Genomic DNA, 115343 nt, shown 5'->3' on the forward strand with positions numbered 1-115343 from the left:
GTGGGCTTCGGGCGACTCCGGAATGCACGCCCGTCAAGGCATATATTACGCAGAACGGTTGTCGCGTCGGGCTCATCCCGGGCGGTGATCGGGGGTCGTTTCCGCGCCAACGGGCGAGCCCTTTAGCTTCCTCGCGCAGGCTGTTGGCCTCTTCCGCGAGACGTTCCTCTAATGAGTGTTCTTGCTTGAAAAGACGCCGCTTGCTGGTCATGGCGCGGCTCCCTACTGGCGTTAGGCGGGAGCGCATACGGTGCGATCTCATCACCGGGTTCATGACGCTAGGAGACCTCAAACAGGGATAACCAAAAGGTTGGCCGTCCTACGCGAACAGGTCTTTCCCAGCCCGCAGCATCCTCACGAAGGTGCCAATGCCACTCTGGTGGTACTCGAGCCAGCCCTGATCCTTGGCGTACTCCAAGCCGGCCCAATACTCAGCCGGCGTCGCCTTGTCCTGAAAGAGCATCGGACAGTTGATCTTCTCGAATTAGATCCGGCCATCCTGGATCGGCTCGAACGCGCGGGCGTGCTCCATGAGCCGGCGCGCGGCGTTCTCCAAGTCCGCCCAGCGGCGGTCTTCCTTCATCTTCATCGTCGAATTCCATCGCGCCTTTTGCGCAGCGTTGATGTGAGGAGTGTGAATCTGGCTTTCGGCCGGTCGGCGGCTATCATCTCGCGCCGCAGGGTGAAGAATTTCGGCGAGCAGGTCCCAATTAAATGGGCAGGGCGCCCGCCGAACTTGCAACGGCTTTTCATGCTGGCGGACCCGCTGTCGAGCTACACTTCAGGAACAACTGCTGCGGTGACGGACGGAAAGCCGCTTATCTGATCGCTCCCTTCAACAATTTCATCCATTCGGGAACCTTGCCAACAAACGGCCTTCAGCCATCGGCGGCAAGTCAGTTCGGGCAGGGTGCCGAACTTTTCGGCTTTTGCGCGCCATCAATCTCGCACCGCCGTCAAGTCTGTCGACCTAGATTATCTTTCAAGCTTCGGTTACTGAGATGATGACCTTGAGAGCGTTCGTCTTGGCCGCCTCGCCGAACGTCGCATAGGCGTCCATGATATTGTCGAGCTTGAAGTGGTGCGTGATCAGTCGCTTGGGATCGATCTTGTGTGATTGTACAGTCTTGAGCAGCATCGGCGTTGTGACGGTATCGACGAGCCTTGTCGTGATCGCGATATTGCGGTCCCAAAGGCGTTCCAGATGCAGATCGACTTTGACGCCATGGACGCCGATGTTAGCAATGACACCACCCGGCGCCACGATGTCCTCGCAAGTGACAAAGCTTGAGGGAAGGCCGACGGCTTCGATCGCGGTATCGACGCCGCGACCGTCGGTCATCTTCATGATTTTCTCGACTGCCTTGCCGTCCTTATTGTTTATTGTTGTGTTCGCACCGAAGCGGGACGACATTTCGAGCCGGTTGTCGTCAAAGTCGATCACTATGAGTTCCGACGGTGAGTAGAATTGCGCCGTCAGCAATGCCGCAAGCCCGATCGGGCCGGCTCCGACGATCGCGATGGTCGCGCCGGGTTCAACCTTGCCGTTGAGCACGCCGCATTCGAACCCGGTGGGCAGGATATCGCTCAGCATTACTAATGCTTCCTCATCCGCTCCGGCGGGGATGCGGTATAGGCTGGTTTCGGCAAAGGGAATGCGGACATACTCGGCCTGGGTGCCGTCAGTCGTGTTGCCGAGGATCCAGCCCCCGTTGACACAATGCGAGTACATTCCGCGGCGGCAGTAGTCGCATTTTGCGCAGGACGAGATGCAGGACACGATCACTCGGTCGCCGGCCCGAAAGGCGTTGACGGCGGCTCCGACTTCTTCGATGACACCGGTGCCTTCGTGGCCAAGGATACGGCCTGGTGTACAGGTCGGCACGTCGCCTTTGAGGATATGCAAATCCGTTCCGCAAATCGTCGTCCTGACGATCTTGACGATAGCGTCCGTTGGCGCGGCAATCTTCGGTTTTGGGCGATCCTCAAGCGCCTTCTTTCCGGGGCCTTGGTATACCAGCGCCTTCATAACTATTCTCCTACGTTCGATTTTGCCAATCGAGTGAATCGTCTCGAGCATCAGGCGATGCCCTAGTGCCACCGGGTGCCATCCTCGCCACGCTGCGCCTGGACATCGTCGCGTTTCATTGCACCGAGCAGGCGCGTGATCAGGACCGCGCCGGGCGCTCCGATCGAACAACCGTGGACAACGGCACCACACTCCACTTTGACGACATCCTGAGCGAGCCCAAGCTGCCGGTCATTGCGATGGTGATCGATGCAAAGGCCTCATCTCGATGCGTCCAATCTCGTCAACCGGATCAGGCGCCTGTCGGACGACAGGATAGGGCCGAGCCCCAACATGCGTAGCGAAGACTAGGGCAGTTACTTCCTAGATCCCTTGATAGCCATCAATCGTCCGTATTATTCGGCGAGCAGGAGGAGCTGGGACTATATATTTGTCATCACAGGTTGCAGGATTGCGACCCGACCGCGCCCAAGCCGATCGAGATCACCGTCGACTGAAGACGCATCAAGCCTGCGCCGATTGACATTCGAGGCGAACGTGAGAGGACCTGTTCATTGACGATGATCAATGCTCGAAGTCGTTGCGGAGTTCATGATGCTTCCGTTGCCAGCGACGAAGGAAGTTACTATGCGGCTCGGAAAATATACATCTCTTGCGATTTATCCGGCCCGCCCGCCTGGCCCGTCCGGTTTTGTTCCGTAGAGCATGCGGAGACTGCATGCGCATGATGCCTGCTCAGGCATCTTGATAGGCTCGATCGTTAAGTCCTCGAACGCTAACGAACATTGCGAACCGGCGTTCACGCGATCGACAAATAATTCACTCGTGATGGGGCATCGGCTGACGGTCTTTGGAACGCAGGTTCATCATGAAAGTCGGAATCGTTGGAGCAGGCAGGGTAGGGTGCTCCTGTGCTCTTGCCATGATGATACGGGGGAGTGCCCGGACAATTGTGATCGTGGACCGAACGCCTAAACGGGCGAAGGCGGTCGCCACCGATCTTCGTTATGGAGCGCCGCTCGGCCCAAAGAGCACCATTGTTGATGGCGACTATGAAGAGCTTGCCGATGCTCAGCTGGTTATGATTGCTGCTGGCATCAATGAAAAGGCGGGCGGCGCCACCGACCGCAACGATCCCCAGGGCAGGTTGCGGTTGCTCGACAAGAATGCTGAAATCTACCACGAGATCGTTCCGCGCATTGTGCACGCCGCGCCTAGCGCGGTGATATTGGTCGTGACCGATCCGCCGGATCCGCTCGCTGATATTGCGCGCGCAAGCGTAAGCCACGATCGGGTGCTAAGTACCGGTACGTTTTTGGATACCTTGCGTTTCCGCGTTCATCTGGCGGCGCATTTCGGCATCGATGCCAATCAGGTAGAGGCGCAGGTGGTCGGCGAACATGGGATCTCGCAGGTATTCCTCTGGTCAACCGCCCGGATTGCCGGCGTGCCGGTCGGCGAGCTCGTCGGACTTCGTGACCGAGTGCCTCACAGTTTGCGCAGGCAGATTGAGGCAGACGTTCGTTACGCGAATATCTCTATCATCGAAGGCAACGACGCGAGCCAGTTTGGCATTGGTATCGTTGCGTCGCGGATCGCGGAAATTGTTCTTCGCGATGAACGAGCGGTGATTCCGATCGGCAGCTATAACGACAAATTTCGCGTCACTCTCTCATTTCCAAGCGTCGTCGGGCGCGAGGGAGTGCTTCGGATTTTCGAGCCGGAGATGTCCGTCGAGGAGCAGCGGGCGCTGGAACTCGGCGCGGCTAACTTAAGGAGGTCGCTAGGTCGTCGGTAGACGGGAAGCATATTGTCGGGCCGCGGCGCCGGACGCGAAATGCGTCCGGCATGCCAGAGCTGATTGGAGGATCAATCCGTCAGCCTGGTCCGCGGCTCTCGTGACCTCACGCCATGCCTCCACCTGCTTGCGGCGTGGATGCCGGGGGCCAGGCGTGACCTTGGCCTTGCATCGACAGTTGCTTCTTCGGGCTTGGCGCGGCGAGCTTCGGCGCGCTCACGATTAGGGCTGCAGATGCGCTTTGCACCTAGTGGCAGGCCGCGAGGGGACTCCGCACGTTGCCGGTTGGCGCGCCCACGAGCGAGTCAACGACGCCATGACCATTCGATGCGGCAGCCTGAAAAGGACTCAGCCGGTACGGCTGGAACAGCGTGTTGGTGTCCGCCGTCTGCCTGACGCGAGCCCTGCCGCAACGATGGTGGCTTCGCCTGTGTTTTCCTCCCTTCGAGGATGAAGAGACCCGCGCGATGGTGACGCGCGCTGAAGTCCACACCACGCAACAAAAATGTCGCAGTTTCGTGGAATTGCTCCGTGAGAAAGATCAGTTTCATGTCCGTGACAGAAAATCGCGCAAAACTGACGGCCATCAAGAGGGAGGCCGGCCTGCGCACGGTATCATGCGGCAAGGAGACGCTGCCTATGATGATCGCCGCCGTGCAATCGAACCAGCCGCGCGCCAGCCTTGTTATGCACATGGCGAGAATCGAGCGATTTTGTCGGATCGTAGCCGACGTCGACAAGCAGGATATCAAGCGCTACAGCGATTTCATCAACCAAAAGCTTTATGATCTCCTGCTGCGGGCCCAGGCGGTCGCCAAGGCGATCGGGGGCGTGATCCTGGAGCCATTTGTCCTGCCGATCACCAAGGGGTTGCAGGAATGCATCCACGGATTCGCAAGGCTCGACGAAGAGATCGAACTGCGGCCAATCCTCAACCGCCTCGCCGCACACCCGCCGCTTGATCTTGTTTACGGTGAAGATGTCGAGGCTCGCCTACCGGAGATCGTGGGTGGTCTGAGCATCGCGCTCGCGCGCACCTTCAACATCATCGACCCTGGGCTAAAGAATCCGAGCATTGGCGGAAGTGTTTTCGTATTTTCGATCTGCTGCTGTAGCTGCGCGAACGGCAGAGTAGCCAAACATCGCAACGGCAGTCGTGAGCGAGGAGAGAGCGATGATCAAGGATGTAATGGTGTGGCTGGACGGTGGCGCCTCCGACGAGATTCGCCTGGCAGCCGTCGCCGATATGACCCGCCAGCTGGAGACCCGCGTGGTCATCGGGTTGTATCTCAACGTTCTGCCATTGCCGGGGCCTATTGAGGGCGACGTCACCGCCCCAATCGTCGAGCATGCGCGCGAAACTGGCAATGCGATGGAGGAGGCACTAGGCAAGCGGCTGCGAATGCTGGATCGGATGGTCGAGATCCGGCGCTTCGATGTCTTGTCCGATGAGGTAGCCAAAATTGCCGCGCGAGAGGCGCGCTCCGCCGACACCTTCGTGGCGCTTCGTCCCAATGGCGCGATGGATCCGGAACAGCTCGTCGAAGGCGTGCTGTTCGGTTCTGGCAGGAACGTTTATCTCGTCCCCGAGACGGAGCGGCCGAAGATCGCCTTCGATCGCATTATGGTCGCTTGGAACGGGAGCCGGGAAGCGGCTCGTGCGCTTGCCGAAGCGATGCCGTTTCTTCACAAGGCGGAAAGTGTGTCGGTCATCGTTGCGACCGGCGAAAAGCCTACCGAGGAGGAGGCGGTAATGGGGATCGATGCGGTTAATCATCTTCGGCATCATGGAATCAAGGCCAGCCTGCATCGCATCAAGTGCCGCTCAAGCGAAGTCGGGCCGCAATTGATGGCTGAGGCCGAGCGCCGGAAGGCGAACCTTATTGTCATGGGCGGATATGGTCATATGCGCCTGCGCGAGCGGCTGCTCGGCGGGGTGACCTACAGCCTGTTGCATGAAGCGCCTATCCCGCTGCTGATGGCGCATTAGGAACACGTGGCACCTTGCCCCGACAGCGAGATTGCAGATGCCGACGATTGATAGCCGCCGCGAGCAGATGTTTCCCAAGCTTGCGCCGCATGAAATCGACCGTCTTCGTCGCTTCGGCACGGTGCGGAACTACCATGCCGGCGAAGCGCTGTTCGTGACCGGAGAAGTCGCCCCGGGCATGTGTGTGCTGATCAAGGGCTCGGTGCGCGTCGTCAGGCGCGATCCGCTAGGCCATTGCGCGCCGATTGTGGAGCAGGGACCCGGGGAATTCGTCGCCGAAGTGGGACAATTATCAGGCCAGCCCGCCTTTGTCGATGTTCACGCCATCGACGATGTCCAAGCCCTCTTGATCCCGCCGGAGAATCTACGCGCGTTGATGATTGGGGAGCCCGAACTCGGCGAACGGATCATGGAGGCTTTGATCCTCCGCCGCGTTGCGCTGGTCGAGGCCGGCGCCGGTGGTCCGGTCCTAATCGGCCACGAATCGAGCCCAGACGTTGTGCGCCTGCAAGGCTTTCTCGCCCGCAATGCGTATCCACATCAATTGCTCGATCCAGCAAAGGACCCCGACGCTGCGAAGCTTGTCCAGCAATATGCACCAAATCCGGCAGATCTGCCGCTTGCGGTCTGTCCGAAAGGAACAATCCTGAAGAATCCGAGAGAAGCAGAGCTGGCGCGCGCGCTTGGAATGGTGCCGATCGACGACGAGAGCCGAACGTATGATGTCGCAGTCGTTGGCGCTGGCCCGGCGGGCCTTTCGACGGCGGTCTATGCCGCATCAGAGGGCTTGTCAGTCGTCGTCTTCGACGCCCGTGCCTTCGGGGGGCAAGCCGGAGCCAGCGCGCGGATCGAGAATTATCTCGGTTTTCCCGCCGGCATTTCCGGCCAAGCGCTCACCGGCCGTGCCTACGTCCAGGCGCAGAAATTTGGCGCGCGGATGGTGATCCCTGCGGGCATATCGCGACTCGATTCGAGCGAATCGCCGTTCACGCTGCATCTGGAGGATAGGCGGCGTGTGAGGGCCTCGACAGTGGTGGTTGCGAGTGGCGCCCGCTACCGCCGCCTCGACGTGCCGAATCTGCCGAGTTTCGAGGGACGCGGCGTTTGGTATTGGGCTTCGCCGATCGAGGCACGCCTGTGTCGGGGCGAGGAGATCGTCCTGGTCGGAGGCGGAAATTCAGCGGGCCAAGCCGCCGTATTCCTGCACAACTTCGCAAAAAAAATCTGGATGCTGGTGCGTGGACCAAGCCTCACAGAGAGCATGTCGCGTTACCTGATCGACCGCATCGCGAATCTCGATAATATCGAGGTGCTGACTCATACCGAGGTGGTCGCGCTTTATGGCAGCCGGGAAGGGCAATTGCAGCGCGTACGCTGGCGCAACAGCTCGACCGGCGAGGAAATCGAGAAGCCGATTCGCCACCTCTTCCTCTTCATCGGCGCGGAGCCGGCAACGGCTTGGCTTAAGGACGCCGGGATCGCGTTGGACAGCAAGAATTTTGTGCTGACTGGATGGGACACTCCCTCCAAAATCCGCTCGAAGGGTGACGCTGGCCGTCCGTTGCTGCTCGAGACTAGCGTAGGCGGTGTATTCGCCGCCGGCGATGTGCGATCCGGGTCGGTCAAGCGCGTGGGTGCTGCGATCGGTGAGGGGGCCGTCGTCGGGGCGGAGCTACACATTGCGCTTGCCAACGGCCAAGTGCGAGACAAGAGTGAACAACGCGCCAGTCAAGACGCGCGCGAAACCGCAAAGGCACTTGCAGTCCCACCACGGCAGTGAGCAGCGGCGATGCCGAGATGTATCACGGCCACGACTTGCGAAGCTGACCATTGCCAAGTTCGGCAGCGGTGGACCCCGGCCGTCTCGCGATTTCAAACAAGCCACGGATATCTTGACGGCCATCAAGGGCTAGCTCGGCGGTTTGCGGCATCCTCGTTCGGATCAAGGAACCCAGCGGAGAACATCCATGTGCGACTACAGCCTACATGCCGTTACGTCACGCCCCGCAAAGGTGGGAGAGAGTTTGGTGTCGACCAGTTTTCGCGGCACATCGACCCGCGGCTTCGCTGCCAAAGACGAACCCACCGTCGCCGTTTGTCTACTGCCCGGCACCGAACTCGCATTCGAGCAGGACGTGAGATACAATCGCAACTGGTTGTTGACCAAGAGCGCGGGCTTCCGTGTCGCCCAATTCTGCGTGATCAAGCCGAAAACGCCGGGGCAGCACCACGATGCCCTGCTCTTTCCCGACGGCACCATCGTTCTTGTGAATCTACTGTCGGAAGGACAGCATGCTCGAGTACTTCAATTGCCAGCTGTCTGGCTGACAAAGAAGAGCGGCGCTCACGCTAGGCCCGCCCCCGACTCGGCCGAGCAGGATGACCGCGTTGAGATCGAACCTGCTCAACAAACATCATAGGTCTGGGCGGATAATTGGTGCTGCTCCCGTCCTCAGGGGCGCGGAGGGCGACGCGATATCTCGTCAAGCGTTCGTGAGAAACGTCCAACCCTACCCGAAGCCGCAATCCTGCGCCCTTGTCATCTTCGGTGTCACAGGAGACCTGACCAAACGGCTGGTGATGCCTTCGCTTTACAATCTTGCGGCAGCCGAACTGTTGCCGGAAAGATTCTGCGTCGTTGGCGTCGCGCGCTGCTGCATGTCGAACGAAGCGCTGCGCGAGCGCCTAATGAAGGGCCTGCATCAGTTCGCAACCCGTCCGGTGGAAGATACGGTCGCGAATCGCCTTCTGGAATGCATCACCTCTGTCGAGGCCGATCCCGGCGACGGCCCTTCTTACGATCGTCTCAAAGAGCAGCTTGAACGGTTGGAAGCCGCGCGCGAAACCGAGGGCAATCGGCTGTTCTATTTGGCGACACCGCCTGATGCCTTCGTGCCGATCGTGCGCCAACTCGGCCGTCTCGGCTTGTTGAAGGAGCATCCCGGCGCTTGGCGGCGGCTCGTGATCGAAAAGCCGTTTGGAAGCGATCTGGCATCGGCGCGCGCGTTGAATGCGGAATTGTTGAACATTCTCGGCGAACACCAGATCTACCGAATCGATCATTACCTTGGCAAAGAGACCGTCCAGAACATCCTGGTGCTACGCTTCGCCAACGGAATGTTCGAGCCGATCTGGAACCGCCATCACATCGATCACGTGCAGATCATCGTGGATGAGCAACTCGGCGTTAACCATCGCGGTAGCTTTTATGACGCGACGGGCGCGCTGCGCGACATGGTACCGAACCATCTGTTTCAGCTGTTATCGCTGGTCGCCATGGAGCCGCCGAGACATTTCGATGCCAATAACGTGCGTTCGGAAAAGGACGGAGTGCTGGCGGCGATTCAGTCTCAGAGCGAAGATGAGGCGCTGAAAAACTCCGTGCGCGGCCAATACACTGCCGGGAAAATCGGCGACACTGAAATTACGGATTATCGAAATACTCCGGATGTCAGGCCAGACAGCGCTACGGAGACTTACGTTGCGATGAAACTGAATATTGACAACTGGCGGTGGGCCGGGGTCCCCTTCTACCTGCGCACCGGCAAGGCGCTCGCCATGAAGCGCACGGAAGTGGCGATAAAATTCCGCGAGCCGCCGTTTGCGATGTTTCGATGCACGCCCGTCGAGCAACTGGCTGAGAACTATCTCGTCATCGGCGTCGAGCCGAGCGAAGGCATCACGCTGCAGTTCAACACCAAGGTGCCGGGGCCGGTGATCAGGATCGACGGCGTACAAATGAAGTTTCTCTACAAGGACTACTTCAAGTCCGAGCCTGCGACGGGATATGAGACCTTGATTTACGATTGCATGATCGGCGACAATATTCTGTTTCAACGCGCCGACGGCGTGGAAGCCGGCTGGCGGGCGGTTCAGCCGCTCCTCGACGCCTGGAAACGAGTGGGCAGCAAGGGATTGGAATTCTATCCTGCGGGCAGCGAGGGCCCTCAGGGCGCGTTTGAGCTTTTGAAGCGCGATGGCCGAAGCTGGCGGAAGCTCTGACGGCGATGCGCTTGCGGAAACGGCCGCCGAGCGGTTGTGGCCAAGGATCCAGTGTTGACCGCGATACGGTTGATCCACTTACTCATCGCTTATCAAGGGATATGAGTACCAGCAGTCTTCGAGCAGGCTGGCTTTGAAAGGGGATTATATCTGAGAGCGGCAGCGCGGGCAGCGCGCCCAGACCGGCCGGAGGCGTGCATGGCGCTCAAGATCGAAGACTATGCGATGATCGGCGATTGCAAGACGGCAGCCATGGTCGGGCGCAACGGTTCGATCGATTGGCTGTGCTGGCCGAGATTCGATTCTGCAGCGTGCTTTGCCGCTCTGCTCGGCGAAGCAGAAAATGGACGGTGGCTCATTGCACCGAAGGATGAGCCGATCGAGACCCTGAGGCGCTACCGCACAGGCACTTTGGTCCTCGAAACGGAATTTCGAACGAAGGGTGGCAGTGCGACGCTTATTGATTTCATGACACCGGGAGACCGCGCCGATCTTGTGCGCATCCTTGTCGGTCGACAGGGGCGGGTCGAGTTTCACTCCGAATTTGTGGTGCGCTTCAACTACGGGGCGACGGTGCCGTGGGTCAACCGGCTCGATGACGGCAGCATTAGCGCGATCGCCGGTCCGGAGCGTCTGGTCCTGCGTACGACAGCCGCGCTTCACGGCGAGGATCTGAAAACGGTTGGCAAACCTACGGTCGAGGCCGGCCAGTCAATCCCGTTCATCCTCTCCTACGGGGCGTCGTTTCAAGATCCTCCGCTAGCGATTGATGCCTTCGATGCCCTGAAGCGAACGGAAGCATTCTGGCGTGGATGGAGTGATCGGTGTCCCGAGGTCGGTCCCTGGACGGAAGCGGTCAAACGTTCGCTCATTACATTGAAGGCTCTGACCTACGCCCCGACCGGAGGTATTATCGCCGCGCCTACGACCTCTCTGCCGGAGCTTATTGGTGGAATCAGGAATTGGGACTATCGCTTTTGCTGGTTGCGCGACGCGACCTTCTCCCTGCTGGCTTTGATGCACCTCGGATACTACGACGAGGCGCGGACATGGCGAGACTGGCTCCTTCGCACCATCGCCGGTAGTCCGGAGCAGGTGCAGATCGTGTACGGAGTGGGGGGCGAGCGCTGGTTGCCGGAGCTGACCATTCCGTGGCTCGCCGGCTATGAAAGATCGCCGCCGGTGCGCATCGGAAACGCCGCCTACCAGCAACTTCAGCTGGACGTTCTCGGCGAGGTCGCCGATGCCATGTTCCACGCCGGGAAAGGCGGGATAGGTCTAACCGAACGTGGCCGCGCCCTGCAGCCCATCATGCTGAGATATCTCGCCAGCGCTTGGCGCGAGCCTGATCAAGGCATTTGGGAGGTACGCGGCGAGCGGCAGCACTTCGTCCATTCGAAAGTCATGGCCTGGGTTGCATTCGATCGTGCCGCGAATGAGTTAGCCGCTGAGGGATCAATCGAGGCATCTCGACATTGGCGAGCGGTCGCCGACGAGATCCACGCCGACGTGTGCGACCGCGGCTTCGACCGTGATATCGAAAGTTTCGTGCAGGCTTATGGCTCGAAACGACTCGACGCTGGTCTGCTGCTGATGCCGCTGGTGGGCTTTCTGCCTGCAACTGATCCGCGCGTGAGGAATACGGTGCGGGCCATCGAAAAAAGACTGCTGGTCCATGACGAGTTTGTTCTGCGGTATGAACGCGCAAATCCCGGTGACGGCCTGCCCCCGGGAGAAGGAGCGTTTCTGGCGTGCAGTTTTTGGTTGGCCGACAATTACATTCTGCAGGGCCGCTATTTGGAGGCCCGCAAGCTGTTCGACCGTCTCCTCTCGCGTCGCAATGACGTGGGACTGCTCGCCGAGGAATACGATCCGTTCGCCGGCCGCATGCTGGGCAATTTTCCGCAAGCCTACAGCCATGTGGGTTTGATCTGTTGCGCCTTGAATCTCACCCGGGAGACGTGCCCTGCGGAGGATCGCGCCGAGCCGCAGCGCCCGGCGACGCGTCCAACTGCGCAAGCCGAGGCGGAGCCGGAATGCTGAACGGGCCCACCGGCAATGCCAACCAGCCGTTCTGGTTCCTCGAATACCATTTTTTTGCTGCTGGCGGTGGCGAAAACGGGCAATCGTCAAAGACAAATATCGCCGCTGGAGGTGAGGTGTTTCAGCCTCTCATGCAAGCAAAAGGGGTAGTCAATGGTACTCAACGTGGTGACGATCAGTGGCAGCCTGCGCAAGGGCTCGTACAATACCGCGCTGATGCGGGCGCTGCCTAAGCTTGCGCCTTCGAATCTTCATCTTTCCGAGGCGCCGCCCTACGACGGCATGCCCCTGTACAATGCGGATGTTCAGGCCACCGGCTTTCCAGGTGAAGTGACGATCTTCGCTGAAGCCATCAGGAAAGCCGATGGCATAATCATCGTCTCGCCCGAGTACAACTGGACTATTCCCGGAGGCCTGAAGAACGCGCTGGATTGGGTGTCACGCCTGGAAAACCAGCCCTTCAGGGAGAAGCCGGTCGCCATTCAGTCCGCCACTGGCGGTCCCCTGGGCGGCGCGCGAATGCAGTATCATCTGCGAATGACGCTTACCTATCTCAGCGCCTTCGTGTTTGGGACACCGGAAGTATTCGTCGGACTAGCCCAGACCAAATTTGATCCGCATACGCTGGAACTGAACGACGACCCGACCAGGAAGGTGGTTGCCGATCAGCTCACGGCCTTCGCGAAATTCGTTGCTCGCTTCAAAGGGTGAGCGCTTCAACACTATTTCTTCCTTGGCGGCACATTTTCACCATTGGTCCAGGATCGTGGATCGCGGCCGCTGATTGTCGGTCAGGCGAATCGATACTCCGTGCCGGTATTTGCCGACCTGGCAGCTTGAACGAAAGTCTGGCCAACTGCATTTCACAAGCTGGCGACCCATCACTGTATATTTGCGCATGCCTCGTCGCACCCGCATTGACTGTCGTCAAGATCGTATCGGCCGCGTCAGCCAGTCATCACTGGCCAGTTATTCGACCAGCTGCGATGGACCGGTCGTAAGTTGATTACTACGTAAAAATACGACGTAGCGCTGCGTGCGACCGATATTGCATAAGTGTGTAGGCTGCGTGGTTCAGTCATACGTTTAATGGCAGCACACATAAAAAGGAGGGCGGCTCGCGCTGGCGAAATCAATGTTCCTGGCTCCATCTGATACACTCAAAGAGTTTGCGACAATCAAGAGACCCGCATGCCCAAAGTGTGGACGCGCTATGGCCGCGGGCAGGGCCGCGTCAGGCGCGCTCGGTTATCAAGAACTCACCTTTGCTTGCTCGACGTGCGGCCAGTCCACGACACTTTCAATCCCCATCGATCCGCTCAGGAGTGATGCGGTAGGTTGGCTTAGAAGCGAGCTCAGGCCGCCAAAATAGTCGGATTTGTTTTGCATGCGACGGCAGAAGAAGGCGATCATGGTTAGAGTACAGGCGCTCAACGGCGAAGAACCCGAGAAGTCCGACGACGTTATTCAGCGCGAACTGCTCGGTCCGCGCGGCGTGCTCGGCGCCCCGGATCCGGCCAGGCTGAGCCCACAGGGCGAAAAGAACACGCCAAAGCACATTGATTTCGGCACAGTGCATAGATTGGCGATGGCCGCTGGTGGATTGCCTTCAAGTGTGCTTTGCGTCGGCTCAGGTCGAGCTACGTACATCCCGCGCCATGATCTGCCTGGCGCTCGTGGCGGGCATTCGCCGTGATCGACTTCGCCATGTCGGCTTTCGTGACCCTGTTACTGGTCGTCGACCCCGTCGGATTGGTGCCGGCGTTTCTCGCGGCAGCAGGTGGGCTCACTAGCCGGGACAGGGCGCGAATCGTCGTCCGATCTCCGCTGATCGCCGCGGGGATCCTGGTAGGTCTTGCATTATGCGGGAACTGGCTGTTGCGTCAGCTTGGGATAGGCATTCCAGCTTTTCAGATCGCAGGCGGACTTCTTTTGTTCGCTGTCGCCTACCAGATGGTCTTCGGCGACCGGCCGCACCGGGAGGCGCGCGAAACCGACAAGACGATGGCCGAGCATGTTTCGGATATCGCCGTCTTTCCGTTGGCTATCCCGCTGATGGCCGGACCGGGCGCGATTGCCACTACGCTATTGTTGTCCAGCGCCGCAGGCACGACATCGAGGCTGGTTGTCGTCATTCTAGTCATTCTGCTCGTGAGCCTGACATGCATGATTTGCTTCGCTCTGGCCGTGCCGATCGCGAAAGCGCTGGGCAACACGGGAAACGCCGTGCTTTCCCGGCTGCTCGGGATATTGCTCGCGGCTTTCTCAGTTCAGTTCGTATTGGATGGGGTCGCATCCGCTCACGCAAGCGCCTGAATAGTCAGTGGGCGCGTTGAGGAGACGACCCATTAATGACCGCATCGGCATGCCATGCTCGTTTGGCAACGATCTGAGGCGGACCCGCTGTACGTCAGTCCACTTCCACAGAATCCCCTCCATCCGGCAGACTTCTCCGCACTGGCAGATATTCTACGCCGCCGCTATTTTGCATGCGGACGGGTTGCGGATACAGTTTCAGAAGCTCGAAAACGCTGTCAGGCATGTCAGTGTTTACGGGGAGGCCCAGCCGCTTCGCGGTCAACGCCCAGATCGGATAGTCATGCGTCCAGGCACCGGACGCGAGCTGTTCCGCCAGCTTGGCGGCTTGTTCAGCGGGAAGCCGCCGATCCAGCAGCTCGCTTGCCGCCTGTTTGACCTGCGCAATTGCCTTGCGGCCGACGTCGGCCATTATCAGCGTTTGATCTTCAATCTTGGCGAGCGGCTTCTCCTCGACAACCTTGATCAGCGAGACTGCCGGCGACTGTCCGAGCTGCGGATCGATCGGACCGAGCACGGCATGGCTGCTCATCACGATCTCGTCGGCCGCCAGCGCGATCAGCGTGCCGCCGGACATGGCGTAGTGCGGCACGAAGACCGTGACTTTCGCCTTGTGCTCGCGGATCGCCCTGGCGATCTGCAGCGCTGCCAGCACGAGCCCTCCCGGCGTGTGCAGCACGAGGTCGACGGGCACATTTTCGTCTGTCATCTGAATGGCGCGCAGAACCTCTTCCGAATCGTTGATGTCGATGTAGCGGGCGATCGGGAAACCCAGTAGCCGCATGGTTTCCTGCCGGTGCACCAGCAGGATTACACGCGATTTTCGCTGGGCCTCCAGTTGCGAGATCTTGCGCACGCGCATCGCCTCGAGCATGCGCTGGCGCAACAGTGGCTGGATCGCCGAGAACATGAAGAAGATCCAGAAGAGATCACCGATCGACATGGAAGCCTCCACGAATAGCACCTCACATCCGCCCTTCAGGATCAAACCCGAGCACGCCTTCGTCCCGATAGTAGACCCGGTAACGCCGTTCGGACTGGACGATGAGGGGGACAAGTGCGAAGCCTGCCACAAACCCGCCGATATGGGCCCACCACGCGACGTCCGCGCGCGTAGGCGTTACCGCCAGGTCCAGGATTCCCTGCAAGATCTGCATGAGAAACCAGAACCCGACATAGAAGAAGGCATAGACTTCGAAGAACAGCGGGATGAACAGGATCGGGACCACCACGACCACTCGGGCAAGGGGAAACAGGCGCATGTAGCTCCCGAGGACACCGGCGATCGCTCCTGAGGCGCCCAAAGCCGGTACGATCGAGACCGGGTTGAAGAAGATATGCGCGGCAGAAGCCGCAACGCCGCAGGCAAGATAGAATGCCAAATAGCGGCTATGGCCCAGCCGATCCTCGATCGTCGGACCGAACAGCCATAGCGTCCACATGTTCAGGATGAGGTGCAGCCACCCGCCGTGCAGGAACATCATGGTGAAGAGCGGCAGGACGTCGTCGATGACCGGGTTGATCTCATCGGACGCAAGAATCTCAGAATAACGCGCAGGGACAAGCGCGAATTGGTACAGCACCTGCTCAAGCTCGTAGGGGCTCAGGCTGATCTCGAATAAGAACGCGATACTGTTGGTGGCGATCAGCACCCACGTGATTACCGGCGGGTAACGGGTCGGGACAGTATTCCTGATCGGGAACATCTGCGCCTCTTCGTAACCGTTCCGCGATGTCCGGTAGACACTGCGCCCAGATTCCTGGACGGACCATGACGATCGTCAATTTCGGGCGGGAGGGCCAAGCGTAGCCGACGGCTGCGGGTGGTTCCCGTAAGCCGGGCGGACCTGTTCTCGCTATCCTCCGGTTACGGCGAGAACGGCTTCCTTGATCTTGGCCAGCCCAAAATGTCCGATCATCTCTAAATCGACGTGCGGTAAATTGGGCATTTCATTTGAGATGACGGTTGCGTCAACAATTGCCGGGCCATCGATCGCGAGAGCTTCGACTATCGCTGCCATCAATTCCCACGGGCGTTTGGCCATGTATCCGTGGCCACCGCACGCACGGGCTAATGCTGCGAAATCCGGGTTTGGAAAGTCGATGGCTTCGCGAAATGGCACCAGTCCGACGCTTTCGGCTTCCAGCGTGATCAGTCCGAGCGACGAATTGTTATAGATGATGACCTTAACCGGCAGGTTGTGATGCACTGCTGTCAGAAATTCGCCCATCAGCATATTGAACCCGCCATCGCCGGTCAGCGCGATCACCTGACGGGAGCGATCCAACGCCTGTATGCCATTGGCTTGGCCGAGGGCCGTTCCGACCGCCGCATTGTTGAAGGATCCGATGATCCGCTGCGTTCCGGTCTGACGGATCCAATTGGCGGACCATAGCGTATTTAGGCCGGTATCTAGGACGAATATCGCGTCGGAACGGGCGAGATCGCTAACCGCACGGGCTACCGCCTGTGGATGGATCTGATGGTCGCTCCGCTTGATATCCGCTTGCTTGTTGAGCATGGCGTCCCATTTCCTGCGCTCGTCGGTGACCTCGTCCCAGAATTCGGTATCGGTCTTCTGGGCGACCCGGCCGAGTAATTGTTTCAGCGTCGGCCGGACCGATCCGGCAACGCCGAGCGCCGTCAGAACGCGCCGTCCTAGCACCTGTGGTCGCTCATCGATCTGGATCACCGTGCTCTTGGTCGGAAGGAAGTTGGAATATGGATAGTCAGTGCCGATCATCAGCAGCAAGTCACAGTGCATCACGGCATTGTAGACGGCCCGCGTCCCGATCATGCCGAGACCGCCCATCCAGCGGGGATCGTCGTAGGGCAGGAGGTCTTTGCCCTTGACTGTATGGATCAGCGGAGCCTGGAGCCGATCCGAGAGAGCGCACAACAGGTCAACGGAGCCGCGGCAGCCGGCGCCGCACATCAACACTATCTTGTCCGCTTGTTCAATCCGCCGGGCTAGTTCGGCGATCTTTGCCTCGCTGGCGGTAACTTCGGACCGCGGCCTCAAGGTTGGGATGCTGGGAACGCTGCCTTGCGCTTTCGCTGCGATCACGTCCTGCGGAAGCGTCAGATGTGCGACGCCCGGGCCGGCATAAGCGGCAGCTATCGCCTGATGGATGACCGCCGGTGCCTGCGCTGCCGTCGAGATGGTCTCGGTGTAGAGCGACACGTCACGAAACAAGAGATCGGGTTCGGTGGTCTGGATGTAATCGGTGCCATGTAGCTTGCGCGGCATGTCGCCAGACAAGGCCAGCACTGGCGCATGATCGCGGGCCGCTTCATAAAGACCAGCGACCAGATGATTACTGCCAGGTCCAGTGGTGCCGGCACACACTGCGAGCGTGCCCGTGATCTTGGCCTGGCCGGCGGCGGCCTGCGCCGCGCCTTCCTCGTGGCGGACGCTGACCCACTCGATCTTACTGCGTCGGATCACATCGGCAAGCGGATTGAGCGAGTCGCCGATCAATCCGAAGATGTGCCGGACGCCGATCTGTTCGAGGGCACTTACCAGAATGCCGGCAACTGTCTGTGACATGTTCCGCTCCCAATTCTCGCCACCGGAGTTCGCTCAATGCGGCAGGGTGGCGCCGCCGCCGGCCATAGACCTTGACCGGCGTCAACCCGTCAACGACACGACGAAGTTGTGATAATTGCTGGCCCAGCTCCCCTGTTCCAACAGCGCTTGTCGCGGCAATGTGCGAGCAGTCCCCGCATGCGGTGGGGCGCGTACAGTCGAGACCGGGCGATGAGCAGCTACCTCCCCCTTTATGCGGGCGGTGGCCGCTCTCAGCAATTTATGTTGGGACAACCCGTGCGGGCGAAATCATCCGGATGTACGCCGCCGCGCCACACCTCGTAGTCGATCGGCGCGCCAGCAGGCAGACCCTACATTGCTCTGGTCGTCCCATTGCAATTCGTTGGTTTGTGGATCCAAGCTTCACAAGATCGACGGCGGCCGGGCGATTACGATCAGCTGCACCATTTCATCGCCGATGGCGCGTCTGGGATGCGACACCGCTGGAGACAGAGTTGCTCAAGGAGGCCGACCGGCTTGTCGACGGCGATGATGCGGTGCTGGATATCGACGACATTGCGGTGCCGAAGAAGGGCGAACACTCGGTCGGTGTTGCGGCTCAATATGCCTCGGGCTTGGCAAAACGGCGAATTGCCAAACATTGGTGTCGCTGACGGTCGCGTGGTGAAGTCCGGTGATGATCGCATTGCGTCTCTTCCTACCCGAGAGCTGGACCAGAGATGCCACACGGTCGAAGCGCGCCGGCAAGGCCTGTATCGTCACGCGCTGATGACCATGATCGCCTACGCCTTCCTGCTACACCGTCGCCTCGTCCAAGCGGGCTGAAAAAAGAATCAACGGACCGCCGCGGCAGCCAAGCTTACCGGCGGTACGTCACACCATCGTCGACTTCATCCTTCGACCGTCAGCTCAGCAATGCGCATACTGCCGAAAAACCAATCCGTGAAAAGCTGCAACTCAATCTGCCAAAGTAGTGCTAGTCATGTGAATCTAAAGTTCATTCGATGAAGGTACGGATGTCGGTCTCGAGCTGCCTGACGGAGGTGTGAACACCTCGCTGACTGTTTTCTGGTGACAGCGAACCAGCGCTCGATCTGATTGATCCATGACGCGGAGGTCGGCGTAAAGTGGATATGATAGTGCGGTCGGCGAGCGAGCCACGCTTTGATCTTGGGTGTCTTGTGGGTGGCGTAGTTGTCCATGACGATATGGACAGCGAGCCCCTCAAGGATTTGAGCGCGATCTCTATCGAGCGCGGCAAACAGCGTGGTCGTACCATGCCGCACATAGCTGTGCGTGCGACGTTCCCCAGGCATCATCGACAAGACCGGCTGCTCCCGATCGAGTGCCTGGATCTGGCTTTTCTCATCTACGCTGAGGATAACGGCTCGGTTCGGTGGGGACAGGTAAAGCCCGACAATATCGCGTACCCTTATCGACGAATAGCGGATCGCTCGACAGTTTAAATGTCTGGCTGCGGTGCGGCTGCAAGCCGAACGCCGTCCACATTCGGCGGATCGTGGTATGAGAAGAGCCAGTTTCCGCAGCCATCGAGCGGATCGACCAGTGCGTCGCGTCGGGCGGCGTCGTACGCAATGTCCGCTCGATTACCTCAGCAACATGATCGTCGTCGATGGTTCGAGGGCGGCCAGGGCGGACTGCGTCGAGCAGCCCATCTCAGCGATCCTTCAAGAATCGGCGGCGCCACTTGCCAACGGTGTGTTCATGGATGCCAAGTTCGGCAGCCACCGACTTGCTTGGCAGGCCGCCTGCACACCGCAGGATCGCGCAGCACCGCTCAGATAGCGATCGGGCAACACGATGACGACTAACTTGCCTCTCCAAGTACGCCCGCTCCTGCGGACTAAGTACTAACGGCGCGATCGGCCGGCCTCGCACACCTGCATTCGCCACTAGCACTCTCCTCTCTAGTAATTCGAGCAATCAATTAATGCGACGAATTTGCGTTCCAGATGACTAGATCCTCCGCACGAGAGGAGGATGACAGGCGCGCGCAAGGCCACCAACCTTGCTATTTGCCCGCCAATTTCTTGATCGCCGACTTGATCGACGACGCGGCCTCGTCATAACCCTTCCATGCCTTGCCTCTGGCGAGCAACGCTGGCGTAGTGCGGACGGTGTAGCGCTTCGGATCGAGATCGCTTTTCACCTGCGCCCAGGTCAGCGGCATCGAAACGGTGGCTCCGTCACGCGCCCGCGGCGACAAGGGCGCGACTGCCGTCGACATGCGATCGTTGCGCAGATAGTCGAGGAAGATCTTTCCCTTACGCAGCCGCTTCGATATGTAGAGCAGATACTGATCGGGCGCATCCCTGGCCATCCACTGGCAAATGCCTTGCGCGAAGCCTTTGGCTTCCTTCCAGCTCAGCTTGTCTTTTGCACGATAGAGCAGCGGCGCGACCACATGCAGACCCTTGCCGCCAGTGGTCTTACAAAAGCTTTCCATGCCGACATCGGCCAAGCGCTGTCGCATCTCCTTGGCCGCAGTGACCACTTCGGTGAAATCGACGTCGGGCGCCGGATCAAGGTCGAACACGAGCCGGCCCGGTGTGTCATAGGCATATGGCGCGCAATTCCATGGGTGCAGTTCGAGGCCGCCGATCTGCGCGAACATGGCAAGCCCTTCGACGCGATCAATCTGCAGGTATGGTTTGCGGTCGCCAGAGACTTTTGCGAGCTCGATATATTTCGGTGTTCCCTGCATGGCATGACGCTGGAAGAAACGTTCGCCGTGGATGCCGTCGGGACCGCGGATGATCGAACAGGGGCGGCCCCTGATGTGGGGAATCAGCCATTCGCCGACCGCCTCAAAATATCGGGCGAGGTCGAGCTTCGTCACTGGCCTCCCATCGCCGCCGTCCGGCCACAGCTCCTTGTCGGGCTTTGAAATGACAACGCTCATGACCTCGGTGGATGTGCGCTCCGCCCCTGCGGGCTGCACCCCAGTCGGTTGCCGCGATGTCGCAGTCGCGCGTGCGACCGGATTGACAACTTTGACAGTTACCGGCTCTTCCGCCTTGACCTCGCTCGCCGGCTTGTTTTGCCGAGATTGCTTACGCCGTCCCATGTATGCAAGGCTCCTGGATAACAGAATTATGGAAAAAATTCGGATCGGGGCGTGGGCCGATGCTTTCTCCATATGCACCTCAGTCATAAATTCGTCGACTGAGTTGGTCCATGCAGTCTTCAAGCAATGCCGCAGGCAGTCCGTGTGGGACCCATCGCACTCGACAATACCGAAAAACCGTAACGAAACCGCCAAGCAACTTCGCGCGAGTCTTGAACCCTGCTTCGAATTGCGGCTCATCATTCCGAGCGAGATCGGCCCGGAGGTGATCGATGGCTTTGCTCAGCCCCCTGCTCATGTCGCGGCTCTAGTAGACGGGGTCGCACGTCTCTGGCCCTTTTCGTGCTCACGTTGTTGTGGTTGTTGGGGTACTCGCAAGAGAAGCTTCCTAACGTTGGTTCACTGAGTAGCCTCCGACGTCCTGGCGCCGCGTGGTGTTTCGGTGTTGCACAGTGATCTTTGTGCGATGGCGCACGCGGTTGTTAGCTATGAAGCGATCGCCGGCACGATGGCGAGGCACGGCCCCAATCGCTCGAGAACTTTACGGGCAGCCGCTGTGTCCGGCACGAGCCGAGCGCGCTCGACATGTGCCATAGTTTTGCTGATGAGCCGCCCCGCCGTTTCCCACGTGCCATCCTGTCGTTGACCGGCGATCGACCGCGGCTTTCTTGCCGACATCATGATACCGGAACGCGGCGAACGGGCGTGCCGGCGCCACCTCAATATGGAAGTATTGTCCGCCGCCGCGTGTTCCCGGTTTGGCGCGGCCGCGCCGCCCAAGTCCGGTCCGCGAAGGCGACCGCTGCACCTTGCGCATTTTGCTTTTGCGCGCTTGCTTTTGCGTCGCGGTGGCCATTGCGCTCACCCATCTTATGCGCCGCTTCAACGCGCACAATTGCTCAAAGATCCGATTTTCTCGCTATTGAGGCTCCTATGAGACTATCCACGATCTCCAAGGCTCCGAAGGCGCACGCTGCGACCTTCGGCTGCTACCTGATCCACAGAAGCGATCGCCTCGCGGCCCACGGCTTTATTGACTCGTCGGTTCCTCGCGATTGAACGCTTCGGGAGCGTTCGTCGGTGGTCCGTGGTGGTGTGCCGACGACGTTGGTTGCGAGAACCACTCCGGTCGCCGCAGCGCCCTGCCGAAGCACTTTCATCAGACTAGTCACCTTGGTCGAGGTTCGACGAACGCAGTCGCCCTTTCGATGTTGTCAATGAATCGCCGGCGAGCGGCGGTGGAAGCGGCGAGCATTCCATCATTGCGGCCGAGAATCGTTCCTTTGGCCCTTGACGGTCGTCATGGGACCGGCGGGCGCGATGCGCGTAATCATTTCTCGCCGAAGCCGATCGAGGAGACAGTTCCATTCAGATCGAGGTTGCAAAGCTCATCGTTGCAACACCCGCCACGGCATTCGCGATCGTCGCGAACGTCGCCGATTGGCCCGACATCGTGCGCTCGATCAGAAGCATCGAAGTGCTCACCTCCCGCCCGATCCGCGCCGGCACGCGATTGTGCGAAGATCGCGTCATGTTCGGCGCCGAGGCGACGCATGAGCGGAAGTCGTGACAGCCCATGTACAGCGGCAGTTGCCGCATGATGCTGATCTTTCGCAGCCATCCGGGGAAGGTGCCGGGACAGGGATTGCAGCCGCTCAGGGCGCCTTCCATGAGCGTGAGCATGCGCGACGAACTGGAACGCAACCTCGCCGACTTCGCGACGACGATCGACCGGCACGTTGCCGTCTAGGCTCTGCAGGCGTCCTCGCAGCGGTGCCTTGATTGCGTGTTGCTTGATGACCGTCAATGACCGGGCGTGCGCGCCGGCGCATGTTGACCGCCAATGACGACAACCAGGAGACTTCAATCATGAAAGGATTCAGGCCGCTGCGCGACCGCATCCTGGTGCGACGCATCGAGGCCGAGGAGAAGACGCCCGGCGGCATCATCATCCCAGATACCGCAAAGGAGAAGCCAGTGGAAGGCGAGGTGCTGGCGGTCGGAGCCGGCGCGCGCGACGAGAACGGGCGGATCGTTCCGCTCGACGTCAAGGTCGGCGACCGCGTCCTGTTCGGCAAATGGGCTGGCACCGATGTGATCATCGACGGTGAGGACCGGCTCATCCTCAAGGAGGCCGACATCCTCGGCGTGATCGAAGGAAAGACTCGCGCGCACGCCAAGGCGGCGTAGCGCAGGCGTCGACGGCATCGATTTCGTCTTCAAGGAGCAAGCCCATGGCTGCGAAGGAAGTCCGGTTCGGCGGCGAGGCGCGCGAGAAGCTGTTGCGCGGCGTCGACATTCTGGCCGATGCGGTGAAGATCACGCTCGGGCCCAAGGGCCGCAACGTCGTGCTCGACAAGTCGTTCGGCCCGCCCCGTATCAGCAAGGACGGCGTCACGGTCGCGCGCGAGATCGAGCTCGCCGATAAGTTCGAGAACGTCGGCGCCCAGCTGCTCAAGCAGGTCGCGCTGAGGACGAGCGAGCTCGCCGGCGACGGCACGACTACGGCGACGCTGCTCGGGCAGGCGATCGTCCGCGAGGGCGCCAAGGCAGTCGCCGCCGGCATGAACCCGATGGACATCAAGCGCGGTATCGAACTCGCCGTCATCGCGGTGGTGGCGGACATCCGCAAGCGCGCGAAGAACAAGCAGCTCGCTAGCCTGCAGTCGCTGCTGCCGTTGCTCGAGAAGGTTGTGCAGTCGGGCCGGCCGCTCGTCATCATCGCCGAGGACGTCCAAGGCGAGGTGCTGGCCACGCTAGTGGTGAACCGCCTGCGCGGCGGCCTGCGGGTCGCGGCCGTGAAGGCGCCCGGCTTCGGAGACCGCCGCCGCGCCATGCTGGAGGACATCGCCGTCCTGACCGGCGGGCAGATGATCTCCGAGGACCTCGGCATCAAGCTGGAGAACGTTTCGCTGGCGATGCTGGGCCGCGCACTGCGCGTTCGCATCGAGCGCGAGAACACGACCATCGTCGGCGGCGCGGGTGCCAAGAAGGACATCGAGGCGCGAATCCAGCAGATCAGGCGCGAGATTGAGGCGTCGACCTCCGACTACGACCGCGAGAAGCTGCAGGAGCGGCTCGCCAAGCTCGCCGGCGGCGTCGCCATCATCCGGGTCGGCGGCGCGACCGAAGTCGAGGTCAAGGAGCGCAGGGACCGCGTCGACGACGCCGTGCATGCGACCAAGGCGGCCGTCGAGGAAGGCATCGTGCCGGGCGGCGGCCTCGCGCTGCTGTTCTCCGCCAAGGCGCTCGACGGTATCAACACCAAGAACCGCGATCAGAAGGTGGGGATCGAGATCGTACGCAAGGCGATCGAGGCGCCGACGCGGCAGATCGTCGAGAACGCCGGCTCCGAGGGCTCAATCGTCGTGGGCAAGATCAGGGAGAAGAACCAGGAACACTGGGGCTTCGACGCCACGACCGGTGAATACAAGGACATGTTCAAGGCCGGCATCATCGATCCGACCAAGGTCGTGCGGACGGCGCTTCAGGATGCCGCCTCGGTCGCCGACCTGGTCATCACGACGGAGGCGGCGGTTGCCAGCAAGTTGGAGCCGCCGGCGCCGACGCCCATGCCGCCGGGTGGTGGAATGGAATTCTGAGCGCCGCGCGCCAGCCGGCCAGCCGGAGGATCCCATGAGCTTGCCCTTCGTGCTCGCGCTGAGCTTCGGCATCGCGCGCATGAGCGCGGCGACGGCGGCGATCCTGTTCGTTGGTCTAGCCGTGAGGTCGCGATAGTTGCAGCGCGCCGGACAGACCAGAACCCGGGCCACAGCGAGGAGAAGAGCCAGAGCGAAGATATAGCCAATGCGTCAGCCGCCCGTAAGGGCGAGCACGGCTTCCTTGACCTCGGCTATCTGCCCGTAATGCAGGGCTTCGTGCTGCTGTTCAAGTCCCTTTTCCTGCAATCGCAAGCGGAACGCGGCACTGGGGCGGTGCGGATGAGTTCGATGACTCCCGATCGCCCGGCTCTCGCAAACTGTGGGACAACAGATGAGCATTAGTGAGCACGACGCTAAGCAGATTGTTGAGGTCCTGTGCCACGCCCAACGTGATCTACCCGATTGCGTCAAGCCGCTGCAATTGCTGAACTTCAGCTTCGGCTATCTCCCGCTGCTCGCTTTGAGCGCGCAATTTCCTGTTGGTTTCCGCCTGTTCATGAGTTTCTGCAGAATGTTGTAAGGCGCAGTTGCCATCTCTTGCGCCAGGGAGACCAGTGCGCGGTTCTCGGCCGCATAGTCGGGAAGGCGCGACGGTCGCTCTGTGGGCTCAGCCGTCGAGATCATCGACACGGGACCGGGTGCGGCCCGGGGAGCGCCAGTAATGGAAGGGCTATCTTCTGCGTGATGAGCCTTCGCCTGATCCGCCTGCCACTGAGATTCACCCAGGACCTGTTGTCCGCGCGCCAAAGTCGGCTGTGATTTCTCGACTACGGAACCGACTCCTGCCAATTCTCTCACCAACGAGGAAGCAGCCCAACGAGCATACATCATCCACGGCGCAGCGACACTGGTCCGGTAGCGATAAAATCAAAGACGCTTGGAGCAGCACAGTCACGGGTGCCAAGCGCCGGGTCGTGTGTTTCGCTGCGACTCCGGTCTCTCTCCGAGAACAAGTTGCAGGGAGTTGACGACCATCAAGGCGGCCGAAATCGGTTCGACGTTACTCACGTCTAGTTCAGGATGCTTGCTTGTGGAAGAGGACTCGTGAGCCGGGTTCACACGCGAATTGGTCGAGGCTGCTGTGATCAACCGCTTCATGATATTTAGCGGGACAGCCAATCCGGCGTTGGCATATTTGATTGCGCGCGAGCTGGATAGCCAGCTCGGCAACTGCGTCCTGAAACGATATCCGGATGGTGAAGTTTCCGTGCAAATACGTGAGTCTGTGCGGCACAAGGAGGTCTTCCTGGTGCAACCGACGTCGCCCCCGGCTAACGATCATCTGATCGAACTGCTCGCCCTTGCCGATGCCTGTCGTCGCGCCGGAGCCGCACGCATTGTGGCGGTCGTGCCATTTTTCGGTTATGGCCGCTCAGACAAGCGGCATGGCCGACGGGAGCCGATCATGGCGCGGATGGTCGCCGAGTTCTTGGAAGTTGCTGGGGTCGACCATGTCGTCACCGTCGATCCGCACATCCCGCAGATCGAGGGCTTTTTTCATGTGCCGATGGATAGTCTGACGGCTGTGCCGACGCTTTGCGGGGCATTGCAAGGCCGTCTGCCTGCAAGGACAGTTATCGTCGCGCCGGACGCGGGCCGTGTCGCGATGGCGAACCGCTATGCACAGTGCCTCGACGCGCCAGTTGTCGTGTTACACAAGCGTCGGATAGACGGCACTCAGACCGAAGTGACCCACATGGCCGGAGAGGTGTCCGGCAGGCCCTGCCTGATTGTTGACGATATGATCTCGACGGGAGGGACCGTCGCCGAGAGCATTCGGGCTCTTCTAGCGGCTGGCGCACAACCCGAATTCATCCTGGCGGCCACGCATGGGCAGCTGGTTGCGAATGCGCGTGACAAACTGAGCCATCCAGCCGTTCGCGAGGTATTGGTGACGGATTCGGTGGACGTGCACGAGGAGAACTGGCCTGAACTGCGAACGGTCTCCATTGCGCCGCTGCTGGCCTCTGCCCTGGAGCGACTGGCAGCCGACGGCCCGCGCGGCGAGCTTCATTCGAAATGCCTGCGCCGAACGGCTGCGCAGGCAAGGGAGGAGATATGATGCCAGGACTGTTTCTCGATCGTCGAGATGCGGGCAGATACCTCGCCGAGAAAATTGCGGGCTACTCCAATCGCCCGGACGTGCTCGTGCTGGCGCTGCCGCGCGGCGGCGTGCCTGTCGCCTATGAGGTAGCCCGCGCGCTCAACGCACCTCTGGACGTCTTTGTGGTTCGCAAGCTCGGCGTCCCCGGTTATGAGGAGCTGGCGATGGGCGCGGTCGCGACAGGTGGCGTGCGCGTGCTCAACAGCGCGATCGTCGAAGCCCTCGGCATTCCCGCGCCTATGATCGATGCGGTTGCGGCACGCGAACGGCTGGAGCTGGCGCGGCGCGAGCGCCTTTATCGTGGCGGTCGTCCGCAGCCGGAAGTGCGGGGCCGCACGGTGATCCTGGTTGACGACGGGTTAGCGACCGGTGCCACCATGCACGCCGCGATCGAAGCGTTACGGCAGCAGGGGCCTGAGCGCATTGTCGTTGCGGTTCCGACGGCATCGCCCGATACCTGCGAGGAAATGAAGAGAAGGGCCGACGAGGTCATTTGCGCAATCACGCCGGAGCCTTTCCATGCGGTGGGTCGTTGGTATCAGGAGTTTTCACAGACGACGGACGAAGAGGTGCGCGAGCTGTTGGCGCGCCAAAATAAGTCCGACGGTGAGGCCGGACAATCTCCGGCAGCAGATGATGTGGTGGTCAATGCTTTGCGCGAGACTGCTTATCCGTTGGTCGGATCTGTGCGCGACTATGATCCGCTGATCGGGCGGATAGGTGAGGCGCGCTTTGCTCTGCTCGGTGAAGCGTCCCACGGGACCCACGAGTTCTACCGCGAGCGGGCCGAAATCACGAAGCGGCTCATCAGCGAAAGGAAATTCACGGCGGTCGCGGTGGAGGCGGATTGGCCCGATGCTTATCGTCTCAATCGCTACGTGCGCGGCGCTGGCGAAGACGTCGATGCGGTAGACGCGCTCGCCGATTTTCGTCGTTTCCCGACCTGGATGTGGCGTAACGCGGTGGTGGTCGAGTTCATTGAGTGGCTTCGGGCACACAATGATGGGCTTCCGCCGGGTGTCGAAAAGGTCGGTTTCTACGGGCTCGATCTCTACAGCCTGCACGCATCGATGAAAGCCGTGCTCCGTTATCTGGCGAAGGTCGATCCCGGGGCGGCGATCAAAGCGCGTGAACGCTACGCCTGCTTCGATCATGTCGGCGAGGATACACAGGCCTACGGCCTGATGACGCGCCTGAATCTTTCCAAATCGTGCGAGGAGGAGGTTGTCAACCAGTTGCTCGAGTTGCAGCGCCGGGCGGCCGATCGTACGCGCCGTGGCGGCGCCTTGGATGATGATCTCTTCTATGCCGAACAGAATGCTCGCTTGGTGAAGAACGCCGAGGCTTATTACCGCTCGGTGTTCCTCGAGGCGGTGTCGTCATGGAATTTGCGCGACCGACATATGGCTGAGACGCTTGAGGCGCTGGTCAGCTACCTTGATCGAAAATCCGGTCGCGCCAAAATCGCCGTCTGGGAGCACAACTCGCATCTCGGCGACGCTCGCGCGACGGAAATGGGCCGGCGCGGCGAACTGAATGTCGGCCAGCTCACACGCGATAAATATGCCGACGACGCGGTTCTGATCGGCTTTACTACGCATCGTGGCACGGTAACGGCCGCTTCCGATTGGGGCAGTTCGGCCGAGCGCAAGCATGTCCGGCCAGCGCTGGCCGGCAGCTACGAGGCGCTATTCCATGCTTCAGGGCACGACCGATTCCTGCTGATCATGGACGACAGCGATGTGGTGGTGCGGCAATTAGGCGCGCCTCGGCTCGAGCGCGCGATCGGCGTGATCTACCGCCCTGAAACCGAGCGGCAGAGTCACTATTTCCAGGCGCGGCTGCCGGACCAATTTGATGCAGTGCTGCATTTCGATGAGACATGTGCGGTCAAGCCGCTCGAAACCACCGAGGCGTGGGAAGCCGGCGAACTTCCGGAAACATTCCCGTTCGCGGTATGAGCGTCTCGGGCCATCGCAGCGAAAAGGAAGCATGCCATGAACAGTTCCGCAGCTCACATGATTGAGGGGCAATTGATCAGCGTCCCTGCTGGTTCCGTGACGCTTAACGGCAATCTGACCATGCCGGAGGACGCAGGTGCGGTGGTGCTTTTCGCCCACGGGAGCGGCAGCAGCCGCCACAGCCCCCGCAACCGGTATGTGGCCCGTGTGCTCAACGAGGCGAAACTGGCAACCGTGCTGATCGACCTGTTAACGGTGCACGAGGAAGTGGTCGATGCGCGCACGGCACACTTGCGCTTCGACATCGACCTGCTCGCCGAAAGGCTCGTCGATATAACCGACTGGCTCATCCAGTTCCCCGATACCAAGAACTTCCCAATAGGCTATTTCGGCGCCAGCACCGGGGCCGCAGCCGCGCTGGCGGCTGCAGCGATCCGCCCCGATCGAGTAGGGGCGGTTGTTTCGCGCGGAGGCCGACCGGATCTGGCCGGTGCGGCCTTGACGCGCGTTCGGGCTCCAACGCTATTGATCGTTGGAGAAGACGACAAGCAAGTCCTTGAGCTAAATCGGGCTGCTCTCGAGCAGCTGCGCTGCGAAAAGCAATTGGCGATTGTAATCGCAGCAGGGCATTTGTTCGAAGAACCCGGAGCGCTGGATGAGGTAGCGCGCTTGGCGTGCGATTGGTTCAAGCGCTATCTCATTGTGGCCGGGTAAGCCACTGGGACCGGGTAGGCCGGCCCGACGTGCTCCGTCGCAGGGAGTTTGATAACGCGAAGCTCCGAACGCGCAAGCAAGGATGATGAACTGAAAATCGAGCTCGATCGCTTGGGAACTTGGATTTGACGCCCGTCATGGTCGCTGCGCGGAGATGGTCGCAGACTTCCGAAAACTCGCGGCAAGTACAGCTGACCGCGTGGATGCTCATCTCGCAGGCCACCGAACATGGATACGTCGCGATATACAGAGCCAGAGCCCACCTCGCGTCTAATCGGCGCCTCGCGGAGCATCGCATACGGTCTCGAGCGCATCGGTCTGGTCTCGCTACGTTTTCCATGGCTCGTTGGGCTTGCCACCGTCGTGCTGTTGATAGTGGGAACATCCGGGATAGCGCGTATCAAGGTCGATGACTCCCTTAGCCAGCTGTTCCGGTCCGAGACACCCGAGTTCAGGACGTTCGAAGAAGTGACGCGGCGCTTCCCGTCGAACGAATTCGACGTCCTCATCGTGGTGGAGGGCAAAGATCTGCTTGTGCGCGATTCGGTCGAAAAGCTGCGCGATCTAGTTACCGACCTGCAACTGATCGAAGGCACAAGAGGCATTATCTCGTTGTTTTCGGCGCGCGAGCCGCCAAAGGGCACCGACTTGCCCGCGCCGCTGTTTCCGGATCAACTCCCTGCCGGCGCCGAATATGACCGGCTGGTCCAGCGAGTACTGAACAACGAGATCATTCGCGGTAAATTGCTGTCCGAAGATGGACAATTGACGCTCATTGTGCTCGCACTGGATCCGGATGTCGTTGCGAGCAGCCGTTTGCGCGACGTCATCGGCGAAATACAGAAAACAATCGATAATGACCTGGCCGGCAGCAGACTTACCGCTCGCCTGTCCGGAGTACCGGTTATGCAGCTCGAGATCCGCAATGCCGTGGAGCGCGATCGGCTGCTCTACAATGTATTCGGATTCGCAGCTGGAGCTTTGATCGCCATCCTGTTCTTCCGCCGGTTGTCATTCATGATCATCGCCGCCGGCCCACCGTTGATCGCCATCGTGCTGGCTCTCGGCGCTCTTGGCTGGCTTGATTTTCGCCTCAACATGTTTCTCAACGTCATGACGCCGCTGATCATGGTGATCAGTTTTTCGGACAGCATGCAATTGACGTTCGCAGGCCGCGACCGGCTGCTACAGGGCGAGGGGAGGTTCCAGGCATTTCGCAACGCCATGCTTGTGGTCGGGCCGGCATGCGTGCTGACGCATGTGACGGCTGGTCTTTCGTTTATTGCGCTGCAATTTTCAGAATCCGATCTGATCCGGACGTTCGGCGAGGCCGGCCTGGTCGCAACTCTGATTGCCATGTTCGCGGTTCTGATGTTGGTGCCGCTTCTCGGTGTTCTGCTGGTCCGGAACGAAGCGATGTTTGTTGTGGAAGTCAGAGGCGCGGACTCCGCTTTAGACGTGTTGCGGCGTTTCTGTTTCTGGGTTGCTGCCCGGATGGTGAGCCGGCCAGGGCTGTACAGCCTGCTCGGCGTCCTGGTTGTCAGCGGCCTTGGGCTAGTCTACGCCAATCTTCAACCTCGCTATCGATTGGCCGATCAGGTGCCCGACAGGGAGCAGGCCGTTGCCGCGAGCCATCGTCTCGATGCCAAGCTCAATGGTGCCAATCCGATCGATATCCTGATCAAGGTTCCCGACGGCAAATCACTTTACGATCCGGAAACGCTTGCCGTGATAGCGGAGGTGCATTCGACCCTTGAGAAGCAGCCTGGCGTCGCCAATGTATGGTCGCTGGAGACACTGCGGCGCTGGCTTGCGGAGAAGATGGGCAAGTCCGACGTGGCGACGCTGAAGCAGTATGTCGATATCCTGCCGAATATCTGACGCGTCGCTTCATTTCTGCGGAACAGGACGCCATTCTGGTTTCCGGCCGCATTCCGGACGTCGATTCCAGTCAGCTTCTGCCCGTCATCGAAGGCCTCGACAAAGCGCTGGATGTTGTCCGCGCAAAGCATCCCAGCTACAAAGTAGCCGTGACGGGACTGTCGGCTATTGCCGCCCGCAACAGCGCCCTCATGATCAACAAGTTGAACAGAGGTCTGACGCTTGAGTTCCTGTTTGTCGCCGCCTTCATCGGTCTCGCGTTCCGCTCGTTCGTCGTCATGCTGGCGAGCATCCCGCCCGGAATATTCCCGATCGTGCTCTCTGGATTGGTGTTATGGATTCTGGGAGAAGGCCTGCAGTTCGCGAGCGTGGTGGCGCTGACGGTATCTTTTGGATTGGGCTTGAGCGCTACCATTCACTTTTTGAATCGGCTACGGCACGAGGAACGACCGTATGAGGATCCGGCCGTTGCCGTTGAGCGGGCAACCGTCCTGGTTGGTCCGCCTTTAATTCTGACGTCCATCGTGCTTGCGTGTGGCCTGATTGTAACCGTCTTCTCGGGTCTGCCGTCGCTCCGCCTGTTCGGTTGGTTGAGCGCGTTCGCCATGCTCGCGGCGTTGGCCGCAGACCTCTTGATCCTGCGGCCGACGGTGACGTTTTTGGGCAGACTTGCACAGCGGGTGGGCGGCAAGCCGTTTTACCGATAGTGGAGAGATCGAGTTCTCCTCACCTTGTTCTGGCGAGCGCGACAGAGACTTCAGTGATATCGTGACCCGGCGACTCAATCACCACGGATTGCCGGTCACCTCGCGTATTCAGGGTCAAACGGGCTGAAAATCCGGCACCGTCAATTCTGGCCTGGATCTCGCCACCACTCACGCGGCCGGAAACACTACCGGAGGCGTTGCGGTTGGTTTCGGTCCAGGTTCCATGCAGTGCCCCGCCTTCTGAAACAATGTTGCTATCGACATCGAATCGGTAGCTGTCGCTTGCGCAGCGCAAGTGTTGCTGCAGTCGTGTATCGCTTTCGGTGACGCCATAGGTCGCCCGGCAGCGTAGGCGTTCACGTTGGCCACTAGCCAGTTTGATGAAGCCGCCGCCCGACCAACTCCCGCTCAAGCCTGAGAAGGGGCTTTGTAGGGCATCACTTGGTACCGCGGAATGCAGGAGGGCGGCCACGAATATGGCCAGTGTCGTTGTCCTGAGAGTTGTCCTGGTTAACATATCATCATCATTCAGGATGGATAACTCCATGATGGGGATCGCCAATGGAATTGTCCTTGACGGCCGTCAAAACTCCATTGACCGGAGTGCCGTGCCCATCGTCACATTTCTCCCGCCGCGCCGGCGAACTTCAGAATGGGACTCGAACCGCAGAAAGGACTTCGGCGTCCATTTCGCGCATGTCTTTCCGAGCGCGTCGTCGTCGACTTTGCGTCGGAAGTCTTGTGGTGGCACTGACGCCTATTCCGCGGCTTGGCGCCAATTTGCGTCCTGATCAGAATATACCTTCACTTGCCGCGGCGGCCCCATCAGAACCGGCTGGAAGAACACCGCGGCCCACATCGTGCACAGCAGCGACAAGGCCATCAGCTTGCCCATGCTCGACATGCCGGGATAGCTCGACGCCCACATGCTCCCGAACGCAATCGCGGTGGTCATGGCGCTGAATAGTACCGCCCTGGTCAGCGTCGATTGTAGCAGGCCGATTCTTCCGGCGCGCCACGCCATGACGTAGTAGATCTTGAATGCGACGCCGACGCCGAGCAGCAGCGGAAGTGCGATGATATTTGCGAAATTGAGCGAGACGCCAAGCAGCACGCAAGCCTCGAGCGTAAGGACGCCGGCGAGGAGGAGGGGGATGAGTGTCAGCAGCATATCGGTCAAGCGCCGTAGCGCTATAAGAAGCAGAATGGCGATCGAACTGATTGCCAGAACACCTGCTTCTACAAAAGCTGACATGACTGTCCTCGCAGCTTCATAGAGGCTGATCGCCCCCCCCGCCGCCGACGGTTCAATACGAAGTACTGCGGTCGCGAAATTTCGCAGCACGTTGGTATCGTTTGGATCGCCCGTTGGCAGTGCCTGAACGCGGGCTCTGCCGTCTGACGATACCCAATTGCGCATGAGATCTGGCGGCATCGTCTTGATAGTCACCACTTCCGGGACAAGAGATTTGCGTAGAAGGTCGAGATCGTAAATCAGCGGTTGCACGATCGCGGCATCAGCCTTGGCCCGGATGCCGGCATCTGCGCTCGCGAGGCGCCTCAGCAAATCCGAAACATGCCGTGCGGCCTCGGCGCCGGAGTCGTTTCCATTTCCTGCGGCCAGGCCAAGAACGTCGGCGGCTGCCTTTTGAATCGCAACAATATTCTCCCGATCGCTCGGGCCAGGCCGCCGCATCGGAGGATTGAGGGCTCGGCCAAGCTGTTTCGAGGCGGCCTTCAACGCGGCAATTTTCTCGTCTTGATCGGCTGGGATCAGACTGCTCAGCGTCAATGTTCGTGAGACTTCGGAAAGTGCAGCCAGACGTTTGGCCGTTTCATCCGCCCCTTCGAGTGACGGCGCCAATACCTGAGCATCGTTGCCGCTGGCTTCCGGCTCGTTCTGCAATTCACGATAGGTCACCACGGAAGGAGAATTCGGATTTTGCAGATCGACTGGATTGAAGTTGAACTCCAAATGGAACAACAGCGGTATACCGGCGAGAACGACTAGAAACGTGCCAACGATTACCGCAATGCGATGCCGTTGAAGGAAATTGTCGAGCGGTGCGAGGCTTCGAAAGCCAACCGGCGCGGGCTCGCCTGGAGGTTTGAGCAGCGCCAGGCTCGCCGGTACCAATGTGATGCTGCAGGCGAATGCGACCAGCATGCCGCAACCGGCGATCAGGCCCAACTCCGACAGGCCGCGATAGCTGGTGGGCAGAAATGCGAAAAATCCGATGGCGGTGGCCGCGGTAGCCAATGAGAGCGGATTGCCCGCCTTGCGGGCAGCCGATCGAAGAGCGTCGTACAAGTCAGGGTGCTCGTGCCGTTCGGCGCGATAGCGCACGCTGAATTGGATGGCGAAATCTACTCCGAGGCCGACAAACAGCACGAACAATGCGATCGAGAGCAAATTGAAAGAGGTAACCAGAACGAGGCCGAGAGCGGCCGTCGCCGCAAGCCCCGCTATCAGGCTGAAGAAGACCGCGGCAATGATTTTCCAGGAACGAAGAGCCAGCCAGAGAATGATCAGAACGCCGGACACCGCCGTCAGCGTATCGCGCACAGCGCTGTATCTGATGACCGAGAATTGATCATCATTCATCGGCACCTCACCGGTTAGATCAACCGTCGCGCCGAATTTGTTTTGCAGGTCCAGATCGGAAGCTGCTTGCCGTATTCCGTCTTCCGCCTTGTGACCAGGCAGAAGCGCGGCAAAATCGAGCGTGGGTTGAACTCCGATAAGGTGCCGCAGCCGCCTTGCCGGCGGCGGCTGATTTTCCAACAGTTCCTGCCAGGACAATGTGGCCGGCTTCCCGGACAGAACCTGGCTGAGTGTTCGATCTGCCAATGACAGAGGCCACGCAAGCTGATCCAGCGTGATTTGGCCTGCCCGGATGCCCTCGGCCGCAAACGAGAGCGCCGTCATAACGCCGCGCAGACTCGGATCGCTTGCGAGCGCCGCAATGAGCGGCTCGGCTCTCGTCAATCCCTCCGCGGTCCTTTTGACGTCGGCCGGAGACTCGAACAATAATCCATTGCGTTCGAAAAAATCCCCGCTGTCGAGTAATTCCACGGTGTGAAACAGATCAGCGTTTTTCGAGAGGGCCTGCGCCAGCGCGCTAGCCGCTCGCGCGGCGTTTTCAGGCGCCGTCGCTTTCACGACAACCAGAATGCCTTTCCTCGGAAAAGCCCTGGACAATTCCAGCTCGCGCTGACGCCATGGCAGATCCTGGGAAATCAAGCCCTCTATGTCAGTATTGATCGAGAAGCGGGCGGCATCAAAGGCCGCGGCTCCAAGCATCAGCAGCGTGCCGGCAATAACGATAGTCCACCGATTGCGAGCGCAGAAATCGACAATTCGCACGATCACTGAATGAATCATAGCCGGCACCAGTTCTCGATTGCTACGCCAGGATCAAGATGAGCCTCGAATCGATCAAGGCTCGTAATTTGCGAGCGTTCACGTCTACGTACCGCTACGTACCGCAGTCGGGGTTGTCAGCATCTTGATATTTACCAACGGTGCTGTCGTTGACAGGCATCAAATGTCCATCGATAGAACGTGCCGCTTATTCGTTCTATCCGCCCATTTGTCACCGGCGGTATTTACGCCGTCGCCACATTCCATGCCAACGCCGTCGTCCTTGGAATCTGTTTGACCTTTCGGAATTGACGTCCGTCATTTTCAGACCCGTTGCCAAGGCGCTACTCAAGACGGAAGACGAAACCAGTCAGCTTTGGCGCTCGAATCTTTTGCAAGGGCACTCACGTGCAAAGACGGCTTCTGACGACCGTGGACCGGCGCGATCTGCTTCGCTTTGCGATGGGCGGTGTGGGAGCCGCGGCCGTTAGCACCGTGATAAGGGAGCCGGCGACCGCCAGGGCTGTTGATCTCAGTGAGAAGCGCAAGGCCCGCTACCAAGCCAACTCGGCGGAGGTCAAAAACTTTTACCGTGTCAACAGCTATCCCACCCGATAAGGGAGGCGTTCGTGCTCATCAAAAGGTCGGAACGTCATCGAGGCCGCGCAGACATCGCTGGCGCGCGGTCCAACGGATCAGGCAGTGAGTTGGATCGACGCACTTTCCTGAGGCGCTCCGGCGTCGCTGCGGGCGCATTGGCTACGCTCGGAAGTCTTCCACTCGGCGGCATACGCAAGGCTGAGGCCGGCCCACAGCCTCCTCCGGGGACAACGGTTACAACGAGGAAAAATATTTGCACGCATTGTTCGGTTGGCTGTTCGGTTATTGCGGAAGTCGCGAATGGCATGTGGATCGGGCAGGAGCCTGACTACGATAGCCCCATCAATCGCGGATCGCACTGCTGCAAGGGCGCAGCGGTTCGCGACGACGTGTTGAGTGAGCGCCGCCTGCGTTACCCTGTGAAACTCGTGGATGGCCGATGGACCCGCATTTCCTGGGAAACGGCGATCGATGAGACCGGCGACAGGCTATTGGACATTCGCCAGAAATCCGGGCCAGATTCTGTGTACTGGCTGGGCTCAGCGAAATTCACCAACGAAGCAGCCTACCTCAATCGCAAGCTCGCGGCATTCTGGGGAACCAACAATTCCGATCACCAGGCGCGTATCTGCCACTCCACGACGGTCACTGGGGTCGCCAATACCTGGGGCTATGGCGCGATGACGAATAGTTACAACGATATTCGCAACGCCAAGACCATTCTTCAAATGGGCGGCAATCCTGCGGAGGCGCATCCGGTCTCGCTTCAGCATATTCTTGAGGGCAAGGAACTCAACCGCGCCAATCTTATCGTCGTCGATCCGCGCATGACACGAACGGCAGCACATGCGACCGAGTATGTTCGTGTCCGTCCCGGCACTCATATCGCCACGATCTACGGAATGCTGTGGCATATTTTCGAAAACGGCTGGGAAGATAAAGAATTTCTGAAACAGCGCACATACGGTGTCGATGAAATCCGCAAGCAGGTGGCGAAGTGGACGCCGCAGGAGGTCGAACGTGTTACCGGCCTGCCTGAAGCGCAGGTCAGGCACATCGCCGAAATCTTCGCCAAGGAGAAGCCCGCGACGATGCTCTGGGCGATGGGACAGACGCAGTTCTCGACAGGCACCGCCAATGTCCGGGCCAGCTGCATCTTGCTGCTCGCCACCGGTAACGTTGGACACCCTGGAAGCGGCGCCAATATCTTCCGCGGCCACACCAATGTGCAGGGCGCCACCGATCTTGGCCTCGATGTGACGACGTTGCCGCTCTATTACGGTCTGGCCGAGGATGCTTGGCGGCATTGGTGCCGGGTATGGGAAGTGGATTACGAATGGATGCGATCACGCTTTCCCAGCAAGACGCTGATGGAAACACCAGGCATTCCGAGCACGCGCTGGTTCGATGCGACCTTGTTGCCGAAGGATCAGGTCAGCCAGCCCGACAATTTGCAGGCGATGTTCGTGATGGGGCATGGCGTCAACACCATCACCCGAATGCCGGAAGCCGTCCGCGCAATGGAGAAACTCGAGCTCCTCGTGGTCTGCGATCCCTATCCGACCGCATGGTCGGTGCTCTCGGAGCGCAAGAACGGCAGCTACCTTCTGCCGGCCTGCACCAGCTTCGAGATGGATGGGTCGCGCACTGCCTCTAATCGTTCCCTGCAGTGGGGCGAGAAGATCGTGGAACCGATTTTCGAGTCGAAGAACGACTACGATACGATGTATCTGTTCGCTCGCAAATTCGGCTTTGCCGACCGGATGTTCAAGAACATCAAGGTCGAAAACAACGCGGTATCGGCGGAGGATATCCTGCGCGAGATCAACCGGGGCGGTTGGTCGACGGGCTATTGCGGGCAATCTCCCGAACGGCTCAAAGCCCATATGACGAACCAGGCCAAGTTCGACCTGGTCACCCTGCGAGCACCGAAGGATGATCCGGAAGTCGGCGGAGACTATTACGGCCTACCATGGCCGTGCTGGGGAACGCCGGAGTTCAGACATCCGGGCACACCGATCCTTTACAACACCGACTTGCCTGTGAAGGAAGGCGGCGGCACTTTCCGCGCCCGGTTTGGTGTCGAGCGCATCGTCAAGCGCAAGGTGATGGAAAATGGGCACGAGGTCGAAAGGGAGGTGCACGACAACCTTCTCGCCGAGGGCTCATATTCGGCCGGTTCTGAAATCAAGGACGGATATCCGGAGTTCACCTTGACCGTGCTCAAGAAGCTCGGCTGGGACAAGGACCTCGCGCCGCAGGAGATGGAAATGATTCAGCGTGTCAATTCCGCCAATCCCGATGCCGTGTCCTGGGCGAACGACCTATCGGGTGGCATCCAGCGGGTGGCGATCGAGCACGGCTGTTCGCCCTATGGCAACGCCAAGGCGCGCATGATCGCCTGGAATCTTCCCGATCCAATTCCCGTCCATCGCGAACCGATCTATACGCCACGTGCTGATCTGGTCGCCGGCTATCCGACCCTGCCGGACGCCCGGCAGTTCCGCGTGCCCAATATCGGCTTTTCCGTGCAAAAGGCCGCGGTCGACAGGGGTATCGCCAAGGAATTCCCGTTGATCCTGAGTTCCGGCCGGCTGGTGGAATATGAAGGCGGCGGCGAGGAGACGCGATCCAACAAGTGGCTCGCCGAACTGAAGCAGCACATGTTCGTCGAGATCAATCCAGCAGATGCGGGCGAGCGCGGCATCAGGGACGGCGGATGGGTCTGGGTCACCGGCCCGGAGAACAACGCAAGGACCCGCATGAAAGCTCTCGTGACCGAGCGGGTGGGCAAGGGCGTTGCATGGATGCCGTTTCATTTCGCCGGCTGGTACCAGGGCGCCGATCTGCGCTTGAAATATCCGAAAGGCAGCGATCCGATCGTGCTCGGCGAGAGCGTGAACACGCTTACGACCTACGGCTACGATCCAGCGACCGGCATGCAGGAGCCGAAGGCGACCCTTTGCCAGATCCGGGCAGAATGAGAGGAGGAAAACGATGGCGCGCATGAAATTCCTTTGCGACGCGGAGCGATGCATCGACTGCAACGCCTGCGTAACCGCATGCAAAAATGAGAACGAGGTGCCTTGGGGGATCAACCGCCGGCGGGTCGTCACCATCAACGATGGCAAGCCCGGCGAGCGCTCGGTGTCGATGGCCTGCATGCACTGCACCGATGCGCCGTGCGCGGCTGTCTGCCCGGTCAGCTGCATCTATCCGACCGAAGACGGCGTCGTGCTTCATTCGAAGGATCTGTGCATCGGCTGCGGCTACTGCTTCTATGCGTGCCCATTCGGCGCGCCGCAATACCCGCAGGTCGGCAATTTCGGCTCGCGCGGCAAGATGGATAAATGCACCTACTGCGCCGGCGGCGGCGGACCCGAAGCGCCGGGCAGTGCCGAGGAGTTCGCAGAATATGGATCGAACCGGTTCGGCGAGGGCAAGCTACCGATGTGCGCCGAGATGTGCTCGACCAAGTCGTTGCTGGCAGGCGACGGCGAAGTCATTGCTCAAATCTACAAGGAACGAGTATTCAAGCGGGGTTACGGCTCTGGCTCATGGGGCTGGACGACTGCTTATGGCGAGGGAGTTCAAGTTTGAACCGCAACGCAGAGTCGCAATGTTAGGTGGAAATGCGGAGAAGTTGATCGTCATGGCGTTTCCTGTGCGTGTTCGCCTTCTTGTGGTCGCGGTCGCGCTCCTTTCGATTGCCGCGGCGGTTCCGGCCCAAGCTCAAAAACACGGCCCGGATGGCGCCCCTAACCCAACAGCCAGCGTCATCGATGAGCAGACGCTTCTGAAGGAGGCCCCCCGTGTCGAAGGTCGGGTAGATATTCCCGACCCCAGGGCCGGTGTTTTGATCGAACCGGCTGGACGAACGTGGCAGTATGTCCATGAGGTGCTGTTGCATCGGGCCAGCGCGGTCATAATCCTCGGCACCATCGCGATCCTTGGATTGGCGTACTTGAGTGTGGGACAGATCCGGATTGCCGAGGGGCGCTCGGGAAAGAGAATCCTTCGCTTCAAGGCGTTTGAGAGATTCGTGCATTGGCTGGCGGCGGTGTCGTTCGTCGTTCTTGCCTTGACCGGCCTTAACATCACCTTCGGCAAGGTTTTGCTGTTGCCGGTGATCGGCCCGGACGCGTTCACGCTCGTCTCGCAGGCGGCAAAGTACGTGCACGACTTCACAGGCTTCTCGTTTGCGATCGGCCTCGTCCTCCTTGTCGTGATCTTCTTCAGGGACAATTTGTTCCAAAAACTTGACCTCGACTGGATCAAGCAGGGAGGGGGGTTCATCAAGAACAGACATGCCCCAGCCGGACGCTTTAACTTTGGCGAGAAGCTTGTCTATTGGCTTTCGATGGCGGGCGGCGTTGCCGTCTCCGTATCGGGGTTCCTGATGCTGTTTCCTTTTTTTGGATTTGGCATCGCCGGGATGCAACTCGCGCAGATCGTTCATACTGTGGTGGCCGTTCTGCTCATCGCCCTGATCTTGGCCCACATCTATATCGGTACGATCGGAATGGAGGGTGCATTCGAGGCCATGGGTACCGGCGAGGTCGATCTCAACTGGGCTAAAGAACACCACGATCATTGGATCGCTCAACAACTCGCAAATGAAGTCCGGTTGAGATCGCCTTCGGCGACTGCGCCGGAATGAGCGTTGGCGGGACTGCGCGCTTCGATCCCAGCCGGCGCGATGCATCTGGCGCATCGTCACCCTGCAGAAGGAGAATTTCCGGCGGTCCGAAAGGAGGCGCTTCAATGAGATCAACAGCTCTTGCGGTCATTCCGGTTGGCGTCTTGGTTGAACAGCGCAAGGCGAAGAGCGTCTGGGCCGACTTTCTGTGGGGACCGGTTTCAGTGCTTGCCGGAACACCAACGGCCGCTCCTTGGACACCAGTTGACACGCGAGAGGACACGACCTTGTTTTTTGTAGGTCAAGCCGTGATCGAACTGCATCGAACCGAGACTGCCAACTATCGCGACAATCTCGCGTCGGGAACGCCAGCATTATGGACAGCCTTGCGTCCTGTTGCCTCGGAGCGAGGGCCGCATGAAATCCTCGCCGTAACGGCCGATCCAGCTGAGGGAGAAGCGTTCACCAATGCCGGTACCAACCTTGTCGAAGCCTTGCCAATGCCGCCCGAAGTCGTGGAAATTGTCGCTCAGTTCATCGCCGAGCATCATGTCGATCGGCCTTTCGTCAAGCGCCAACGTGACCAGCAAACGTCCTCGCATCGGAAAGTAAGACGAGAGCGCGAGTAATAGCGGAACGGGATAGTGTTCATCTTGCGTTCGATGTAACCGAAAACAGGAGAAATAGAATGCGCGCGTTCATCGTCGCATGCTTTGTCGTCGGCATCGTTGCTGCGGGGGCGGCTGCTGTTCTCGACAATTTTGTGCAAAAATCGTCAGCGGCAGCATGGACGGAACCGGGCGTGAGAATTTAGCGCGGGTTCTTCGGCCCCTTCGCCGCTCCCATCAACAGCGCGCATGATCCCTAACTGCGTGCAAGGAGAAGTCCCATTTCAACCGAGTTCGAACTGAAACTCGCCGCACCGCCGGAGAAGTTCGAAAAGCTGAAGCGCGTGCTCCTGGCGATGCCGACCGCAAAATCGAAGGCCCGATCGACGCTGGTCAGTACGTACTACGACACACCTACGCTTGCGCTCCACCGCGAGCGGTTATCGCTTCGGGTGCGCAAGCAGGGCTCGGAGTTCGTTCAGACCGTCAAGGTCGAAGATCCAGCTCGGTTGGATACTTTAGAGAGGGGCGAGTGGGATGACCATATCCGGAGCAAATGGCCGATTCTCGATGCGCCGATGACTGGCAGGTGGCTGCGCGACCTGGTCCGCGATGAGGAGTTGCGTCCCGTCTTCACGACGATAGTCACCCGAACAACGATCGAAATTAGCCGGGACCCATCCGCGCGGATCGAGGCGGCCATTGACGAGGGAGAGATCCGCATTTGCAACCGCGGCGCAGGCGCGCCGGTCAGTGAAATCGAACTTGAGCTCAAGGAGGGCGATCCGCGAGTGATCTTCGATGTAGCGTTGCAACTGCTCGAAACTGAGCCAATCCGCATCGAGCCTTGCAGCAAGGCCGAGCGAGGGTATCGACTGCTTGGAGCCGATAGGTTGATACCGCAGGCAGTTCATGTGGGACCTATCACGCTCGATCCTGCCATGAGCGTCGAGGCGGCGCTACAACGCATCGGGCGACACTGCCTCACCCACGTTCTTAGCAACGAACAGGCCGTTCTCACCGGTGATCCGGAAGGCATCCACCAGACGCGGGTCGCCGTTCGCCGTCTTCGCTCCGCGCTTTTGGCCTTGAAGCGGCTCCTGCAGGAGAAGCATTACCACTGGGCCTCGGAGGAATTGAGATGGCTCGCTCACTCCCTCGCTCCAGTGCGCAATCTGGACAGTTTTGCCGCCTCCCTGGTCGGCGCGGTCACTCATGCATTGCCTGCCGGCTCAGACCTCGAACACCTCATCGATGCCACGGAGCGCCAGCGAGATGCGGCGCTTGAGCATGTTAAACAAGCGATCCTGTCCGAAAGATACGCTGCGTCAATGTTGCGGCTGTTGCGATGGTTTGCGGCCCGTGGGTGGCGCCATCAGGAAATATCAGAACATGCGGTCGTTCTTTTAGCGCCTATCGTCGATGTTGCTCCCGACCTGATCGATCGGCATTACCGCAAGGCTTGCAAACGTAGCAAGAAGTTCGAAGAGTTGACGGCAGCTCAGCGGCACAGGCTGCGTATCGCGCTGAAGCATTTGCACTACATCGTCGAATTTCTCGGAAGCCTGTTTAGCAGGGCCAGAATTCGAACGTTCGTCGGGTATTTGAAGTCTTTGCAGGACGATCTCGGCTATACAAATGACGTTCGCGTCGCCCACGATCTTGTTGATCAGATTGCTAACGCAACAGAGCGGGATGTTCGCGCGATCAATCGTGCGGGAGGGATCGTGCTAGGTTGGCACGAGCGGGTTCTTGCTGAACGCCATCCGAAAATCAGAAAGCATATTCGTCGCTTTAGACGGTTGGAGCCGTTCTGGTGAGGCAAAACGATGGTGTCGAGCAACTTCTTTCGAGGTCCAAGTGGTACTAACGCCGGGGCTTTCGCTTGCGTTCCGGTTGGTCGGTGAGAGCCATGTTCGGCTGCGATTTGCTCGACCGACTACCCACTGACGCCAGGGCCCGGCTTCGAAAGCGCGCACAGCCAGCATGGATTGCGCCCATGTTGGCGACGCTTACGAACGACGTCTTCTCGCGACAGCGATGGATATTTGAGCCGAAATGGGATGGGGAGCGCTGCCTCGCCTTTCGCCGAGGTCGCGATCTCGCTCTCTTTTCGCGGAATCGAATTCGACTGAATGCAAAATATCCCGAGGTGATTGAGGCGGTGTATCAGCAGGAAGCCACGTCCTTTATTGCGGATGGTGAGATTGTCGCGTTCGACGGCCAGATTACCAGCTTCGCAAAGCTGCAAGCTCGCATGCAGGTGGTGCGTCCGCCGACTGAACTGGTTCGCAAGGTGCCGGTATGGTTTTATCTGTTCGACCTGCTCTACCTGGACCGATACGACATCCGGCGGGTTCCGCTCCGGTACCGAAAGCAAGTACTTCGCCAGGCCTTCGACTTCCATGACGCCTTGCGGCTCACGGAACATCGCACAACTGAAGGCGAGGATTACTACCGACAGGCGTGTCGGACGGGAGGCGAGGGTATCATCGCAAAGGACCCGGACAGTGTGTACGTGTCCAGGCGAACGCGCGACTGGCTCAAATTCAAATGCAAGCGAGAGCAGGAGTTCGTCATTGGCGGTTACACCGATCCACGAGGGAGTCGCAGCCGGTTCGGAGCGTTGTTGCTGGGTTACTACCGCGGTGGAAAGCTCGTGTATGCCGGGAAGGTAGGGACGGGGTTCGCCGACGATCTGCTGCGGCGTCTTGGCAAAAAGCTCGTTCGGCTGGAGACGCCGATTTCTCCCTTTGCCGAGGATGGGTCGCCGCGGCGCGGCGTGCATTGGGTGAAGCCGAAGCTCGTCGCGCAGATCGGATTCACCGAGTGGACGGTAGGAGGTAAGTTAAGACACCCTCGATTTCTCGGCCTGCGGGATGACAAGCGGCCGGAGGGTGTCGTGCGTGAGGACTGATGTGCAATGAGGCGAAATCGCCAAATACCGTCGGCGGAACTCTAAATCGGCCTAAAGGACAACAGGTGTCGCTCGCATCATATCGAGGCAAAAGAGCCTTTACGGAAACGCCCGAGCCGGTCGGGCGAGTGCGGCGACGCGATCGCACGCGTGCCTTTGTGGTTCAAAAACACGCTGCCAGCCGGCTTCACTATGATTTCCGGCTCGCCGTAAATGGGGTTTTGGCATCCTGGGCAGTGCCAAAAGGCCCTTCAATGAACCCTGCGGACAAGCGCTTGGCCGTAAGGACGGAGGACCATCCGCTCGAATATGCGAAGTTCGAAGGCGTGATCCCGTCCGGCCAATACGGAGCAGGGATCGTGATGGTCTGGGACTTGGGAAAGTATGAGCCGGCGGAAAATCAGCCGCCAGAGGAGCAACTGGCTCGCGGCAAAGTTCAAATTGTGCTGCAGGGAGAAAAACTGCGCGGCGGTTTCACGTTGATCCAAACCAAAAATCGATCCATGAATTCTGGCCGAAGAGACTATTGGTTGCTCATCAAAAGTCGCGACGAGTACGCTGATCCGTCGTGGGACATCGAGAGCGCTCGTTTCGATCGCTCTGTTCTTACCGCCCGCAGCATGAAGGAGATCAGGGAGAGAAAGCCAGCAAAGTCTCGACCTGGCCGGCACCGTGTCTGAACGCAGCCGCGCATGCCGATCGGAGGAGCGGCATCTGCCGCGTGGGTCGATTTGTTAGCGTGGCGCGGGGCTGGCGGTCTCATCCACAGAGTGTCTTCGCGACTTGGCCTCCGTCAATGCGAAGCGCAGGGGAACCGGTAGGATTGGTCCAGTAAGTGCAGTACGTGCAAAAGTGGGGCGCGGTACCAGCACTTAGGGTCTTCGGAACCTGGAGGTTCCTGATGTGGCTGTGGGTGGCATTCATTCTCTTCGTATTCTTCTTGGTGGCATTGGATCTCGGGGTATTTCATCGCGAGGCTCGCACAATAGCTTTCAAGGAGGCACTGATGTTGAGCGCGGGGTGGATCACCATCGCTCTCGCTTTCAATGTCGTGATCTTTTTTCTCTATGAGAATCATTGGTTCGGGCTCGATCTTGCCGGGAGTGAACCAGACGGGCGAACGGCCGCGGTTCTATTCTTTACAGGCTTCCTGATCGAAAAGTCGCTCGGCCTGGACAATCTCTTTTTTCATCGCCTTGATTTTCTCGTACTTCCGCATTCCGATCGCGTCTCAGCATCGCGTACTATATTGGGGAATCTTGGGTGCAGTAATCATGCGCGCCGTGTTGATTCTTGGCGGCACCGCGTTAATCGAGCGCGGTGACTGGATTCTCTACTTTTTCGGCGCGTTCTTGATTGTCAGCGGTCTCAGGATGGGACTGGTCGGACACCCTTCGGATATTGAAAAGGATCCGATCATTAGATGGATAAGCCGCTTCTTTCCTGTGCTGCCGAAATTCGCGGGTGAACGATTTTTCGTGAGGCGAAGTGGGCAACTAGCCCTTACGCCGCTTGCGCTGGCATTGATCATGATCGAGGCGTCTGATCTGATCTTTGCTCTGGATTCTATCCCAGCGATTTTTTCCATCACGCGCGATTCGTTCCTCGTGTTCACGAGCAATATCATGGCGTTGCTCGGCTTGCGTTCGCTCTATTTCGCGCTGGCCGGAGCCGTAGACCGGTTTCGTTATCTCAGAACCTCGCTTGGGCTGCTCCTGGTGATGATCGGGTTCAAGCTACTGCTGAAAGACGTTTTCGTTGAAGGTCCGACCAGCATGTTTTTTACTCTCGGTGCCGTAGCGATCGTTTTGGCAAGCGGGATCATTGCATCGTTGCTCTTTGGGAGGCGTGCGCCAAATCGCGCTTAGGAAATCGAGCGCAGCGAGAGTAACCAGCGCGTCAGCATGGGCTATGCAATAGTGTTGCCCGAACGTTGCGGGCTGGACTTGTGCTTGGTCTAGTTTCCAACGTATGGGATCTGGCGGTTCAGAGGCCGACGTGCCCACGCAGTTCCGGATGGAGTTCGGCTCGAACTGCAGTGATGATGCGTGCGGCATCATCCTGGGAGAAACCGCAAACAAGGAGCACTTGGTCAGCCAGCGCGAGGCCGGCCGCGATGTTCTCTGGAAACACGGTGCTGGCGCCCGCCAGCGCCAGCGAAGAAATTCCCTGATCATCGGCTGCACTTACGACGGAGGATGCCGCTGGATTTTGCTGGCGCACATAGTGAAGTATGCGTTCAATCAAATGACGTCGATCGAACGTTAGGACGACGAGGCGCGCTTGGGCGACGCCGGCAGCTTCCATAACCCGTTTGCGGCCCGCGTCGCCGAAGACGACCTTGTGTCCAGATTGTTTTGCCCTGCGAAAGCGCATTAGGTCAGACTCGATCGCAACGTACGGAGCCCTTGCCGCCTCCAGCACGAGCGCCACTGGACGGCCGACGCGTCCACAGCCACACAGGATAACGTGATCACTGAGATCTCGGCTTTCCTGGCGGATGGCAGCCTCTTCGGCATGCGCCTTGAGGCGATGTGATGCTCCGCGAACGAGTTCTGTAAATCGGGAACTCGCTTGAATCAGCACTGGACCGAGCGCCATGGTCACCGCTAGGGCCAAGAGAGCGGGCCGCCCAACGCTCGCTTCCAAGGCGTTCACTCGCATCGCCTGTGTGAGTAGAAGTAAACCGGCTTCTCCGCCGTGTGCTAGAATAAGGGCAGCTCGCACCGCGACCGGCGCTGGCCAGCGCATGATTGCACCAACCAGGATCACGACGAAGGCCTTTCCTAGCAGGCATACGGCTATCCAGGCGAGGACGGTCATAGGCGCCACAACCACGGTTGAGGGATCCACCTCCATGCCGACGGTGACGAAGAATAGGCCCAACAGGATGTCACGAAAGGGTCGGATATCGTCCTCTACCTGATGACGGAAGTCGCTTTCGCCGACCACCATACCGGCGAGGAATGCTCCGATTGGCCCGGAAAGACCGGCGACATGTCCGACGAACGCCGTACCGAGCGCGAGCAACAAAACCGTGAGCAGAAATAGATCCGACGAGTTCGTCCGGGCAACCCAGGTAAGCCAGGTGCGAAAAACCGGTTTGCAGACGAAAGCCGCGGAGCCGAGTGCAATCGTCGCTGTTGCGAGCTGGCGCAGTGCTCCCAACGGTTCCGGCCCACCGCCTGGTTGCCACGCACCCAGCACAACGAGAAAGGGAAGGATAGCAAGATCCTGAAAGAGCAGGAGTCCCAGCACGAGACGACCTTGTTGGCTGCTGACCTCCCCCTCGTCGACCAATTGCTTGAGCGTGATGGCGGTCGATGACATCGCAACTGCACCACCAAGCAGCACCGCGCCGGATAAGCTCACACCCGAAAGCGCCGCAATTCCTGTCACGATAAAAACGGTTAACCCGACTTGCAGACCGCCGGCGCCGAAAACGTCGCGGCGTGCGGCAATCATTGCCGAGAGCGAAAACTCAAGGCCCACCATGAACATTAGAAAAATGATGCCGAGCTCGGCCAGAAACCTTGCTTCATCGCTTGCGGCTATGAGTTGTAAACCGTGCGGCCCGATTACCAAGCCGGCCAGCAGGTAACCGCCGGCGGCCGCAAATCTCAGACGCGCGACCAGGCTGATGGCGCAGATCGAGGCAAGTATCACGACCAGTGTCTTGATCATTAGGTCGTCGGCCATGCGCAGCTCCGATGCGCTTCGCACCTAGCTTGTTGTCCCGAGTTGTCAGTGCCTTGATGAGCATCAAGTTCCGCCAATTGCAAAAAAATGTTTCACCGCTCAGCGGCTGACAACCGTCAATGTGACGAGCCGGATGAAGGGTAAGCATTTTGTCCCGAACGCTATGACAGTTGCGCCACGCGGCAGAAATCCGAATGACGGGTGCAACTCGGAGTCAATGGATATGGCCACGTTCAACGCAACCGATTCTATTACGGTGATTGAAGGCTATGAGGCGATCCGCGTCTTTCTCGAGGCTGTTTGGCGTCGCCATGGTAGGCCCGTCGAGCAGATCGCATTTTTGCTCGGTAGCTTGAAGTGGGTCGACGGGACGCCAGTCGATCCGACATCGTGGCAAGACTGGCAGGCAGCCGTGCAAATGGCGGTGTCAGCCGGATCCTGCGAGATCGCCGCAGGCAGATGATCGCTTTGCTGCGGCGTGAGCGCTGGACCCCGGGAACACGCCGTCAGGCACGGTGAGGTCGTTTCTCGCGAAGGTGGAGCGCAAAGGCAGTACGATTGTTCCGCAGGGGTGCGCCCCTCATCTCTGGCCAACGCGAATCCTCAGCGTCGCAAGCGAGGCGAGTCCGCGCAACTCGACGAAATCCGCCATGTTCCGTTGACGCTCGTCAAGGTAACCTTTCACCGCAATGGACAAGAATAGCGGCGCTAACGGTACCTGCCAATCTGTCAGCGGCCGATCCGTGGCACTTTCACGCAACGGGAGCGTGTCATGCCAATCACTATCTGCCGTCTCTATGATTCATATGCTGACGCACGCCGGGTCATCGTCGCGCTTGAGGTCGCGGGCCTGCCGTCTTCCGAGACCAGCATGATTTCAAACAATTCCGACGCATGGTACGTGGCTACCGAGAGCACGAATATTGTACCTTTGCGGAAACAGGATGCGAGCAGCGAGACCGCCCGCGACGGAAAGTTCGAGGGTGCGGCCGTTGGGGTTGCAATCGGCGCAACGGCGGCGACAGCTGCCAGTCTCGTTACGATGCTAGCGCTTCCCGGGATCGGCGCGGTGGTGGGCATGGGATGGTTTGCGGCGATATTGGGTAGCATGGCGATCGGTGGCGTCACCGGCGGCCTGCTGGGAGCGCTGACCAATGCCGGCATCAACGAAGAAGATGCGCACGTCTTTGCCGAGGGCGTTCGCCGCGGAGGAACATTGATCGCCGCGCGGGTGCCACCGGCCGAAGTGCCGCGAATAGATTCGATTATGAACCGGTCAGCGGTAAGGCTTCAGGAACGTTGCGAGCTATACCGCAGGTCGGGCTGGCAAGCGTTCGATCCAAACGCTGTGCCCTATACCGCTGACCAGGTACGGAACGAGCGCGCATTGCGTACGAATTAGCAGGCTTGTCGGCAATTGACGTTCAAGGCTGCTCGATCAGTCGAGATGAACCGCACAGGTATAAGCCATGAGCTATTATGATTTTGATGCTCGCAAGTCACGTGACGCGGGCTTTCGACCATCGGTCGCCGAGATCGATGCCGGCTTGCGGGCCCATATGCAGCGCATCTACGGCTATATGGCCGGTGGCCTCGCGCTGACCGGCCTCGTGGCCTACCTGGCCGCGGCTTCTGGTTTCTATCAGTCTATCGCGGCGACGCCATTGATTTGGCTTGTCATGCTGGCGCCCCTCGGCTTCGTGCTGGTCTTGAGCATCGGGATCCAGCGTATGGCCGCAGGAACGGCGATGCTGCTGTTCTGGCTCTATGCCGCCGTCATGGGACTCTCGTTGGGAGGCATCTTCCTGGTGTTCACCGGGGAATCGATTGCGCGTGTGTTTTTCATCACGGCGGCAACCTTCGGCGCGATGAGCCTCTACGGCTATACGACCAGATCCGATCTTTCTCGCTTTGGATCGTTCCTCATAATGGGGCTGATCGGTATCGTGATCGCATCCCTCGTCAATATCTTCATCGGATCGAGCGCGCTTCAGTTCGCTATCTCGATCATCGGCGTCATCGTGTTCGTAGGCCTCACTGCCTACGACACACAGCGCATCAAGGAGATGTATCTTGAATCGGACACCGGCGAAATCGCCGGCAAGAAGGCCGTGCTCGGCGCGCTGGCACTTTACCTTGATTTCATCAATCTCTTCATGATGCTGCTCCAATTGTTCGGCCACCGCCGCGACAATTAGGTTGCGCACGGATTGATAGCGATGACACGTGTACTGATCCTACTAGGCGCGCTGATCCTGGCGGTTGGCCTGCTTTGGCCCTATCTGAGCCAACTCGGATTGGGGCGGCTACCCGGCGACATCGTCATCGAGCGGGGAAACACGACGTTCTATTTCCCGCTTATGACTTGTATACTTATCAGCTTGGTGTTCAGCCTCGTTCTTTGGATCGCGAATCGTTGACGCGGCGTCGGAGCTAACGGGCAGTTCCCCGGCCCCATACGACGCTTGTACTTGCATCAATCGCCTGTGCGCGCGTCGGCGGTGGCGCGGACGCGCGGCCCACTGCGTGACGACCATCGATTTCCGAATTGTCCTTCGTACTGCGTTGCAGGGCGAAACTACGCAGGCGACAAGCGATTCTTGACGAACGCCAATGTAGACCGTTTTCCAGGCGTCTAGAGTCAACGTCGCTGCGGGCTGGCGCCCGGGATCTCGGAAACCGGGCGGTTGATTCGTCACAAGTGAAGAAGCGGAGGTCTCATGGTGAGGAAAATAATGATTGCACTCGCGGTTGGCGCGACCGTGGTCGTCGGCTCGGTGCCAAGCTCAACCCCTGCGGACGCTCGATGGCGTCATGGAGTTCCTGTCGCTCCGGTCATCGGCGGCCTGGCGGCGGGCGCACTCATTGGCGCCGCACTCGCAGCACCGAAGCCATACTACTATAGCTACGCCTATGAGCCCGTCGATTTCGGGCCGTACTGTCGGGTTAGGCGTGAACGCTTCTGGGACGGTTGGAGGTGGCGAGTCCGCCGGATCGAGGATTGCTACTGATACTCTCACGTTCGGGAAGCGGTCCGGCTAGGGAAGCCTGGCGAGGGGTGACGTCAGGGTTCCCCTTGATCTGTCGGAGTGAGTATCGTTCCGCTGCTACGTTGCATCGTTAAAACTGCGGCCCGTCGATTGATCGTCATCAATGCCCGTCGCGCCGTGAGTCTTGAAACTGCGCTCAGGGGGCCGCATCGCATATTTGCTGGAACGGTTCGATGATCAAGGACATTATCATCAATCTCGAGCATCAGGTAACCCGCGATCCGGCCGGCGAGTTTGCCATTTCGATTGCGGCGATGTTTGGCACACACCTTGCCGGTGTTGCCTTCGCTTATTCCCCTGATTTTCCAGGTTACGCCGTGATGGAGCTTCCGGCTGATATGCTGGCCCAGATGGTCGCGAGCAGTGAAAGATCTGCGCTCGCCGCGATCGAACGCTTCGATGCGGCTGCCGCGCGTAGCCTGGTTTCAACAGAGCACCGGTTGCTGAGGACGATAGGGGCGGAGGCGCCCTCGATCTTTGCGGTCCTCGCCCGGCGCTTCGATCTGAGCGTGTTCATGCAATCCGAGCCGTCTCGCGCGAACAACGATGACATGATCGAAACGACGCTGTTCCAATCAGGGCGTCCGCTGATTGTTGTGCCTTACGTCCAGAAGGACGGGTTGAAGCTCGATCGCGTGGTGTGCTGTTGGGATGGCGGCCGCGCGGCGGCACGCGCCATCAGCGACGCGTTGCCGCTGCTCGTTAAGGCGACGGCTGTGGATCTCTTGACCGTGCTGAACGGGAAGACCAACGCAGAGAACAAGGAAGTCCGCGGTGTTGAGATGGCGGCTCACGTCGCACATCATGACGTCAAGGTCGAGATCGCGACTGTTGCGACCCCTGACACTGATGTTGCCAATGCGATCCTTTCCTATGCCGCAGATCATTCCGGGACCCTGATCGTGATGGGGGGGTACGGTCACGGGAGGCTGCGCGAAGTCATTCTCGGTGGCGTGACCCGCGATATGATGAAGTCGATGACGGTGCCCGTGTTCATGTCGCATTGAAGGGTACGACAACCGCCTGCGCCAGGAGTGAGATCGATGCGGCTCGGTCTTTACGCATTTGCTGTCGCGGCGGCTTTTTCCGGCGCTAGTGTTTACATCGGCCTTGTCGAGCAGCCAGCGCGACTCAGGCTCAATGCTCGTGCGATGATCGAGGAATGGAAACTGAGCAATCGGCGCGGCACGCTGGTGCTGTCGGGCATTGCCGTGCTGTCGGCTGCAATCGCTCTTGTACAGTTCAGGCAGAGTGGCGACGTTCGGTGGATCATTGGGGGCACTACGATTCTGGCAAGCTGGCCGTATACCTATTTTGTAATCACGCCAGTGAACGTCTGGCTGTTTGCCGTTCGACTCGGAAAACCGGTTTCGCCGCTGCGCAGGCTGATGCGGGACTGGGGACTCTTGGAATGGGGGTACGCGCTGATCGGATTGGCAGCCTGTGGGGTCTTCGCGTGGGCGTTGGAATTGCCGCCCTGATTGACCGCGGTCAATGTCGGAGTGCCGCGCTTCGGCCAAGGTCGGTCTCTCAATGCTAGAGGATGCTACAGGCGAGCAAAGAGTTCTGCTGGCGAGGGTCAATGTTGCATATCGATATTCCAACGTTGGAGGAGTTCAGGGCGCTGGCGCAGATCAAGGGCGAGACCTGCGTTTCCCTGTATCTGCCGACATCTCCCTTGGGGAGTAACGCCCAGCTCAACCGTACTGTATTCAAGGACTTGGCCAGGGACGCGCTATCGCAGCTCAGGGTAGGCGGCGCCGACAGCAGCAAGATCGTTGACTTCGAGGGGCAGTTCGAGCACCTCGCCGGCATGGAGCACAATGTCCAGGATGAAGACAAGATCAGAAGGCTTCAGCGTCGAAAGCCGGACCCGGTCGATTCGTTCTGGCATTACCTGTCTGCTGGACTGGCGGTACTTACCACGTCCGCGACAATGCGAACGTTCCGCCTGCCGGAGTCCCCAAAGCCGCTCGCCGAAGTCGCGGACCGCTTCCATCTAACCCCGCTGATCCGCGCCATGACGTCGCCGCACGATATCTTCGTGCTTGCACTGGCGGAGGAGAGCGTTCGGCTAATTCACGCCTTCGCCAATTTTCCGCCAGAACGGCTGCAGGTTCGTGGCCTGCCCAAGAACGCGGAGGAAGCGACCCGGCGGCCGTCATTTCACGTACGCGCCCCGCGCGGCAAACTGCAGAACCTCGAAGGCGAAAAGGTCCTGCTGCACCAGTATGTCAGGAAAGTCGAGCACGCCACCCGCAGCCTGCTTTCGGGACGCAATGCACCACCTCTGGCTCTTGCGGCGGAGGAGCCTCTCGCCTCGATGTTCCGGTCCGTCACTACGTATTCAAGGCTGGCCGACGAGACGATCGAAGGAAACCCAGGCCGGAAGACGGATGCCGAACTGGGAGATACAGCGATTCCGATTCTCGACCGTCTCTATTCCCGTGAACTGAGAGCGGTGATCGCGCGCTACGACGAGCTCAAGCCCCGACGTGCAACTACTGACGTTTCCTATGCGGCGCATGCTGCAACTGCAGGTGCCATCGATCAGCTCGTTGTCGATCTTGATGCAGTTGTGCCGGGTCTCGTCAGCGACTTCGATGGCAGCGTGACATATTCAGCTTCTGATGATGCCGAAACTTACAGCGTCGTCGACGAAGTCGCGCGGCGGGCGCTGTCCACGGGCGCTAGGGTCATGGGCGCCAAGCAGCATGAACTACCGAACCGGGCTCCGCTGACGGCCATCCTCCGCTACGCATTCCATTAAAGCACGGTCAGCCGCCGTCAGGTGTCGCCGACAGTTCGGTCGGACACCTCCATTGCGTCCGTGTTTTCCGGATTTATGATGCTCTGCCGCTGCCCGACCAGGACTTCCCCATCATCGGTGAACGCAACCATGGTGGTGTGGGCGCGGTAGTGTGGGCGCGCCTTCGACATTTTCGATCACCCTGGCCCTACCTCCCTTCGTCACGACGACGCAAGAGTTGGTGGTTCCGAGATCGATCCGAAATTGCTTTTGGCCAAGAGTGGCTGCTTCGTGGCGGCAGCAATCTCTGCGGGAATGAGGGGCTTAGGCGCCGTGATGGGCTGTCGCCGATCGTATGCGGGACGCATTGGCCGAGGAGAAGGCGTTACCTACGCGTCCCGCTGCCGCCGGCTCAGGCGGCTTTCTTGGCCTCCGCCTGCGAGGCGTCCTTGACCTCGATCTTCTTCGGCATGGACTTGGCCGGTTCGGTATTGTGACCTTGACGACGCCGTCGGACCTGGCTGCCTGGATGCTGGATGGATCAGTGCCAGAAGGCAACTGTAGTACACGCATGAACATACCGTAGATGCGCTCGCTGTGCTGCACGTTCTTGTCTTTCTGATTTTCCTCGACCTTTTTATCGCCCTGGATCGTGAGGGTATCATCCTCGATCGATATTTCGACGTCCTTTCGTTCAAGGCCGGGCATCTCAGCGGCTACCTCAATGGCCTCGTCGGTCTCGGTGATTTCGATGTTAGGGGTGAGCGACTTCGTGCCATCGTCTGAGGCTATTGCTAGGTTTGAGGCGATTGCTTGCACGAGCTCGTTGAACAGCCGGTCGATCTCCCGATGCAGGCCGAACAGTGCGAGATTCGGTCGCGTCGGTGCGCTCCTCTCACGAAACGGAACCAACGATCTCGACCTCATGGCATTCTCCTTTTTGCCTCGATAAGACGCTAACTAGCGGGCGGATAACAGGCCGCGTCTGTTATGGACTGACCACAATCCGGTCTTCGACACGGGTGATGCCCGGTGCCGACCATGCAACACGCTCGGCTTCCTCGCGTTCGATCCACGAGCGAACGGTGCCTTTCAGGATGACCTCGCTGCCGCGGGTTTCGACGGCGATGCGATTGGCATCGACCTCTGCATTCCGCTTGAACGCCTCTTGGATCCTGCGCTGAATGTCGGTGGGCTCGACCTTGGGCTTCAGTGAGATGACGTTAGTCACGCCTTTGACCCCTTTTACGTTTCGCACGGCATTTTCGGCGGTGGTTTTCTGGTATTGCCATTCCAATGTGCCTTCGAGGGTCAGCCAGCCGTCTTTGACGACGACCTTGATATTCTCGTGCGAAAGGGGCAGTTGAGCCTTCAGACTGGCAATCGCATCGCGCGCGATGTCCGGATCGGGCCTTTGATCGATCGAGGGTAGCCGGACCTCGATGTCATTCGCGACGGCATGCACGCCCGCGACGCGCTTCGCCGCGTGCTCGGCCTCCAGCCGGTCACTGTAACTTCTGGTGAATCCGGCCAGTGTGACCACGCCATCCTTCACTGAGATGGCGATGTCCTCGGCATAAAGATCGGGATCCCAATTTAACTCTTCGCGGACGTCGCGTTCAATTTCACGGTCTGATCTCATGATTGGCTCCTGGTCTGTACAAAGCGGATGGTGAGAGCGGCGGGTCATCACGCTACCGATCAATGCCAATCCTAGGAGGTGTCACACGTCCAGCCATGATGCTCATCAACTTTCGCAACGGGTTTCTTGGTGCGATCTTCGTGATCCAGTAATCGCTTTGCAGCATCGACCGAGTTGATGATTGCTGTGAGCGGTTGGTTCAAATCGTGAGTGAGCGCAGCGGCCATCTGGCTGGCGGCCGAGAGACGCGCGATTGCAGCGGTTCGCTGCGCAAATGTTCAATGCGGAGACCGGCGGGCGCTCGAGAGTCTCCACCACGAGCGCGTCCTGTTTGCTTCCGCCAGTTCGATCGGCGACGCCCAAAGAGCGGCGATCGGCTACCACAGAGCGAAGGTTGATGGTGCTTAGCTACCCGATCAAATTGTGCCGGTCACCAATGCCGCTTTCGAGCAGACTTGGATTTGGCCCGTCGCTCAGGAATGCCAACGCGAGTGAGAGGTATCCAGGAGGGAGGATCACTTGCCGGAAACGTCTCGATCAGGCTCATCAGGACGAGTTCGTCCTCACCCGCGGTCGTTTCAATTTCGCGGGCGAGCTTGGCTTTGGCCTCGCTCTTGTGACTTTGATGGCTCGATCGTCGTGGCGTCATCACAGGTCCGCTAGGCAACCGTGCCCACGGCCGTAGGATTGGTCGCCTGCTGCTGCCGCGCTCGAAGCCGGAACGAGAATATGATCAGAGCGACGCCAAAGGCGATGGCGTACGCGCCCATCCACCAAGTCAGAACGAGAGCTCCGATTAATGGCGTGAAGAAAAGCATCGCGCCATATGCCAGCGACAGAATGCCCCCCAAGACCAGCCACCATCGGCCATGCTCCAGGTTGAGGCGAAAACTCGCAGCCGTCATCAACCCGCCGGTGACGATCGCCCATGAGGCAACCAGTAACACGAAGGCAAGCACGGTAAGGCCCGGCCAGAGGAGGGCTCCGATGCCCACGGCGATATTGACCAACCCTTCGAAGATCAGAAATCCCCAGCGGCCCCTGCGGCGCATCGCGCGGACCGCCGAGACGATTCCGGCTACGCCATCGACCAGCGTGTACGCGGAGAACAGGAGCACCAGCGACAGCATTGTCGGGCCGGGAAAGATCAATGCGAGACATCCGAAGATGATGCCGAGAATGCCTCGCACCAGGAACAGCCACCAGGTTGGAGCGAGCGCTGCCGTGGCAGCATCGGTATTGGCGTCCGAGGGGCCCGTGAACGTCGTACTGGTCATGACATGCTCCCGCAATCTGGCTTCGATTGACCTTTGGGTGATGCTTAGCGCGCGCCGGATGACGGGCGCATTGACGACCGTCAAAAATGTTTCCGTCCACCTTTGGGCCGTATCGATCTTCACGGGTGACCGCTCAGTCGAAATGTTCTGAAACTTTATCGGTCGTTCTCGAACTGGAGACCACGACATTCCTCTCCCAAGCGTCCAATAGGGTTTCGGTGGAAAAGGAAACGCTTTATCCCGCCCCAAATTCGTCTGATGTCCAGCGTTCCAATATGAACGAACTGCCGATTTCCGATCGGCCATTTCTGATCTAGTGGTGATCGCGGGTACGTGCCTCCTGTCGGCGAGCTTGGGTGCGCGGAGCGTCGAGACAGATGTCTCGCCACTACGAAGCGTGTATCGCCAGGATAATTTTGCCGACTACATGACCCTGGGCGAGACGTTCGTGCGCCTTGTGGGCGTGGGCCAGGGAATAACATTCCGCGATCGGAACTTTGAGTTTTGCTGCGTCGGCCGCCGCGTTGAGCCGTTCGAACTCGCGAACGCCTGAAATGCCGTCGTAGCGGATCAATTCCGTGCCGCGCCGCTTCTTCGGGGCCGGCTCGATGCCGTTCGGGTGCGCCAGCCGGCCGCCGGGCCGCAGCACGTTCAGGCATTTCTCCAGCGCATCTCCACCGACGAGCGCCAGGATGGCGTCGACGCCGTCGGGCGCGAAGCGGCGCGCCTGGTCATCGATGTCGATGCGCTTGCCGTCGACCACGACATGCGCGTCCATCTCCCGCACGAGTTCCACGCCTTCCTGGCTTGATGCTGTTGCGAACACCCGGGCGCCGCGAAGTCTTGCGAATTGCACGGCAAGCGTTCCGACACCGCCAGAAGCGCCGTGAATGATGATGGTCTCGCCCTTCTTCAGCTTCAGTGCGTCGTCAATCCCCTGCAGTGCCGTCAATCCCGTAATCGGGATCGCGCCAGCATGTCGCAGGTCAAGACGTTTTGGGATCGGCGCGACCTTGTCGGCAGGCACGGCGACGTATTCGGCGTAGAAGCCGCCTTTCGGGTTCTCCCAATTGTAGGAATAGACCTCGTCGCCGACTTTCAACCGCCGCACCCGCGAGCCCACAGAGGCGACGATTCCGGAACCGTCATAGCCTAGTACCAATGGAAAATGCGGTTTGCGGGGCGCATAAAACCCCTCCCGGACGTCGGCATCCCACCCGCCAACGCCGGCGGTGTCGACGGCAATCATGACTTCGTCAGGGTCCAGCGGCGGCACCGCTAAAGCATGACTAGTGATCACTTCCGGTCCGCCGAAGCGGTCGATGGCCGCCGCAAACATGGTGCGGGGGACGTGCATCGTGTGATGCCGAGAAAGCGAAGCATTGCGGGGACGATCGAGCATGGTGGCTATCTCGCGTGGGCTTTCCGCCTGCATGGACGAAATTGCCGGCAACGACGCTGACGTCGGTCAATTTCGGAAGCAAATGCGAGGGCCAGCCTGCCTGTGAGCCCGACGCGCCGCCCTGTCGTTCCGCCGCGTGGACTAACCTTGACGGCCTTCAATCGCGGGTTCGGGGTGGAAGAACGCGCCCGAAATTCATGCGCGATGAGGAGGAAATGACGAGATGCGCAGGATCCGGATGGTCGTGCTGCGTAGCACTAGTTCGTGCAAGCTGTGTCGGCCACGTCCTCATGAGTTCGGGTTCGAAAGATTTGACCAGGGGCGCCAACAGCTAGGCCGGCCGAGATCACACTGGAACAGATGGCCTCAGCTGCGCGGCGAAACCAGCTGATGCCTGTCAATTCGATCTGGGTTAATTGAAAACCGCGCCCGCGAAAGCGGCACTCACTCGAACGGTGCGTCGGCATCGGCAAGTTGATGTCCATCAACGTCGGGAAGTGACTAGCCATGTAGCCTGCGAGCAGACGGATCGGTGCCAGCACGATGGGATCCCCAATGCAGCGCCACGACTTCGTGCGAAGCGACGACGAAAGTGGACTTCGCACGCTGGAACAACCTCCACCGCCATTCGAATTGCACATGCGGGCGATCACCCAGGCCGTTATCGCGATCGCAGTGGTGTTGCTCGCGCTTTGGGTCGCGCGCGATTTCCTGGTTGCACTGATTTGGGCAGGCGTGATTGCCATCACCACCTGGCCGATCTATGTTAGGTTTGCGCAGCTGATTTCTGGCCGTCCCTCATCACTGCTAGCATCGTTGCTGTTTACTTGCATAATCGGCCTTGTTCTTCTCGTACCCATCGTCTTGACCGTGCGTCAGGTCGCCCAGGGGAGCGACGCTCTTGTGCACGTGCTCAATAGCCTGCGCGAGGGCGGCGTTGTTGTCCCTGCTTGGTTCGCGCAACTGCCGATCGCCGGCAAATACCTCGATCTCTGGTGGCGTGCCAACCTCAGCAATCCTGAGGCACTCACGGAATGGCTTCGCGGTGTAAACATCGAAAGTGTGACGAGTTGGACCGGCGCGCTTGGTGGCGCACTGCTACATCGTCTCTTTCTCTTCGCCATTACGCTGATCGCGCTTTCCTTGATGCTGCGTGACGGAACATGGCTTGCGAACCGTTCGGTCGTCACCGTTCGGCGGCTGCTCGGCAAACCCGGCACTCGCCTGATCGGCAAGATCGCCGACGCAACCCGCGCCACCGTGAACGGAACGATCGCAGCGGCGATTGTGAAGGGCGCTGTCGTCGGTATCGCCTACGTCGTGATGGGCGTGCCGCGCCCGCTGCTATTTTCGGTGATGACAATTGTATTGGCGATGGTGCCGCTCGGCGGCTGGGTCGTGCTTGCGGCGGCTTCTCTGACTTTGGTGGTTCAAGACGGCATCTTGTTGGTGCCTATCGGACTGTTTGTCTTTGGCGCGGCGGTGCTGCTGATCGGCGACAATTTCATTCAGCCGGCTCTTATCGGAGGCCGCGCTGAGCTGCCCTTCCTGCTGGTGCTGATCGGAATTCTCGGCGGGATCCGGTCGTTTGGATTAGTGGGCCTCTTTCTTGGCCCGGTAATCATGGCGGCGCTCCTGACCGTATGGCGCGAATGGATCGGCATTCGGGAGTGACGGTTGGGGTGATCGTCACGATGTCCTGCTGCTTCTCTCGTCGTTTATCGAGCGGATAAAGCGGACCGCGCGGCTTTCGCCGACGGTCCAAGTCTCGGGGAGGAGGGCAAGCGACGTGGGGGTCGCCAAATTCAACTCGCAAATCGAACGGCCTCTTGCATTGACAAGGCTCAATTCTCCGCCTGCATTTTCGTATTTCGCGAGTGGCTGACACCCATCAAGGTGCCGACAACCGATTGACGCAACATTGCGACCACCGGGACGGCGAGTATCGCGCCATGCCAGATAGCGGCTTCGAAGCATTTACGAAGAGTGGCGAACCCAACACGGCCCGCGCACTCCCGAGGCGTTCTCCTTACCTGGATCGGGAACTTCACGGCTCCACGGAGACTCCTGCTGCAGAAGGCGCGACGGCGCCGTCGCGAAGCCGCTGGCGCCGACCGCTGCTGGCCCTTGGTCCGGTCACGCTGGTTGCCGGCGCGCTCTCGCTTTATCTGATGACCGGCCGCTACGTGTCCGAGGAAGACGCTTATGTTCAGGCGGTGAGCGCGTCGATCAGCGCGCAGGTTTCTGGCCAGGTCATCGGTATCGCAGCAAAGTCTAACGCGCCGCTGAAGAAAGGTGACCCACTCTTCAACATCGATACGGAGACCTATCGGCTTGCGCTAGCCAACGCCGAAGCGCAGCTCGGCATTGCACGCGACCAGGCGCACACGCTGATCGAGACCTATCGAGCACGCCAGAAGCAGATCGAAGAGGCAAGGGCCACGGTCGACTACACGCAGGCCAATTACGAACGCCAGCAGCAGCTCTACAATACTGGCGCCGCGCCTCGGGCGACACTCGATGCCGCAATCCGCGACTTACAGGCGGCAAAGGCCAATCTGGCTAGCTTGGAGCGGGAGGCAGCGGCTGCGCTCGCCCAGGTCGGCGGCAACTTGGATTTGCCGGTCGACCAGCAATCCACGGTCAAACAGGCGCAGGCAGCCGTCGATCTCGCCGCGCGCAACCTGCGCCTGACCTCCATCGTCGCACCTTTCGACGGCATTCCGCACAACGTCGAGAGCATCGCGATAGGCGTTTTTTTGAATGCCGGACAAGCGGCGTTTCCGTTGGTAGCGACGCGCGATCTCTATGTCGAAGCCAATATTAAGGAGACGGATCTCACCTATGTGAGAGAAGGAAATCCGGCGCGGGTCATCGTCGACGCCTATCCGGACACCCCGATTGCGGCCCGGGTGTCGTCGCTGGCGCCGGCTAGTGGATCGGTCTTTGCGTTATTGCCGCCGCAAAATGCCACAGGCAACTGGGTGAAAGTCGTGCAGCGCATTCCGGTTCGCCTTTCTTTCGATCAACCCGCGAACCACCCGCCACTGCGAGCAGGCATGAGTGTCAAGATCTCGATCGACACCGGCCACCAGCGATCGCTCCGCGAGCTGTGGCGTGACTTCACCGCGATTTTCGGGGTCTGACATGGCAAGCAGGGCCGTAGAGAGCAGAATCATGAACCGCGGAATGATCACAGCAACCGTGATGCTTGCGACCCTGATGCAGGCGCTTGATACGACGATTGCCAATGTTGCGTTGCCATATATGCAGGGCAGCCTGTCGGCAACGAGCGACCAAATCAACTGGGTCCTGACTTCTTATATCGTCGCGGTGGCGATCGTTACGCCGGCGACCGGGTGGCTCGAAACAAGGCTCGGCCGCAAGCCATTATTCTTGACGGCGGTGATCGGCTTCATTGTGACCTCGATGCTCTGTGGGGCGGCCGTGTCACTAGGACAGATGGTCGTCTTCCGATTGCTTCAGGGTATCTTTGGCGCGCCGCTGGTGCCGCTCTCACAATCCGTGCTGCTCGACGCCTATCCGGCGGAGCAGCAGGGACAGGCGACGGCGATATTCGGCCTCGGCGTGATGTTGGGCCCGATTCTCGGGCCGACACTCGGCGGCTGGTTGACCGACTCCTATAGCTGGCGCTGGGTGTTCTATGTCAACCTGCCAGTTGGCGTACTTTGCGCGCTTGGCATTCTGCTGTTTCTCGGACGGCGCACCGGGCGGTCCCTTGCGCGGCGGCTCGATTGGCTCGGATTTGCGTCGCTCAGCCTGGGTATTGGTGCATTGCAGCTTTTCCTGGATCGCGGCGAGCGCCTCGACTGGTTTGCCTCTCCCGAGATCCAGTTGGAAGCCGCGCTTTTCGTGCTTGGCTTCTATCTTTTTACGGTCCACTCCCTGTCAACGGCCGATCCTTTCATTGATCTTGCGCTGTTCCGCGACCGGAATTTTCTCGTCGGGGTCATCCTGATTTTCATCGTCGGTGTTGTGCTGCTAGCGACGCTGTCGATGCTGACGCCCTATCTCGAAAAGCTCATGAACTATCCGGTGCTGACGGCGGGCCTCGTGCTCGCGCCACGTGGTGTCGGGACCATGGTCGCGATGTTGTTGGTCGGGCAACTCATCCGCCATATCGACGGGCGCATCTTGATCGCGACTGGTTTTGGACTGACGGCGCTGTCCCTCTATTTCATGACCGGCTTTACTCCTGACGTGTCGCAGGGCACCGTGGTCCGCACCGGTTTACTGCAGGGTTTCGGCCTTGGATTCGTCTTCGTACCGCTCGGCACGGTGGCGTTCGGAACCCTTCCCTCGACGTTGCGCACACAGGGAACCGGGCTCTTCAATTTGATGCGAAATATCGGGGCGAGCATCGGCATTTCCCTGATGAGCTATCTGCTGGTGCGCAATTCAGCGACCACCCAGGCCGAGCTGGTCGAGCACATCACCCCCTACCGGCAGGTGATACGCGACCATGCCCAGCATTTCGGTCTCGCAACCGTTCCGGGGCGGGCCGCACTTACCCAGATCGTTTCAGCACAGGCAGAAGCTGTCGCGTTCATCGACAATTTCAAGCTGATGATGTTCGTATCCTTACTGGCGATCCCGCTGGTATTACTGATAGAACGTCCACGCCGAGCGCCTGGAAAAGAGAATCCGCCAGGAAGGCTTGCAGAAGCGTGAGACGCGGCGTGTCGGAGGCCCTGATGTCGATCAAGCAGGAGTTGAGGGATGCGAGAGAACGATTGGGGCTGCTGTCGCTGTATCAACGCTTCGAGTACGTCGTCGTCGTCTTCCTCACGGCGTTGATCGCCGTCATCGTTGTTGCCGCGCTGTGGACGCTGACCTTGAAGATTTTGTTTGGCTTGGTTCTCGCTGGAGGTTTCGATCCATCGGACTACTCGGCCTTTCAGGCTGCATTCGGTATGATCCTGACGGTGATCATTGCACTCGAGTTCAAGAAAACGCTTCTGGTGGTTGCTGAGCGCCGTGATACTGTTGTCCAGATACGCTCGGTCGTGATGATCGCGTTATTGGCTATCTGCCGGAAGGTCATCATCCTCGATCTCACAGAGACGGACGCGCTGCACATCTTGTCGCTGTCGGCGGCGATCCTCGCGCTCGGCGTTATCTATTGGCTGATAGGTCGTCGCGATCCGGCGGAGGAGGAGATAGCCTGACGATAGGCAGTACGAGGCGCTATCAACTGCTGTCGAAAAGCGGAAATTGTCGGAGTGCAATGCGCCCGACGGTTGCGTGAGCCCGATTTTACCGTCGTGGCACGATTCATCCACGGAGCGAGAGCGACGATCGTCAAGACGATCGCCGCTGGCGAGGGGCAAAGAGAAACGGGATTTGACAATCAAATCACCTCCGTTGCTGTCCGCGACGCGCCATGCCATGCACGGCGCGTCGCCGGTATCATCCAACGAGATCAATCTAGCTGCGGAGCGTTACCGAGAAGGCCGGTCCGAGGTATTGGTCGTCGATCCGCCGGTATTCGATCCCGTGGTGCCCGAATCCGTCGTGGCACTGTCCATGACGATCTGCGTGACGAGCTTGTTGTCGGGATCGATCAGCACGATCCGGTCCGGCAGTTTGACGAAGAGAAGGTTCTTCGTCTCGGGAACCTGATCGGTAACGTTGCCCGGCACCGACTGCGCTGACATGGAATCGGGAACTTTGTTGCCAACCTGGGGTTGCTCGCCGGACGGCGCGGGCTGTGAAGGCGCAGATGCCAGTCCCTGGCTGACAGCCTGTTGCTGACTTGCCGTCAAATTGGGGTGAACGTCGCCAGACGCCCGCTGGGCGGCGGCGAAGCTTACGCTACCAAGAAGCGCAACGGCGATCGCGCCTCCGCGAATTAGTTGGTGCATGATCATCTCCTGAATCGACTGAGGGATCAACGACGCGGTCAAGCATTCCACGACACTCGAGCCGCTTGGTGATCAGGCATTTATACATGTGACAAAGCCGGGCACGTTGACTGCCGTCAAGGTCACACGAGTTTCGTGACTTGATAATTGATGATGAGTTGATCGTGCGACTTGGATGCATTACGGAACCCGCGGCCATCCGAATGCACCCATCTTCGGTCCTTCCGATCCACGCCGCTCGACCGGCAGGTACTCCACGCCGCCGCCGCTTTGCATTCGGACGGGTTGCGGATAGAGCTTGAGCAGCTCGAGGACGTTGTGCGGCATGTCGGTGCTCACGGACAAGCCGAGCGACGTCGCGACGGAGGACCATATCGGATAGTCGTGGGTCCAGGTGCCGGAGGTTAGGGTGTCCGCGACGGCACCGGCCTTCTCTGCGGATAGTCGACGGGTCAGCAGCTCGCATGCGGCCTGTTTGACCTGGGTGATCGCCTTGCGGCCGACGTCGGCCATGACCAGCGTCCGGTCGTCGACCTTTTCAATCGGCTTGTCTGCCACGACCTTGATCAACGAGGCGGCCGGCGAGTCCCCGAGTTGCGGATCGATCGGGCCCAGCATGGAATGCTTGCTCATGACGATTTCGTCTGCGGCGAGTGCGATCAGCGTACCGCCCGACATGGCGTGGTGCGGCACAAAGACGGTGACCTTCGCTTTGTGCTCCCGTACCGCCTTGGCGATCTGCAGTGCGGCCAGGACGAGTCCGCCCGGAGTATGAAGCACGAGGTCAATCGGCACGTCGGCGTCCGTCATCTGGATGGCGCGCATGACGTCCTCGGAATCATTGATGTCGATGTAGCGCGCAAGCGGAAAGCCGAGAAACCGCATCGTTTCCTGCCGGTGCACCAGCAGGATCACCCGGGACTGTCGCTCGCGCTCGATCTGCGAAATCTTGCGCACCCGCAAGACTTCGAGAAACTGCTGCCGCAGCATCGGCTGGAGCGCTGAGAATATGAAGAATATCCAGACGATATCGCCTATCGACATGGTGTCCTCCTCAGCGAGGCGAACGCTGGTTGGTCGTAACAACTAAGCCATGAGGCAAAATGCTGCTCCGCCTGCAGAGCGTAGAGATGTCATCTTCATCGGAGCTCGCGGGAGCTCGCGCCGGGAACATTGAGCGGCGTCGCGCCGTGCGCCATGATCGTTGTCATCATTTCGTGGCTCAAGGCGGAGCATATTGAGCTTCGTTTCACATTGTGATGGATGCCTCTCTTAACAGAGGCGCTACATCGACCATCAAGGCCTGAGCGAGGATGGCCGAGCGGCGGCTCACGAACCGAACAATCTGGCGAGCCATCCCCTCGCAAAACTAGTGCGACTTGTTCTTCCATCAGGGAGATGAACGATGAGTCGGGCTCCCAATTCCCGCGCAGCTGCTTGCGCGGCCAGCTCGGCGTTTTCCCTGGTGGGATAGTGACCGAGCTCGCACCCCTTGTCGTCGCGAACGACCCAGTCGTCGAAATTGTCGTCCGGAACAACGTGAATGGCCGCAACCATAGGGAGAACTCCATACCACGTATGAATATACTGCAATGTCGAAGAGGGCGCCGTGATAGAGATCAATTTCGAGCCAGTGTAAGAGGATGTGAAACTAATGACGATTAGTTAGGCCGAGTACCCCTAAAACCGTCGGCGTGACTCTACGTCCGCTTTGTCCCGATAGCGACCAAGTTCGTGCGGCAACGCAAGATGTCGCGATGGACCAGTAGCGATCATTCTGGGAGGTAGAGAGCTAATTGGCTTGCCGTGCTTCTTTGCAGGAAGTGAGGCTACCCCGTCGGACATTGCCTCGGGAAACTCACCCCTATATCGTGCGTTAGGAAGCGGGTACAAAGTTGGGGAAATGCCATGCTAGGTGTGAGCCCTGAGGTAATCCGATGCGGACGGGGGGCGCAGGACCGGGCGCGCCGCTTATTTGACGCCACCCGTGATCAAGTGTCTCGCGCGCTAGAGCAAATCAACCTTTCGCTGGAGTTATTGAGCCACGATTTCCCTGTAGGCGTCCACGAGTATCGAGGGTATTTCCTCGGCAGTGATGGACACATTCAAAGCCGCACTGAGCTCGTCTGTCCCAATGATGCGGCTGCAAGGCAACGGACGCTCGAACTGGCTTCGCTCGCCGGGACTGAAGCCGCCCAAATGAAAGACGATAGAGCCTCGCTAGAAAAGCTTCGTAGGGACGCTGCTGAATGCGCGTTGGTTCGCGACCCTGCTCTTCCGGACGACGTGCCGATGCCCGCGGGAGGAACTGTCTACGTTCTCGGTGACGATGAGGCAGTTCGCCACTCTCTGGAGCTGCTTCTGCGCACGGCGAGATTCGAGCCCGTTGCCCTCGATGAACCGGACGTGTTCCTCACAGCTGCAAAAACAATCAAGGCGGGCTGCCTGTTGCTGGATATCCGCTTGCAAGGCATGAACGGACTGGAGGTCCAGCAACATCTCAACAGGATCGGGCGCGATCTTCCGGTAATCATAGTGACCGCGCAGGTCGATATTCAAACAGCAGTGCGCGCGATGAAGGCGGGCGCAATCGATTTCCTTGGAATGCCATACAGCGACCGCGCCCTGCTGAGTTCGATCGAGATGGCCTTTGCAACAGGCAGGCAGTCCGATTACAACAACGAGATCGCGGACGCGGCACGTCAGATCGCAGGTCTCAGTCGGCGCGAGCGGGAGGTGCTTGACGGGTTGATGGACGGTCACCCCAACAAGGTGATTGCGTACAATCTCGGCCTCAGCGTGCGGACGGTCGAGGTTCACCGCGCGCGTATGATGGCCCGGCTTGGCACGCGCCAACTCGCGCAAGCCCTTCGTTTGGGAATCATGTCGAGACTCAACACGCTTAAGGGATAGTGCACGCGTAAACACTCTGACGATCCGATCCGCAAGGACTGCTTTGGGATCAGGATTGTCGGCGGGTTGATGTCCGCTTCTGCCCCGAAAACGCCGAACCAGGGCCGAGCCAAAAGTTCCTTACGATGGGCCAGACCCCTGTGATTCAAGCTCGCAGACTGGGGGCTCGAAGCTATGAATGGACTGCCAAAAGGCCGATGCTGCCGAACAAGCCACGTGGCGTTCCGCGCGTGAACGACCGACGTGTCCTCAATGGCATATCTTCTGGGTCTTGCGATCTGGAGCACCTTGGCGTGAGCTGCCGGTGGCGTTTGGCCCATACACCACTTGCTACAACCGGTTCGTCCGCTGGCGGCGGGCTGGTGTCTGGGCCGCATCACTCGGATTCTGTCCGTGCGATGTTTATCCTCGCTGCAACAGTGCTGATTGCGAGCTTCGCAATCAGTTCTCCTACTTGCACGCGAAGCTATTCTGGCTGTTACGGCAACAGGTGCCAGCTCAGTTTCGTGATCATACGCTGCCGAGAAGCGAGACGATCATCCCTCCATTGACGGACGTCATGGTCGGGCGAGCCCTTGTTGGGCAAAGTTCTTTCAAAGCTTGCTGCGAACCAAGCTGCGAAATCGCGATCAGTGCCAACTCGCAAGGCAGGCAGCGCTTTCGTTCGCAGCGGGTAGGCGGGAAAGATAGCGGTCGCCGCAGCGCACTTCAGGAGGGAGAGTGACGATGCGCAATCGTGCCGCTCTAGCGATTGAAGACCAGTTGGTAGCCATACCTGCGGGCTCGCAATCGCTCTACGGCAAGCTTACGGTGCCGCTAGAATCTAGTGGCCTTATTCTCTTCGCGCAAGGTAGCAGCAGTGGCCTTCGCAATCCTCGCAGTCGCTACGCGGATCGTTATGTGGAGCGTATGCTCAACGAGTCCAATCTTGCGACTCTCGTTGTTGATTTGCTGACGGTCGAGGAGCAAGAAATAGACCTCCGCACGAAAAGGTTGCGGCTCAATATTGCGCTGCTCGCGGAACGGCTGATTGGAGTGGCCGACTGGTTCACCCAATATCCGGATACGAAGGGCCTACGGCTCGGCTATTTCGGAACTGACACCGGCATAGCGGCAGCATTGGAAGCGGCGGCGGTACGCGCCGATCAAGTTGGTGCGATCACCTCGCGAGGAGGCCGTCCCGATCTCGCCGGCGCTGCCTTGGTGCGCGTCAGCGCACCGACGCTGCTCATAGTAGGCGGAAACGACCTGGAGGCGGTTAAGCCGAACCGGGACGCGTTCAAGCAGCTGAAATGCGAAAAGCAGTTCGCCCTCGTGCCAGGCGCAACACGTTCGTTCGAAGAGCCCGTTGCACTGGACGAAGTGGCAGCGCTAGCGCGTCGGTGGTATTACAGACACCTCGTTGGGTGAACTCGATCCGCGAAGAGGCGGCAAGGGATCGGTTGAGCTACCGTTTCAGAGCTGCTGCGCGAAGCCTGGGCGCGAACTTTTAGAGGCGAACTTCTCACAAGCCGCTGACGTCAGGGATGTCAAGACCGAGTTACCGACTACTCGTCAGCGAGTTCAGCCAAGTCGCACAAAGCGAGGGCGGGCCGCATGCGAGGCGATTTGTCAGTCTAGATAACGGGTATCCCATTAGCATGCTTAGTTGATGCGAATGCCGATGGAATCTTACGCACAGCAAATCATCGACTTCGTGCGTCAGAACGAGGCTTGGGCGCCGCCGATCGTTTTCGCGCTCGCTTTCGGTGAGTCGCTAGCATTCATCTCGATGTTGGTTCCGGCTTGGGCTGCGTTGATCGCGATTGGCGGGCTGGTCGGCGTGAGCGAGATCAAGTTCTGGCCGATCTGGGTCGCCGCCTCGATGGGCGCGGGGCTCGGCGATTGGGTATCCTACTGGATCGGCTTGAAACTGGGGAAGGCCATCTACCACAGGTGGCCTTTCTCCCGGCATCCGCATCTCATTTCGAAGGGGGAGTCCTTCGTGAAGAAGTGGGGCGTGGCCGGCGTCTTCATCGGTCGTTTCTTCGGCCCATTGCGCGCAGTCGTTCCACTTGTCGCTGGCGTCTTCGCCATGCCCTATTGGCCCTTTCAGGGCGCCAATTTCGCTTCGGCATTCCTGTGGGCAGCCGTGGTGCTGCAAATTGGCAAATTCGGATCGGAGGCCCTGACTTGGCTCTGGGAGTAGGCGACACCAATTACGGCGCCCAAGAGCGCTGCAATGGAGAAATTCAACGTCGACCGATAGCCCGGTCCGTTCACGCTGCCGCGGACCGGTGGCCGCTGCTCAGTCGGTATCCAGGCGGCATGGCGCCCGCGATCATCAGCATTTCGCCGAGCGTTTCGGAACTCACAAGTCCAACCAGCCGGTCCGCACCATCGAGGACGCCGACGGCGGGCGCACCTTTTTCCTGCAGGAGTTTGAGTGCCTCTTCGAGCGTGCAGCGACGGTTACAGGTCGGGAAGGGCGACAATGTCACGTCCTTCATCCGGGCCTCGGGGCCGAGCTCTTTCAGAGCGCTGATCAGGTCGGCGCGGGACAGGATACCGACTGGCCGCTGCGCATGATCGACGATCGGGAATTCGCTCTGGCTCGTGCGCAGTAGGAGCTCGATCGCCTCATCAAGGCGCGATTCCGGCGTGAGCATTGCGAATTGCATCATCGTCGCGGCGTCGACCGGCACGCCTTGCGACAAGGAGCGGAGGGCGACCATATGGGCCTCCGAGGAGGCCGCCAGATAGACGAAGATCGCGATGAAGATCAGCATCGGGCTTCCGAACAGACCGATAAAGCCGAGCGCGAACGCGACCCATTGACCGATCATTGCAGCGATCTCGGTGGCACGAATGAAGCCGAGCCGCGCGGAGAGGAGCGCGCGCAGGATGCGTCCGCCATCCATCGGGAAGGCGGGGACCAGGTTGAAGAGCGCGAGGAACAGATTCACAGATGCGAGCCGGTCGACCATCGAGACCTCGGCGCTCTCGACCGCCGCGAGCGAGCCGCCGTCCGGTGTCGCGCTCGTGACGAGGACGAGACCGAGCGCGATCACGACATTGACCAGCGGGCCCGCGATCGCGATGAGAAATTCCTCAAGCGGCTTTTCCGGAATGCGCTCCAGCCGCGCGACGCCGCCGATTGGAAGCAAGATGACATCGGGTGTCAGAACCCCGAAGGCGCGCGCCGTCAGGATGTGGCCGAATTCATGCGCCAGCACGCAGAGGAACAGAAGCATCATGAACAGAAGGCTGCTCCAGGCCGCATTGGCCCCGCCCGAGACGTAACTCGCGCCGAAAATCCAGGCGAGGAAGAGGAGGAACGTGATGTGGATTCGGACGGCTGTTCCAGCGATGGAACCGAGCTTCAGAGACCAAGACATGGCTTTCCTCGCACCGGTCAAACTTCGGGGCACAGGTAGGATGAAGCGGCTGTCCTGCTGCCGCAATGACAAACCGCAAGCCCAACGGTGTCGATCCGCTTACATATTTTGGAGGCCGATCCCCGGCGCAGGGTCATACGTTGCAGGCCGAACACTCTAAGAATCTCGAAATTCTCCGAATGCCCGTGATCACGGTGAAAGTCGGAGTTGTCTCGTGCGCGCCTCGATCGCCACTTCGTGACAAGAGCGGCCCTCTCATTAAAGGCGGCTCTCGTGAGCATGCTGGCGGAGGTGACGTCGTTAGACATCTGAGGGGATCACACGTGACTCATGCACCGACGACAGGGACTAAGCGTGTCGTCCAAAAAAGCTGTTGTGCGAACGCGATTTCCTCTCAACGCGGCTGATTGCGCCTGCAAAATGGTTCCGCGGCTATGCCAAGAAGGTGCGTGAGGTATCTTGCGCGTGGCCTGCGCGTGCAGGCGTCATCGACGGCCTCCCACCTCGTCGACGTGCCTCAACAGATCGGCCGGATCATCGTAAACGCGGATTGCACCGGATTGCCTCAACTCGTCTTGCCCATAGCCACCGCTCAAAAGACCGACACCCAGGGCCCGGCATCGTATTGCCGCCAGCATGTCCCAGACGCTATCGCCGACAACCACTGCTGTTTCGATAGGTGCTTCCAGTCGGGCGGCGGCCGCGAGAAATAGGTCCGGATCGGGTTTGGCATATTTGACCTGATCGCGCGTCACCACCGGGATCCTGTCTGGATCGACGCTGAGCGCGGCCAGATTGACGGCTGCGGTTTCCATGCGGCCGCTGGTCGCAATTGTCCACGGAATACCGGCCTCCGACAACCACGACAGCAATTCTCGCGCGCCCGGCAGAGGCCGGATGTATCTGGCCTGTTGACGGTACGCGGCGGCGTGGCCCTCGCGCAGGCGTTCCGCGCGCTCATCGCTAATCTCGAACCCGGTCTCGCGCAGAAGCCGGTCGGTGAACAAGCCGCCGCTCATGCCGATCTTGCGATGGATGCGCCACACCGATAGCTCAATACCTTCCGCGTCAAGAGCGTGCTTCCAGGCAAGGACGTGTTGGTACACGCTGTCCACTAGCGTTCCATCAAGGTCAAATATAAAGACGGGCTCAATACGCATCGACTTCTCCTTGTTCGATAGCATTGTCATCTGCAGTGACTGAGCACCTTCGATTTGACGGTGCCAGCGAGCGGCGATCCTCGGCCTTGGCGATCAACCGCCGTTCAGGCAGCGAAGACAAAGGTCAACCACAGCCCAATTGCTCCGACGAGATAGCGATTTTGCTGACAACGGCGCCGAGAATGGCCACCGGCGCATCTGACGTGCTCAGGATATCAGGTGTGAGGCGCGCCATGCACCCAGGGCTCGCTTGACGTCGGCGCCAGCCCCGTTCGAGGCCGATCAACAACCCGATGCCGAGCGCGACCGCGAGACGGGAGATCAGCTCTTGGAGGTCCTTAGACGGGTCCATGTCCTCTAGGCCGCGATCGGGTCCGGTTTCAGATCAAGCAAAAGGATCAGGCGCTGCCTCGTCAGGCAAGCGCCGAGCACCTATGCGACCATTGCGCCGCTCGGCAATGACTGCCAGCGTTCGATCGCTATCCCCGTTTGCAAGAGCGCAAAATCCATCATTTACCGAAATCTAGGGGTTCCGGCCTCGCAAGCACCTTGACTGACGTCAGCTTCCTTGAGGGTTTCAGCGGCCAATATCTTTGTCGCCGCTCGGTGCAGCACATCGCGATGTGAGTCGTGCGCCCGCAAGCAAGGTATACAGGCTGTGGCCGCCGACTGCGTAACAGCCAAAAGCTTTCGGGAAGGTTCATGGAGGTCAATGCGCTATGGGTTCAGGTTGGACGATCGAGGGACGTCGAGCGTAAACGGTCTTGCCAGCGTCACCGTCTTGAAAGGCGGCCCGGTTACCCACAATCCGATGCAATTCCCTCACAATTCCCTTACTCAACCGGCGCGGATGCGCGCGCGGGCCGCGTCTCGCGACCGTCTCAAGCCAGGCTCACGCAGCCGCCAATTGTTCTATATCGAGGTAGTGCCGGATCGCCTCGTTCCGTTACTTTCTCAAGAATCCGTCGCTCCACTCAGCCAATTCGTTCGGAGTCGTTGCTGGGTGTTAGCTGGGAAAGGTCATCTCAATTTCGAGATCAAAGCGCTGCGGTCAGCACCTAGAACCGTCGAGTCCCCCGGGCATCCTGGGTAAGGCGGATCGTGGGTGAAAAGGTCCGTCGAGTTGCCCGTGGCGGAGGATATTCGGCAGACCATGCGAGAGGGATCGCCCTGGGATCGACGTCGAGAAAGAGCCCTTGCTACTCAAGTATGAGCTCAAAGCTGACGCCGCACCGAAAGAGGTCTTGAAAGGGGCGAGGCCCCGAGGGATGCAACGTGGAGTTAACGGAACTGATGGTGGTGGGAGGCCACTGGTGGACGATTGGATTCGAAGCGTTGGTCCGCCGGAAAGGGTCGACCGCCATCTGCCGGCAAGTCTTGAGACGATCTTTTCTGGCTCCAGGGCGAAGGCTCCGTGCCCGCTCTTGGAGGCAAATTCGCTGTCGTATCCGAGTTGGTTCACCAACATCGGCGTCGTTTGACTTTCATCGGCATCAAGGCCGCCGCAACCGCATTGGGATTTGAACACCCGTGGCAGGCGGGGCCCCGGCCAGCGATCCGATCTTGCAGAGATGGGATATCTCGGTGCTGCACCAAGCTGGCACCATCCACGAGGGTGGGTGTGAGGCGCACGGCTGGATGCCGGGCCGATCCGCACGCACGCGACCGCGCCCTTCATCATTGCCCGTCGCGATCCGCCGCTGAGGCAGCATTGCTGGCCCGGCGCCCCTTTACCGCGGATGAGTTCCCTAACAAGTCCGCCTTTGGAGACAACTGCGTCTATTGCGCAAGGTCGACCTAAGCGGCTGGCTAGGCAAGCCGCTTGCGAAGGGTGAGCATGGTAGTCGGAAGATGCGAGAAACGGCCGCCACTGGCGAGATTTCCCGTATTCAATACCGTCCCCAAATGGTCCGCATTCCCGAGACTGGCATTGGAGAGTTAGCTCGATTGCGGGTGGCCGTCGGAGAGCGGCACCGCTGCGGCCCGGGGGGCACGCCCGGCTATATCGATCGAGGGCGACTACCACTGGGTTGACCGATATCAACGCGGCCGGGCGGAAACTCCCTAATGATATTAGGGGAGTGCCTTCGGGGCTGAGCGGCGAGCTGAGGAAGCAAACCGATGAATATCGAGAAATATACCGAGCGGTCGCGCGGCTTCATCCAGTCGGCGCAATCGCTTGCCATGCGCGAGGGCCACCAGCAGTTCTCGACACTGCATGTGCTGAAAGTGCTGCTGGACGACAATGAAGGGCTGGCGAGCGGCCTGATCGACCGCGCCGGGGTCAACTCCCGCGCCATTCTGAAGGCCACCGATGAGGCGCTGAACAAATTGCCAAAAGTGTCCGGCGGCGGGGCCGGACAGGTCTACCTTGCGCCGGAACTGGCGCGCGCCTTCGATGCCGCCGAGAAGGCGGCCGACAAGGCCGGCGACAGTTTTGTCACCGTCGAGCGGCTGCTGCTGGGCCTTGCGATGGACCAGAACAGCGAAGCTGGCGGTATTTTGAGCAAGGGCGGCGTCACCGCGCAGAACCTGAACGCGGCGATCGAGGCGCTGCGCAAGGGCCGCACTGCTGATAGTGCGACCGCCGAGAACGCCTATGACGCGCTGAAGAAATATGCCCGCGACCTGACCCAGGCGGCGCGCGACGGCAAGCTCGACCCGGTGATCGGCCGCGACGAGGAGATCCGTCGTACCATCCAGGTGCTGTCGCGGCGGACCAAGAACAATCCCGTCCTGATCGGTGAGCCCGGCGTCGGCAAGACAGCCATCGTCGAGGGCCTTGCGCTGCGCATCGTCAATGGCGACGTGCCGGAAAGCCTGAAGGACAAAAGTCTCCTCTCGCTCGACATGGGCGCGCTGATTGCCGGCGCAAAGTATCGTGGCGAATTCGAGGAGCGGCTGAAGGCCGTGCTGCAGGAGGTCGTCTCCGCCGAGGGCAGCATCATCCTGTTCATCGACGAGATGCACACCCTGATCGGCGCCGGCAAGGCCGACGGCGCGATGGACGCGTCCAACCTGTTGAAGCCTGCGCTGGCGCGCGGCGAGCTGCACTGTATCGGTGCGACCACGCTCGATGAGTACCAGAAGCATGTCGAGAAGGATGCGGCGCTCGCGCGGCGCTTCCAGCCGATCTATGTCAGTGAGCCCACGGTCGAAGACACCATCTCGATCCTGCGCGGCCTGAAGGACAAGTACGAGCAGCATCACGGCGTACGCATCACCGATTCCGCACTGGTGGCGGCGGCTACGCTGTCGAACCGCTACATCACCGACCGCTTCCTGCCCGACAAGGCCATCGACCTCATGGACGAAGCGGCGGCGCGGCTGAAGATGCAGGTCGATTCCAAGCCGGAAGAGCTCGACTCGCTGGACCGCGACATCATTCGGCTCAAGATCGAGCAGGAGGCGCTGAAGAAGGAGAGCGACCCTGGCTCGAAGAGCCGGCTGCAGACACTGGAAAAGGAGCTCGCCGATCTCGAGGAGAAGTCGGCAGCCCTGACGGCGCGCTGGAGCAAGGAGAAGAACAAGCTTTCCGATGCGGCGAAGCTGAAGAGCGAGCTCGATGCCCTGCGCATTGAACTCGCAAACGCGCAGCGTCGCGGCGAATTCCAGCGCGCGGGCGAGCTTGCCTATGGCAAGATCCCCGAGCTGGAGAAGAAGCTGGCCGAGATCGAGGAGAACGAGGCGGCCGGCGAGATGATGGAGGAGGCGGTCACCGCCAACCACATCGCGCAGGTCGTCTCGCGCTGGACCGGCGTGCCGGTCGACAAGATGCTCGAGGGCGAAAAGGACAAGCTCCTGAAAATGGAGGAGGCGCTTTCCAAGCGTGTCGTCGGCCAGGCCGAAGCGGTGCGCGCGGTGGCCACCGCCGTGCGCCGTGCCCGCGCCGGCCTGCAGGATCCGAACCGGCCGACCGGCTCGTTCATGTTCCTGGGCCCCACCGGCGTCGGCAAGACCGAGCTGACCAAGGCGCTCGCCGAGTATCTGTTCAATGACGAGACTGCGATGGTCCGACTCGACATGTCCGAATACATGGAGAAGCACTCGGTCTCTCGTCTGATCGGCGCGCCTCCCGGCTATGTCGGCTACGATGAGGGCGGGGCACTGACCGAAGCCGTTCGGCGCCGGCCCTACCAGGTCGTGCTGTTCGACGAGATCGAGAAGGCGCATCCCGACGTCTTCAACGTGCTGTTGCAGGTGCTCGACGACGGCCGCCTGACCGATGGTCAGGGCCGCACCGTCGACTTCCGCAACACGCTGATCATCATGACCTCGAACCTCGGTTCGGAATTCCTGGTGAATCAGCCGGAGGGCGAGGATACGTCGGCCGTGCGCAATCAGGTGATGGGGATGGTGCGCTCGCACTTCCGCCCCGAATTCCTCAACCGCGTCGACGAGATCATCCTGTTCCACCGCCTGCAGAAGAGCGAGATGGGCCGGATCGTCGAGATCCAGTTCGCGCGGCTGCAGAAGCTGCTCGAAGACCGCAAGATCGCCCTGACGCTCGATGCCTCCGCACGCGATTGGCTCGCCGACAAGGGATGGGATCCCGCCTATGGCGCCCGCCCCCTGAAGCGGGTGATCCAGCGCAGCGTGCAGGACCCGCTCGCGGAGATGATTTTGGCCGGCGAGGTGAAGGACGGCGACAGGGTTGCAATCTCGTCTGAGGGCAATGTGCTGACCTTCAACGGCAAGGCGGCGCAGACCGCCGAGGTAGCCCAGTTCGAGGCGCCGCAGGCCAGGCGCAAGCTGCATTAAAGGGAATGACGTCGTGCTGACCGACGACGGCTCATAGCCGGCCAGCCATGTGTGCGGGCGATTAAGCTGAGGTATCCCACCAGGATAGAAGCGAGTGTAGAGGTAGGGTGGAGGCGGAACCCGGGGAGGGTGCCCGGGTTCCTAGCCCGCCGGAACAGCATCCTTCCCTCCGAGGACCGCTCGGCATGGCCGCCCTGTTATGTTCACAAGCCGGCTGAACAGTCGGTGAACTACTGCACTTAGAAACTAAGAACGCACGAGCAATTGGTTCGGCAAATCGGGGAGCAACTATCATCCGCGTGCGGTGGCCGGCTTCGCGACGATAAGCGATTTCCGCCAGCCGCTAGTCGACTTCACCCCGGTCATCACAGAAGTACGCTTTTGAGGCCGGGCCATTGCGGCGCGGCTATGTATGAACGCGTTCTGGGGAGCAAGGCGCTGAGGAGACCCGAACACAGCCGATTATCATGTACCTCACCGGTGCGTGAGCGCGAGATGGACCGGTAGCCCGTTGGTGTCCACCACCGCGTGTACCTTGCTGGTGAGATCTCCTCGCGAGCGATCCAAAATTAAGGGGCACCAAGCCAACCCACCTGCATGAAGGTACTTTTTGATGCTGATTGCTTGGGCTACTCTATCGTACTTCAGGACAATCGTGGCCTGTTCCCCAGCGCCCGCGAGAAGGCTCAGTGGGCAAGGACCTTCACCTAGGACGATCAGCTTGGCCGTCCAGCGGCGGCGAGATGGGCGCGCGCATTCGCGCGTTCGATTGGGAGAAGACTCCGCTTGGGCCGATTGCCAGTTGGCCCCAGAGTCTCAAGACCACCATTGACCTCATGATGGCATCGCAACTCGCGATGAATCTGATCTGGGGTCCTGAACGCATCCTAATCTACAATGAGGTCCATCGGGCGTTCATGGGGACGAAGCATCCTCGTGCCTTCGGTCGACCGGGGCGCGAAGTGTGGGGCGAGGTGTGGGAGGCGGCTGAAGCGGCGATCCACTGCCGTGTTTTCGCGGGCGAGACCGTTACGCTGGAAGACCATCCTTGGACGCTCCTGCGCAACGGCGGTCCTGAGGAAGCATTTTTCACGTCGTATTTTACGCCCATCCGCGACGAGACGGGCGCGATCGTGGCCAATCTCGCCACTGCTTTTGAAACCACCAACGCCGTAAAGGAAAAGGCGGAGCGGGATCAGGCCGAACGGGCCTTGCGTAAGAGCGAAGCCAGACTGCGCGAGGTACTCGAAGGGATCGGCGAGGCCTTTTATGCGCTTGATCAGGATCTACGTTTTCTTTACGCAAGCCGCAAGGCACTTGAGATTTGGGACAAGAAGCCCGACGATTTGATAGGCGTCCCGTTTCTCTCAGCGTTCCCGAACGCTGTCGGCACGCCGGACTATGAGGCGCAGCGGCGCGCACTCCAGACGGGCACGGCCCAGCATTTCGAGAGCTCCTCGCCTTTGATTGGGCATCTGTTCGAGGTCGACATCTATCCGACCTCGACTGGCGTTTCTGTTGCGTTCCGAGACATTGATCGGCGTAAAAAAGCAGAAGCGTTGCTGCGGGCCAGCGAAGCGCGGCTAAAGGCGGCCGTCGAACTAATCGGCTTATCGCCTTATTCTGGCGACCCTAGGACCGGCGCTCTCGACTGGGATGCACGCCTTAAGGCAATGTGGGGATTACCCGCTGGCACCACCGTCGACGCGCCGATGGCCGTCGCGGCCATACACCGTGACGACCAGGCTCGGGTCGCAGCGGCGTGGGAAGCCTCACTCGACCCCGATAGCGATGGCGTTTTCGTGGCCGAGTACCGTGTGCAGGGAATCGAGGATGGCATAGAACGTTGGGTCTCTACCCATGCCCAAAATTTCTTTGAAGGCCGACAGCCGGTCGGCTTCATCGGTGCCATACGCGAGATCACAGAGGAGAAGCATGCCGAAGCGCGTCTGCGCGAGAGCGAAGCACGGCTGAAGGCGGCCGTCGATCTCGCGCGGCTCGGCCGCTATGCTTGGAATCCGCAAACCAATGAGTTGCAATGGGATGACACATTGCGGGCAATGTGGGGCCTGGCTGCAGGCACGCCTGTCGACTACGAAGTGTGGAGGGCCGGCGTGCATCCAGACGATCTTGCACGTGTCGAGGCTGCAGTCCAGCGGTGCGTCGACCCGCGGGGCGATGGGGTCTACGATATCGAGTACCGGGTCATCGGAAAAACGGACGGCGTGGAACGCTGGATCGCGACGCGCGGGCGGACCAATTTCGAGAACGAGGCGCCAGTTGCGTTTTTCGGTATCGCCCTGGAGGTCACCGAGCGCAAACGTATTGAAGAAGGCCTCGAGCGCCGCATCGAAGACCGGAGGCGCGAACTGGAGGAGGCCAACCGGCAGCTCCGCTCTCAAATGGAGAAACGTGAGTTTGCCGAAACCGTGGTCCAGCAGCTGCAGCGGCTCGATGCGATCGGGCAGATCACGTCAGGCGTGGCGCACGATTTCAACAACCTACTCACAGTCGTGCTCACCAATGCGCGTCTGCTCGCTCGCACAATGGAACGACCTGACGACCGGGAAGGCATCGAACTCATCCGGACCGCTGCTGACCGGGGCAGGAAGCTCGTTGCGCAACTCCTCGCCTTTTCGCGGAAACAGCAACTTGCACCCCTCGAGGTTGATCTAAACAGCAAGATTGCCGGAATCGGCGATCTGCTCGGCGCCACCTTGGGCGGGACGGTGCAACTCAAAACGATATTTGCCCCGGATCTCTGGCCCGCTCTGGTCGATCCAAACCAAATCGAGATGATCGTTCTCAATCTCGTCATCAACGCCAGGGACGCGATGCAGCCGGGCGACACGCTCACTATCGAGACGCTCAACACCGTCATCGAAAGCGAGTCCTTGCGGCCGGAAGAGCCGTTGCCGGGAGACTACGTGGTTCTCGCCGTCAAGGATACCGGCACTGGTATCCCAGACGACGTCCTGCTGCATGTGTTCGAGCCGTTCTACACGACGAAAGAACCAGGAAAGGGCTCGGGCCTCGGATTGGCGCAAGTCTTCGGTTTTGCCAAACAGTCCGGTGGTGGCGTGCGTATTGAGACTCGCCTCGGTGAGGGCACTGCGGTGAAGGTCTTCTTGCCTCGCGCGGAGGTCGACATCGCTGATCACCATGCGGACACCGTTGATGCGAGCAAGCGTCTGCAGACCGCCAAGAGATTTCGTGTTCTGGTCGTGGATGACGAAAAGGCTGTCCTGAGGTCCATGGTTAGGATGCTCGATGTTCTCGGATATGCAACGCTGTCGGCGGAGAGCGGCGGCGAAGCGCTTCGCATGCTCGCAAGCAATCAGGAAATAGATCTCGTTCTCGCGGATCTCGCCATGCCGGAAATGAGCGGCGGCGAGCTTGCGAAAGCGATCCGTGCGATGCTGCCAACTTTGCCAATCATCCTTATCACCGGCTATAGTGATCGCCCCGTCCCGAATGAGTTGAACGACTTACGAATTATTTTGAAGCCGTTCACGGAAGACGAATTAGTTAACGCGATCGGCGCCGCACTAGTATAGGGCGAGCTTCCGACGTCGTTGATGGCCCGTCGCATCATTCGCTGCGATGCGGAATTTGATCGCTACCGGGGCATAGCGGACTTTCGCGAGCCGTCAGGGGTTCACGGCTTAATTGAACGATTGCAACAATTGGATGTTGCGTTCGCATAAGGCGTCCCGTCCAGTCTCTCGGGATGCGGCTCACGCCCCGTTCCGTCCTTGAGGAATACTGCGCAGCGCTGAAGATTGGAATCATCTCGGACATGGTCTGCTGCGGCCCGAGGCTGGTCGATGGCTGGCCAAAGTGGCGCATATCATCCACGCCGGTATGTTGGTCGCATGGACGTTCTCGAGGGACTGCGTCGGATTGCGCCCGTCACCGCAATCAGAGGAAAGATCGATACCGGTGAGTGGGCAAAGAATCATCCGGATATTCAGGTCGTACGGCTGGGCGGATGAACTGGTGGCGGAGAGTGGCGGCCCGGTGATGCTGGCGCGGATCGGCGTCATGCGGCATTGAACCGCAACCAAGTCCGCTAATTCAATCCGACGTGAAAGGATTCGCACCGGGGCCGGCGCAAGCACAATGGGAATCTGCCTTGATCGCTTCGTCTAGTCCACATCAGGAAGCCGATCGGCGAGGTTAACTACCAGGGTGTCTGCAAACCGGGTTGCCGCGGAAATGTGCAGCCCCTCGCCCCGACCCTCTCCCCGTGAAGAACGGGGGGAGGGGGACAGGCAGCCTCAGTCGATCACCTGGACGATCTTCTGCTGGTGCGGGTCAACCAGCACCACGTCGTCGCCGATGGCGAGATAGCGGTAGTTGGCAAGCTCCGGATGGTTGCGCGCCAGCTCTTCCGGCACCGGCTGCAGCGACAGACAGTTCGACCCGGAGGTTCCGCCGCCGGCCGAAGGCGAGGTCGAGCCGACCGTCGTCGAAGAGCTCCGCACCAATTCTCTGAGCCGCCTGCGCGTGTCATCGCTGATGACGGCACGATCGCGGCTGTAAGCGGCCGCCCTGTTGTAACCCGGTCCGTCGTCGAGAATATCGACAACCTCGCGCCGCCGCGGATCGATAATGGCAACGCGGTTGTCGATCACCGTGTACTCATAGTCCCGGTATTGCGGCATGATCCGCACGATATCGGGCGGCAACCGGCGCGCCTGCACGCCCTGCGGCAACCGCGTGCCGACATTGACCTGAACATTGAGATTCTGGCTCGTGGCAGTCCTGTCGCGCCGCAGCTGATCGACGACTTGCCTGCGCTGATCGTCGTTGAGCGCGGCCGAGGAAGTCTGGCGGTTCGATTGGTCCGGCGCTTGGCCGGTCTTCTGGGTCTGTGTGTTGTCGGCCGGCCGCGCGCTCTGCTGCGGCGAGGACGTTGAGGGCTGGGCGGCCTGATCGCGTTGCTCCTTGCGATCGCGATCGATCTGCTGCTGGGTTTGCTGCTGCTTCGTATCGGCCGGCCTGGTGGCTTCCTGCGCGCGGCCCTGCTTGGCCTGACCCTCGCGGCCCCGCAGCTTTTCCTCCGCCTGTTGCTTCTGGTCGGCAGCCGGCTTGGCATCCCGGCCCTGCTGCAGGTCCTTCTGCTGCGCTGTGCTCGAGGGCGCGCGCTCGCCACGGCTGGGCTGATCCTGGCTCTGCCGGATCGGCTCCTTGGACTCGCGGCCCTGCGGTTTCTGCGCCTCCTTGCTGCGCTCGGGCGGTGACGGGGCCTCACCGCGCTGCATGTCCTTCGCGCCGGCCTTCGGCTCGGACTGCGCGCGCTCCTTGATGCGATCAGTCGCGCCGCCGCGATCCATCTCCTTCGGCTGGGCGGCTGGACGGTCCCTAGACTGAGACACCGGTGACTGGGCGCGAGGACTCTCCTCGCGCTTCTGCGAACCTTCCGGCGATTGCGCAATGGCGGGTCCGGCGCCAATCACCAACGCCATCGCCGTCGTGTAAAGCCAATTAATCCTCATGGGAGAATCTCCTATTGGTTCCCCCGCCCGTCTTGGATTCGGCAAACTAGGTTGCCGCGTTTGGTTCCACCATGACGACGGTCAACCGGCCGAGGCGATCCAGCGCAGCTTGCTCAAAAGCGGGATCAGCGCCTCACACTTCTTTGGGTCTATTGGCGCCAGCGTCATATCGGATGACGCTCGCCAGATGCGACTAACAGAAGCCAAACCAAGGTCTTTGAAGGTTAGAGAGCCGGCTACCGTAAGAACAAGAGGCCGCTTCCTAGTCTTGCCGGTTAGGAGGGCACAACGACCGGCATTCGGGCAATTTCGTTGCCGACTTCAGCGATGGCACAAACGTCGAACCCGTGGTACTCGTCACCGCCTTCGGCATGGGCGCAGCAAGCGGAAGCTCTGACCGAACTTAGCGACTGATTTGCGGTTTAAGACAGTCAAAATAGTTTTGGAACGAAAGCTGACCCTCTTAATTCCTTGGTATGGCTCGATTTTACTTCCATCGATATGTGAACGGCAAGGCGGTAATAGATCAGAAGGGTGTCGTGCTTGATGACGACGGCGCAGCATGCACTTACGCAGTGCGCCGCATGCCAAGCGCGCTTAGACGAGCTCTTGGCCAGCAACGACCTGATGTTCACGCGGCGACAGAAATTTCCAACGGAACAAGAACTCTCTATATTATCAGGGGGAAAATCATGGTGGAGAAAAGCTAGATTGCCGTCTATCCATTTGCATTTGCCTCGATGCGATATCACCGATCCGCAGCGTTTTCTACGCCCTGATCCCGCCACATTTTGGGCAGCGCGGTCGACGCGTCGCGTGCATTTGCCTTGATCGCACGTCGCGGCGGTGCTCTGAGTGATCGCGTTCGCGCTCGCACTCTCCGGTGCCTTAACGAACGATGCATCACCCACCTGTATAGCCTGCCATCTACGTCAACGGCCTGTTACAAGACGTGTGACGACGGCTGAGATCGGCAAGCCCACGATGAGCCTCCGCCAGCGGTCAATTCGACTGGAACGTGGGACAATCGACTTTCGAGCACTGGTTCTACGCGGAGGTTCGGAGCATTCATCTAGGTTTGCGCTCTACCCAACTAGACGAGATCACTCGGGGGGTGGAAAGTCGCTATTGCGATGGCTGGAATCTGGGCGTTGGTCGGCCTCAGAGGTAAAGTCCAGGTTTGCCTCGCAATTGATGCTCACTGTGCTGGCAGCAAATTCGATGGCTAATATGTTGATGACAGTCAGGGTGTCACAGCCATTTCGGGCTACCTTGCACTAGGCGATCAATGGAGAAGTGGAGATTCGCGTTTGCGATTATAGCCTGCATGCTGTTGCGTCTCATCCGGCCAAAACTTGGTGACGAGCTAACCGTAATCAGCTTCCGTGGCACAGCCACGCGCGGTTTTGCTGTGAAGGGGCAGCCCGCCGTCGCTGTGTGCCTCCTTCCAGGGACCGAACTCGCTTTCTCGCGTGGTTCGCCTTCTGAGGCGCCAACCCATCGGCCTTGGCGGCGCTCCATGGTCATTAGCTCTGGGACGAGCGAAAGCACGCCGGCAGAGCAGTTAGGCTGCACTACCATACGTGACCAGGTGTCAACTACACGACTAGGTGTGAACCGGGGAACGAGCTTGCTCGGCCTTGTTGAGGATCATGGCCTTATTGGCAATGACGAGTTTCGCGACGATTGCGTCATCTTGAGGCGAGTATGCGCCGATAGTCGTCCAGCGGCATGTCATCGCCATTAAAATCCTGAACCGTAGTGCACTGAAGGACCGCATGAGCGAAAGGCCCTACCTCAGTTGCTGCGGATCAGCCAGGCCTAAGCGTCGCCATGATGCCGAGCCGGATGGCTTCTGAGAGCTGCCGTACTCCAAGCCGATCCATCATGCGCGCGCGATGTACCTCAACGGTGCGCACGCTGAGGCCGAGCTCGTATGCAATCAACTTGTTGGGACGACCGGCCATCAGCCCGTCAAGAACGTCCCGCTCGCGTGAGCTGAGGCTTGCCACCCGCTGGACTGCGTCGGCGCCCTCACGATCGCCCGCGATCTGGAGATCCTTAGTGAATGTCGCCTCGATAGCCCCAAGCAGCGCATCATCGCTGTACGGCTTTTCTAGGAAATCGCTGGCGCCCGCCTTCATCGCCCGGACTGCCGCTTGGACGTCGCCCTGAGCAGTAACGATAATGACCGACAGGTCGCTCCGCATCCGCGCCAATTCTGCCTGGACTTCCAGCCCGTTCGTGTCTGGCAGACGGACGTCAAGCAGCACGCATCCCGGTTTGAACCCCATGGCGGCTGCCAAGAACTGATCTGCTCGCTCGAAGGTAACCGGTTCGAAATTGGCGGAACTCAATAGACGCTCCAGCGAACGAAGCACGGCTTCGTCGTCGTCGAGAACGTAGACGGTTCGTTCAATTGACATCGCCTATACCATCGGACGGGATGGTGAAGCGGAAGCTGGTGCCGCCGCCTGGCATTGACTCTGCCGTCAACTGTCCGCCATGCGTTTCGATAATCAAGCGTGAAATTGACAGGCCAAGTCCCATCCCATTGTGCTTGCTTGAAACAAACGGCTCGAAAAGCCGGCGCGCTATCTCCTGGCTGATTCCGGGGCCGACGTCAGCGACTGTAACCTCGATCATTCCATCGCCCACTACTCTTGTCGCCAGTGTAATTTCGCGCTGTTCCTGGTCTGCCATCGCTTCAAGCGCATTGCGAATAAGATTTACCAGGACCTGTTGGATTTGGACCCGACTTACAAATGCGTGCGTGGCTCTAGAGTCTAGTTCAAACTTGAGGTTTGCCTCGGGCGGAGCAGCACTGCTCAACGCGAGCTCGCCGGCTTCCTCAATCATCAAAGACAATGCTTCAATTCGTCGTTCCTTCTCGTCTGGTCTGACGAATTGGCGGTGCCTCCGGAGGATCTCGCTTGCTCGGAGCGCCTCGGCGACCGCTTCGCTCGCAACGTCTTGCGCTATCGCGAGGCTGGCCCGATCCGTGCGATTCAAAAGCCGTTTTGTCGCATTCATCGAGTTGATGATGGCTGTGAGCGGCTGTGAGATTTCGTGGGCAATCGACGCAGCCATCTGACCAGCTGCCGTGAAGCGCGCCATACGAAACATTTCGTCGCGCAATTTCCGGAAGCGGAGATCGGATTGCTCACGTTCGAATTTTTCCGCCATGAGTTTTTTGTGTGCCGCGGCCAGTTCGATTGTTCGCTGCTCCACGCGTCGCTCGAGAGTTTCGTTGAGATGGCACGATTCTGCCTCGGATTGATTCTCCGAGCTGAGATCGCGGCAAATGGTTGCGACGTTCATCGGTTGCCCGGTTCGCGGATCGTCGATCCTGAAGCAATCCACAAGGAAAGGAATCGGAAGTCCGGATCCGAAGTGCACAAGGTCGAGTTCTCCTTTCCATTGACCTGTACGCAGCACCAAGGGCCAAATAGTTTTCCGGACGACCTGCCGGTTTTCGCGTGAGACGAAGTCGAGTACGCGAAGTCGCAATGCATCGTCGGGCGTGGCAAGCCCCACCGATTGCAGACCAGCGGGGTTGACATATTGAATATGACCGCTCAACGAGGCAATGCTTATAAAGTCAGTCGATCGATGCGCCAACGTGGTGAATTGTCTCTTATCGGCGTCGCCCAACCAGTGCTGGAAAGCGATCGCCGCCTGATTTGCCCCGATAGTCAGCAGCAACCGTTCCGTTTCGGTTGGAAACGCGGCCCGAAAGGAGCCGGCAGCAAGCACAGCATACTCGCTCAGCCCGATTGGTACGGTTGCGACGTGGAGGTTGCGTCCGCTGGATCCGTTGCCGACGATAAACCCCTGATCGTCGCCAAGTGTCGCTCTTTCGCGCTTTAGCACGGTCCGTACATGATCGACACTTGAAGGGTCCAAGTCAGGATCGCAGCGGAGCAGCTCAGTGAGGTGACTGTCATGATTCTGAAGGATAATGAGGACAAAGTCAGCGCGGAGCATCGCGAACAGCGCGCTGGCGATGCTTTCGCCGATCCGCCGCAAGTCATAGTTTCGCCACGCCTTCGGAAGCATCGAAAGGACGACAGCGTCGCGCATATAACGCCGCAACTCGTCAGGATCTGCAAGGGAATCGGTACATGGCATTATTCTGGCCTCGCAGCGACCCGGCTGAATTTGATACCGATCCTCCGAAGTCGGCAACCCCCAAAAAATGGCGATGTAAGCACGAGCGGGATGGTCGACGCATTGACGGCTGTCAAAATACCAATTTGTGGGCATAGGGCGGTCGGCCGCGGTTCCAGCCTTGTGCGCGAGATCGGCGGCGCTTCGAGCCAGGCGAAGAGCGGAGTTTGTAGAAAGAATCTCGGCAATGCGGCACCCGGTAACGAGCATAACTGGAGGGCCCCAGTGTCGCGACGCAACCGCTGGAAAGGTTCGAGCTCAGCTCACGGCCTGAGGCGCGAGGTCGCGACTAGAGATCGAGGACCGATTCCGTGTCGCAGGCTCCCACATTCATTTCGAAACAATCGCCAAGCTATTGATATTGTTAGGGCGCAATCCTGCGCTTTTTTCCAAATACGCGTTGGAATCATTGGATAATCAAGGTGATTCGTAGTCACTTGACGATAGCTGCACCGTTTGTTTATCGCGGACGCTGGCGGGGACCCCGTCATCGCTTCTGCATTTGCGGCCTCACGATCTGAAGGTCCTAGGTTCAAATCCTGTCCCCGCAACCAAATCTTACGATTTTGTACGCTAAGCGACGATTTTCCGCGATTTCCTACGCTCGGAGGCGCTGCGTTGGACGTCATGGTTGCGAAAGGTGGCTCCCGGGAGAATGGGGCCTCCGAGCCAACGCGAGTTCGAATTCAAGGAGTGGGCGAGAGCCGAGGCCGCCATCCGCACGGTTGCAGCGGGCCCGCGCGACCGGCGTCTGCGGCTTCGCATTGTGACCGCTCGCTCCCGTCCCAGCCGAATCGATCGTAACGATCGACGCCGCTACCGTCTCCCGAGCATCACCGCCGCAAGCCGCTATGGCTTGGTCGGCTGCCGCGTACGCGGCCTCACGCCCTACGAAGCCATCTGTACAACTTGGGCAAACGTGCCAGGCCGCTTCCGGCACGATCCCATCCACTTGACCTCGGGACTGAACATCTAGTTTGCTCCTTAGCCATATGCACGTTATCGTTCATAACTAAGAGCTCGTCGGAGCGTTGCCGATGGACCGGTCGGAGCAAAAGCTGCGAAGCCTGTGGCAAGCGTAATCGACGCGTAGCCACTCACTAGAGGGTACGCCGCATTCGTCATGCAGTGTCCTGTTTGCCAAACAGTCTTGCGTTTGCTGGCACCAAGGAAGAGGCAACACGCAACCAAATCATCCTGATGGATCCTATTTTTGATACTCCGCCCTCCCTTTGCACCATCGCCAGCGCCAGCCTGACGCTCCGCTTCCCGCGCGGTAACAGACACGTGCCGCGGCAAAAGGTTACCGAGAGTTGGGCCGGACTCTGCCTCGTTTCTCGGTTGTCATAGGCAGTTGAACGCTCTTACGACACAGTCAGCGAGAGCGCGAGGAGCGACAGCAACAATGCCGGCGGCATAACGAGGACGCCGAGTTGCAGAAAGCGAAGTGCGCCGACATGCTCGCCCTCACGCCGCAGCGTGATCAGCCACAGGATCGTTGCGAGCGAGCCGGTGACGGACAGGTTGGGTCCGAGATCGACGCCGATCAGGACAGCGCCGGTGATGTGATGGGAGGTCTGCGCGGCATGCGTCGTGGTCGCCGCGATCAGGCCCATCGGCAGGTTGTTGATGAGATTCGAGGCTATTGCCGTGATGATGCCGGCAACCCACGAGGTTGCGTGCGGCGACAGTGCGGCCATTTGCTTGAGCTCCTCGGCGAGCGCCGGCAGCACGCCGGTACGATTGAGGCCCTCGACCAGGACGAAAAGCCCGGCGACGAGGGGTAAGACTGACCAGGAGATATCGCCGGCGATGCCAACCGGCGATTTGCGGCCAAGCAGGAGCACGATCGCGGTCACCACCGCACCGCAGGCGAATGTGGGCATTCCAAGATCCAAGCCCAGGGCGGACGCCGCGAGCAAGACCATCGCTGTCGCTCCGATGCCTGTGGCGATGATCGCGGCACTCCTGGTCAGGACGGCCGGCTCGTCGTAGGATTCAACTACGCCACCGCGCAGGCTGGTCCGCAGACTGAACCGAAGCATGACGAAGGTCGCGGCGATCGCGACGATCGAAGGCAGGAGGAAGTAGTGCAGCCATTCCGGCAATGTCGGCATCCGCGCGCCGAATAACACGAGGTTCGCCGGGTTCGAGATCGGCAGCGCGAAGCTCGCAGCGTTGGCGATGAAAGCGCAGACGAACAAGTACGGCAGCGGCTCGACCTTCGCGGTACGGGTCGCGGCGTAGACCGCGGGCGTCAGCACGACCGCTGTGGCGTCGTTCGACAGGAAAATGGTCACCAGCGTCCCGACTGCATAGACGATCGCGAACAGTCGCGATGCCGATTTCCGCGAATGCCTGACGGCCTGCCCGGCGAGCCAGTCGAACAGGCCTTCCTTTCGCGCGACCTCGGCCAGCAGCATCATGCCGATCAAAAAGAAGTAGACGTCCGTTCCCTTGCCTGCCGCCGCGACGGCGTCTCGCCACGGTAACAGGTCGAAGGCGATCAGCAGGACGGCGCCGGTCACCGCCCAGATGTATTCCGGCAAATTCCAGGGGCGCGCAATGACGCCCAAGGTCGCAAGACCGGCGATTCCCCAAGTCGCGGCGTTATGAGTGAACATCAGGCGACACTCGCGGCGCTTGAAACCATTGCATCCGATGCGTGCCCGGGCTTTGTCGCACAAGCAGGCTTCAACAACGGCGCAAAGACGCTCCACAGCGCGACTGAGACCGTGGCGCTGCCACCGAGAATGAGAAACATCGGCCCATACCCGAACTCCTGTGCGATCCAGCCACCGATCGCAGGGCTGAGCGAGGCACCGATGTTTTGGACCGTCATGACCGCGCCATGGCCGGCATTGATCCGCCCGGTCCCGTCGAGTATCCGCGCGACGAGGCCGGGCACTGCCACGCTCTGCAACCCCGCGCCGACGCCGTCAAGAATCTGTACCGGATAAACGCCCCAGCTGTTCAGGAGCCACGCCGCGATGATGCCCCGGACCGGCAAGGCGATGAACGACACCAGCATGACCAGCCAGTAGCCCTCCCTTTCGGCCATCCGCATCGCAACCAGCGAGTTCAGGATCATGGTGCCCTGGGCGATGACGATGGTCATTGCGACGAAGCTCGCGGGGTCGGCCTGCTTGTCGGCCACGACCGCCAGGCCGTACAGCGGGAGCATCGCCGCATTGCCGAGGTGGAAGAACAGCAGAGTTGCGGCGAGAATCAGCAATGGCTTCGATTCGATCAGCACTTGCAACCCGCTCGCGCGCTTGTCGTCCGTGCTCTCGCGTTCGAGCCCGCGGGCTGCGTCGTCGTCGATGGACGCGCTCGGGATCATCATAACGGACGCGATCGAGAGAACACCGAAGACCGCGGCGAGCCAGAACACCGCGGTGAAGCCGTACGTCCAGCCGACGAATCCGGACAGCCCGGCACCGACCAGGTTGCCGGCATGGTTGAAGGCCTGGTTACGGCCGTTCTGTCGATTGAAGCCTGCCTGGCGGACGATACCCAGCGTGATGCCGGCGACGGCCGGACCGATCGCGGCGCCGGCAATCGCCGTCGCGACCTGTGAGGCTGCCACGAGCCAGAACTCCTGTGACAGCAGCACGATGCCGGAGGCGACGACAGTGCAGATGCCGGGGATGATGACGAACAGCTTCTTGCTGCGCGTGGCGTCGATCAAGGCCCCAGCCGGCGTCGTCATCAACATCCCGGCAACGCCGCCCGCCGTCATCACCGTCCCGATCCAGCCGGCCTGCCAGCCCTGCGCGAGCAGAAATACGCCGAGGAACGGCCCGATGCCGGCCTGCATGTCGGCCATGAAGAAGTTCAGCGCGAGCAACGGAAATAGCGCGCCATCTCGATTTACGCTCTGTGCAGTCATCGGCGCCTCTCCTCAGAAGCCTGAAATGAGGAAAAATGCCGGTCCGTACCGGCAGCATTGGGGTTCCAGCTTTGGAGTCGACACGTTGTCGTCCGATGCTTGATGAATAATCTGGCCGCTCGGCGAGGCCCCTCGCTCCTCGAGCCGGTTGAGCTCCGGCTCGGGTCCGTTTTCCGTTGCCCATCGCAGACTACGATTGGTCAGAGCGGCGTTGGTCGCCGCTCACGCATCAAGCAGCTTCGTGTCCGCTGCCGGCACGCTTGGTTTTCCGGATTCGCCCGCCCAATTCCACGTGCAGTTCGTAGGTCTCGCCGTTTCGCCGGCCGTCGATTTCAAAATGCTTGGGCTTGCGACGGGGTGTGCCGATCGGTTCGAAGCCGGCCGAGCGAACGGCCTCGATCGCTGTGGCCGGGTCTGCGGGCTCGTGGTGGTCGTGATCGCGCTTCTTCTTGTGCTGGATCGTCACGCTGGCGCCATCGCAGGCAAAATGCGTCACCTTGAGTTCGGAGGGCTTCCGTTCGCCTTCCAGTTCGACATCGGCTCCGATCCGGAGCTTGACGAGGTCCGCTCCATGCGGCGTGAGATCGGCAAGCACCATGCCCTTCGGGTCTGGACCACAAAGCGATGCGCAAATATGTGCACGATCCTGCCGGACATTTTTATCTGGTCTTCGGACATCATGATCTCCTGACGTCATCCATTCGTGACTTGTTCAAAGCGCTTTAGGTCCCGGGGGTGGTGGCGGCGGCGGTGCGTCGGCTCTTGGAGGCGGTGGGGCACCGGGCGGCGGCGGAGCGTCAGCCCGCGGTGGCGGAAGTGGCGGCCTTGGGGGCGGCGGAGGAGGTGGCCCGTCGGCTCGCCGAGGCGGCGGTGGCGCTCCGCGGGGCGGATGCGGAGGAGGACCGAAGGCTTCGGTTGGACCGTCGGCATGCGAGACGATCTGAGCGTGGAAGATTCCCTCATCGAACATGCCCTGGACCGTAACGGTTTCCCCCTTGGTGACTGCATCGCCGTTGTTCGCACGCGGTCCGAGATCGATCAGGGCGCGGCCGCCACCGTCCTCCATGACGAACATGTGGCCGAAGATCTCGGCGACGTTGCCGCGCACGGCGGATGGACCACCGGCTTGCAGCCTGTCGATCGCGGTCGGCTGCAGCAGCATGACGCTCCGCGGCTGCCAGTTCTGGGCGACGCGAACGCCGCCGGCACCGGCAGCCGCGCCGGCGACAAGCACGGCAAGCGCAGCGCCTGCCAGCAGGCCACGGTGCAGGACCGGCCGGCGCCCGGGCCGCGACAGGCTCGTATCTCTCTGTGCATCGCTTTCGGTCATTGGACGCTCCTTTCATGATTGCGATCCCTGAAGCCTAGGACGCCGTCCCCAATCCAGCCTGAACCGTTCCGTTCAGGTTGAGTTAAGCTTGGGCGCCTAGTTCCGGTCCGAGGTGTGAGCCGAATGAAAATCCTTCTGGTCGAAGACGATCGCCTGCTCGCGCAAGAGATTGCCCGAGCCCTGCGTGAGGAGAATTTCGCGGTCGACATCGCCGCCAACGGCGAGGACGGACAGCACCTCGGCGAAACCGAATCCTACGATGCCGCCGTGCTCGATCTCGGGCTGCCCAAAGTGCCCGGCGTCAAGGTGCTGCGCGGTTGGCGGAAGCAGGGCCGGCACCTGCCGGTGCTGATCCTGACTGCGCGCGACGGCTGGACCGACAAGGTGGAAGGCTTCAAGGCCGGGGCCGATGACTATCTCACAAAGCCATTCCGGATCGAGGAGCTGGTCATGCGCCTTCGCGCGCTGGTCCGTCGCGCCTCCGGGCATGCTGCGCCGCGAATTTCCTGCGGACCTCTGAGCTTCGAAACGCAAACCGGCGTGTTCGAGCTCGATGGATTGCCGTTGAAGCTGACCGGGTTGGAGTGGCGTGTTCTCGAATGCCTGATCCTGCGCAAGGACACCGTGGTCGAGCGAGGCCTGCTGTCGGAAAAGGTCTATGAGGGCGACGTCGGGACGGATTCGAATTCCATCGAAGTGATCGTCGCGCGGCTCCGGCGCAAGGTCGGCAAAGCGCTGATCGAGACCGAAAGGGGCCGCGGCTACAAGCTCAACTCGGGATCCCCATGACGAGCCGGAACGCATCGCTCGGCCGGCGCCTCATGATCGGAGCCGGCGTGTTCATCACCGCGGCCCTGATCGTCGCCGCGATCCTGATATCGTTCGTGCTGCATCGATTCGTGCAGGGGCAGATCGATCAGAGGCTCGACGCGCAGATCCTCTTCCTCGCGTCCATGCTTGAAACCGACGGCGCCGGCAACATTCGTCTGGCGGGATCCGCCGACGGGCCGCCATTCGATCGACGCCGACGCGGCTGGTACTGGCAGATTTTGGGGCCAAAGAACGTCTTACGGTCGCGGTCGCTCGACGGCGCGGATCTGGCTCCTCCCGATATCAGCAACAGACCCCTGCCGCCCCCGCCGCCGCCTCCCCCGATCGGCGAAGATCCGCCTCCGCGAGAACGCCCGCTGCCTGCCGACGGCAAGGGTCCATACGACAACGTACTCCACTTTCGCATTTTGAACGTCGCGGTGTCCGGCACTCCTGTCACGATCGTGGCCTCCGCGCCGAGAGACGCGGTGCGCGGGCCGTTGTGGGAAGCGATGCGCACGTTGGCCTTGTCGCTCGCGGTGCTCGGCATCGCATTGATCTTAGCGATGCTGATCCAGGTTCGTCTGGGGTTGCGTCCCCTCGAACGACTTCGTCAGGCGGTCGCCGATGTAAGAGCTGGACTTCGCGACAACGTGCCCGACGCGCAGCCGGGCGAGGTCCAGCCATTGGCCACCGAACTGAATGCGCTGCTGGTTCAGAACGCCACCAACCTGGAGCGGGCGCGCAAACACGTCTCCAATCTGGCGCACGGACTGAAGACGCCGCTTGCGACGCTGGCGGTCGCGCTGCAGAAGCAATCGTCAGGCTCAGAGGATCTTCACGGTCTCGTCGTCCTAATGGACCGGCGCATCCGGCATCATCTGGGCCGCGCCCGATCGGCCGCACTTGGCGGTCCGGTTCGGACAAGAACAGTAATCGCGCCACGCGTCGCGGATCTCGGTCTCGTCCTCGGCAAAGTGAACGCCGACAAGACGATCGATTTCGTCAATCATATACCGGTCGGCCTAGCGGTAGCCTGCGAACAGCAGGACGTCGACGAGATGCTGGGAAACGTGCTGGAGAACGCCTTCTCCTGGTGCCGCAGCAAGGTTGTCGTCGAATCTCGCGAGGAGACGCGAAGTGTCGTCCTCGTCGTCGAGGACGATGGACCGGGGCTTTCGCCGGAGCAGATGTCGCAGGCGGTGCAGGCCGGCCAGCGGCTCGACGAAAGCTCTCCAGGATTCGGCTTCGGGCTGTCGATCACGCGGGAGCTCGCCGAGCTTTACGCCGGATCGCTTAGCCTGGACCGGTCTCCGCTCGGGGGACTTCGAGTGGAGATACGTCTGCCGTTCGCGGCGCTGGAGTGAGGGAAATCCCGGATAGACCGCGGTCAATGTTCCCAATCGGCTTTTTCCAGCGAGCCGGACAGTTGGTTCAGGAGTTCGCGCAATCTCTCCTTGTCCGATGGGGTGAACTCCTTGAAAAGGCGCGCGTCGCGTTCGCGTGATACTTCCGTCAACTTGACCGCGAATTTTCGACCTTCGGCCGTCAGCTTGGCGATCGCCGCTCTGCCACGCGACCGCGTTTGTTCGACCGATACGAGCCCACGCTCTTCCAGGATCGCCAGGCTTCGGCTTGCGGCAGCCTTGTCGATATCAGCGGCGTCCGACAACTCGCTGACATTGAGCGAACTGATGCTCTTGAGCGTCATGATCAGGCGCCACTCGACCGCGCCGATGTTCCAGACCGAGCGATAATAAGCAGTCGCGCCCCTATTGAGGCGCATGCCGATGGTCGAGACCAGCACGGCCAAATGTTCGCGCGCCAGGGTTCCGGCAGTGCGCGAGCGTTCGTTCGACGGTTGCTCAACCTCGAGCTTCTTGGCCCTAGGCATTCCAGGAATCTCCCCCAGCAAATCTTCGCTCAAAGTCTCACTTTTCCTGCGCATTGATCCAGATCAAATTTATTGACAAAACATTTATTGATATATCAACATAGGGTACAATCTCCCAACTCCAAGAAAAAAGTGGCGAGAGCAACATGGAAGGAAACGGCTTGGTCGGCGGTTTTGATCAGGCGAGGGCGTACGCCGGGGCTATCGATTGCGACCTTCACCCGGCGGTGCCGGGGATGGGCGTCCTCCTGCCATATCTGAACGACTACTGGCGCGAGATGGTCTCCGTCCGTGCGCTCGATCGTCTCAATCTGAGCCTGACGAGCTATCCGCAGAACTCGCCGCTATCGTGTCGCCCCGACTGGGCTCTCGATGGCGGCGCGAAGGCGGGCTCCTCGCTCGAGGCGATGCAAGACCATGTGCTCGATCGGTTTCGACCGCGCTATGGAATTCTGAACTGCCTCTACGGTGCGCAGGTCTTTCACAGCGAGGACATGGCAGCCGCATTTTGCCGGGCGACCAACGACTGGATCACGGACCGCTGGCTCGACCGCGATGCGCGGCTCCGCGCCTCGATCGTGATTCCGTCGCACAGCGCGGAACTCGCCGTGGCGGAAATCGACCGCAGGGCCCAGGATTCCCGCTTCGTGCAGGTGCTGATGCTGGTGTCCGGTGAAATCACGCTCGGCCGGCGGCATCTCTGGCCGATCTACGAGCGAGCCGAGCGCCTGGGCCTGGCGATCGGAATTCACGCAGGCAGCGCCTATCGCTATGCGCCAACCGCCATCGGCTGGCCGTCGCACTATGTCGAGGACTATGTGGCGCAATCCGCCGCATTCGAGAGCCAGCTGCAAAGCCTGATATCGGAAGGCGTGTTCGCGAAATTTCCCCGGCTCAAGATGGTCGCCATCGAATCCGGGCTGACATGGCTGAGCGGGTTCATTTGGCGCGCCGACAAGACCTGGAAGGGCGTGCGGGCCGAGGTGCCCTGGGTCAAGCGCACGCCGTCGGAGATCATCCGCAACAATGTGCGCTTCACCGTCCAGCCGGTCGATGCGGCGGACGACGGCGAGGCCATCATGCGGCTCGTCGATCACATCAAGTCGGATGAACTGTTCCTGTTCTCGACGGACTATCCGCACTGGCATTTCGACGGGGATGCGGTTCTCTCCGGCCGGCTCCCTGACGGGCTGTTTCGCAAGATCGCCAGTGAAAACGCGCTTGCCACTTACTCGCGATTGGCCAAGGCCGATCAGGTCATGGAGGTTGTGCCATGAGCACCGTCGAACTCGAGCGGCCGAAGGCCGCGAGCTACAAGCTGAAAGTCATCGATTGCGACATTCATCCGGCGATGACGTCGTGGACCGAGGTGCATCCCTATCTGGAAAGACGGTGGATCGAGCATTTGACGGTCTACGGCAGCCACCTGCGCCACGCCTTCTCCGAGGCGCTGTCGCATCCGCGGATGTCGCCCGACGCAGCACGGATCGATGCCTATCCGGAGGAGGGCGGGCCGCCGGGATCGAGCCTTGAACTGATGCGGAAGCAGCACCTCGATCCGAATGGGATCGAGGTGGGCATGTTGATTCCCCTGCGCTGGAATCCCGGGAGCCAGCGCAATCTCGACCTCGGCGTCGCATTGACCCGCGCGATGAACACCTGGCAGGTCGAGCGTTGGGTGAAGCAGGAGACGCGGCTCCGGGCTTCCGTGCTGGTCGCCCAGGAGGACACGGTCGCCTCCGTCGCCGAGATCGACGCCAGGGGCGGCGATCCCAACTTTACCCAAATCCTGATCCTGCCCAAGACGGATGAGCCACTGGGACGTCGGCGGTACTGGCCGATCTACGATGCGGCGGTGCGCAACAATTTGCCGATCACGATCCACGTCGGCGGCACCAATGGCCATCCGTCGACCGGCGGTGGATGGACTTCCTACTACATGGAGGAACATCACTCGGTCGCCCAGACCATGCAGGCGGTGGTCGCCAGTCTGGTGTTCGAAGGCGTGCTGGAGCGCTTTCCCGAGCTGCGCGTCGTCATCATGGAGGGCGGCCTCGGCTGGGTGCCGTCGCTCAATGCGCGCATGGACAAGCACTGGGCGCGTCTGCACAGCGAGGTTCCCCATGTGAAGAAGCCGCCGTCGGAATATGTGCGCGAGCAGGTCTGGTTCAGCACGCAGCCGATGGAAGAGCCAGCGACGTCGTCCGAATTGATCGACCTGTTCGACCGGATCGGCTGGGACCGGCTGCTGTTCTCGACCGACTACCCGCATTGGGATTTCGACGATCCGCGTTACGCGTTTCGTGCCAACCTCACGCAAGCCCAGCGCGAGCAGCTTCTCTATGAGAACGCCCGCAAGTTCTACAGGTTGGACTGATGGCGCGGCATGTGGTTGCGGCCGTGGACCAGATCCCGCCGGGTCAGCGCCTGCTGGTCGAGGTCAATGGACGCGAGATCGGCATCTTCAATGTGGAGGGCGAGTATTTCGCCGTCGGCAATCGTTGTCCGCACGAGGGAGCGTCGCTGTGCAAGGGGCGTATCGTCGGGCTGGTCGAGGCCGCAGGTCCGGGCGACTATCGATACAGCCGTCGTGGCGAGTTGTTGCGCTGTCCGTGGCATGGCTGGGAATTCGATCTGCGCACCGGACGGTCGTGGTGCGAGCCTGATCGTACCAAGGTGCGGAGTTACGAGCTGAAGGTCGAACCCGGCGGGGCGCTGATCGAAGGCGAGCTGCGCGCCGAAACGTTCCAGGTCACCATCGACAAGCAATATGTGGTCCTGGAGATCTGAGCACCGGCGAAGCAAATAGCGAATAAAAGATTTTGGGAGGAGTAACGTGTTGTTCAAGCGAGTGATGCCGGCAGTTGTCGCCTGTCTTGTCGGTCTGTTGAGCCCCGCGCAGGCCGAGGACGGTTCCTGGGACAAGGTCGTCGAGGCCGCCAAGAAGGAAGGCAAGGTCGTCGTCTACAACATGGCTTTGGGCGCTCCCTACTTCAAGGACGTGCTGAAGTCGTTTGAAGCAAAGTACGGAATTGCGGTCGAGAGCCTCGACCTGCGCGCCAGCGAGCTCGCCGAGCGTATCCGTACCGAGCAGGCGGCCGGCCGCTTCCTCGGTGACGCGGAAATGGTCACGACGACCATGATCGAGGAGCAGCTCAAGAACGGCGATTTCGTGCAGAAACTGCCGCCGATCCCGAATGCCGCCCATCTGCGCCCGCCGTTCAAGGCCAATGAATACAGCGTCCCGGCCTTCATGCAGCCGATGGGTATTCTCATCAACACCCGGCTGGTCAAGGAGCAGGACATCCCGACGAGCTGGAACGATCTCAACGATCCCAAATGGAAGGGCAAGATCCTCTCGGACGACATGCGGCCGCTCGGCAGCGGAAACACCATGTTCGCCATCCTGGAAAAAACCATGGGCGGCGACTTCAACCAGAAACTCGCCGAGCAAAAGCCGGTGTTCAGCCGCGACATGCGAAACGACGCCCGCCGCGTCGCGCGCGGTGAATATGCCATCTATATCCCGCAGATCTTTGCCTTCACGTCCGATCTGAAGGGCTTGCCGGTGAAGGTCGTGATTCCGAAGGAGGGCGCGCCTTACGCGGAGATGGATCTCGCGGTGCTCAAGAACGCGCCGCATCCCAATGCCGCGCGTTTGTTCATCGACCACTTCCTCGGCGTCGAGGCGCAATTGCTCTACGCCAATGCCTGGATGCTGCCGGTGAACGCTGCGGTCGCCGAGCGCGCCAATTCGGACGCGCAGCAGTTCGTGAACGCCAAGATCATCGGCCCTGCAAAGCTCGCTGAGCGCTCGTCCATGATGGACCTCGCCAAGAAGCTTTATCCCTGAGAGGGCCATGAGCATTTCAGCCGGAGAGGGCGCGAACAACCTGGTCGAGCGGCGCTCGGCCGGCCCGAGCGGGCTCGGGCGGTGGCTGCAGGCGACTGCGGCGGGCCGCGTCACGGCGCTCGCTGTGCTCGTCGCCGTTCTCGCCTTTCTGTCCGTCTATCCGCTGTCGATGCTGCTCTACGGCAGCCTGCATTCGACGCCGCCGGGGATGGCCGGGACGTTCAATCTGGATGGCTATCACGACGTCATCACGCTGCAGAGTGCGGTGACGCTCCTCAACACCGTCGGCATTTCACTGGCCAAGACCATTCCTTCCGTGGTCCTGGCCGTGCTGCTCGCCTGGATTCTGGCGCGAACCGACACGCCGTGCCGCGGCGCGCTGGAAGTCCTGATCACGCTTCCATTCTTCATCCCCCCGATCCTGACCGCGATGGCGTGGGGCATGCTCGGAAACCCGCAGGTCGGGTTGCTCAACCAGATCTATCAATGGATCACGGGATCGGAGACCGCGCCGATCAACGTATATTCATATGGCGGCGTGGTCTGGCACATGATGCAATATTCGGTGCCGTTCCTGTTTCTTCTCATCGTCGACGCGTTCCGCGCGATGGATCCGAGCCTCGAAGAGGCGGCGACGATGTGCGGCGCGTCGCGCCTGAGGACCTTTCGTACGGTCACCTTGCAGCTCATGCTGCCGGCGCTGACCGGCGCGGCCATTCTGAGTTTCATTCGCGGCATCGAGAATTTCGAGTCTCCGCTGTTCTTCGGCTCGCCGGCCGGAATCCGGGTCATCACCACCGACATCTATGACTCGATCAACCAGCGCTCGCCGCCGCAATATCAGTATGCCACCGCGGTCAGCTTCGTCATCATGGCGCTGCTGTTCCTGATCGTGCTGGTGCAGGGGCGGATGCTGCGCGGCCGCAGCTTTCAGACCATCACCGGCAAGGGCTATTCGCCTTCGGTGATGAAGCTCGGCGCATGGCGATGGGCAACCTTTGCGTTCTGCGTCCTGTTCTTCGTGGTGACGGTGGTTCTCCCGGTCGGCCAACTCATCATCGGCTCGTTCTTCAAGTTCTTCGGGTTCTATCAGTGGGACATGCTGACGCTCGAGCACTACCGGGAGGTATTCAGCAGCAGCGAATTCTGGCGCGGGTTCAGCAACACGATGTTGCTGGGTCTCGTCGGGGCCACCCTGACCATGTTGCTCGGCGCAACCGTCGCCTATGTCTCGGTCCGCACGAAATGGCGCGGCCGGCTGCTGATCGACTCGATGGCCTGGCTGCCCTGGATGATGCCCGGCATCGTCCTGGGTGTCGGCTTTCTCTGGGGATTTGCGCTCCTGCCGCACAGTATCCCGATCTACGGCACGATCTGGGCGCTGTTGCTGGCCTACATCTCGCTCGGGACGCCGCTTTCGGTGCGCGCCATGTCGAGCGCTTATGCGCAGCTTTCGTTCGACCTCGAGGAATGCTCCCGGGTGCACGGCGCAAGCTGGCTGCAGACCATGCGGCGCATCGTGCTTGCGCTGGCGTGGCCGTCCTTCGCGGTCGGCTGGGTCCTCGTGTTCTTCGGCATCATGCGCGAACTGAGCGCATCCGTGCTGCTCTATTCAGTCGGCTCCGAGGTGTTGTCGGTCGTCTTGCTGAAGCTGTGGGCGAACGGCAATGCAGAGCAGGTCAGTGTCATCGGGCTCATCATGATGGTTCTCGTGATCATCTTCCGGTGGGTTCAACTCAAGTTCATCAACAGCCGCATCGGTGGAATGTGACCGGGCCTGGATCATGCCATGTCGAATGTCGTTCTTGAGAAGGTGAGCCGCGTCTTCGGTGATTTCGTCGCGGTCGACGGCGTCGACCTGCGCGTCAGCGAAGGTGAATTCGTGACCCTGCTGGGGCCGTCGGGGTGCGGCAAGACCACGACATTGCGGATGGTTGCGGGCCTCGAGCAAAATACCGGCGGCCGCATCAGCATCGGCAACGAGGTGGTCAGCGATGCTGGGCGCGGCCTCTTCGTTCCCTCGGAGCGCCGCAGGCTCGGCATGGTGTTCCAATCCTACGCGATCTGGCCGCATATGACGGTTTTCGAGAACGTCGCGTACCCGCTGCGCGTGAAGCGCAAATCCACGGCCGAGATTCGCGATCTTGTCGGCAAGGCGCTGCGCCTGGTCGAGATGGAGAGTTTTGCCGAGCGGCCGGCGCCGGCGCTGTCCGGCGGCCAGCAGCAGCGGGTGGCGATCGCGCGGGCCCTCGTCTTCGAACCCAAGGTGCTGCTGCTCGACGAGCCGCTCAGCAATCTGGATGCAAAACTTCGCCTGCAGATGGGCGATGAGTTCCGTTCGATCCAGAAACGGCTCGGGATGACGAGCCTGTACGTGACACATGACCAGGCCGAAGCGATGGCCTTGTCCGACCGCGTGGTCGTGATGGATCGCGGCCGGATCCAGCAGATCGGGGCGCCCGAGGAGATCTACCGCTATCCCGCAAACCGGGTCGTGGCGGCCTTCTTTGGAACACCGAACCTGCTCGAGGCCAGCGTCGAGGCCTGCGCGCGGATCGACGACCGCCGTGTGCGGCTCGACGTCATCGGAAAAGGCTGGCGTGGCGCGTGCGAGTCGGCAAGCGAGATCAGGCCGGGGCAGGCCGTGACCGTCATGGTCCGTCCCGAAGACGCTCGTATCGCCGCACCCGACGCGGCCAGCAGAGACCATGAGCTTCGCTGGTCCGGGCAGATCGCACACACGATCTTCCGTGGACCGACCCGGTCGGTCGTCGTGCAGACCGGCGACGGCCGTCTCAATGTCGATGCACCATCGTTCGGCGACTTCTCCGTCGGCGATAACGTGACCGTCGTCGTTCCGCAGAAATCGGCCTGGGCTGTACCGGAGCAGGCCGCCACAGCCTCATGACCGGTCGCGCCCGGATGTCTCAGCGATAGATCTGCTGAGCCAGGGACAGCATCTCGTTCATGCGTTCGGGATCCGTGGTGCCGAGAAGCTTGGTGGTCTCGATCTGCGCCACCGCCGGATCGACGCCTGTCAGCGCGTCGGTCGTGGTCGGCAGCAGGCCGAGCTTGGCAAGGCTCTGCTGCATCGTCTTGCCGAGGTAATGCTCCATCAGCAGCCGGGCTGCGTTGGGGTGAGGCGCATTTTTCAGCAATGCGAGATCGTAGCCGACATAGGGCAGTCCCTCTCTGGGCGCGATGAACTTCACCGGCAGGCCCTTGAGTTCGAGCAGCGATGTCAGGCTGTCAGGGATGTAGAGCGGAAGCTCGCCGCGGGCCACCCGCCGCTCGTTGGCGGGTATCTCCCTGCTGAACTTCAGTTCCTGCTGGGCGAGCTTTTCGTGGAAGCCACGACCGTAAAGGTCCTGCAGGACGGAAAAAAGCACGCCGCCGCCGCCCAGCGTCCGCAGATCGTCGCTGAGAATCTTGCCCTTCCAGCGCGGGTCTGTCAGGTCGAGCCAACTTTTCGGCTCGTCCGCCGGCTTGACCAGCATGGTGTTCGCCAGGATGCCGTAGACGATTGCAAAGATCGGCAACCGCATCCCGTCGCTTGGGAAATCGGCCTTGAGACGGCCGAGGCTGGGGAGCGGACCGTGCGGTTCGAAGACGCGCTCCTCCTTGATCTGCAGCGTGGTCGTGGTCCGCCCGTTCTCGGAGACGTCGGCAGCGTTGCGACCCGCGGCTTGCTCGATGCGGATGCGTTCCCGGACCTCGCTTGCCCGCGCTTCGAGGATGTCCACGGTGATTCCGTAGGTGGACTCGAAGTCCTTCTTGAGCTCCTTGTGCGCGGCAAGGCCGACGAAGGCGCTGTAGAGCACCACCCGACCTTCCTTCTTGGCCGCGGCGACGAGTGCGGACCATTGCTCGTCCGCTCTCGCCGGGGCCATGATCGAAGGCAGGATCGAAGACGCCGTCAGTCCAAACACCGCAGCGCGGCGCGTGACGCGCGCGCGCTCATTCCAATCCGGCGCGGACATCGGCGCTACTCCGCCGCCTGCTGGCTCGGTGCACGCCAGCGAATGGCGGTCTTCAACTTGTCCTGATAAGCCTCGAGCCAGTCGAGCTTCGCGTCCGCGTAGTACGATCCTGCGCGCGCGTTGAAGAACACCTCGGCATCGTCAACGCCGGACGGCACGGTGCCGCTGTTGGCGAACGCCCGTGCCGCGTTTAGCAGGCGGCGTCTCGTCCGCGAGATCATCACGTCGCTCGGCGCGAGATGTTCCTTGGTATGATCGACGATCGGTCCCATGCTTTCCGTGACGGCCTGGTCCTGCATCACGATGTTGCGGATGCCGGTGTAGATCTTGTTGGTACGCTGGGCCTCGCGATCGATCTGCCAGTCATTGCCGATGTTCTGGACCGGACGCCAGCGTCCAAACCAGTCCGTGGTGTTGGGCAGATAGTCGAGACCGTCGGCCCCCGGGATGCCGCCGCCGGATTTTAGCTTCGAGCTTGAGTAAGTCGCGCCCTTGGCGCGGCCGCCATAGATCGAGATCAGCATCGTATGGGCGTCGTCCATGGGCACCCAGGCCTTCGCGACCACATGGTCGGCGAAATAGGCGTTCGGTGTCTGGGTCCAGAACGGCAGGCAGAAATGCGCCATGCGCCAGTGCATCTGGCCGTCCGGCTCCGGCCGGAACGCGCCGTACATCGTTCCCCAGTCGGTCTCGGTGACCTTGTACTCCGGCGCGCGGTTGGAGACGGTGTGCCGGGCCGGATGGCCCTCCTCGAAATCGTCGGGATTGATGTGTCCTGCGTGCAGGAAGCCGAAATGCGATGTGTCGATGTCGCCTTCGAGGCCCTGGAGCCAGTTGGCCTCGCGCTGCAGAATGGTGACCGTCAAATCCTGCTCGGGAACGAACAGGGCCTCTAGCATCGGCATCGGCGGGGCCTCGGCGCGGGCGCCCATGTAGACCCAGATGAGGCCGGCGCTTTCGCGCACCTTGTAGCTTTTTGCACGGACCTTTTCCTTGAAGTCCTGCGGAGGGGGGACGTTCGGCATTTCGAGGCAGCGGCCCTCAACGTCGAATTTCCAGCCGTGGTAGACGCAACGGATGCCGTCGTGCTCGTTACGGCCGAGGAACAGCGAAGCACAGCGGTGCGGACATTGATGATCCAGCACGCCAACCCGGCCCGAACTGTCACGGAAGGCGATCAGCTGCTCACCGAGTAGCATCAAGCGCATCGGGTCGCCGTCGACTGGTAGTTCCGACGAGAGAGCGGCGGGGATCCAGTACTGCCGCATCATCTCGCCCATGACCGTGCCCGGGCCAACCAGCGTCAGATCCCGGCCGTCAGTCGATTTCGACATAGTGGTCCTCCTTGCTTCTTGATTGCTTATTATTTTCATAATGCAAGTAATTTGACTCTGCGTCAATGACGCGATCTTCAAATGCTGGACGGGTTGAGAGGTACGGCACGACCCGTTATGGTTTTGTTTCCATCATCGCGAGCAAATCTTCTTGAACAAAGTCAGCACGATCCTTCCGCTTGAGAACTGGACCGGATACCGTTTTGGTCTCATCGCTTCGCGACTAGGTAGCTTCATTGCTCCCATGTATGAAGAACGTTACGAGTTGACGATGCCAGCCTGGCGAAGCCTTGCGGTCATTGCCAGGCATCAGCCCCTGACTGCCGCACAGCTTGCAACGCTCACCTCGTCGGATGCCTCCAAGGTCGCCCGGGCGATTGATTTGTTGGTACGCCGTGGGCTCATTCATCGAGACCTGGACAAGGCCGATCGACGGCGCGCCAGCCTTAGATTGTCAGCCGAGGGCCGCAAGGTTTACAAGGATATTGAGAAATTCGTTGTTCGGGTCGAGCGTAAGCTCATGGCCGCGCTCGATCCGCACGAAGTCGAGGTTCTGAGGCGAAGCCTCGACAAGCTCGATCACCAACTGGAGACCGAGATCAAAGCGAAAGGCCGAGAGAAGTTCCTGTAACTGCCTTCAAGTGGGCAAGTGAGCCAAGGCAATGCACGCTACCGGAACGGATCGGTAGTCGCCCACGTCAAAGGAGGTTATCCGACGGCCGCAAGTTGGTCGGCGGCGCCGCCGTCGGCGCCTCCGCAGCTCACAATGTCCGGATGCCGTTCTTGATACCATCGGCGATCTGACCAATCTGCTCCTCATCGATGACAAGAGGAGGTGAGAGGATCAGCGTATCGCCAAGGGCGCGAACAAAGATTCCGTTTTCGAGACAATGGTTGGCCACCGCGCGGGCTCGTTGACCAGGTGCATTCGGGGCAGCTTCGATCTCTACGGCCCCAAGTAGCCCAAGGTTGCGAATATCGCGGACCACGCCGCCGGCGTTCCTGATGTCGTGAATGGCGGCTTCCCATCTTCCGGCGATGCGGGCGACTTTCTCGAAGATACCTTCTTCCAGATAGACATCGAGCGTGGCAATCGCGGCGGCGCAGGCAAGTGGGTGGCCGGAGTAGGTGTAGCCATGAGCGAGTTCGACTGTGGCCTCCGGTCCCTGCGACATGGCGTCATGCACCTGCTGGTGGATCAGCACGCCGCCTATGGGAACGGCGCCGTTGCTCATCCCCTTGGCGCAGGTGATGAGGTCAGGCGTGCGCCACATCGGCGATGGCGTTCTAATTCAGGATGTCATTAGCGACATCTCCCCGCTTAACTCGCAAGCGCAAGAGCGGATTGGCTATCCAACGCAAAAACCGCTCGCGCTCTTAGATCGAATTATTCAAGCGTCGTCCAATCCTGGTGATATCATTTTAGATCCATTTTGCGGCTGCGGCACAACAGTTGAGGCTGCCGAGACGGCTGGCCGAGCAGACCTCCTGCTACATCGATTGCCAGACTAGCAAACAACCGCTCGCGATAACTCAAGCCTGGTCGCGCCCAAAGCTCAGCCGACTGATCTTCGATATTCGCAGCAAGCTCTGGATCGGCAGCGCGCAATTGTTCGAACGCGTTGGCAGAATAGGGTGCTGCCGGATGCGGCGCCCGGGTACGCGTCGCGTGGCTGTCCGATGTTTGGCCAAGTTCTGCGACGACTTCCGTCAATCGCTCGAATGCTCGTGATGCGGGATTGAGGCCAGCAGCCGGAGCGATATGCCGCAAGAGCTCGCGCAGGTCCTCGACCGGCATATTGGCTTTGTCCAATGCCATCGCCGTGTGCAGTTCGAAAGGCAGGCCAAGCTCGCGCACGGCAACGTCGCCAGCGATAAGCAACGATGCTTTCTCGCGCATCGAGAGCCTCGATGGCGACCATATTTTGCGGCCGGCTTCGAGCCCCATTGCGCCAAATACAGGGTCAAGCCGCATGACGCGGTCAGGTGAAACCAGGTCCATGGCAGGCTCCTTTCTCATTGCATGACGCGATCGCCGCCAGGCGACAGTCCCAATTCGTTGAAGACATGCTTCAGCTTGTCAGGATTACGCACGGCATAGATGACGCGGATTCTTTCGGCCGCAACCTCGAGAGCGATCGTGTAAACGTCGCCGTTCGCGAGAGTTGCCACACACCCGGGTAACCCATTGATGGTCGCGCGACGCAGGTCGGAGAGGCCCAGATCACTGCGCCAGACATCAAACGCTTTGCGGCGGAGTTTGACCCGCAGCCGATGCATCTGGATGAAGCCACTGCTGCCGAGACGATTTTCTAGGGTCTTACAGCATCGGGGGCGGCATTCAGCCTGAACTGCGATGCGGCTTCTCGTTGAGGCGCGCCCGTTCGGTCAACATCCGATCATCGGTCTTGGCGGTGAGGTGCGTTGGATGGCTCCGGTCCGCCCGGGCGATGTACGCATGAAGGGCGAAGTCAAAGACCTGACGCCCTCGAAGACCAAACCCAAGGCACCGTGGTCATGTAATGGCGATGTACAATCGGCATGGGCAAGCCGTCTACGAGTTCACGCCCATGACATCGTTCCCCGCCGACCGGAGACCTGATGGTGTTCGCGAGAAGTGCCTCGAATGCGAAAGCCGCGCAGGTCAGCTTTGGTCGTCACTGCATAAAAGACTCGTCGTGTATCTTCGCCGTCTCCAGGTTTACAGTGGCGAGACCCCAGATCTGCTTCTTGTTGACCCAATCATACTTCGGAGCCGCGGTGGTGAGACGCACATTGGCAACGAGGTCCGTCATCGGTTCATTCGATCGCGGCGTTGCAACGCCGTCAATGTGCATTGCGATGCGATGGCCGTATTCAGTTTCAACTGCCGTCGAGGTCAGTGCGTCCATCGGCACGCAAATGGAGGTATTCGACGCCACTACGTACTTTGCCCGTGATGCGGCCTTTGATCTGTCCCTCGAAAGCGACATCAATTCGTGCTCCCTGCAGGGGCACCTTTTGCTGGCCGCTTAGGAGTGCATTCAGAGTCACGCCGTAGGCGGTGATGCCGGCGATATTGAAGTCACACTCGTAGGTCTTCTCGGCGCGCGTCTTCTGAACCTCGGTCATCGTTCGCTCCTTTGGTTGACAATGATATGGTGGCACTACGGATGGCTCGAGCAGCATGCTGATCCAGCCTCACGCTCTCATTCGGAGAATTGAAGGGGACGGTCACCCGTGCCAACTGGCGGATGCGGAAGGAGGCCTACCAAGCCATGGAAGGCGCGCGTCGTTTCGCTGAATTCGTCGCTGCCGGGCGTTGCAGACTACACTAGGCCGATTCCCCGCAGATTCATGTGTTCGCGGCCTAGGGGATAGACCTTACCGCGTCGCCGCTCCAGTTGAGCGTTGGAACCGGTCGTCCTCTCGACAAGTAGGGCGCGCAGTCTGAGGCCTGGAAGGGCGCGTTATCGCGCCACTGCGCAGGGCATCGAGAATATGGGCCGTGAAAACACCGGCGCTCACCAAGGCCAGAAATGTCGCCAGCAAGCTCATGATGTCCATCCTCGCGCTATTCCGCGTGATTCTCTCTTGTTGAGCGAACCAGAGAGCCGTCGTGTGGAGCGTCAGCCGCAGGATTGCGAGAACAGCGTCGGCACTGACCGGCACCCCAAGCGCTGTGATGTACTTGGCCGATGCTGGGCCACGCGACCGCCGTCGCTCGGCCGCGATGCCAGCACCGCCACTGCAGCGGTTGCTCCGGCAATGAGTTCGTCGCGCTCGTCAGCGCGGATGAGCGCAGCGCGAGATCGCACAGAAGATCGGGCGAACTGGGGCCGCGGTTCAGCCGCGCTTGGCGGTGATCAGGAAGCGCGTCGTGACGGACAATGAATCGGCGCCGGCTGCTACATAGCGATGAAAGCCGCCGGCTCGTACTGGCACTTGGTGCAAGAAAACAGGCCACTAGGAACGCCCCTCCAGCCTTCGCTTTGGGGTATCGAAATGGAATGAGCCGATGCCTCTCCGTGTACTCATTAAGCGGCTGGCCGCCTGATATCCGCTCAACCCCCAACAGCGGCGGAAAAGCGGAGATCTCCCGAGGTCTGGAAGGGTCAAAAGCGGCGCTTCGGCCCGCGCTTGCGGTTAATCGCCAAGTCGGCCAGCATCAAGGACAGATGACGCCGAGACATTTGTTTGGTAATTTCCAGTAGCGCCGTAAGGGGAAGTCATGTCGGCCCATGAACATTGGCAAATGGATGCCAGCGCGCCGGAACTTTACGAACGCTACCTCGTCCCAGCCATCACTTCCGTATGGGCCAATGACCTGCTCGACAGTGTCGGGCCAAGGCGCGGGGAAAGCGTACTCGACATCGCCTGCGGTACCGGCATCGTGGCGCGGCTGGCAGCGCAGCGCGGGCATGCCGGTCGGTTAGTCGGCATAGATCTGAACACGGCGATGCTCGCGGTGGCACGGGCAAAGTGTGGACTGTTGAATGGGTCGAGGGTAGTGCCCTGGACCTGCCTTTCAATGCAAACAGCTTTGACGTCGTGCTCTGCCAACTCGGACTACAATTCTTCCCGGATTGGCCGCTCGCGCTAAAGGAAATGGTGCGGGTGCTAAAGCCGGGAGGCCGCGCTGGATTGAGCGTCTACAGCGCGATTGAGAGAACGCCAGCGGCGCACGCTTTCGTGCAGGCGCTCGACAAATATCTCGGAGCAGAGTCATCACGAACCAAGCGTTCCGAGCATCTCTCCCGCGATGCGCACAAGGTCGGCGCTTGGGCGAAACAGGCTGGCTTCGACGTTGTCGATGTAGCCATCGTCGCCAACAAATTACCTTCCCGTCGATGCTGGATTATGTTCGATTTCAGCGCACGGCGACGCCAATGGCTGCACTCCTGAAGGAGAGAGATGCAGCGGAGCGTGAGCGCATGATCTTGTCAATCGCCGATGATGCTGCCTCGCGCCTCGATCCTTCGATGCTGGCGGGTGGCAAGCTGACATTCCCCCAAGAATCATTCGTGGTGACGGCTTCGCTCCGCTGATGTCGGCTTCGGGTCAAACTAGACAGAACTCGAAGTGAGCATATTATTGTCCGCTTTCGGGCACATCGCGACCCCCGTATCGGCGGTTCCAGCGCTTCGCTCGAACACATCCGCAAATTGTTTCGTAGCCTCAAATTACATTTGTCAGGATAGCTACGTACCCATGAACGAGTTTTTGACTGCAGCAAACGGGCTCTAAACATCCTCTCCGAACTTCATGCTTCCGAAAAAGAGTTGGTAGGCAAGGGGGGCGATTGATCACGTCTTTGTGGATGACGTCCATGGGCTCCGCATTGCAATTGTGGGACATGAGGGTCGGTGGCCAATAGCGATGGTCAAGCAAGAGAAGGCGATCGCTGTAAGAAAGCTGAGCAAGAAAAATTACGGCGCGCGATTCACGAAGGTTAACGACTCCGCTGCTGCATGACTGAGACAATCGGATTTGCTTGGGACACGCGCGCGGCGTTTGACCTGATCGTCAGCGCCGAGGTCAGCGACGAGGCCTGGTATTCGGTGCGTCTGCGCGGGCCTCCTGGCCCGGCGAGAATTCCGCCGTCACGATCGGATGCGGCTATGATGTCGCCAGACGCGGCAGCAGGTCCTGGTGGCAAGATCCCGGATGCGATGTTGAAGGCACTGGACGCGGCCTCAGCGTTTCGCTGGCGCCGTTTCTGTTCCGGGAACGAGCAGCAGTCCGCGACGTTAAACCTCCAAGATTGAGGAGTGGGACTACTGCCGCGGCCTCAGCGCTCTCCCTGGGGCGTTGGGCCGTGACCGGGTTTGCGAGTCGCCAGCCGCTCCGCCAGAATCGCTTGTTCTTTTGTCAGCTTCTCGGCGAATGGCCCTTCTATTCTATCTGGGCTGGTCCTTTGAGCTCGCTGTCGTAGACCATCCCAACCAATACTTCCTTGTCGAACGAGGTGCCGGCCTCGCATCAGGGCTTCCAACAAATTCCATCGCAACCTACCACCTGTGAAATTAACCCGCTGATTTGCTCGCTGGCATGAACTGGCCGCGCCCGCTTTCCTGAAGCGCAATTCAGGCAAGGAGGTTGTTTCATCGAGACAGATCAGCAATTGGCTGCCCCTGTCCTCTGCGCCGATCTGAAGCGACGTGGCTTGATCTGCAGATCGCCGACGCCTGGCGAGGGCGGCTGCTTCTCAACGCTAGCCGGCGAGCTCGCCATTGCCGAGATCGGAACAGCGCAATGACGGCCGGCACTTCACCAATCAGCCCGAAGGAAATATCGCTCCTTAAGTCTGCTCGTCGTGGTCTTTACGGCATCTTGGATGCGATCGACGTCTGCGCCGTCCCGGACAGTGACGTTGAGCCGCCAAGTCCGGTCTCTCGGATAGACTTCGACATCGATAACGTATTCGCCACTGGGAACGCTTCGAAGTTCTCGAAGGGCTATTAGCTCCAGATCCCTTGCAGAGATCATCGTGGTGACCACCGCAGTACTCCATACGAGGCGGGGGATAACTCGGATTACAAGGACGTTGTTCCTATGAGTTCTTGTGAAGGATGAGTGGCGAAATGACGCCAAAGCGGCAACTCGCTGTCCTGAAGCTAGCGATCAAGCGCGCGATCGTTGCCTAGGGCGCGCTCGGCGATAGCGGAATCCGATTCCCTCAACGTGTCGCAGGTCTGAAGCCGGGCGACCAGGATGCGACGCGGCATACGGCTGCAATGAAATGTGGTCCGGATCGTGCCGACGGCTCGGGAGATCGCCCAGGCCGGGACCGTTGCGGATTGGCCGGCATTGTTCGGGCATCAACAGCGCGACGGCGCGACAAAGCGGGTTGAGGAGCTACGATGATCACCTTGCCGATTACACGAAGCCGATCCGGATCAGCTGAAGTCTGAGGCCAGCCGTTGCTAGGCTGCAGCGCTCGGTGCCCGCCGCGGTCGAGAGCGCTCGCTGGATGCCTGATGGAGGCATAGCGACGACTGCCAAGGCGGTTCAATTCGACCTGGTCCTCCATGCAAGGGGGATGGTTCGTGGTTGGGTCTGAAACGGCCACAGCAGCGGTCGAACTGGCCTTGGTGCGGATTCGCTCGTTGGCAGCCATGGCATGGCACGACCAGCTAAAACGGCAACACCGGGAATAGGAACGATCCCTTAACCGGTCGGTTGATCGTCTGTTCAGTGCCGACCGTCATCGGCGTTGAACAAGGGATGACGTAGAAAACTTGGTCTTGGCACTTGACCGTCTCGTGCTGAGGCCTTCCTTTGCGCGAAGCGATGCGATTTGAGAGAAGCTGTATGACGCCTAATGAACGCCGTGACATGCCATGGATTATTGGGGCTGCTGCTTTGGCTTTTGTCTTGTCGATCGTCGCCGGCGGCATGACGTACTTCCGGTAGCGGCCGGTCGGTTAGCCCGGGCGAGTATCGGGACTATTCACGAGTTGGCTCTCTAGCTCGGAAGCGCGACTTTCCAAGTCATTCATCTCGAGCCGGATTTTGAGAGCTAAATCCGTGTCCTTGCTTTGCTTAGCCAGGGCGAGATCCGTCTCTAACTCGCTCAGGTCCATCAAAATCTTGCCCAATTCCACGCTCGTCGCATAGGTCGGATCATCTTCAAGGTGGCTGTATCGGCTCCCGACCGCTGTACGAGATCGAGCCTCCTCATCGCGTTCGCGGTCGCCGATTGCGGAGAGAGTGCTTTGCGGGCTAGCGTTCTCGTGACGTTCATCGGCGATATGTTGTCTTTGGCTATCGCGCTCACGCCGGGTTTTCCTCGCCAGCAGGTAAACGACCATCACAGTGGCTAGGCCGATAACGAGCGCAATGGCTGGACCGATGACGCTCATTTGTTACACCCTTATCCTTCTCCACAGGTCCAGACTACGAACTGACTTTCGACGCAGCCGATATTTGCTCGCAAATCAGCTTGAGTGAATAGATGCGCCCGCGGCACAGCCGCGGAGGGTTTTCATTTACCGCGCGTTTTCAAATGAGCACGCCAGAAGACGTTCCAAAGAAGAGAGAAACAGATGGCGCACGGGATCAAAATCGGCTGCTGCAAGAAAGGCACGCCGAACAAGTTTTCAGGGCAGCTGAGCGCTGAAACTACTGCATCTGAACAGCGGATCGGAGGCCCTTCGAAAAAGGGCCAGTTAGGGCCAGGGCAGTAGCTGGTCGATGCGCGGTTTGGATGGCCGAACCGGCTTTGGAATGCGTCGAAGGCCTAAAAGCAAGCTGCACGTCGTCGTCTTGGCGATCGCACTGGCCCCGGCGGCCGCAAGGGCTGAGCCACGCCGTCCGGTCCAGGCTATCACGAAGAAGGGCGGCGCGGGCCCCCCGTCAATATCGAAACTGGACAGCGAACCTAGAGCGGGCTGGCCGTGAGCGACGAGCCTGCCGCCAACGTCATTGACGATGTTGGCATCACATGCGACAGCAGCAGCGCTCCGGAGAGGCGACGGATCCCCAATTTCAGGCCGAGCTCATCGACAAGCTGGCCGTGCTGACAAGGTGAAGCTCCCTTAGCTTCGGGCCGAGTGCTGTTCGCGCCCAAGCCCGTGTCGACTGGCGCCGCGCGCCAGGCGCTGCCGACCTGGGGTTCGAACTCATTTTCCGCAAAGTTTAACATTGCCCAATCGCCAGGCCGAAAGAACCAAGCTAGGATGGGGTTTTCCCTCAGGGGGCAGGTCATGTTCGACAAGGCAACCACCGCGCTTTTGCGCGCGGTCCTCGACGAGGTATGCGAAAGCGTCTCGTGCCGAGAGATCGGAGCACGCACTCACGTCGCATCGAAGATTTTGGAGGCGGCCACCAGGGGCGAGGTTTCGCCCGATAGCCTCAAAAAGGTCGGCCGCGACGCCCTCTCGGAAGCGCCGACGATGTGGCGCTGATCGGGCGCGGGGGCGTGAACTTCCAGGTGACAGTCCTCAAGATCCTGGTGAGCTATCCGGACGGCTTCGCCGTGATGGAGGACCTCAAGCGGGACGTGGCCATCCTGGCGACCAGCGGCCGCGATTGGGCGGACCGAACTAGGCGCCTGGCCGCGCGCGTGCCGGATCTGGACATCTTTGCCCAGGGGCTGGTCGAACGCATAAGCGGGGGCTGGATGATCACTGCCGAGGGACGGACGGTGCTCGAACTCATGGAGGCCCGCCCGGCGGCGTCGGAGACGATCGAGGCGCCTTCAGTTGAGGAGATCGTGACCTCGCCAGCGCCCGTTCCTCCGATGCGGCAGCCCGCTGATCGTGCCAAGCGGCGGCGTGAACGCCGTGAACGCCTCCGCGAGGCGCGCGAACGGGCGAGAGCCAACGCCTCATGAGGTGAGAACGAAGTCCAAGAAAGAAGCCGCCAGCTTGGCGCGGCGGCTTGTTTAGTCCCGGACTGTCGATTGCCTCCCAGCCCCAAGCGTACCGCCGTTACCTTGTTTGCGGCCATGCCAGTTCAATCTACAGAACGCGCTTCGATTCGGCCTTAGTGCTCCTAACTTGTGCACTGGCTCTAGAGAGCCGGCAAGGCGCGGTAGGATGAAGACGGGGACCGAACCCGCGCGGTATCGCCAGGCGCGACCGTCCCGCCGGCCCGCACCACGCCAAGCACCCCGGATTTGAACGGAGGGTCAGTTTCCGCCGACGAGAGCATGTGCCGCTTAAGGCCGGCTCGGCGCGGAAAGAGGAGCACGGAAGTTGAACCCGCGCGGTATCGCCAGAGGCCGGCCCGCACCACGCCTAGCACCCCGCATCTGAATGGAGGACCCGTTTCCGCCGACGAGAGCACCTGCCGTTTCAGGCCACCTTGGAAGCGATCGATGGCCGCAGCGAAGAAGGGAGCGTTGGAGGCGCTGCGGAAGGTCGCCCCCGCGGCCAGCGCGCCGTCGTAGCCTGCGAACTGCCAAAGCAGGCTCGTGCAGCAACCCGGGTGGCCCGGTTGAACGGCATGACCGGAAGAATTCTCTACGAAAGCGCCAACGGCGATGTCTGGCGGCTAGTCCGCCATCCGCACTCCGGACGCCCGGCGGTTGACCATCAGCCGAGCGCCAGCTCAGGCGGACGGCGTCCATCACCGAGGTCGGACAATTCCTGCGGCCTTCCGTCATGGAACCCGAAAAGATGGCTAGGGAAGGCCGTGATGCGGTCCTTTGTTCCGCATTGTATTGACGTTCTGAACGAAATTTCGTGCCCCACCGCACCCGCTCGAAAGGGAACTCACCGCTGGGACCCTGCGTTGGCCAAGTGTACTTCTTCAGCCGCCGGGGGCCGTCAAGAAAGTCGAGCTACTGACGCCGGCCTGCCTCCTTCCAGGATGTGGCATCCGCACTTTTGTCAGGGAGCATCGATGATCGAAGCTGACGACCTCGCAAGCGCGCCCGATGAAATCAGCGCGGCCCAGTGGCGTCAGATCGTCAATGGCGCGACTGATACGGCCATCATCAGCGCCGATGAACGCGGACTCGTTACCAGCTGGAATACCGGCGCGAGCCGGATCCTTGGCTGGAGCGAACCCGAAATGCTCGGCAAGTCCTTGGACCGGATCTTTGCCGCAGACGCTGGCCAGGCGCAGTTGCGCAAAGAAATGGAAGATGCGACCGCGCACGGTAGGGGCGGCGGCCAGGAAGGCTGGCGCCTCCGCAAAGACGGGAGCCGTTTCTGGGCGGTGGGCGAACTGAGCCCGATCCGCGAGGGCGGAAAGATCGTCGGTTTCGTCAAGATCCTGCGCGACCGCACGATCCAGCGGAAGGCCGAGGAGATGATCCGTGAAGAGCGGCATTCGCTCGAAGTGCTCAATCGCGCCGGATCGGCCCTCGCCCTTGAGACTGATCTCCAGCGCCTGGTGCAAATCGTAACGGATGCGGGCGTCGAACTCAGCGGTGCCGAGTTTGGGGCGTTTTTCTACAACCTCACCAACGAGGCCGGCGAAAGCTACATGCTCTACACGCTTTCGGGAGCGCCGCTGGAGGCATTTTCGAAGTTTCCGATGCCGCGAAATACCGAAGTGTTCGCGCCGACCTTCAACGGCGAGGGCATCGTGCGCTCCGACGATATCACCAAGGATCCCCGCTATGGCAAGAATGCGCCGCGTCGAGGCATGCCCGAAGGCCATCTGCCCGTCCGGAGCTATCTCGCCGTTCCCGTGATTTCGCGGACGGGGGATGTGATCGGAGGCCTGTTCTTTGGCCACGGCAAGCCTAGCGTCTTTTCGGAGCGCTCCGAGCGGGGCCTCTCGGGGCTCGCCGCCGAAGCGGCCGTGGCAATCGACAATGTCCGTCTTTCGCAGGCGTCGCACCGCGAAATCGCAGAACGCAAGCGCGCCCAGGAGGCGCTCGTCGAGTTGAATGCCACGCTGGAAAAGCAGGTGATCGAGCGCACCGAACAGCTTAAGCGCAACGAGGAGGCGCTGCGGCAGTCCCAAAAGATGGAAGCGGTCGGGCAGTTGACGGGTGGGGTCGCCCACGACTTCAACAACCTCCTCCAGGTGATCATGGGAAATCTCGACACGTTGCAGCGTAATGTTCCTTCGGATTCCGCGCATCTGCAGCGCGCCGTGCGTCACGCGATGAATGGCGCCCAACGGGCCGCCTCGCTTACCCAGCGCCTTCTCGCGTTCTCGCGCCGCCAGCCCCTCGATCCCAAGCCGATCGACGTGAACGTTCTGGTCAACGGCCTTTCCGAGATGGTCCATCGCACGCTCGGCGAGACGATCGCCGTGGAGACCGTGCTCGGCGCCGGGTTGTGGCGCGTGGAAGCCGACCCCAATGAGCTCGAGGCTGCCATCCTCAATCTCGCCGTCAACGCTCGCGATGCCATGCCAAATGGGGGAAGGCTAACACTTGAGACCGGTAACGCCCACATCGACGAAGCCTATGTCGCGGCACATAGGGAAGTGGTGGCGGGCCAGTACGTCGTCATATCGGTCACCGACACCGGCGTTGGCATGGACCGGCAGACCGTGGCGCAAGCGTTCGAGCCATTCTTCACGACGAAACCCGTCGGCAAAGGCACGGGACTTGGGCTGAGCCAAGTGTATGGCTTCGTCAAGCAGTCGGGCGGTCATGTGAAGATTTATTCGGAACTTGGGCAGGGCACCACCGTCAAAATTTACCTGCCTCGCCTGTTAGGCGACTCGTCGGATGACACCACACCTGATGAGACGCTCAATCCGGAGGCGACCCAGGAAGAGACCATTCTCGTCGTCGAGGACGACGCCGACGTCAGAGCCTACTCTGTCGACAGCCTCCGCGAGCTGGGCTATCGCGTGCTGGAGGCCCATGATGGGCCGGCGGCTCTGCGGATTCTAGACCGGCAACCCCGAGTGGATCTCCTGTTTACAGACGTGGTCCTTCCGGGCGGTATGACGGGCGCGCAGGTCGCCGCTCAAGCCAGAGCCATCCGCCCCTCCTTGAAGGTGCTGTTCACTACCGGATATGCCCGCAACTCGATCATTCATCACGGCCGGCTCGATAAGGGCGTGCAATTGATCGTCAAGCCCTTCAGCTTCAATGAACTGGCCGCCAAGGTACGCGACGTGATGGATCAAGTCGAAAACTAAGCGATGGGGCGCGCAGCAGAACGAGTTGGCTTTTCTGCCGTGACACGACAAGGATGATCATCGGCATCGAGCATTGGCCGTGGCGGCACCGATCGGGTCAAGTCAGCGCGGCGGCCGACGCTCGCGGGCGAGCCAGCCCACCGCATCTGG

General features: G+C 60.3%; 96 protein-coding genes and 10 pseudogenes. 67 read left to right on the forward strand and 39 right to left on the reverse strand.

The genetic code is table 11. The features are described 5' to 3' along the window. Window positions 1–319: 319 nt before the first annotated feature. Entirely contained in the window at window positions 320–463 is a 144-nt protein-coding gene (locus QA635_RS07950) for a hypothetical protein (RefSeq protein ID WP_283072203.1), read from the reverse strand. 216 nt (window positions 464–679) lie between these two features. Between QA635_RS07950 and QA635_RS07955 the strand changes: the two are divergent. After that, a pseudogene (locus QA635_RS07955) lies at window positions 680–826 on the forward strand (NAD(P)-dependent oxidoreductase); the annotation flags it as partial. 156 nt (window positions 827–982) lie between these two features. Here QA635_RS07955 and QA635_RS07960 read toward each other — a convergent pair. Further along, the gene (locus QA635_RS07960; protein WP_283068233.1) at window positions 983–2029 is read right to left on the reverse strand and encodes a zinc-dependent alcohol dehydrogenase family protein; all 1047 of its coding nucleotides are present in this window, start codon (window positions 2027–2029) and stop codon (window positions 983–985) included. A gap of 65 nt (window positions 2030–2094) precedes the next feature. Between QA635_RS07960 and QA635_RS07965 the strand changes: the two genes are divergently transcribed. The 11 genes from QA635_RS07965 to QA635_RS08015 all read left to right on the forward strand — a co-directional run bounded on the left by QA635_RS07965 (window position 2095) and on the right by QA635_RS08015 (window position 14178). Next, window positions 2095–2370, forward strand: a complete 276-nt coding sequence (locus QA635_RS07965; RefSeq protein ID WP_283068234.1) for a hypothetical protein — start codon at window positions 2095–2097, stop codon at window positions 2368–2370. Between the two features lie 584 nt (window positions 2371–2954). After that, the gene (locus QA635_RS07970) at window positions 2955–3827 is read left to right on the forward strand and encodes a lactate/malate family dehydrogenase (protein WP_283071513.1); all 873 of its coding nucleotides are present in this window, start codon (window positions 2955–2957) and stop codon (window positions 3825–3827) included. A gap of 531 nt (window positions 3828–4358) precedes the next feature. After that, on the forward strand, window positions 4359–5147 hold the full coding sequence (locus QA635_RS07975; RefSeq protein WP_283068235.1) for a DUF1931 family protein: 789 nt from the start codon (window positions 4359–4361) through the stop codon (window positions 5145–5147). A 304-nt stretch (window positions 5148–5451) separates the two neighbouring features. Next, a complete protein-coding gene (locus tag QA635_RS07980) occupies window positions 5452–5817 on the forward strand; it encodes a universal stress protein (protein ID WP_283071515.1) in 366 nt (121 codons plus the stop codon). 37 nt (window positions 5818–5854) lie between these two features. Next, complete coding sequence (locus tag QA635_RS07985) at window positions 5855–7597, forward strand: FAD-dependent oxidoreductase (protein WP_283068236.1); 1743 nt, start codon at window positions 5855–5857, stop codon at window positions 7595–7597. A gap of 187 nt (window positions 7598–7784) precedes the next feature. Further along, window positions 7785–8237, forward strand: coding sequence for a hypothetical protein (locus QA635_RS07990; RefSeq protein ID WP_283068237.1), 453 nt, complete (start codon window positions 7785–7787; stop codon window positions 8235–8237). Window positions 8238–8310: 73 nt separating this feature from the next. Beyond that, complete coding sequence (gene zwf / locus QA635_RS07995) at window positions 8311–9819, forward strand: glucose-6-phosphate dehydrogenase (protein ID WP_283071517.1); 1509 nt, start codon at window positions 8311–8313, stop codon at window positions 9817–9819. 198 nt (window positions 9820–10017) lie between these two features. After that, on the forward strand, window positions 10018–11862 hold the full coding sequence (locus QA635_RS08000; protein WP_283068238.1) for a glycoside hydrolase family 15 protein: 1845 nt from the start codon (window positions 10018–10020) through the stop codon (window positions 11860–11862). A 153-nt stretch (window positions 11863–12015) separates the two neighbouring features. Beyond that, on the forward strand, window positions 12016–12573 hold the full coding sequence (locus QA635_RS08005; RefSeq protein WP_283068239.1) for an NADPH-dependent FMN reductase: 558 nt from the start codon (window positions 12016–12018) through the stop codon (window positions 12571–12573). A 676-nt stretch (window positions 12574–13249) separates the two neighbouring features. Further along, complete coding sequence (locus tag QA635_RS08010; RefSeq protein WP_283072205.1) at window positions 13250–13558, forward strand: hypothetical protein; 309 nt, start codon at window positions 13250–13252, stop codon at window positions 13556–13558. After that, entirely contained in the window at window positions 13555–14178 is a 624-nt protein-coding gene (locus tag QA635_RS08015; protein WP_283068240.1) for a MarC family protein, read from the forward strand. The genes QA635_RS08010 and QA635_RS08015 overlap by 4 nt, the downstream gene beginning before the upstream one ends. 94 nt (window positions 14179–14272) lie before the next feature. Here QA635_RS08015 and QA635_RS08020 read toward each other — a convergent pair whose 3' ends face one another. The 3 genes from QA635_RS08020 to QA635_RS08030 all read right to left on the reverse strand — a co-directional run bounded on the left by QA635_RS08020 (window position 14273) and on the right by QA635_RS08030 (window position 17729). Beyond that, window positions 14273–15121 carry an SDH family Clp fold serine proteinase gene (locus QA635_RS08020; RefSeq protein ID WP_283068241.1) on the reverse strand — a complete coding sequence of 283 codons (849 nt, stop codon included), beginning with the start codon at window positions 15119–15121 and terminating at the stop codon, window positions 14273–14275. Between the two features lie 22 nt (window positions 15122–15143). Next, on the reverse strand, window positions 15144–15884 hold the full coding sequence (locus QA635_RS08025; protein ID WP_283068242.1) for a rhomboid family intramembrane serine protease: 741 nt from the start codon (window positions 15882–15884) through the stop codon (window positions 15144–15146). A gap of 150 nt (window positions 15885–16034) precedes the next feature. Then, window positions 16035–17729: a thiamine pyrophosphate-dependent enzyme gene (locus QA635_RS08030; RefSeq protein WP_283068243.1), complete on the reverse strand. Its 1695-nt coding sequence runs from the start codon at window positions 17727–17729 to the stop codon at window positions 16035–16037. Window positions 17730–18089: 360 nt separating this feature from the next. Between QA635_RS08030 and QA635_RS08035 the strand changes: the two are divergent. After that, window positions 18090–18474, forward strand: a pseudogene (locus QA635_RS08035) (transposase); the annotation flags it as partial. Window positions 18475–18844: 370 nt separating this feature from the next. Here QA635_RS08035 and QA635_RS08040 read toward each other — a convergent pair. From QA635_RS08040 to QA635_RS08050, 3 genes and pseudogenes are all read right to left on the reverse strand, one after another. Beyond that, a pseudogene (locus QA635_RS08040) lies at window positions 18845–19643 on the reverse strand (IS630 family transposase); the annotation flags it as partial. Window positions 19644–19761: 118 nt separating this feature from the next. Continuing rightward, a pseudogene (gene ligD / locus QA635_RS08045) lies at window positions 19762–20661 on the reverse strand (non-homologous end-joining DNA ligase); the annotation flags it as partial. Between the two features lie 1524 nt (window positions 20662–22185). Further along, the gene (locus QA635_RS08050) at window positions 22186–22416 is read right to left on the reverse strand and encodes a hypothetical protein (protein WP_283068244.1); all 231 of its coding nucleotides are present in this window, start codon (window positions 22414–22416) and stop codon (window positions 22186–22188) included. Here QA635_RS08050 and QA635_RS08055 point away from each other — a divergent pair. From QA635_RS08055 to QA635_RS08090, 8 genes and pseudogenes are all read left to right on the forward strand, one after another. Continuing rightward, window positions 22415–22567, forward strand: a complete 153-nt coding sequence (locus tag QA635_RS08055) for a hypothetical protein (RefSeq protein WP_283068245.1) — start codon at window positions 22415–22417, stop codon at window positions 22565–22567. The genes QA635_RS08050 and QA635_RS08055 overlap by 2 nt on opposite strands. A gap of 119 nt (window positions 22568–22686) precedes the next feature. Next, window positions 22687–23007: a co-chaperone GroES gene (locus QA635_RS08060; RefSeq protein WP_283068246.1), complete on the forward strand. Its 321-nt coding sequence runs from the start codon at window positions 22687–22689 to the stop codon at window positions 23005–23007. 44 nt (window positions 23008–23051) lie between these two features. Next, the gene (gene groEL / locus QA635_RS08065) at window positions 23052–24419 is read left to right on the forward strand and encodes a chaperonin GroEL (RefSeq protein WP_283068247.1); all 1368 of its coding nucleotides are present in this window, start codon (window positions 23052–23054) and stop codon (window positions 24417–24419) included. Window positions 24420–24810: 391 nt separating this feature from the next. After that, a complete protein-coding gene (locus tag QA635_RS08070) occupies window positions 24811–24999 on the forward strand; it encodes a hypothetical protein (protein ID WP_283068248.1) in 189 nt (62 codons plus the stop codon). Between the two features lie 561 nt (window positions 25000–25560). Then, window positions 25561–26541 (forward strand): ribose-phosphate diphosphokinase, encoded by a 981-nt coding sequence (locus tag QA635_RS08075; protein WP_283068249.1) that lies wholly within the window; start codon window positions 25561–25563, stop codon window positions 26539–26541. After that, window positions 26538–28544, forward strand: coding sequence for an erythromycin esterase family protein (locus QA635_RS08080; RefSeq protein WP_283068250.1), 2007 nt, complete (start codon window positions 26538–26540; stop codon window positions 28542–28544). The genes QA635_RS08075 and QA635_RS08080 overlap by 4 nt, the downstream gene beginning before the upstream one ends. A gap of 36 nt (window positions 28545–28580) precedes the next feature. Continuing rightward, window positions 28581–29258 carry a dienelactone hydrolase family protein gene (locus QA635_RS08085; protein WP_283068251.1) on the forward strand — a complete coding sequence of 226 codons (678 nt, stop codon included), beginning with the start codon at window positions 28581–28583 and terminating at the stop codon, window positions 29256–29258. 228 nt (window positions 29259–29486) lie between these two features. Then, a pseudogene (locus tag QA635_RS08090) lies at window positions 29487–31846 on the forward strand (efflux RND transporter permease subunit). 19 nt (window positions 31847–31865) lie between these two features. On the opposite strand, the gene QA635_RS08095 reads toward QA635_RS08090, so the two are convergent. After that, window positions 31866–32408 (reverse strand): hypothetical protein, encoded by a 543-nt coding sequence (locus tag QA635_RS08095; RefSeq protein ID WP_283068252.1) that lies wholly within the window; start codon window positions 32406–32408, stop codon window positions 31866–31868. Between the two features lie 195 nt (window positions 32409–32603). Then, window positions 32604–35231: a hopanoid transporter HpnN gene (hpnN, locus tag QA635_RS08100; RefSeq protein WP_283068253.1), complete on the reverse strand. Its 2628-nt coding sequence runs from the start codon at window positions 35229–35231 to the stop codon at window positions 32604–32606. Window positions 35232–35839: 608 nt separating this feature from the next. On the opposite strand from hpnN, the gene QA635_RS08105 reads away from it, so the two are divergent. The 10 genes from QA635_RS08105 to QA635_RS08150 all read left to right on the forward strand — a co-directional run bounded on the left by QA635_RS08105 (window position 35840) and on the right by QA635_RS08150 (window position 45842). Then, the gene (locus QA635_RS08105) at window positions 35840–38794 is read left to right on the forward strand and encodes a formate dehydrogenase subunit alpha (RefSeq protein WP_425249139.1); all 2955 of its coding nucleotides are present in this window, start codon (window positions 35840–35842) and stop codon (window positions 38792–38794) included. Between the two features lie 13 nt (window positions 38795–38807). Then, window positions 38808–39410, forward strand: a complete 603-nt coding sequence (gene fdh3B, locus QA635_RS08110) for a formate dehydrogenase FDH3 subunit beta (RefSeq protein WP_283068254.1) — start codon at window positions 38808–38810, stop codon at window positions 39408–39410. Between the two features lie 52 nt (window positions 39411–39462). Then, window positions 39463–40470 carry a formate dehydrogenase subunit gamma gene (locus tag QA635_RS08115; RefSeq protein WP_425249178.1) on the forward strand — a complete coding sequence of 336 codons (1008 nt, stop codon included), beginning with the start codon at window positions 39463–39465 and terminating at the stop codon, window positions 40468–40470. Window positions 40471–40574: 104 nt separating this feature from the next. Further along, the gene (locus QA635_RS08120; protein WP_283068256.1) at window positions 40575–41078 is read left to right on the forward strand and encodes a DUF3305 domain-containing protein; all 504 of its coding nucleotides are present in this window, start codon (window positions 40575–40577) and stop codon (window positions 41076–41078) included. Between the two features lie 59 nt (window positions 41079–41137). Continuing rightward, window positions 41138–41263 carry a hypothetical protein gene (locus QA635_RS08125; protein ID WP_283068257.1) on the forward strand — a complete coding sequence of 42 codons (126 nt, stop codon included), beginning with the start codon at window positions 41138–41140 and terminating at the stop codon, window positions 41261–41263. Window positions 41264–41401: 138 nt separating this feature from the next. Further along, entirely contained in the window at window positions 41402–42877 is a 1476-nt protein-coding gene (locus tag QA635_RS08130; protein ID WP_283068258.1) for a CYTH and CHAD domain-containing protein, read from the forward strand. Window positions 42878–43056: 179 nt separating this feature from the next. Beyond that, window positions 43057–43974, forward strand: coding sequence for a non-homologous end-joining DNA ligase (gene ligD, locus QA635_RS08135; RefSeq protein WP_283068259.1), 918 nt, complete (start codon window positions 43057–43059; stop codon window positions 43972–43974). Next, window positions 43974–44654 carry a DNA polymerase ligase N-terminal domain-containing protein gene (locus QA635_RS08140; RefSeq protein ID WP_283068260.1) on the forward strand — a complete coding sequence of 227 codons (681 nt, stop codon included), beginning with the start codon at window positions 43974–43976 and terminating at the stop codon, window positions 44652–44654. The genes ligD (QA635_RS08135) and QA635_RS08140 overlap by 1 nt, the downstream gene beginning before the upstream one ends. 221 nt (window positions 44655–44875) lie before the next feature. Further along, complete coding sequence (locus QA635_RS08145; RefSeq protein ID WP_283072207.1) at window positions 44876–45298, forward strand: TerC family protein; 423 nt, start codon at window positions 44876–44878, stop codon at window positions 45296–45298. After that, window positions 45198–45842, forward strand: coding sequence for a TerC/Alx family metal homeostasis membrane protein (locus tag QA635_RS08150; protein WP_283071521.1), 645 nt, complete (start codon window positions 45198–45200; stop codon window positions 45840–45842). Before QA635_RS08145 ends, QA635_RS08150 begins: the two co-directional genes overlap by 101 nt. A gap of 118 nt (window positions 45843–45960) precedes the next feature. Here the strand turns inward: QA635_RS08150 and QA635_RS08155 are convergent, their stop codons facing one another. Next, on the reverse strand, window positions 45961–47673 hold the full coding sequence (locus tag QA635_RS08155) for a cation:proton antiporter domain-containing protein (RefSeq protein WP_283068261.1): 1713 nt from the start codon (window positions 47671–47673) through the stop codon (window positions 45961–45963). A 217-nt stretch (window positions 47674–47890) separates the two neighbouring features. Between QA635_RS08155 and QA635_RS08160 the strand changes: the two genes are divergently transcribed. The 7 genes from QA635_RS08160 to QA635_RS08190 all read left to right on the forward strand — a co-directional run bounded on the left by QA635_RS08160 (window position 47891) and on the right by QA635_RS08190 (window position 53493). After that, window positions 47891–48136 carry a hypothetical protein gene (locus QA635_RS08160; protein ID WP_283068262.1) on the forward strand — a complete coding sequence of 82 codons (246 nt, stop codon included), beginning with the start codon at window positions 47891–47893 and terminating at the stop codon, window positions 48134–48136. A 309-nt stretch (window positions 48137–48445) separates the two neighbouring features. Continuing rightward, a complete protein-coding gene (locus QA635_RS08165) occupies window positions 48446–49075 on the forward strand; it encodes a hypothetical protein (protein WP_283068263.1) in 630 nt (209 codons plus the stop codon). 67 nt (window positions 49076–49142) lie between these two features. Further along, window positions 49143–49871, forward strand: a complete 729-nt coding sequence (locus QA635_RS08170) for a Bax inhibitor-1/YccA family protein (RefSeq protein ID WP_283068264.1) — start codon at window positions 49143–49145, stop codon at window positions 49869–49871. A gap of 21 nt (window positions 49872–49892) precedes the next feature. Further along, window positions 49893–50093, forward strand: a complete 201-nt coding sequence (locus tag QA635_RS08175; protein WP_283068265.1) for a DUF2905 domain-containing protein — start codon at window positions 49893–49895, stop codon at window positions 50091–50093. 803 nt (window positions 50094–50896) lie between these two features. Further along, window positions 50897–51730 (forward strand): universal stress protein, encoded by an 834-nt coding sequence (locus QA635_RS08180; protein WP_283068266.1) that lies wholly within the window; start codon window positions 50897–50899, stop codon window positions 51728–51730. Between the two features lie 36 nt (window positions 51731–51766). Next, window positions 51767–52204 (forward strand): anthrone oxygenase family protein, encoded by a 438-nt coding sequence (locus QA635_RS08185; protein WP_283068267.1) that lies wholly within the window; start codon window positions 51767–51769, stop codon window positions 52202–52204. A gap of 101 nt (window positions 52205–52305) precedes the next feature. Further along, window positions 52306–53493: a baeRF11 domain-containing protein gene (locus tag QA635_RS08190; RefSeq protein ID WP_283068268.1), complete on the forward strand. Its 1188-nt coding sequence runs from the start codon at window positions 52306–52308 to the stop codon at window positions 53491–53493. A gap of 59 nt (window positions 53494–53552) precedes the next feature. Here QA635_RS08190 and QA635_RS08195 read toward each other — a convergent pair. The 7 genes and pseudogenes from QA635_RS08195 to QA635_RS08220 form a co-directional block, all read right to left on the reverse strand. After that, a pseudogene (locus QA635_RS08195) lies at window positions 53553–53730 on the reverse strand (Hsp70 family protein); the annotation flags it as partial. Window positions 53731–53796: 66 nt separating this feature from the next. Then, window positions 53797–54399 (reverse strand): Hsp20/alpha crystallin family protein, encoded by a 603-nt coding sequence (locus tag QA635_RS08200; protein WP_283068269.1) that lies wholly within the window; start codon window positions 54397–54399, stop codon window positions 53797–53799. A 61-nt stretch (window positions 54400–54460) separates the two neighbouring features. After that, complete coding sequence (locus QA635_RS08205; RefSeq protein WP_283068270.1) at window positions 54461–55114, reverse strand: BON domain-containing protein; 654 nt, start codon at window positions 55112–55114, stop codon at window positions 54461–54463. 71 nt (window positions 55115–55185) lie between these two features. Further along, window positions 55186–55341: a hypothetical protein gene (locus QA635_RS41720; RefSeq protein ID WP_425249140.1), complete on the reverse strand. Its 156-nt coding sequence runs from the start codon at window positions 55339–55341 to the stop codon at window positions 55186–55188. Between the two features lie 432 nt (window positions 55342–55773). Beyond that, a complete protein-coding gene (locus tag QA635_RS08210) occupies window positions 55774–56391 on the reverse strand; it encodes an HdeD family acid-resistance protein (RefSeq protein WP_283068271.1) in 618 nt (205 codons plus the stop codon). 388 nt (window positions 56392–56779) lie between these two features. After that, window positions 56780–57793 carry an NADP-dependent oxidoreductase gene (locus tag QA635_RS08215; RefSeq protein ID WP_283068272.1) on the reverse strand — a complete coding sequence of 338 codons (1014 nt, stop codon included), beginning with the start codon at window positions 57791–57793 and terminating at the stop codon, window positions 56780–56782. A 257-nt stretch (window positions 57794–58050) separates the two neighbouring features. Continuing rightward, entirely contained in the window at window positions 58051–58335 is a 285-nt protein-coding gene (locus tag QA635_RS08220; protein WP_283068273.1) for a hypothetical protein, read from the reverse strand. A 13-nt stretch (window positions 58336–58348) separates the two neighbouring features. On the opposite strand from QA635_RS08220, the gene QA635_RS08225 reads away from it, so the two are divergent. From QA635_RS08225 to QA635_RS08240, 4 genes are all read left to right on the forward strand, one after another. After that, window positions 58349–59467, forward strand: a complete 1119-nt coding sequence (locus tag QA635_RS08225; RefSeq protein WP_283068274.1) for an AI-2E family transporter — start codon at window positions 58349–58351, stop codon at window positions 59465–59467. Between the two features lie 203 nt (window positions 59468–59670). Further along, on the forward strand, window positions 59671–60939 hold the full coding sequence (locus QA635_RS08230) for an HlyD family secretion protein (protein WP_283068275.1): 1269 nt from the start codon (window positions 59671–59673) through the stop codon (window positions 60937–60939). Window position 60940: 1 nt separating this feature from the next. Continuing rightward, the gene (locus QA635_RS08235; RefSeq protein WP_283068276.1) at window positions 60941–62485 is read left to right on the forward strand and encodes a DHA2 family efflux MFS transporter permease subunit; all 1545 of its coding nucleotides are present in this window, start codon (window positions 60941–60943) and stop codon (window positions 62483–62485) included. Between the two features lie 23 nt (window positions 62486–62508). Beyond that, window positions 62509–62982, forward strand: coding sequence for a phosphate-starvation-inducible PsiE family protein (locus QA635_RS08240; RefSeq protein WP_283068277.1), 474 nt, complete (start codon window positions 62509–62511; stop codon window positions 62980–62982). Between the two features lie 273 nt (window positions 62983–63255). On the opposite strand, the gene QA635_RS08245 is transcribed toward QA635_RS08240, so the two are convergent. The 3 genes from QA635_RS08245 to QA635_RS41725 all read right to left on the reverse strand — a co-directional run bounded on the left by QA635_RS08245 (window position 63256) and on the right by QA635_RS41725 (window position 65235). After that, window positions 63256–63678, reverse strand: coding sequence for a hypothetical protein (locus QA635_RS08245; protein ID WP_283068278.1), 423 nt, complete (start codon window positions 63676–63678; stop codon window positions 63256–63258). A 180-nt stretch (window positions 63679–63858) separates the two neighbouring features. Then, window positions 63859–64722 (reverse strand): SDH family Clp fold serine proteinase, encoded by an 864-nt coding sequence (locus QA635_RS08250; protein WP_283068279.1) that lies wholly within the window; start codon window positions 64720–64722, stop codon window positions 63859–63861. A 285-nt stretch (window positions 64723–65007) separates the two neighbouring features. Beyond that, the gene (locus QA635_RS41725; RefSeq protein ID WP_425249141.1) at window positions 65008–65235 is read right to left on the reverse strand and encodes a DUF2188 domain-containing protein; all 228 of its coding nucleotides are present in this window, start codon (window positions 65233–65235) and stop codon (window positions 65008–65010) included. 480 nt (window positions 65236–65715) lie between these two features. Here QA635_RS41725 and QA635_RS08255 point away from each other — a divergent pair, with 480 nt between their 5' ends. The 4 genes and pseudogenes from QA635_RS08255 to QA635_RS08270 all read left to right on the forward strand — a co-directional run bounded on the left by QA635_RS08255 (window position 65716) and on the right by QA635_RS08270 (window position 68779). Continuing rightward, a complete protein-coding gene (locus QA635_RS08255) occupies window positions 65716–66591 on the forward strand; it encodes a response regulator transcription factor (RefSeq protein WP_283068280.1) in 876 nt (291 codons plus the stop codon). A gap of 197 nt (window positions 66592–66788) precedes the next feature. Next, window positions 66789–66961, forward strand: a pseudogene (locus QA635_RS08260) (transposase); the annotation flags it as partial. A 356-nt stretch (window positions 66962–67317) separates the two neighbouring features. Continuing rightward, window positions 67318–68001, forward strand: a complete 684-nt coding sequence (locus tag QA635_RS08265; protein ID WP_283068281.1) for a dienelactone hydrolase family protein — start codon at window positions 67318–67320, stop codon at window positions 67999–68001. A 253-nt stretch (window positions 68002–68254) separates the two neighbouring features. Beyond that, complete coding sequence (locus tag QA635_RS08270) at window positions 68255–68779, forward strand: DedA family protein (protein ID WP_283068282.1); 525 nt, start codon at window positions 68255–68257, stop codon at window positions 68777–68779. Window positions 68780–68849: 70 nt separating this feature from the next. On the opposite strand, the gene QA635_RS08275 is transcribed toward QA635_RS08270, so the two are convergent. Further along, on the reverse strand, window positions 68850–70034 hold the full coding sequence (locus QA635_RS08275) for a site-2 protease family protein (RefSeq protein ID WP_341850420.1): 1185 nt from the start codon (window positions 70032–70034) through the stop codon (window positions 68850–68852). 419 nt (window positions 70035–70453) lie between these two features. Then, window positions 70454–71128 carry an HAD family hydrolase gene (locus QA635_RS08280; RefSeq protein WP_283068283.1) on the reverse strand — a complete coding sequence of 225 codons (675 nt, stop codon included), beginning with the start codon at window positions 71126–71128 and terminating at the stop codon, window positions 70454–70456. 2121 nt (window positions 71129–73249) lie between these two features. Here QA635_RS08280 and clpB point away from each other — a divergent pair. Further along, the gene (gene clpB, locus QA635_RS08285) at window positions 73250–75889 is read left to right on the forward strand and encodes an ATP-dependent chaperone ClpB (RefSeq protein WP_283068284.1); all 2640 of its coding nucleotides are present in this window, start codon (window positions 73250–73252) and stop codon (window positions 75887–75889) included. A 431-nt stretch (window positions 75890–76320) separates the two neighbouring features. Here the strand turns inward: clpB and QA635_RS08290 are convergent. Then, window positions 76321–76456, reverse strand: a pseudogene (locus tag QA635_RS08290) (IS5/IS1182 family transposase); the annotation flags it as partial. 122 nt (window positions 76457–76578) lie between these two features. On the opposite strand from QA635_RS08290, the gene QA635_RS08295 reads away from it, so the two are divergent. Together QA635_RS08295 and QA635_RS41730 are read left to right on the forward strand one after the other, a co-directional pair. Then, the gene (locus tag QA635_RS08295; RefSeq protein ID WP_283068285.1) at window positions 76579–79446 is read left to right on the forward strand and encodes a hybrid sensor histidine kinase/response regulator; all 2868 of its coding nucleotides are present in this window, start codon (window positions 76579–76581) and stop codon (window positions 79444–79446) included. Between the two features lie 208 nt (window positions 79447–79654). Further along, window positions 79655–79881: pseudogene (locus tag QA635_RS41730) on the forward strand (metallophosphoesterase family protein); the annotation flags it as partial. Between the two features lie 288 nt (window positions 79882–80169). Here the strand turns inward: QA635_RS41730 and QA635_RS08305 are convergent. Continuing rightward, window positions 80170–81390: a DUF1236 domain-containing protein gene (locus QA635_RS08305; RefSeq protein WP_283068286.1), complete on the reverse strand. Its 1221-nt coding sequence runs from the start codon at window positions 81388–81390 to the stop codon at window positions 80170–80172. Between the two features lie 476 nt (window positions 81391–81866). Here QA635_RS08305 and QA635_RS41735 point away from each other — a divergent pair, with 476 nt between their 5' ends. Next, the gene (locus tag QA635_RS41735) at window positions 81867–82100 is read left to right on the forward strand and encodes a DUF6894 family protein (protein ID WP_425249142.1); all 234 of its coding nucleotides are present in this window, start codon (window positions 81867–81869) and stop codon (window positions 82098–82100) included. 1101 nt (window positions 82101–83201) lie between these two features. Here QA635_RS41735 and QA635_RS08310 read toward each other — a convergent pair. From QA635_RS08310 to QA635_RS08330, 5 genes are all read right to left on the reverse strand, one after another. After that, entirely contained in the window at window positions 83202–83816 is a 615-nt protein-coding gene (locus QA635_RS08310) for a response regulator transcription factor (protein WP_283068287.1), read from the reverse strand. Continuing rightward, window positions 83806–85770, reverse strand: a complete 1965-nt coding sequence (locus QA635_RS08315) for a PAS domain-containing sensor histidine kinase (RefSeq protein ID WP_283068288.1) — start codon at window positions 85768–85770, stop codon at window positions 83806–83808. The genes QA635_RS08310 and QA635_RS08315 overlap by 11 nt, the downstream gene beginning before the upstream one ends. 1154 nt (window positions 85771–86924) lie before the next feature. Further along, window positions 86925–88184 (reverse strand): arsenic transporter, encoded by a 1260-nt coding sequence (locus QA635_RS08320; protein ID WP_283068289.1) that lies wholly within the window; start codon window positions 88182–88184, stop codon window positions 86925–86927. Further along, window positions 88184–89452: an MFS transporter gene (locus tag QA635_RS08325; protein WP_283068290.1), complete on the reverse strand. Its 1269-nt coding sequence runs from the start codon at window positions 89450–89452 to the stop codon at window positions 88184–88186. Before QA635_RS08325 ends, QA635_RS08320 begins: the two co-directional genes overlap by 1 nt. A 229-nt stretch (window positions 89453–89681) precedes the next feature. Then, window positions 89682–90050, reverse strand: a complete 369-nt coding sequence (locus QA635_RS08330; protein ID WP_283068291.1) for a hypothetical protein — start codon at window positions 90048–90050, stop codon at window positions 89682–89684. A 330-nt stretch (window positions 90051–90380) separates the two neighbouring features. Here QA635_RS08330 and QA635_RS08335 point away from each other — a divergent pair, with 330 nt between their 5' ends. The 3 genes from QA635_RS08335 (at window position 90381) to QA635_RS08345 (ending at window position 92959) form a co-directional block, all read left to right on the forward strand. Beyond that, window positions 90381–90800, forward strand: coding sequence for a hypothetical protein (locus tag QA635_RS08335; RefSeq protein ID WP_283068292.1), 420 nt, complete (start codon window positions 90381–90383; stop codon window positions 90798–90800). Between the two features lie 105 nt (window positions 90801–90905). Beyond that, complete coding sequence (locus tag QA635_RS08340) at window positions 90906–91571, forward strand: response regulator (RefSeq protein ID WP_283068293.1); 666 nt, start codon at window positions 90906–90908, stop codon at window positions 91569–91571. Continuing rightward, window positions 91568–92959: a sensor histidine kinase gene (locus tag QA635_RS08345; RefSeq protein ID WP_283068294.1), complete on the forward strand. Its 1392-nt coding sequence runs from the start codon at window positions 91568–91570 to the stop codon at window positions 92957–92959. The genes QA635_RS08340 and QA635_RS08345 overlap by 4 nt, the downstream gene beginning before the upstream one ends. Window positions 92960–92982: 23 nt before the next feature. On the opposite strand, the gene QA635_RS08350 is transcribed toward QA635_RS08345, so the two are convergent. Then, complete coding sequence (locus tag QA635_RS08350) at window positions 92983–93486, reverse strand: MarR family winged helix-turn-helix transcriptional regulator (protein ID WP_283068295.1); 504 nt, start codon at window positions 93484–93486, stop codon at window positions 92983–92985. Between the two features lie 236 nt (window positions 93487–93722). On the opposite strand from QA635_RS08350, the gene QA635_RS08355 reads away from it, so the two are divergent. The 6 genes from QA635_RS08355 to QA635_RS08380 are packed head-to-tail and all read left to right on the forward strand — an operon-like array spanning window position 93723 to window position 100247. Next, a complete protein-coding gene (locus QA635_RS08355) occupies window positions 93723–94763 on the forward strand; it encodes an amidohydrolase family protein (protein WP_283068296.1) in 1041 nt (346 codons plus the stop codon). Continuing rightward, complete coding sequence (locus QA635_RS08360) at window positions 94760–95863, forward strand: amidohydrolase family protein (RefSeq protein WP_283068297.1); 1104 nt, start codon at window positions 94760–94762, stop codon at window positions 95861–95863. The genes QA635_RS08355 and QA635_RS08360 overlap by 4 nt, the downstream gene beginning before the upstream one ends. Further along, complete coding sequence (locus QA635_RS08365; RefSeq protein ID WP_283068298.1) at window positions 95863–96276, forward strand: Rieske (2Fe-2S) protein; 414 nt, start codon at window positions 95863–95865, stop codon at window positions 96274–96276. The genes QA635_RS08360 and QA635_RS08365 overlap by 1 nt, the downstream gene beginning before the upstream one ends. Window positions 96277–96322: 46 nt before the next feature. Next, on the forward strand, window positions 96323–97339 hold the full coding sequence (locus QA635_RS08370; protein ID WP_283068299.1) for an ABC transporter substrate-binding protein: 1017 nt from the start codon (window positions 96323–96325) through the stop codon (window positions 97337–97339). A gap of 7 nt (window positions 97340–97346) precedes the next feature. Then, on the forward strand, window positions 97347–99110 hold the full coding sequence (locus QA635_RS08375) for an ABC transporter permease (RefSeq protein ID WP_283068300.1): 1764 nt from the start codon (window positions 97347–97349) through the stop codon (window positions 99108–99110). Between the two features lie 18 nt (window positions 99111–99128). Continuing rightward, a complete protein-coding gene (locus tag QA635_RS08380; RefSeq protein ID WP_283068301.1) occupies window positions 99129–100247 on the forward strand; it encodes an ABC transporter ATP-binding protein in 1119 nt (372 codons plus the stop codon). A gap of 19 nt (window positions 100248–100266) precedes the next feature. Here the strand turns inward: QA635_RS08380 and QA635_RS08385 are convergent, their stop codons facing one another. Both QA635_RS08385 and QA635_RS08390 read right to left on the reverse strand, forming a co-directional pair. Next, complete coding sequence (locus QA635_RS08385) at window positions 100267–101319, reverse strand: ABC transporter substrate-binding protein (RefSeq protein WP_283068302.1); 1053 nt, start codon at window positions 101317–101319, stop codon at window positions 100267–100269. A 5-nt stretch (window positions 101320–101324) separates the two neighbouring features. Further along, on the reverse strand, window positions 101325–102653 hold the full coding sequence (locus QA635_RS08390) for a Rieske 2Fe-2S domain-containing protein (protein WP_283068303.1): 1329 nt from the start codon (window positions 102651–102653) through the stop codon (window positions 101325–101327). Between the two features lie 151 nt (window positions 102654–102804). Between QA635_RS08390 and QA635_RS08395 the strand changes: the two genes are divergently transcribed. Then, complete coding sequence (locus tag QA635_RS08395) at window positions 102805–103284, forward strand: MarR family winged helix-turn-helix transcriptional regulator (RefSeq protein ID WP_283068304.1); 480 nt, start codon at window positions 102805–102807, stop codon at window positions 103282–103284. A 130-nt stretch (window positions 103285–103414) separates the two neighbouring features. Here QA635_RS08395 and QA635_RS08400 read toward each other — a convergent pair whose 3' ends face one another. Beyond that, window positions 103415–103927: an aminotransferase class III-fold pyridoxal phosphate-dependent enzyme gene (locus QA635_RS08400; protein ID WP_283068305.1), complete on the reverse strand. Its 513-nt coding sequence runs from the start codon at window positions 103925–103927 to the stop codon at window positions 103415–103417. Between QA635_RS08400 and QA635_RS08405 the strand changes: the two genes are divergently transcribed. After that, complete coding sequence (locus QA635_RS08405; protein ID WP_283068306.1) at window positions 103905–104165, forward strand: DNA methyltransferase; 261 nt, start codon at window positions 103905–103907, stop codon at window positions 104163–104165. The genes QA635_RS08400 and QA635_RS08405 overlap by 23 nt on opposite strands. On the opposite strand, the gene QA635_RS08410 is transcribed toward QA635_RS08405, so the two are convergent. From QA635_RS08410 to QA635_RS08430, 4 genes are all read right to left on the reverse strand, one after another. Next, on the reverse strand, window positions 104071–104655 hold the full coding sequence (locus tag QA635_RS08410) for a carboxymuconolactone decarboxylase family protein (protein WP_283068307.1): 585 nt from the start codon (window positions 104653–104655) through the stop codon (window positions 104071–104073). The genes QA635_RS08405 and QA635_RS08410 overlap by 95 nt on opposite strands. A gap of 14 nt (window positions 104656–104669) precedes the next feature. Next, window positions 104670–104933 (reverse strand): sigma-70 family RNA polymerase sigma factor family protein, encoded by a 264-nt coding sequence (locus QA635_RS08415; protein WP_283068308.1) that lies wholly within the window; start codon window positions 104931–104933, stop codon window positions 104670–104672. Window positions 104934–105310: 377 nt separating this feature from the next. Then, on the reverse strand, window positions 105311–105544 hold the full coding sequence (locus QA635_RS08425; protein ID WP_283068309.1) for a hypothetical protein: 234 nt from the start codon (window positions 105542–105544) through the stop codon (window positions 105311–105313). Beyond that, on the reverse strand, window positions 105516–105764 hold the full coding sequence (locus tag QA635_RS08430; protein ID WP_283068310.1) for a hypothetical protein: 249 nt from the start codon (window positions 105762–105764) through the stop codon (window positions 105516–105518). The genes QA635_RS08425 and QA635_RS08430 overlap by 29 nt, the downstream gene beginning before the upstream one ends. A 1123-nt stretch (window positions 105765–106887) precedes the next feature. Between QA635_RS08430 and QA635_RS08435 the strand changes: the two are divergent. The 3 genes and pseudogenes from QA635_RS08435 to QA635_RS08445 all read left to right on the forward strand — a co-directional run bounded on the left by QA635_RS08435 (window position 106888) and on the right by QA635_RS08445 (window position 108400). Beyond that, window positions 106888–107537, forward strand: a pseudogene (locus QA635_RS08435) (class I SAM-dependent methyltransferase). Next, a complete protein-coding gene (locus tag QA635_RS08440; protein WP_283068311.1) occupies window positions 107522–107680 on the forward strand; it encodes a hypothetical protein in 159 nt (52 codons plus the stop codon). The pseudogene QA635_RS08435 and the gene QA635_RS08440 overlap by 16 nt, the downstream one beginning before the upstream one ends. A gap of 423 nt (window positions 107681–108103) precedes the next feature. Beyond that, the gene (locus QA635_RS08445) at window positions 108104–108400 is read left to right on the forward strand and encodes a hypothetical protein (RefSeq protein WP_283068312.1); all 297 of its coding nucleotides are present in this window, start codon (window positions 108104–108106) and stop codon (window positions 108398–108400) included. Between the two features lie 1659 nt (window positions 108401–110059). Here QA635_RS08445 and QA635_RS08450 read toward each other — a convergent pair. Then, window positions 110060–110497 carry a hypothetical protein gene (locus QA635_RS08450; protein WP_283068313.1) on the reverse strand — a complete coding sequence of 146 codons (438 nt, stop codon included), beginning with the start codon at window positions 110495–110497 and terminating at the stop codon, window positions 110060–110062. Window positions 110498–111340: 843 nt separating this feature from the next. Here QA635_RS08450 and QA635_RS08455 point away from each other — a divergent pair. The 3 genes from QA635_RS08455 (at window position 111341) to QA635_RS08465 (ending at window position 115193) form a co-directional block, all read left to right on the forward strand. Next, entirely contained in the window at window positions 111341–111541 is a 201-nt protein-coding gene (locus tag QA635_RS08455; protein ID WP_229189884.1) for a hypothetical protein, read from the forward strand. 14 nt (window positions 111542–111555) lie between these two features. Continuing rightward, entirely contained in the window at window positions 111556–111969 is a 414-nt protein-coding gene (locus QA635_RS08460; RefSeq protein WP_283071527.1) for a hypothetical protein, read from the forward strand. Between the two features lie 1013 nt (window positions 111970–112982). Beyond that, window positions 112983–115193 (forward strand): ATP-binding protein, encoded by a 2211-nt coding sequence (locus tag QA635_RS08465; RefSeq protein WP_283068314.1) that lies wholly within the window; start codon window positions 112983–112985, stop codon window positions 115191–115193. Window positions 115194–115343 lie beyond the last annotated feature (150 nt).

The sequence above is a fragment of the Bradyrhizobium brasilense genome (genome assembly GCF_029714345.1).
GTDB classification, from domain to species: domain Bacteria; phylum Pseudomonadota; class Alphaproteobacteria; order Rhizobiales; family Xanthobacteraceae; genus Bradyrhizobium; species Bradyrhizobium australafricanum.

Excerpts from the sequence above, each read along its gene's own strand:
- fdh3B (WP_283068254.1), top strand. The coding sequence starts at position 38,808 with ATGGCGCGCATGAAATTCCTTTGCGACGCGGAGCGATGCATCGACTGC.
- clpB (WP_283068284.1), top strand. The coding sequence starts at position 73,250 with ATGAATATCGAGAAATATACCGAGCGGTCGCGCGGCTTCATCCAGTCG.
- QA635_RS08165 (WP_283068263.1), top strand. The coding sequence starts at position 48,446 with ATGCCAATCACTATCTGCCGTCTCTATGATTCATATGCTGACGCACGC.
- ligD (WP_283068259.1), top strand. The coding sequence starts at position 43,057 with ATGTTGGCGACGCTTACGAACGACGTCTTCTCGCGACAGCGATGGATA.
- QA635_RS08175 (WP_283068265.1), top strand. The coding sequence starts at position 49,893 with ATGACACGTGTACTGATCCTACTAGGCGCGCTGATCCTGGCGGTTGGC.
- QA635_RS08340 (WP_283068293.1), top strand. The coding sequence starts at position 90,906 with ATGAAAATCCTTCTGGTCGAAGACGATCGCCTGCTCGCGCAAGAGATT.
- QA635_RS07970 (WP_283071513.1), top strand. The coding sequence starts at position 2,955 with ATGATACGGGGGAGTGCCCGGACAATTGTGATCGTGGACCGAACGCCT.
- QA635_RS08390 (WP_283068303.1), bottom strand. The coding sequence starts at position 102,653 with ATGTCGAAATCGACTGACGGCCGGGATCTGACGCTGGTTGGCCCGGGC.
- QA635_RS08385 (WP_283068302.1), bottom strand. The coding sequence starts at position 101,319 with ATGTCCGCGCCGGATTGGAATGAGCGCGCGCGCGTCACGCGCCGCGCT.
- QA635_RS08085 (WP_283068251.1), top strand. The coding sequence starts at position 28,581 with ATGAACAGTTCCGCAGCTCACATGATTGAGGGGCAATTGATCAGCGTC.
- QA635_RS08330 (WP_283068291.1), bottom strand. The coding sequence starts at position 90,050 with ATGGTGCTTGCCGATCTCACGCCGCATGGAGCGGACCTCGTCAAGCTC.
- QA635_RS08210 (WP_283068271.1), bottom strand. The coding sequence starts at position 56,391 with ATGACCAGTACGACGTTCACGGGCCCCTCGGACGCCAATACCGATGCT.
- QA635_RS08115 (WP_425249178.1), top strand. The coding sequence starts at position 39,463 with ATGGCGTTTCCTGTGCGTGTTCGCCTTCTTGTGGTCGCGGTCGCGCTC.
- QA635_RS08140 (WP_283068260.1), top strand. The coding sequence starts at position 43,974 with ATGTGCAATGAGGCGAAATCGCCAAATACCGTCGGCGGAACTCTAAAT.
- QA635_RS08270 (WP_283068282.1), top strand. The coding sequence starts at position 68,255 with ATGGAATCTTACGCACAGCAAATCATCGACTTCGTGCGTCAGAACGAG.
- QA635_RS08190 (WP_283068268.1), top strand. The coding sequence starts at position 52,306 with ATGTTGCATATCGATATTCCAACGTTGGAGGAGTTCAGGGCGCTGGCG.
- QA635_RS08360 (WP_283068297.1), top strand. The coding sequence starts at position 94,760 with ATGAGCACCGTCGAACTCGAGCGGCCGAAGGCCGCGAGCTACAAGCTG.
- QA635_RS07980 (WP_283071515.1), top strand. The coding sequence starts at position 5,452 with ATGGTCGCTTGGAACGGGAGCCGGGAAGCGGCTCGTGCGCTTGCCGAA.
- hpnN (WP_283068253.1), bottom strand. The coding sequence starts at position 35,231 with ATGATTCATTCAGTGATCGTGCGAATTGTCGATTTCTGCGCTCGCAAT.
- QA635_RS08030 (WP_283068243.1), bottom strand. The coding sequence starts at position 17,729 with ATGTCACAGACAGTTGCCGGCATTCTGGTAAGTGCCCTCGAACAGATC.
- QA635_RS08320 (WP_283068289.1), bottom strand. The coding sequence starts at position 88,184 with ATGTTCACTCATAACGCCGCGACTTGGGGAATCGCCGGTCTTGCGACC.
- QA635_RS08430 (WP_283068310.1), bottom strand. The coding sequence starts at position 105,764 with ATGACCGAGGTTCAGAAGACGCGCGCCGAGAAGACCTACGAGTGTGAC.
- QA635_RS08335 (WP_283068292.1), top strand. The coding sequence starts at position 90,381 with ATGCGAGACGATCTGAGCGTGGAAGATTCCCTCATCGAACATGCCCTG.
- QA635_RS08120 (WP_283068256.1), top strand. The coding sequence starts at position 40,575 with ATGAGATCAACAGCTCTTGCGGTCATTCCGGTTGGCGTCTTGGTTGAA.
- QA635_RS08155 (WP_283068261.1), bottom strand. The coding sequence starts at position 47,673 with ATGGCCGACGACCTAATGATCAAGACACTGGTCGTGATACTTGCCTCG.
- QA635_RS08025 (WP_283068242.1), bottom strand. The coding sequence starts at position 15,884 with ATGTTCCCGATCAGGAATACTGTCCCGACCCGTTACCCGCCGGTAATC.
- QA635_RS08350 (WP_283068295.1), bottom strand. The coding sequence starts at position 93,486 with ATGCCTAGGGCCAAGAAGCTCGAGGTTGAGCAACCGTCGAACGAACGC.
- QA635_RS08365 (WP_283068298.1), top strand. The coding sequence starts at position 95,863 with ATGGCGCGGCATGTGGTTGCGGCCGTGGACCAGATCCCGCCGGGTCAG.
- QA635_RS08325 (WP_283068290.1), bottom strand. The coding sequence starts at position 89,452 with ATGACTGCACAGAGCGTAAATCGAGATGGCGCGCTATTTCCGTTGCTC.
- QA635_RS08315 (WP_283068288.1), bottom strand. The coding sequence starts at position 85,770 with ATGCTCGTTACCGGGTGCCGCATTGCCGAGATTCTTTCTACAAACTCC.
- QA635_RS08010 (WP_283072205.1), top strand. The coding sequence starts at position 13,250 with ATGCGACGGCAGAAGAAGGCGATCATGGTTAGAGTACAGGCGCTCAAC.
- QA635_RS07990 (WP_283068237.1), top strand. The coding sequence starts at position 7,785 with ATGTGCGACTACAGCCTACATGCCGTTACGTCACGCCCCGCAAAGGTG.
- QA635_RS08280 (WP_283068283.1), bottom strand. The coding sequence starts at position 71,128 with ATGCGTATTGAGCCCGTCTTTATATTTGACCTTGATGGAACGCTAGTG.
- QA635_RS08170 (WP_283068264.1), top strand. The coding sequence starts at position 49,143 with ATGAGCTATTATGATTTTGATGCTCGCAAGTCACGTGACGCGGGCTTT.
- QA635_RS08445 (WP_283068312.1), top strand. The coding sequence starts at position 108,104 with ATGACTGAGACAATCGGATTTGCTTGGGACACGCGCGCGGCGTTTGAC.
- QA635_RS41720 (WP_425249140.1), bottom strand. The coding sequence starts at position 55,341 with ATGGCCGCTGCGCTCACTCACGATTTGAACCAACCGCTCACAGCAATC.
- QA635_RS08245 (WP_283068278.1), bottom strand. The coding sequence starts at position 63,678 with ATGCACCAACTAATTCGCGGAGGCGCGATCGCCGTTGCGCTTCTTGGT.
- QA635_RS08375 (WP_283068300.1), top strand. The coding sequence starts at position 97,347 with ATGAGCATTTCAGCCGGAGAGGGCGCGAACAACCTGGTCGAGCGGCGC.
- QA635_RS08185 (WP_283068267.1), top strand. The coding sequence starts at position 51,767 with ATGCGGCTCGGTCTTTACGCATTTGCTGTCGCGGCGGCTTTTTCCGGC.
- QA635_RS08310 (WP_283068287.1), bottom strand. The coding sequence starts at position 83,816 with ATGTCAATTGAACGAACCGTCTACGTTCTCGACGACGACGAAGCCGTG.
- QA635_RS08450 (WP_283068313.1), bottom strand. The coding sequence starts at position 110,497 with ATGAGCGTCATCGGTCCAGCCATTGCGCTCGTTATCGGCCTAGCCACT.
- QA635_RS08405 (WP_283068306.1), top strand. The coding sequence starts at position 103,905 with ATGAGGTCAGGCGTGCGCCACATCGGCGATGGCGTTCTAATTCAGGAT.
- QA635_RS08225 (WP_283068274.1), top strand. The coding sequence starts at position 58,349 with ATGCAGCGCCACGACTTCGTGCGAAGCGACGACGAAAGTGGACTTCGC.
- QA635_RS07960 (WP_283068233.1), bottom strand. The coding sequence starts at position 2,029 with ATGAAGGCGCTGGTATACCAAGGCCCCGGAAAGAAGGCGCTTGAGGAT.
- QA635_RS08400 (WP_283068305.1), bottom strand. The coding sequence starts at position 103,927 with ATGTGGCGCACGCCTGACCTCATCACCTGCGCCAAGGGGATGAGCAAC.
- QA635_RS08020 (WP_283068241.1), bottom strand. The coding sequence starts at position 15,121 with ATGTCGATCGGTGATCTCTTCTGGATCTTCTTCATGTTCTCGGCGATC.
- QA635_RS41725 (WP_425249141.1), bottom strand. The coding sequence starts at position 65,235 with ATGGTTGCGGCCATTCACGTTGTTCCGGACGACAATTTCGACGACTGG.
- QA635_RS08060 (WP_283068246.1), top strand. The coding sequence starts at position 22,687 with ATGAAAGGATTCAGGCCGCTGCGCGACCGCATCCTGGTGCGACGCATC.
- QA635_RS08410 (WP_283068307.1), bottom strand. The coding sequence starts at position 104,655 with ATGGACCTGGTTTCACCTGACCGCGTCATGCGGCTTGACCCTGTATTT.
- QA635_RS08070 (WP_283068248.1), top strand. The coding sequence starts at position 24,811 with ATGAGCATTAGTGAGCACGACGCTAAGCAGATTGTTGAGGTCCTGTGC.
- QA635_RS08345 (WP_283068294.1), top strand. The coding sequence starts at position 91,568 with ATGACGAGCCGGAACGCATCGCTCGGCCGGCGCCTCATGATCGGAGCC.
- QA635_RS08305 (WP_283068286.1), bottom strand. The coding sequence starts at position 81,390 with ATGAGGATTAATTGGCTTTACACGACGGCGATGGCGTTGGTGATTGGC.
- QA635_RS41735 (WP_425249142.1), top strand. The coding sequence starts at position 81,867 with ATGGCTCGATTTTACTTCCATCGATATGTGAACGGCAAGGCGGTAATA.
- QA635_RS08055 (WP_283068245.1), top strand. The coding sequence starts at position 22,415 with ATGATGCTGATCTTTCGCAGCCATCCGGGGAAGGTGCCGGGACAGGGA.
- QA635_RS08205 (WP_283068270.1), bottom strand. The coding sequence starts at position 55,114 with ATGAGATCAGACCGTGAAATTGAACGCGACGTCCGCGAAGAGTTAAAT.
- QA635_RS07985 (WP_283068236.1), top strand. The coding sequence starts at position 5,855 with ATGCCGACGATTGATAGCCGCCGCGAGCAGATGTTTCCCAAGCTTGCG.
- QA635_RS08125 (WP_283068257.1), top strand. The coding sequence starts at position 41,138 with ATGCGCGCGTTCATCGTCGCATGCTTTGTCGTCGGCATCGTTGCTGCG.
- QA635_RS08355 (WP_283068296.1), top strand. The coding sequence starts at position 93,723 with ATGGGCGTCCTCCTGCCATATCTGAACGACTACTGGCGCGAGATGGTC.
- QA635_RS08415 (WP_283068308.1), bottom strand. The coding sequence starts at position 104,933 with ATGCATCGGCTGCGGGTCAAACTCCGCCGCAAAGCGTTTGATGTCTGG.
- QA635_RS08215 (WP_283068272.1), bottom strand. The coding sequence starts at position 57,793 with ATGCTCGATCGTCCCCGCAATGCTTCGCTTTCTCGGCATCACACGATG.
- QA635_RS08080 (WP_283068250.1), top strand. The coding sequence starts at position 26,538 with ATGATGCCAGGACTGTTTCTCGATCGTCGAGATGCGGGCAGATACCTC.
- QA635_RS08235 (WP_283068276.1), top strand. The coding sequence starts at position 60,941 with ATGGCAAGCAGGGCCGTAGAGAGCAGAATCATGAACCGCGGAATGATC.
- QA635_RS08425 (WP_283068309.1), bottom strand. The coding sequence starts at position 105,544 with ATGGACGCACTGACCTCGACGGCAGTTGAAACTGAATACGGCCATCGC.
- QA635_RS08455 (WP_229189884.1), top strand. The coding sequence starts at position 111,341 with ATGTTCGACAAGGCAACCACCGCGCTTTTGCGCGCGGTCCTCGACGAG.
- QA635_RS08440 (WP_283068311.1), top strand. The coding sequence starts at position 107,522 with ATGGCTGCACTCCTGAAGGAGAGAGATGCAGCGGAGCGTGAGCGCATG.
- QA635_RS08200 (WP_283068269.1), bottom strand. The coding sequence starts at position 54,399 with ATGAGGTCGAGATCGTTGGTTCCGTTTCGTGAGAGGAGCGCACCGACG.
- QA635_RS08265 (WP_283068281.1), top strand. The coding sequence starts at position 67,318 with ATGCGCAATCGTGCCGCTCTAGCGATTGAAGACCAGTTGGTAGCCATA.
- QA635_RS08050 (WP_283068244.1), bottom strand. The coding sequence starts at position 22,416 with ATGCGGCAACTGCCGCTGTACATGGGCTGTCACGACTTCCGCTCATGC.
- QA635_RS08000 (WP_283068238.1), top strand. The coding sequence starts at position 10,018 with ATGGCGCTCAAGATCGAAGACTATGCGATGATCGGCGATTGCAAGACG.
- QA635_RS08180 (WP_283068266.1), top strand. The coding sequence starts at position 50,897 with ATGATCAAGGACATTATCATCAATCTCGAGCATCAGGTAACCCGCGAT.
- QA635_RS08380 (WP_283068301.1), top strand. The coding sequence starts at position 99,129 with ATGTCGAATGTCGTTCTTGAGAAGGTGAGCCGCGTCTTCGGTGATTTC.
- QA635_RS08250 (WP_283068279.1), bottom strand. The coding sequence starts at position 64,722 with ATGTCGATAGGCGATATCGTCTGGATATTCTTCATATTCTCAGCGCTC.
- QA635_RS08005 (WP_283068239.1), top strand. The coding sequence starts at position 12,016 with ATGGTACTCAACGTGGTGACGATCAGTGGCAGCCTGCGCAAGGGCTCG.
- QA635_RS08160 (WP_283068262.1), top strand. The coding sequence starts at position 47,891 with ATGGATATGGCCACGTTCAACGCAACCGATTCTATTACGGTGATTGAA.
- QA635_RS07950 (WP_283072203.1), bottom strand. The coding sequence starts at position 463 with ATGCTCTTTCAGGACAAGGCGACGCCGGCTGAGTATTGGGCCGGCTTG.
- groEL (WP_283068247.1), top strand. The coding sequence starts at position 23,052 with ATGGCTGCGAAGGAAGTCCGGTTCGGCGGCGAGGCGCGCGAGAAGCTG.
- QA635_RS08145 (WP_283072207.1), top strand. The coding sequence starts at position 44,876 with ATGTGGCTGTGGGTGGCATTCATTCTCTTCGTATTCTTCTTGGTGGCA.
- QA635_RS08465 (WP_283068314.1), top strand. The coding sequence starts at position 112,983 with ATGATCGAAGCTGACGACCTCGCAAGCGCGCCCGATGAAATCAGCGCG.
- QA635_RS08240 (WP_283068277.1), top strand. The coding sequence starts at position 62,509 with ATGTCGATCAAGCAGGAGTTGAGGGATGCGAGAGAACGATTGGGGCTG.